The organism is Paenibacillus polymyxa M1 (genome assembly GCF_000237325.1).
GTDB classification, from domain to species: domain Bacteria; phylum Bacillota; class Bacilli; order Paenibacillales; family Paenibacillaceae; genus Paenibacillus; species Paenibacillus polymyxa_C.
The window spans coordinates 1052843-1168185 of record NC_017542.1; the positions used below are offsets into that span (position 1 = coordinate 1052843).

The 115343-nt window shown below is 44.3% G+C and carries 77 protein-coding genes, 1 pseudogene and 1 riboswitch (2 of these 79 running past the window's edge); of the genes and pseudogenes, 62 read left to right on the forward strand and 16 right to left on the reverse strand.

What is annotated here, in order from left to right:
- From PPM_RS04700 to PPM_RS04785, 18 genes are all read left to right on the forward strand, one after another.
- Window positions 1-41, forward strand: partial view of a nucleotidyltransferase domain-containing protein gene (locus PPM_RS04700; RefSeq protein WP_013369576.1) — the 3' portion only. 778 nt of this gene lie to the left of the window's left edge; the window shows 41 of its 819 coding nt (coding positions 779-819); its start codon lies beyond the left edge, outside the window; its stop codon occupies window positions 39-41.
- A gap of 21 nt (window positions 42-62) precedes the next feature.
- On the forward strand, window positions 63-1502 hold the full coding sequence (locus PPM_RS04705) for a 3' terminal RNA ribose 2'-O-methyltransferase Hen1 (RefSeq protein ID WP_014599503.1): 1440 nt from the start codon (window positions 63-65) through the stop codon (window positions 1500-1502).
- Entirely contained in the window at window positions 1499-4108 is a 2610-nt protein-coding gene (locus PPM_RS04710) for a polynucleotide kinase-phosphatase (protein WP_013369578.1), read from the forward strand. The genes PPM_RS04705 and PPM_RS04710 overlap by 4 nt, the downstream gene beginning before the upstream one ends.
- Window positions 4109-4128: 20 nt before the next feature.
- Window positions 4129-4926 (forward strand): TatD family hydrolase, encoded by a 798-nt coding sequence (locus PPM_RS04715; protein ID WP_013369579.1) that lies wholly within the window; start codon window positions 4129-4131, stop codon window positions 4924-4926.
- A 42-nt stretch (window positions 4927-4968) separates the two neighbouring features.
- A riboswitch (TPP riboswitch) is annotated at window positions 4969-5078 on the forward strand.
- A 304-nt stretch (window positions 5079-5382) separates the two neighbouring features.
- Window positions 5383-5979, forward strand: coding sequence for an ECF transporter S component (locus tag PPM_RS04720; protein WP_014599504.1), 597 nt, complete (start codon window positions 5383-5385; stop codon window positions 5977-5979).
- Window positions 5979-7463 carry an ABC transporter ATP-binding protein gene (locus tag PPM_RS04725; RefSeq protein ID WP_013369581.1) on the forward strand — a complete coding sequence of 495 codons (1485 nt, stop codon included), beginning with the start codon at window positions 5979-5981 and terminating at the stop codon, window positions 7461-7463. The genes PPM_RS04720 and PPM_RS04725 overlap by 1 nt, the downstream gene beginning before the upstream one ends.
- A complete protein-coding gene (locus PPM_RS04730) occupies window positions 7438-8229 on the forward strand; it encodes an energy-coupling factor transporter transmembrane component T family protein (protein WP_013369582.1) in 792 nt (263 codons plus the stop codon). The genes PPM_RS04725 and PPM_RS04730 overlap by 26 nt, the downstream gene beginning before the upstream one ends.
- A 138-nt stretch (window positions 8230-8367) precedes the next feature.
- Window positions 8368-9093 carry a methionine ABC transporter ATP-binding protein gene (locus PPM_RS04735; protein ID WP_013369583.1) on the forward strand — a complete coding sequence of 242 codons (726 nt, stop codon included), beginning with the start codon at window positions 8368-8370 and terminating at the stop codon, window positions 9091-9093.
- The gene (locus PPM_RS04740; RefSeq protein WP_013369584.1) at window positions 9086-9757 is read left to right on the forward strand and encodes a methionine ABC transporter permease; all 672 of its coding nucleotides are present in this window, start codon (window positions 9086-9088) and stop codon (window positions 9755-9757) included. Before PPM_RS04735 ends, PPM_RS04740 begins: the two co-directional genes overlap by 8 nt.
- 288 nt (window positions 9758-10045) lie before the next feature.
- Entirely contained in the window at window positions 10046-10903 is an 858-nt protein-coding gene (locus PPM_RS04745) for a MetQ/NlpA family ABC transporter substrate-binding protein (protein ID WP_013369586.1), read from the forward strand.
- A 342-nt stretch (window positions 10904-11245) separates the two neighbouring features.
- On the forward strand, window positions 11246-11665 hold the full coding sequence (locus PPM_RS04750) for a hypothetical protein (RefSeq protein ID WP_013369587.1): 420 nt from the start codon (window positions 11246-11248) through the stop codon (window positions 11663-11665).
- Between the two features lie 15 nt (window positions 11666-11680).
- A complete protein-coding gene (locus tag PPM_RS04755) occupies window positions 11681-16648 on the forward strand; it encodes a DUF4132 domain-containing protein (protein ID WP_013369588.1) in 4968 nt (1655 codons plus the stop codon).
- 235 nt (window positions 16649-16883) lie between these two features.
- Window positions 16884-17378: a GNAT family N-acetyltransferase gene (locus PPM_RS04760; RefSeq protein ID WP_013369589.1), complete on the forward strand. Its 495-nt coding sequence runs from the start codon at window positions 16884-16886 to the stop codon at window positions 17376-17378.
- A 194-nt stretch (window positions 17379-17572) separates the two neighbouring features.
- A complete protein-coding gene (locus PPM_RS04765; protein ID WP_013369590.1) occupies window positions 17573-18556 on the forward strand; it encodes a Gfo/Idh/MocA family protein in 984 nt (327 codons plus the stop codon).
- 495 nt (window positions 18557-19051) lie between these two features.
- Window positions 19052-21781, forward strand: coding sequence for a beta-glucosidase (locus PPM_RS04770; RefSeq protein ID WP_013369591.1), 2730 nt, complete (start codon window positions 19052-19054; stop codon window positions 21779-21781).
- A gap of 177 nt (window positions 21782-21958) precedes the next feature.
- The gene (locus PPM_RS04775) at window positions 21959-23476 is read left to right on the forward strand and encodes a glycoside hydrolase family 30 protein (RefSeq protein WP_013369592.1); all 1518 of its coding nucleotides are present in this window, start codon (window positions 21959-21961) and stop codon (window positions 23474-23476) included.
- A 306-nt stretch (window positions 23477-23782) separates the two neighbouring features.
- Entirely contained in the window at window positions 23783-24289 is a 507-nt protein-coding gene (locus PPM_RS04780; protein WP_043885881.1) for an S-layer homology domain-containing protein, read from the forward strand.
- Window positions 24290-24390: 101 nt separating this feature from the next.
- Window positions 24391-24879: a hypothetical protein gene (locus PPM_RS04785; RefSeq protein WP_013369594.1), complete on the forward strand. Its 489-nt coding sequence runs from the start codon at window positions 24391-24393 to the stop codon at window positions 24877-24879.
- Window positions 24880-25122: 243 nt separating this feature from the next.
- On the opposite strand, the gene PPM_RS04790 is transcribed toward PPM_RS04785, so the two are convergent.
- A complete protein-coding gene (locus tag PPM_RS04790; RefSeq protein ID WP_013369595.1) occupies window positions 25123-25803 on the reverse strand; it encodes a TetR/AcrR family transcriptional regulator C-terminal domain-containing protein in 681 nt (226 codons plus the stop codon).
- A gap of 135 nt (window positions 25804-25938) precedes the next feature.
- On the opposite strand from PPM_RS04790, the gene PPM_RS04795 reads away from it, so the two are divergent.
- The 7 genes from PPM_RS04795 (at window position 25939) to PPM_RS04825 (ending at window position 32357) form a co-directional block, all read left to right on the forward strand.
- Window positions 25939-27291: an MATE family efflux transporter gene (locus tag PPM_RS04795; protein ID WP_013369596.1), complete on the forward strand. Its 1353-nt coding sequence runs from the start codon at window positions 25939-25941 to the stop codon at window positions 27289-27291.
- A gap of 284 nt (window positions 27292-27575) precedes the next feature.
- Window positions 27576-27917 carry an iron-sulfur cluster biosynthesis family protein gene (locus PPM_RS04800; RefSeq protein WP_013369597.1) on the forward strand — a complete coding sequence of 114 codons (342 nt, stop codon included), beginning with the start codon at window positions 27576-27578 and terminating at the stop codon, window positions 27915-27917.
- A 142-nt stretch (window positions 27918-28059) separates the two neighbouring features.
- Window positions 28060-28620 carry an SLOG family protein gene (locus PPM_RS04805; protein WP_013369598.1) on the forward strand — a complete coding sequence of 187 codons (561 nt, stop codon included), beginning with the start codon at window positions 28060-28062 and terminating at the stop codon, window positions 28618-28620.
- 225 nt (window positions 28621-28845) lie between these two features.
- Entirely contained in the window at window positions 28846-30642 is a 1797-nt protein-coding gene (locus tag PPM_RS04810; RefSeq protein WP_013369599.1) for a rhamnogalacturonan lyase, read from the forward strand.
- 175 nt (window positions 30643-30817) lie between these two features.
- A complete protein-coding gene (locus tag PPM_RS04815) occupies window positions 30818-31051 on the forward strand; it encodes a hypothetical protein (RefSeq protein ID WP_013369600.1) in 234 nt (77 codons plus the stop codon).
- Between the two features lie 111 nt (window positions 31052-31162).
- A complete protein-coding gene (locus PPM_RS04820) occupies window positions 31163-32020 on the forward strand; it encodes a DL-endopeptidase inhibitor IseA family protein (protein WP_014599507.1) in 858 nt (285 codons plus the stop codon).
- Window positions 32021-32111: 91 nt separating this feature from the next.
- Window positions 32112-32357 (forward strand): HPr family phosphocarrier protein, encoded by a 246-nt coding sequence (locus tag PPM_RS04825; RefSeq protein ID WP_013369603.1) that lies wholly within the window; start codon window positions 32112-32114, stop codon window positions 32355-32357.
- 90 nt (window positions 32358-32447) lie between these two features.
- On the opposite strand, the gene PPM_RS04830 is transcribed toward PPM_RS04825, so the two are convergent.
- Together PPM_RS04830 and PPM_RS04835 are read right to left on the reverse strand one after the other, a co-directional pair.
- Window positions 32448-33236, reverse strand: coding sequence for a formate/nitrite transporter family protein (locus PPM_RS04830; protein WP_013369604.1), 789 nt, complete (start codon window positions 33234-33236; stop codon window positions 32448-32450).
- Window positions 33237-33324: 88 nt separating this feature from the next.
- The gene (locus tag PPM_RS04835; RefSeq protein WP_013369605.1) at window positions 33325-34107 is read right to left on the reverse strand and encodes a Cof-type HAD-IIB family hydrolase; all 783 of its coding nucleotides are present in this window, start codon (window positions 34105-34107) and stop codon (window positions 33325-33327) included.
- Window positions 34108-34305: 198 nt separating this feature from the next.
- Between PPM_RS04835 and PPM_RS04840 the strand changes: the two genes are divergently transcribed.
- The 6 genes from PPM_RS04840 to PPM_RS04865 all read left to right on the forward strand — a co-directional run bounded on the left by PPM_RS04840 (window position 34306) and on the right by PPM_RS04865 (window position 74856).
- On the forward strand, window positions 34306-35325 hold the full coding sequence (locus PPM_RS04840; protein ID WP_013369606.1) for a WXG100 family type VII secretion target: 1020 nt from the start codon (window positions 34306-34308) through the stop codon (window positions 35323-35325).
- Between the two features lie 801 nt (window positions 35326-36126).
- On the forward strand, window positions 36127-37353 hold the full coding sequence (gene fabD / locus PPM_RS04845) for an ACP S-malonyltransferase (RefSeq protein WP_014599508.1): 1227 nt from the start codon (window positions 36127-36129) through the stop codon (window positions 37351-37353).
- A gap of 80 nt (window positions 37354-37433) precedes the next feature.
- Window positions 37434-53183 (forward strand): non-ribosomal peptide synthetase, encoded by a 15750-nt coding sequence (locus PPM_RS04850; protein WP_014599509.1) that lies wholly within the window; start codon window positions 37434-37436, stop codon window positions 53181-53183.
- Between the two features lie 16 nt (window positions 53184-53199).
- On the forward strand, window positions 53200-60966 hold the full coding sequence (locus PPM_RS04855) for a non-ribosomal peptide synthetase (protein ID WP_014599510.1): 7767 nt from the start codon (window positions 53200-53202) through the stop codon (window positions 60964-60966).
- A gap of 10 nt (window positions 60967-60976) precedes the next feature.
- Window positions 60977-73519, forward strand: a complete 12543-nt coding sequence (locus PPM_RS04860) for a non-ribosomal peptide synthetase (protein WP_013369610.1) — start codon at window positions 60977-60979, stop codon at window positions 73517-73519.
- 29 nt (window positions 73520-73548) lie between these two features.
- Complete coding sequence (locus PPM_RS04865; RefSeq protein ID WP_013369611.1) at window positions 73549-74856, forward strand: MFS transporter; 1308 nt, start codon at window positions 73549-73551, stop codon at window positions 74854-74856.
- Window positions 74857-74937: 81 nt separating this feature from the next.
- Here the strand turns inward: PPM_RS04865 and PPM_RS04870 are convergent, their stop codons facing one another.
- The 3 genes from PPM_RS04870 to PPM_RS04880 are packed head-to-tail and all read right to left on the reverse strand — an operon-like array spanning window position 74938 to window position 77515.
- Window positions 74938-75636, reverse strand: a complete 699-nt coding sequence (locus PPM_RS04870) for a DUF4097 family beta strand repeat-containing protein (protein WP_013369612.1) — start codon at window positions 75634-75636, stop codon at window positions 74938-74940.
- Between the two features lie 35 nt (window positions 75637-75671).
- Window positions 75672-76607, reverse strand: a complete 936-nt coding sequence (locus PPM_RS04875) for an ABC transporter permease (protein WP_013369613.1) — start codon at window positions 76605-76607, stop codon at window positions 75672-75674.
- Complete coding sequence (locus PPM_RS04880; RefSeq protein ID WP_043885883.1) at window positions 76604-77515, reverse strand: ABC transporter ATP-binding protein; 912 nt, start codon at window positions 77513-77515, stop codon at window positions 76604-76606. Before PPM_RS04880 ends, PPM_RS04875 begins: the two co-directional genes overlap by 4 nt.
- 146 nt (window positions 77516-77661) lie before the next feature.
- On the opposite strand from PPM_RS04880, the gene PPM_RS04885 reads away from it, so the two are divergent.
- The 16 genes from PPM_RS04885 (at window position 77662) to PPM_RS04960 (ending at window position 93616) form a co-directional block, all read left to right on the forward strand.
- Complete coding sequence (locus PPM_RS04885) at window positions 77662-79446, forward strand: hybrid sensor histidine kinase/response regulator transcription factor (RefSeq protein WP_014599511.1); 1785 nt, start codon at window positions 77662-77664, stop codon at window positions 79444-79446.
- Between the two features lie 414 nt (window positions 79447-79860).
- Complete coding sequence (locus PPM_RS04890) at window positions 79861-80307, forward strand: tellurite resistance TerB family protein (RefSeq protein WP_013369616.1); 447 nt, start codon at window positions 79861-79863, stop codon at window positions 80305-80307.
- A 28-nt stretch (window positions 80308-80335) separates the two neighbouring features.
- Window positions 80336-80929 (forward strand): TerD family protein, encoded by a 594-nt coding sequence (locus tag PPM_RS04895; RefSeq protein WP_013369617.1) that lies wholly within the window; start codon window positions 80336-80338, stop codon window positions 80927-80929.
- Window positions 80930-80974: 45 nt separating this feature from the next.
- Window positions 80975-81550, forward strand: a complete 576-nt coding sequence (locus PPM_RS04900) for a TerD family protein (protein ID WP_013369618.1) — start codon at window positions 80975-80977, stop codon at window positions 81548-81550.
- A gap of 32 nt (window positions 81551-81582) precedes the next feature.
- Window positions 81583-82164 (forward strand): TerD family protein, encoded by a 582-nt coding sequence (locus tag PPM_RS04905; protein WP_013369619.1) that lies wholly within the window; start codon window positions 81583-81585, stop codon window positions 82162-82164.
- 101 nt (window positions 82165-82265) lie between these two features.
- Window positions 82266-83531: a TerD family protein gene (locus tag PPM_RS04910; protein ID WP_013369620.1), complete on the forward strand. Its 1266-nt coding sequence runs from the start codon at window positions 82266-82268 to the stop codon at window positions 83529-83531.
- A gap of 26 nt (window positions 83532-83557) precedes the next feature.
- Window positions 83558-84292: a TerC family protein gene (locus PPM_RS04915; protein WP_013369621.1), complete on the forward strand. Its 735-nt coding sequence runs from the start codon at window positions 83558-83560 to the stop codon at window positions 84290-84292.
- Window positions 84293-84459: 167 nt separating this feature from the next.
- Window positions 84460-85647 carry an HpcH/HpaI aldolase/citrate lyase family protein gene (locus tag PPM_RS04920; RefSeq protein ID WP_013369622.1) on the forward strand — a complete coding sequence of 396 codons (1188 nt, stop codon included), beginning with the start codon at window positions 84460-84462 and terminating at the stop codon, window positions 85645-85647.
- Window positions 85648-85699: 52 nt separating this feature from the next.
- A complete protein-coding gene (locus tag PPM_RS04925) occupies window positions 85700-87046 on the forward strand; it encodes a phosphoribosyltransferase family protein (protein ID WP_043886090.1) in 1347 nt (448 codons plus the stop codon).
- Window positions 87043-88194, forward strand: coding sequence for a cysteine protease StiP family protein (locus tag PPM_RS04930; RefSeq protein WP_013369624.1), 1152 nt, complete (start codon window positions 87043-87045; stop codon window positions 88192-88194). Before PPM_RS04925 ends, PPM_RS04930 begins: the two co-directional genes overlap by 4 nt.
- The gene (locus PPM_RS04935; RefSeq protein WP_013369625.1) at window positions 88191-89018 is read left to right on the forward strand and encodes an HAD family hydrolase; all 828 of its coding nucleotides are present in this window, start codon (window positions 88191-88193) and stop codon (window positions 89016-89018) included. The genes PPM_RS04930 and PPM_RS04935 overlap by 4 nt, the downstream gene beginning before the upstream one ends.
- A 25-nt stretch (window positions 89019-89043) precedes the next feature.
- Window positions 89044-90075, forward strand: coding sequence for an ATP-grasp domain-containing protein (locus tag PPM_RS04940; protein ID WP_013369626.1), 1032 nt, complete (start codon window positions 89044-89046; stop codon window positions 90073-90075).
- 58 nt (window positions 90076-90133) lie between these two features.
- Entirely contained in the window at window positions 90134-90814 is a 681-nt protein-coding gene (locus tag PPM_RS04945; protein WP_013369627.1) for a hypothetical protein, read from the forward strand.
- Window positions 90815-90909: 95 nt separating this feature from the next.
- On the forward strand, window positions 90910-92010 hold the full coding sequence (locus PPM_RS04950) for a toxic anion resistance protein (protein WP_043885884.1): 1101 nt from the start codon (window positions 90910-90912) through the stop codon (window positions 92008-92010).
- A 336-nt stretch (window positions 92011-92346) separates the two neighbouring features.
- Window positions 92347-92895 (forward strand): hypothetical protein, encoded by a 549-nt coding sequence (locus PPM_RS04955; protein ID WP_013369629.1) that lies wholly within the window; start codon window positions 92347-92349, stop codon window positions 92893-92895.
- A 43-nt stretch (window positions 92896-92938) separates the two neighbouring features.
- Window positions 92939-93616: a vWA domain-containing protein gene (locus PPM_RS04960; protein WP_013369630.1), complete on the forward strand. Its 678-nt coding sequence runs from the start codon at window positions 92939-92941 to the stop codon at window positions 93614-93616.
- A 244-nt stretch (window positions 93617-93860) separates the two neighbouring features.
- Here the strand turns inward: PPM_RS04960 and PPM_RS04965 are convergent, their stop codons facing one another.
- The 4 genes from PPM_RS04965 to PPM_RS04980 form a co-directional block, all read right to left on the reverse strand.
- Window positions 93861-94241, reverse strand: coding sequence for a DUF3899 domain-containing protein (locus PPM_RS04965; RefSeq protein ID WP_013369631.1), 381 nt, complete (start codon window positions 94239-94241; stop codon window positions 93861-93863).
- Entirely contained in the window at window positions 94241-95884 is a 1644-nt protein-coding gene (locus tag PPM_RS04970; protein WP_013369632.1) for a peptide ABC transporter substrate-binding protein, read from the reverse strand. The genes PPM_RS04965 and PPM_RS04970 overlap by 1 nt, the downstream gene beginning before the upstream one ends.
- 182 nt (window positions 95885-96066) lie before the next feature.
- Complete coding sequence (locus PPM_RS04975) at window positions 96067-97017, reverse strand: ABC transporter permease (protein ID WP_013369633.1); 951 nt, start codon at window positions 97015-97017, stop codon at window positions 96067-96069.
- Window position 97018: 1 nt separating this feature from the next.
- Window positions 97019-97945: an ABC transporter permease gene (locus PPM_RS04980; RefSeq protein ID WP_013369634.1), complete on the reverse strand. Its 927-nt coding sequence runs from the start codon at window positions 97943-97945 to the stop codon at window positions 97019-97021.
- 319 nt (window positions 97946-98264) lie between these two features.
- On the opposite strand from PPM_RS04980, the gene PPM_RS04985 reads away from it, so the two are divergent.
- Genes PPM_RS04985 through PPM_RS04995 form a run of 3 tightly spaced genes read left to right on the forward strand, consistent with a single transcriptional unit; the run spans window position 98265 to window position 100500 of the window.
- Window positions 98265-99032 carry an amino acid ABC transporter substrate-binding protein gene (locus PPM_RS04985; RefSeq protein WP_013369635.1) on the forward strand — a complete coding sequence of 256 codons (768 nt, stop codon included), beginning with the start codon at window positions 98265-98267 and terminating at the stop codon, window positions 99030-99032.
- Window positions 99033-99072: 40 nt separating this feature from the next.
- Window positions 99073-99732: an amino acid ABC transporter permease gene (locus PPM_RS04990; protein WP_013369636.1), complete on the forward strand. Its 660-nt coding sequence runs from the start codon at window positions 99073-99075 to the stop codon at window positions 99730-99732.
- A 15-nt stretch (window positions 99733-99747) separates the two neighbouring features.
- Complete coding sequence (locus tag PPM_RS04995; RefSeq protein ID WP_013369637.1) at window positions 99748-100500, forward strand: amino acid ABC transporter ATP-binding protein; 753 nt, start codon at window positions 99748-99750, stop codon at window positions 100498-100500.
- Window positions 100501-100780: 280 nt separating this feature from the next.
- Here the strand turns inward: PPM_RS04995 and PPM_RS05000 are convergent, their stop codons facing one another.
- Entirely contained in the window at window positions 100781-101680 is a 900-nt protein-coding gene (locus tag PPM_RS05000) for an AraC family transcriptional regulator (RefSeq protein WP_013369638.1), read from the reverse strand.
- Between the two features lie 158 nt (window positions 101681-101838).
- Here PPM_RS05000 and PPM_RS05005 point away from each other — a divergent pair, with 158 nt between their 5' ends.
- Together PPM_RS05005 and csaA are read left to right on the forward strand one after the other, a co-directional pair.
- The gene (locus tag PPM_RS05005) at window positions 101839-102741 is read left to right on the forward strand and encodes a DMT family transporter (RefSeq protein WP_014599513.1); all 903 of its coding nucleotides are present in this window, start codon (window positions 101839-101841) and stop codon (window positions 102739-102741) included.
- Between the two features lie 59 nt (window positions 102742-102800).
- Window positions 102801-103133, forward strand: coding sequence for a chaperone CsaA (gene csaA, locus PPM_RS05010; RefSeq protein WP_013369641.1), 333 nt, complete (start codon window positions 102801-102803; stop codon window positions 103131-103133).
- Window positions 103134-103245: 112 nt separating this feature from the next.
- Here the strand turns inward: csaA and PPM_RS05015 are convergent, their stop codons facing one another.
- Window positions 103246-103794: a TetR/AcrR family transcriptional regulator gene (locus PPM_RS05015; RefSeq protein WP_013369642.1), complete on the reverse strand. Its 549-nt coding sequence runs from the start codon at window positions 103792-103794 to the stop codon at window positions 103246-103248.
- A gap of 179 nt (window positions 103795-103973) precedes the next feature.
- On the opposite strand from PPM_RS05015, the gene PPM_RS05020 reads away from it, so the two are divergent.
- Both PPM_RS05020 and PPM_RS05025 read left to right on the forward strand, forming a co-directional pair.
- Window positions 103974-105164: an MFS transporter gene (locus PPM_RS05020; RefSeq protein ID WP_014599515.1), complete on the forward strand. Its 1191-nt coding sequence runs from the start codon at window positions 103974-103976 to the stop codon at window positions 105162-105164.
- An 82-nt stretch (window positions 105165-105246) separates the two neighbouring features.
- On the forward strand, window positions 105247-106296 hold the full coding sequence (locus PPM_RS05025) for an NAD(P)-dependent alcohol dehydrogenase (RefSeq protein WP_013369644.1): 1050 nt from the start codon (window positions 105247-105249) through the stop codon (window positions 106294-106296).
- Between the two features lie 145 nt (window positions 106297-106441).
- Here PPM_RS05025 and PPM_RS05030 read toward each other — a convergent pair whose 3' ends face one another.
- The gene (locus tag PPM_RS05030; protein WP_013369645.1) at window positions 106442-107344 is read right to left on the reverse strand and encodes a DMT family transporter; all 903 of its coding nucleotides are present in this window, start codon (window positions 107342-107344) and stop codon (window positions 106442-106444) included.
- Between the two features lie 109 nt (window positions 107345-107453).
- Between PPM_RS05030 and PPM_RS05035 the strand changes: the two genes are divergently transcribed.
- The 4 genes from PPM_RS05035 to PPM_RS29405 all read left to right on the forward strand — a co-directional run bounded on the left by PPM_RS05035 (window position 107454) and on the right by PPM_RS29405 (window position 110296).
- Window positions 107454-108341 carry an AraC family transcriptional regulator gene (locus PPM_RS05035; protein ID WP_013369646.1) on the forward strand — a complete coding sequence of 296 codons (888 nt, stop codon included), beginning with the start codon at window positions 107454-107456 and terminating at the stop codon, window positions 108339-108341.
- Window positions 108342-108643: 302 nt separating this feature from the next.
- Complete coding sequence (locus PPM_RS05040; protein ID WP_013369647.1) at window positions 108644-109069, forward strand: DinB family protein; 426 nt, start codon at window positions 108644-108646, stop codon at window positions 109067-109069.
- Between the two features lie 175 nt (window positions 109070-109244).
- Window positions 109245-109865: a hypothetical protein gene (locus tag PPM_RS05045; protein ID WP_013369648.1), complete on the forward strand. Its 621-nt coding sequence runs from the start codon at window positions 109245-109247 to the stop codon at window positions 109863-109865.
- Window positions 109866-110146: 281 nt separating this feature from the next.
- Window positions 110147-110296: a hypothetical protein gene (locus PPM_RS29405; protein ID WP_158309127.1), complete on the forward strand. Its 150-nt coding sequence runs from the start codon at window positions 110147-110149 to the stop codon at window positions 110294-110296.
- A gap of 400 nt (window positions 110297-110696) precedes the next feature.
- Here PPM_RS29405 and PPM_RS05050 read toward each other — a convergent pair whose 3' ends face one another.
- Window positions 110697-111425: an SDR family oxidoreductase gene (locus PPM_RS05050; RefSeq protein ID WP_013369649.1), complete on the reverse strand. Its 729-nt coding sequence runs from the start codon at window positions 111423-111425 to the stop codon at window positions 110697-110699.
- 198 nt (window positions 111426-111623) lie between these two features.
- Between PPM_RS05050 and PPM_RS05055 the strand changes: the two genes are divergently transcribed.
- Together PPM_RS05055 and PPM_RS29410 are read left to right on the forward strand one after the other, a co-directional pair.
- The gene (locus PPM_RS05055; protein ID WP_013369650.1) at window positions 111624-111968 is read left to right on the forward strand and encodes a winged helix-turn-helix transcriptional regulator; all 345 of its coding nucleotides are present in this window, start codon (window positions 111624-111626) and stop codon (window positions 111966-111968) included.
- A 118-nt stretch (window positions 111969-112086) separates the two neighbouring features.
- A pseudogene (locus PPM_RS29410) lies at window positions 112087-112200 on the forward strand (export-like chaperone csaa); the annotation flags it as partial.
- 395 nt (window positions 112201-112595) lie between these two features.
- Here the strand turns inward: PPM_RS29410 and PPM_RS05060 are convergent.
- On the reverse strand, window positions 112596-113423 hold the full coding sequence (locus PPM_RS05060) for an HAD-IIB family hydrolase (protein ID WP_013369652.1): 828 nt from the start codon (window positions 113421-113423) through the stop codon (window positions 112596-112598).
- A 76-nt stretch (window positions 113424-113499) separates the two neighbouring features.
- On the opposite strand from PPM_RS05060, the gene PPM_RS05065 reads away from it, so the two are divergent.
- On the forward strand, window positions 113500-114492 hold the full coding sequence (locus PPM_RS05065) for a LacI family DNA-binding transcriptional regulator (protein ID WP_228392886.1): 993 nt from the start codon (window positions 113500-113502) through the stop codon (window positions 114490-114492).
- A 67-nt stretch (window positions 114493-114559) separates the two neighbouring features.
- On the forward strand, window positions 114560-114961 hold the full coding sequence (locus tag PPM_RS05070; RefSeq protein ID WP_043885885.1) for a hypothetical protein: 402 nt from the start codon (window positions 114560-114562) through the stop codon (window positions 114959-114961).
- 170 nt (window positions 114962-115131) lie between these two features.
- Here the strand turns inward: PPM_RS05070 and PPM_RS05075 are convergent, their stop codons facing one another.
- On the reverse strand, window positions 115132-115343 hold the 3' end of the coding sequence (locus tag PPM_RS05075; RefSeq protein ID WP_013369655.1) for an erythromycin esterase family protein. The gene runs 1105 nt beyond the window's last position; 212 of the gene's 1317 nt are visible here — the last part of the coding sequence; its start codon lies off the right edge, out of view — the gene reads right to left on this strand; it ends in the stop codon at window positions 115132-115134.

Sequence of the window (115343 nt, forward strand, 5' to 3'; positions counted from 1 at the left end):
ATATGTTCCGCGCTGCGGTGAATGAAGTATGGAAAACATAAGTTGGGAGGGAGAAGTAGAGTATGCATATCACGCTAAAAGCAACCGGAAATAATGCCGGGATGATTTCGCATTTGCTTGCCAAAAATCCCTATAATACGTATGATCGCACGGAAAAGGGTGCGCGTGTACGCATGGTGTACACCGTGTTTACCGAGGAAGAGGCAGAAATCGTCATTCAGGCTTCGCCAGATTCGATAGATTTGGTCAAAAACAGTCCAGATAGCTATGATATTACACAGTATATTAATGACCGGGAGTTTGTAACCAGTAGCTTGTTCTGTACCTATATTCGCGGCGCGCTTGGCACGGCCCTGAACGACAAACCCAAGGAAGACTATGCAGCATGGGTGAAGCATCCTTTTGCACTGGAGTTATCGTTTGGGCCTGTTGCGTCGGATTTGCCAGATGCTGTGGTGGAGGGACTATTTGCGCCGCTGGGCTATCAAGTGACCATAGAACGAGGGGAAGCGGATTATTCTTTTCAGCTGAAAAATCGAAGCACCGTCAGATATGTCACGCTAAGTGGTCATCAGACGGTGCAATATGCGCTGCGTCAGTTATTGCTGTTGATTCCAGTGTTGGATAATTATAAGCACTACTATATTAGCGAAGAAGAGTTTGACAAGCTGAGACGTTACGGTGAAGGCTGGTTGTCAGCGCATCCGCTACGCGAGCTCATCATTCGACGCACACTTCATTTTACCAACCTGATTGAGCAATTTGAGCAATCTGATTCTGCTGCTACACGGACTGAAAAACATGCGATCCAAGAACAAAAGCATAATCACGAACAGGATCAGCAGCAAGAACAGTCACTGGAGGAAGGGACGCAACAGCCTACTGTACGGCTCAATGAGCTGCGGTATCAAGCCATTATGGATGTGATTCGCAAGCTGCCCCGAAGACAGAAAATCGTAGATTTTGGTTCAGGGGAAGGGAAGCTTTCGGCTCGGATGGCTCGAATGAAGGGCATTGAAGAGATTTGGGCGGTGGAGCCGTCTGCATATGCACAGGTGAGGGCGGTGGAGCGTTTTGCCAAGCTGGAAAGGCATGCTGATGCAATTCGCCCTACACCTATGATGGGCTCTCTCTTTTATTATGATGAGCAATTGCGGGGAAAAGATGTGATGATCCTGTGTGAGGTCATTGAGCATGTGGATGAGCATCGTCTGAACCGGGTGATGGATACGATTGTGACAGAATATCAGCCGGGTGTGCTGATCGTGACGACTCCCAATCGAGAATATAATGAGGTGTATCGTATGGATCAGCAAGAGCTGCGGCATGGCGATCACCGTTTTGAATGGAGCAGAAGCGAGTTTCGTGAACGATGCGAGCAATGGATTGAGGAAGCTCCCTATTCATTAGCGCTGGAAGGGATCGGAGAAGAGGTCGAAGGCTTTGGACAACCGACCCAAATGGCTGTATTTACGCGCAGAAAGGAGCCGAAGAATTCATGAGCATTTCATCCGAACGAACGATTAATCTACCGCATGCTGGACTGGTTGTGTTGGTAGGGGCCTCGAATAGTGGTAAAACCACTTTACTGGATAGGCTGGTGAGCGAAGGGATTCTATTGAAAACGGAAGTGGTATCCTCAGATCATTTTCGCCAGCTGGTCGGAGATACGGAATTTATAGACTGGAGCGGACTTCCAAGGCTGGAATCGGACGTGCTGTTTTATGAGTACCAGCAGATGTCAGCCAAGGCGTTTGAAGCGATGGATACCATTCTGGCTATGCGCTGTCGTCTGAATAAGCTGACGGTTGTGGATGCCACCCATCTGTATGCTGAGGATCGCCAGAAATATGTACAGCTGGCAGCCAAGGCACATGTACCTGTGATGGCTTTGGTGCTGGATGTACCCGAATCTGTGCTACTGGAACGTGATTCAGGCCGGGCGCATCCGCGTGGCCGCCAACGGGTCAAGCAGCAGACGCAGCTGTTAAAGCGGAACCTGCGCGGTATCCGGGAAGAAGGCTTTGATGCTTGCTATGTCCTCAAGGATGTAGAAAAGGTTAACTTTGCCCGTTGTGCTCAGCCGCTGTTTCATGATATGGGTGCAGGCATTGATATCATTGGTGACATTCACGGGTGCTACCGTGAGATGCTGGAAGTGATAGAGCGGCTCGGATATATGGAAGATACGGAAGGACTATACCATCATCCAGAAGGCAGAAGACTGGTGTCTGTCGGAGATGTGATGAGCCGTGGCCCAGAATCGTTATTAGCAGTGCAGTTCTGGAAAAAGCACGTGGACGCTGGACTCGCCTACATGATTGACAGCAATCATGGCTGGAAAATCGGTCGTTACCTTGATGGAAGAAAGGTAACTCTCAATCATGGAGATGAACGATTCGCAGAGGAAATGGTTCAATATGAACAAAAAGCGGGCAAGGTAGCAGCGGAACAGCTTAGAGGCGAGCTGAGGGATTTTCTACTACATGCACCCTCTCATCTTATTTTCGGCAGAAACGGGTTGCGGCACGTAGTTGTGACTCATGCGGGGATCAAGGATCATTTTATTGGCAAACAGTCGGCGCGTATTTCTGATTACTGTCGTTATGGAGATACGGAAGGTCAGGATGCAGACGGAAAACCAATCCGCAAAGATTGGTTCGTAGACCATGAATCGGGAGAAATAGTAGTATGGGGACATGATCCGAGACCGCAGCCTACCCTTGTCAATCAGACGGTGAATATTGATCAAGGTGTGGTATTTGGTGGTATGCTGACCGCTTATCGTTATCCGGAAAAGGAATTTGTCAGCGTTCCGGCTCATGAGAATTATGCGAATGATCCCGATAGCCCACTTGTCCGGTGGCAGAGAAAACGGTTTTCCCCGCCGAATTTACGTAAGCTCATCGCTGGTTACAGTGTGCTGACGGAATCGTATGGCGAAGTGCGCGTACAAGGAGAATCGGTCAAAACCGCTATAGATACCGTGTCACATGTGACGGTACCGATGGAGGAACTGGTGTACATTCCGCCCACGATGAGTCCTGCCCCCAAGGTTTCCGGAGAGGAAGGTTATCTGGAGCATCCGCGTGAAGCGCTAGCTTATTATCGCAGTCAAGGCGTACAAACGATGGTAGCGGAGAAAAAGCATATGGGTAGTCGGGCGATTTTGCTATTATTCAAAAACGAACTGGCTGCTGTTGAATATGTAGGCTACCCGACATTGGGCACGATCTACACCCGAAGCGGACGACCCTTCTTTGAGTCAGGCTTTGGGAAGCAGGTGTTGGAGAAGCTGAATGCGGATCTAGTGGATGCCGGATATTTTGAACAGAACCAGACGGATTTTGTGTTGCTGGATGCGGAAATTGTACCGTGGAATCTCAAGGCTCGGGAACTGATTGCTGCACAGTATGCGCATGTGGGTGAAGCAGCTCTGCTGGATCGCAGTAAGCTGGTAGACAAGCTGAAGCAGGCGAAGGTTGCAGGCCGAGAGGTTGGAGACTGGCTGGAGGAAATGGAACAGAAATATGGCAATGCCGTAACGTTCCAAGAGGCTTTTCAAAAATATTGCTGGGATGTGGACGGTCTGGATGAAATTCGTATTGCACCGTTTCATACACTGGCCCACAGCGGACAGACGTTTTTTGACCAATCTCATATTTGGCATATGGAGCACAACCGGGAGCTGGCAGGACTGTCCTCTATATTTATGGAGACAGAGTATCGTGTCATCACGGATGAAACAAGCGAGGAAGAGGTCATTCGCTGGTGGAATGAGATGACAGAGGATGGTCATGAGGGCATTGTGATCAAGCCGGAACGCTTTTTGATGAAAAATCGGGACAAGATGATTCAGCCTGCAATCAAGGTGAGAGGCCGGAAGTACTTGCACATCATTTACGGTATGGATTATCTTGTCCCTGAGAATTTAAAACGTCTGAAGCAGCGTCGAACGAACAAAAAGGAGCGTCATGCCTTGATGGAAGGAGCGCTTGGCATGGAGGGCGTGGAACGTTTTGTCCGCAAGGATACGGTGGAGCGTATACATGAATGCGTCCTGGCCGCGCTATCTCTGGAATCGGAGCCGATTGATCCGAGATTGTAGTTTGCGAAGGAGGGATTGAGATGGATAGGAGTACACCGTTGATTGATATTGGTGTGAACTTGATGCACCGTTCGTTTCATGCAGATCGGGAACAGGTGGTCGAGAGAGCAGCGGCTGTAGGGATTACACCGTTGATTATTACTGGAACCAGTGTTCGCAGTAGTCGAGAGGCCGCTCAGTATGCAGCGCGTTATCCTGGTCAGCTGTATGCTACAGCTGGCGTGCATCCCCATGATGCCAAAAATTGCAGCACAGATACGATTCAACAGCTCCGCCAACTCGCGGTTCAGCCGCAGGTCGTATCCATAGGAGAATGCGGGTTGGACTATAACCGTGATTTTTCTCCGCGTGATGTACAGCGCCGATGGTTTGGAGAGCAGATTCAACTGGCGGGTGAGCTACATATGCCGTTATTTCTGCATGAACGAGATGCGCATGAGGATTTTGTCGCTATGTTACGAGAGCATCAAGAGCTTGTCGATAAAGCGGTGGTGCATTGTTTTACTGGTACTGCTCAGGAATTGCATACGTATGTGGAAATGGGACTGTATATCGGTATCACAGGCTGGATCTGTGATGAACGGCGCGGCAAGCATCTGCGGGAGCTGGTCAGGGATATTCCATTGGACCGGTTGATGATTGAAACGGACGCTCCATTTTTGACCCCGCGTAATTTGCCCGTGAAGCCCAAAGAAGGGCGTAATGAGCCGGTGTATCTCGCTCACATCGCCGCTACGATTGCCGAGTGCACAGGCCGCAGCATGATGGAGATCGAAATTGCGACGACGGAAACGGCCAAACGTTTCTTCGGATTATAGGATTGTCAAAGCCATAGATGTGGTATATATTATAGTGAATTAAAAAGCATTGTCGGGAGCTTGAGATAGTCAGGCTGAGAGGGTGGCCCTTGCCGCCGACCGTGAAATCTGATCTGGGTAATGCCAGCGTAGAGAAACCTAGAACACCTTACAAGAAACAGGAATACCGCCGATTAGCGGCGGCTAGTCGATGGATACGTTTCATATCCTATATCAAGTTAATGAGCTACAGTCTGTAAAAAGTTGCAGACGGACAAGCGTGTCTTGTTCTGTACCTGACTTTGGCTTGGTTTTAGTGCAGTAGACTGCTGTGCTATATGAGATATGTCGACAACTGATAATGTATGGTGATCATTTTATGACTGCGCATAAAGCTTGCCTGGAGATTCAGCTCCGGACAGGCTTTTTTTTATGGCCAAATGGCCTATTTTAAAGAAAAAGGGGAGCGTATCAACAATGAATACGAATGTAAGAGCGTCCAAAGGACTGAAGCTGACTGATATTTTGGTCACGATTGTAATCTCCGTGGTGTTTGGGCTGGTCTACAAAATATGGGGACCTGCCTATGATTTGATGAAACCATTCGGTATGCACGCCGAACAACTAATGTATGGCATGTGGTTTATGGCTGGCACGTTCGCTTATCTCATCATTCGCAAACCGGGTGTTGCGATTTTGGCAGAGGTGGCCGCGGCAACCGTCAGTGCTTTTTTGGGAAGTGAATGGGGCATGTCCACCTTGTACTATGGTCTGCTGCAAGGCTTGGGAGCGGAGCTGTTCTTTGCGATTTTTCTGTATCGGAACGCCAACCTGTGGATTGCTTCACTAGCTGCGGCAGGAGCTGCTGTCACTTCTCTGATTTTAGACTTCAGCTATGGGTATATTGATCAGCTATCGACCTGGAACTATGTTTTGTATATTGGATTTCGGATGATTGGCAGTATTGTGATTGCTGGAATATTCGCTTTCTATCTGGCTAAGGCATTGGAAGTAACCGGCGTTACGCGAAGTTTGAGACCGGCAACGGAACAAGATTATAAGGGGCTGGATTGATGAGCCCGGCCAACGAAGATGTGGTGGCTTCGATCACCCGTCTTCGGTTGAAATTCCCCGGTGAGCAAGAGCTGCTTTTTCACAATATGTCCTTATCTGTTCGCAAAGGGGAAAAGCTGCTGCTACTGGGGCCGAGCGGATGCGGCAAATCAACGCTGCTTCAGGTGCTGAGCGGTCTGATTCCACGCACGATAGAAGTGCCTATGAAATACGATGCTGCCGTGATCCCGAGTCTCTCTGGTATTGTATTTCAAGATCCCGACACACAATTTTGTATGTCATATGCAGACGAGGAACTGGCTTTTGTATTGGAAAATAAGCAGGTTCCAAGGGAGCAGATGCCATCCCGCATTCGCGAGCTGCTAATGCAGGTTGGTCTTCCAACGGATGATATACATCTGCCCATTGCCAGCATGTCACAAGGAATGAAACAGCGGCTGGCGATTGCATCGGTGCTGGCTATGGAGCCGGAAGTGCTTTTTCTGGATGAGCCGACAGCCTTGTTGGACGAGGAGGGCACGACACAGGTGTGGGATACCATTCGCAACATTTCGGCAGACCAGACGCTGGTGATTGTAGAGCATAAAATCAATAAAATTGTCCAGGATGTGGATCGGATTGTGGTGCTTTCTGATCAAGGAGAAATGATTGCGGACGGAAGGGCGGAAGACGTATTTCATGTGCATCGGCAGGCATTATCCGAGTATGGCGTGTGGTATCCGGGGATATGGGATGAATCGTCTTCGCCGCGTTGGAGAGAGTCTGTGACGCAGCAGAAAGATGGAGGGCATACGGATAGTCCGTCCACCTCAGCACCTACAACGGATTTGCTGGAGCTAGAACATTTTAGCGGACTCCGGGGTTTGAGCACAGTCATTTATGTGGAGCAAGCGCAGGTGAAGCCTGGCGACTGGATTGGCGTGGTCGGTGAAAACGGGGCTGGCAAAAGCTCGCTTCTGCTCTCTATGATGCGTTTACTTCACACGCAGGGTCGTTATTGCGTGTGCGGAGCTGAGGCAGGCAATACGGAGCAACTGGCTGAGCGTATTGGGTTTGCATTTCAAAATCCAGAGCTGCAATTTGTAGCGAACACCGTACGAAGGGAACTGGAATATTCGTTACCCAAGAGCCTGTTTACAGCTGAACAGTGTAGGGAACGAGTGGATCGAATGCTTATACAGTTCGGACTGGAGCGGCTGGATGAACGCCATCCGTATCAGCTTTCGTTGGGTCAAAAAAGGCGGTTGAGTATTGCTACGGCTATGATCCGGGAGCCGGAAGTGCTGCTGCTGGACGAACCGACTTTTGGGCAGGATGCGCGTAATACCTTTGTCATGCTGGATATGTTGGAGCAGCTGAGAGCGGCAGGCACGGCCATTGTGATGGTTACGCATGACCCGGAAATTGTCCGTCGATATTGTACCGATGTATGGCGGATTCAGAAAGGGGAACTACAGTATGAGCCTGTCCTTTCCTCATCATGAAACATGGCTGCATCGCGTAAACCCGGGCCTAAAGCTCGTGATGTTTTCCCTGCTGTTTGTGATTGTTATAGTCATCCATGATCCGAACGTTATGTTTAATGTTGCATGTGCTATGCTGCTGTTGCTTGTCTGGTCAGGCCATCCATGGAAGCGGCTGCTCCTGTACGGATCCCCCTTTATATTGGTGTTTATTTCAACCTCAACAGGCATGATGATGTTTGGCAAGGGAGTGACGACCTGGTGGACATGGGGCCTGATCCATATTACGCAGGAAAGTTTTTTCCGAGGCATGCATCTGGGCTTTCGTGCACTGAGTATGGCCGCGGCAGGGTTGCTGTTTGGTTTAACGACTCGTCCGGTGAGCCTTTTTTATTCACTGATGCAGCAATGGAAGCTCCCTCCCAAGTATGCATACAGCTTTTTGGCAGCTATGCGGTTGATGCCGATGATGCTGGAGGAATTTCAGGCTTTGAGACATGCCCACCGTATTCGAGGTTTACACCAGCATGTGTCCAAATGGAATATGTACGCCACGCTCCGCAGGTACGCCATTCCGCTACTCGCTCAAAGTATCCGGCGTGCACAGCGCATTGCTATTGCCATGGAAGCGAAGGGTTTTGCTAATGAAACCAAGCGCACGTATTATTATGCGATCGGCTATTCGGCTGTAGATATTATATTTATTTTTTATTTTGTGGTGCTGCTGATGTTGGCTTGGGGACTTGGTACCTGCTTTCCTTATGTAGGGGTATGGGATGTACGTTAATTGTTGCAAAAGGCTTTGCCCGATTTCTGCTCTGTGGTATATTAATGCAATGGGAATTGACGGCTCGTACAGACCCGCCTGGGCTGGCGGGCTTATTACATTTTCCCGCAGTAATGGATCATCAGGAGGCCAAGTTACATGATTACGCTGCATCAGGTAAACAAGCATTATACCACCTCAAGCGGCCTATTTCATGCGGTTCAATCCGTGTCCCTTCAAGTGGAGGAGGGGGAAATTCACGGTATCATAGGTGCCAGCGGTGCCGGCAAATCTACGTTGCTACGGTTGATGAATGTATTGGAAAGACCGGATGAGGGAAACGTGGTTGTGAACGGGGAAGATCTGACTCGCATGCCGGAAAAACGTCTCCGTGAAGCTCGGCGATCCATAGGGATGATTTTTCAGCATTATCATCTTGTTCACAATCGGACGGTAAGTGGAAATGTAGCAATGCCGTTGGAACTGGCAGGTGTCGCGAAAAAAGAGAGAGCAGAACGCGTGCGCGAATGCCTGCAATTCGTCGGTTTAGCGGATAAGGCAGAACAGTATCCGGCACAACTGAGCGGAGGCCAAAAGCAACGTGTGGCGATTGCCAGAGCACTGGCGAATCGACCTGCGGTGCTGCTTTGTGATGAGCCGACCTCAGCCCTTGATCCGCAGACGACTGCGGATATTCTAGGCGTGTTACGGGAGATCAACCGTGAACTGGGAGTTACCATTGTAATCGTCACGCATGATATGGACGTGGTACGCAACATTTGTACCCATGTATCAGAAATGCGGGATGGACAGCTGCTTTCAACGCAACGTGTAGCTGACGCTGCGGTAGGTTCAACAGCGAAAGCAGGTGAAGCTGATGAATGAAATGCTAAGCATCATTGCGCAATATCAGTCTGAGATATGGAAAGCCATCGGAGAGACGTTTATCATGGTGGGGATTTCCATCGCAGCAGCTGTACTGTTAGGGCTTCCGGCAGGAACGATTTTGTATTTGTGCGGCAAAGGGCAAAAATATGAAAACCGACTGCTCTTCACCATTCTGAACAGTGTGGTCAATGTCATCCGCTCGTTCCCGTTTTTGCTGCTCGTCGTGTTTATGATTCCATTTACACGTCTGGTCGTAGGGACGGCGCTGGGCACGATGGCTGCTACGGTTCCCTTGTCAGTGGTGGCCATCGCCTATTATTCGAGGCTGGTGGAGCAGTCATTGCTTGAGGTGCCCAAGGGTGTGATTGAAGCCGCTACTTCTATGGGAGCATCCACCCTCCAGCTTATTTTTAAATTTCTATACGTGGAAGCCCGTTCCGGGCTAGTACTGGGTTTGACCACGTCCACCATAAGCTTCATCTCCTACTCCACGGTGATGGGCATTGTGGGCGGCGGCGGGGTAGGCGATTTTGCCATTCGCTATGGTTACCAGCGGTTCGAAACAGGCTTGATGGCGTTCACCATCGTCGTTATGATTATTTTCGTACAAACGATCCAGTTCACCGGAAGCACCATATCCCGCCGGATCGACAAGCGGTAAATGGTAGAGAATTAATTTGATGCTACGAATCAATCATTTCACTACACTTGCACCACTCACTATGGGAAAGAGAAATGACTTTACAGTGCCTCAAAAGCGGAGCGGGCAGAATTGCTCTGGAGAAGCGTCAGCGTTCGCCTTTGAAATGGGATTCTAACCTATCATCACTTTTAAATGAGAGAATCCCATTTCAACAGCGATCGGAAGAGCAATCTGCACGCGAAGCGGCTATACTGTAACTCATTTTTCACCTTCCCAATCACAACTAATTTGGAGGTTCAACATCGAATGAGTCGGAAAAACAACATGAAAACGAACTTGAAATTACTTACACTATTTGCAGTCGTTATGCTGCTGGTTGCCGGATGCGGTGGTCAAAAGCAGGCTACACAAGAAACAACAACTAAAGAAGCAGCTTCCCAAAAAGAAGTAACCTTGAAAGTAGCCACGCTAATCCCACCGATGACAGATGTGCTGGATATCGTGAAGCCACTGCTTAAACAGGACGGAGTCAATCTGGAAATCGTCGTGCTGTCAGACAATATCCAACCGAACAACGCATTGGCAAGCCACGAAGTGGATGCTAACTTCTTTCAGCATGCACCGTTTATGCAACAATATAATGAAAGCAACAAGTCTGATTTGGTAGCAGTAAAACCAATTTATAACGCCATTTATGGCGCGTACTCCAAAAAATACAAGAACGTTAAAGACCTGCCCGAAGGTGCGACGATTGCCATTGCCAATGATCCGGCCAATACGGGACGTTCTTTGGTAATGATGGAGCAAAACGGTTTGATCAAGCTTAAAGAAGGTGTAGGCTATAATGCTACACAGGCTGATATTATTGAGAATAAGAAAAAGTTTGTGTTTAGAGAAGTGGATTTGTTGATGCTGGCGCGGTCGCTGGATGATGTGGACATGGCTGCCATGTATCCCGCATATGCCAAGCCGCTCGGTCTGACACCGAAGAAGGACGCACTGATTACCGAAAAAGATGATACGCACTTTGCCATTAATTTGGTAGCGCGTAAGGATAATGCAGATTCTGATGCCATTCAAAAGCTGGCAAAACGAATGACCGGACCGGAAGTACGTAAATTTTTTGAGGACAATTACAAGGATAGCGTTGTTCCAGCATTTTAAATAAATATTGAAACATTATTTTTGATGATATTTGACCTGTATAATGGAGTGAAGTCTGTGAAAAGCAGATGGTCTCCCTTGTGCAGGTCTTTTTCTTTTCTATCCTTAATATGGATAAATTTCATCGAAAACAGGGTACAAAGTCTTATTTTTTAAGATTTGGGGTGTTACAACGCTGAGAATTTTGGTCATAAAGGGCGATAGAGTAATGATAAGGAACATATTAAAATAATTATACGAACAAACATTCGTCTTTCATTTTATTAATGATGTTTGTATGAAGGTCGAGAAATTCAGCTGACAACGGGTAAAAAGTGTGAATAAACAAGGAAGGGAAACGATATGGAGCTGTTTGTAACTGTAAAAAGTTTGGGAAAGCGCAAGCCCGCACTCGCACGACAGGAAATAGAGCTGAACCCTACTCCAGAAACATTGCGGGATTTGATTACTGCAACCGTTGCCCTGAATGTTCAGAAACTACGGGAAAAGCAGGAGAGTGTCGCGCTGATTCCGTTCCTCACGGGAGAGGAAATTCAGGCACAAGGCGAGATAGGCAAAGTAGGATTTGGTTCCATATATAATGACGGTGTTCCTGATATTGAGGAAGCCGTGAACACGGCGATGCAGGCCTTTGAAGATGGATTATACAGAGTTTTTGTATGTGATGAGGAAGCGACTGAACTGGATGCTCCTTTGTCACTTCATGCAGGGGATGAGATTGTATTTATACGCTTCACAATGTTGGCTGGAGGCCTATGGTAGAGGAGGAGACGAAATATGCATCAGGAGAAAAATGAGCAGGAATATTTCGCCACACTGAAAGAGCGCGCGGCGCAACTGGGTGGACAGCAACAGGAGTTGGCTCAGTATGTTGTGGAACTGGGTAAGCTTCATTACATACAAGAGGTCGAGGAGCCATTTATCGAATGTCAGCGAATATTGAAAGAACGGGCAGCAGAAAGCGGGGAACGGCTGTTCAAGCCACTGGCAGAGGTACTGCGTGCTCTAATTGGACAAACAGCTGGCAATGTGTTCGCACATCTAACAGAACATGTGACTGAATATCCATACAGCACCGGATATGAGCGCAGACCGTTTCGCACTTCGGATATTACCGCTCATACTTCCCGGGTTTATAAAAAAATGGTGCAGTTGATCCGAATGGACTGTATCGGATTCTCTATAATGGATTATTTAACGAAAAAAGACTATGAACCAGGCAGGGATTACCGAATTCAGGAGACGATTGGTGATTGGATTGCTTACGAGCTAGACAATGGCAATTCACAGGTGTCTGAGGCGCTAAAAGCTATTATTTATGGGGATAATCAGGCGGCGCTACTTACTCGCAATATGATTAAAGGCATGCTGCTGAGCCATCAAGAAGAGAATTATCACATGATTGGCGAGCTGCTGGCAGCGGCCAAGCTTCAGGAGGGATTGCGCCAAAGCATTGTGGAGCAAATGGATGAAGGAACTCCAGAGGCTCTCATTTATCTGTTAAAGGTGATCATCGACCAAGGCTTCATTCGTTACAGTTCGGTGGTGCGGGCGCTTGCAGTCTGGACGGGCATGGGCTTGGAATCCGCGAATCAGCGGGTCGTTCGCCAACTGATCGAGCAGGCATATGATGCATTGACTCGCAGTGAATTGCGCCAGGAATGGCTGACCAGCTCAAATGCTAATGAACTGTATATGAGTTTGTGGGCTACAGCAGTACATGAGGAACGTGACTTGTATGGACAGGTTCGCCAACTTATGGAGCAGGGAGCAGCTTACCAGAAGATCGTAGCACAGTATGTACTGTCTAATACTAAAAACAAGGATCTGCGCCTCGGAATTGCTAGAGAATATCTGGATGAGACGGATCCGGAGCTTCGCTATTGGATACTCACGAACTATACAACTGATTATTTTTATGAATGGGTAGAAGGCGGGACGGTCGCGGATCGAATCGTTAAAGTGGCGCGCACTCCTTTGTTGGAGAGCAAAGAGGAGCGTCGTAAGGATTTTGAACGACTTTATAACCTGTTTGTACATATGAAAAAGGGAGAGTCTACCGAACCCTCCAAGGTACTGGATTATGTGAATTTGTATCACCGCTCGGATGCAGCTATTCAAAAAATGCTGTATCTCGCTGGTTATGATATGGACGCTTCCTGGATTGGGGAAATTATAGCCTTAAAGGATCAGATTAGCCCTAATCTGCGCGGCGAGATATTGAATCATTTTGTGCAGAATCCTGAGGATGCGGTACAGCGTAATTTTATTTTTTTCAGCTTGTCTGACAAAAGTATGAGTATCCGTGAGTTCGCTGTGGCTAAGGCGCGTAAGCTGACGCTGTCGGAACCAGAAATGCAGCAAATGGAAGCCTTATTAAAGCTCAAGACAGGCTCGTTGCGACAAAGTGTCATCGGTGTGTTGCTTTCACAATCGGAAGAGCCGCTAGCTGGCTCTTTGGAACGCTTGCTTCGTGCTAAGGCGGAACTGCAACGATTGGGTGGCCTGGAAATTTTGACGAAGATATATGCAGATCCTGATCGTGCCGAGCAGTATGAAAGCCTGCGGTCTTTGGCGGATATCATTCAGCAACCCACCGCCAAAGAGGAGCAACTGCTGTCCAAGTTGGGACAGGAGGATGCTTATACAGGGACAAACGGCTTTGGCCTGTACGATCCGAATGTCAAGGAAGCTTGGTTGGAAGAGAAAGTTGATCTGGGTGATTTCCGAATGGCCGATGTTTTTGTTAGCCCATTGGAAAAGCTCAAGCAGTTCTTGAATGGACTGGATGAACTGGTTCATCATCATCGTGATGTGGAATATACTGCGAAGTATTATTCAGGCTACCAAGATACATTGCTTATTGGGATGAACCTTCGCCCTCTACGGATGATTCAGGTCGATGAAGAAGTAGATTCCAGGCTGTCTTTATATCCTCTTTACGAGGAATGGGACCGTTATTTGCAGGAAAGCGGCATAGAAGCGCGTGAATTGCTGGAGCTTGTTTTTTATGATCGATTGGAGCCTATGGACCGAACGTTGGATCGTTACTATCGATATTTCTCATTTAACTTTGGCTATTCAGAACAAAGCAAGCACAAGCTGCTGGAAGGATGGCGTAAAGACTTCGCCGAGCAAATGTATCCTTTAGAGCGGATTAACGAGGTTCAAAAGTGGATGGCAGAGCTGACCTATACCGATCAGGTAAGCACATTAATTAATGCCTATTTTATGGACACAGCCGGAGCCGAGACATTTGACGTAATCGACCTTGCCTTAAATTCACTGATGCAGAGTATGCCTAAGGATAGACCTGCAGAGGATATGGGAATGTTTCATCTATTGTCCAGTCCGTGGGTGGCATTGGAGAAGGGACGAATTCATGATAGTGAGTCCTTTAAGCGCTTTTTCCATACCTTTGTGAACTACGCAGAATGGCCAGGAATGGGAAATCGTTTTTATTCTCCGCTGGATCTGGAGGATTACTTCAAAGCCTATGAAAAAGGGCTGATCGGTGTAGGTGAAGTGTATCGGGAGCTGTTGGCCAGTAGTGATAGCAGAAGCCATATGAGCACCTTAACCAATGCCCGTAATACATGGATTTCCAGCAAACCAGAATTTTTGGAGATACGTCGTACGGTTATTGATCGACTGCTGGAGGTTGAATTGGTTCGAGGCGACTTGCCTACCGAGGCCACACCAAAGGTGATGGGTCTGAGCCGGATTGAAGGCATGGATTATTTTATCCGTATTCTGGAGGGTCTCGACAAGGAAACGTTCGTGCGTGGTTATGTGTACGGCTACGGTGATCGTATCACCAAAAAGGAATCGTTCAGCCACTTGCTCAAGGCATGTTATCCAAGTGATGGCGAGGATGCTGCATTGCTCAAGGAAAAGCTGAAACACACTAAAATTACAGATAAACGTCTGCTGGAGGCTGCAATGTATGCCCCGCAGTGGATTGAGATTGTAGCAGGTTATCTCGGATGGGAAGGACTTCGCAGTGCGGCATGGTACTTCCATGCGCATATCAATGAAGGCTTTTCGGCTGAGAAAGAAACGATTGTAGCTCATTATTCACCGATAGCTCCGCAGGATTTTAATGACGGTGCCTTCGATATTCACTGGTTTCATGAGGCCTATGAGACGCTGGGCGAGGAACGATTTGATCTGCTGTACGATTGTGCCAAGTATATTTCGGCTGGAGCCAATCATCGTCGCTCCCAGTTGTTTGCGGATGCAACGCTGGGTAAGCTGAAACGGAGTGAAATGGAAAAATCAGTGGAAGACAAGCGAAACAAAGACCATTTGTTGACCTATAGTCTGATTCCACTTGCCGAGCCGCCTGAATCAGATGTCCGCGAACGTTATGATTTTATCCAGAAGTTTCTGGAACAAAGCAAAAAATTCGGGGCACAGCGTAAGGCTAGTGAGGCACTGGTTTCACGGATTGCGCTCGGGAATTTGGCACGTAACGCAGGTTATGATGACGTAACCCGTCTCGTCTGGGACATGGAAGCTCGCAAGCTGGATGATCTCCGCTCTTATTTTGAGCCCCAGGCCTTGGATGAGGCTACAACGATACAACTCGTTATTGATGATGAAGGAGCAGCAGATATTGAAATTGTCAGCAAAGGGAAGACGCTGAAATCCATTCCGGCTCGTTTCAAGAAGGATGAGTATGTTACGTCGTTGAAAGAGCTTAAAGGAGATCTGGTAGACCAATATCGCAGAGCTCGCAAAGAATTGGAGCGCTCTATGGAGTCTGGTACGACCTTTATGGTAAAGGAATTGAGAGGACTGCTAGGCAATCCTGTGCTTGCTCCGCTGGTGGGGACACTGGTTTTCAAGGCTGGCGATCACCTTGGATATTTTAACGGGGATACGTTAGCGTTGACTGCTCCTTCTGCTGAACAGCATACTATTGGAGAAGAAGATAAGCTGATTATCGCACATCCACTTCATTTGTACGAAAGTGGTCGTTGGAGTGAATTCCAGAAGGACCTATTCGACCGTCAGATACGCCAGCCATTTAAACAGGTGTTCCGTGAGTTGTATCTGCTAAATGCTGATGAACGTGCTAACGCGACAGTTTCCCATCGGTATGCGGGACATCAGGTACAGCCGAATAAAACGGTATCTCTACTAAAAGGTCGCCACTGGACGGTCAGCTATGAGGACGGACTCCAAAAGGTGTTCTATGCCGAGAATCTGATTGCGAACCTGTATGCCATGGCCGATTGGTTCTCACCAGCGGATACTGAAGCTCCTACACTGGAGACCGTGCAGTTCTTTGATCGGACAACCTATAAGAGCGTGCCTTTGGAGGAGGTTCCACCTGTTCTTTTCTCTGAAGTTATGCGGGACGTGGATCTGGTTGTCAGTGTTGCTCATGTAGGCGGCGTTGATCCAGAGGCTAGTCTGACGACCGTTGAAATGCGTAAGGTCATTGTACAGGAATCTCTTCGTCTGCTGAAAATTAGCAATGTACGCTTAGATGGGAATTATGCGCGTATAGATGGGAATCTTGGCGAGTATGCGGTCCACCTCGGAAGCGGTGGGGTCTACAAGCAAGCGAAGGGAGCACTGCACATTATTCCGGTGCATTCGCAGCATCGTGGGCGCATCTTCCTACCGTTTCTGGATGAGGATCCAAGAACAGCCGAGATTCTATCCAAAATAGCATTGCTGGCTGAGGATCAGAAGATCAAGGATCCGCAAATTCTTGCACAGCTTCAAGCGTAGGATAGATATTGTAATATAGAGAAAATAGAGAAAATCATAATTAACTCAACGTTCGCACTTAGACATGGGTTTCAATCGACTATACAGGTGGAAGCTCAGTTTAGCTGCGGAGGTTGAGTTATTTAATACAAGGTACGAATCGAGCACGAATAAGGAGATATACATAAAAGGTTGTCTCTGTGTTTTGGCGGGAAGCTTACGACATCACAATTGACGATAATAGGAGAATACAGCGATGGTAAATAGCATCCTTTTAAAAGAGTACGCAACTGAGTATCAATCGCAAGTTGTCGATTTAATTTTACATATTCAACAAAAAGAATATAATATCGCCATCACTAAAGCAGATCAGCCTGATCTGCTTGACATTGAAAACTTCTATCAACATGGCAACGGTAACTTCTGGGTGGCTCTTCGCGGAGGAAGCGTAGTAGGAACGGTTGCCTTGCTGGATATCGGAAGCCATAAGACAGCACTCAGAAAGATGTTTGTCAAACGAAATTATAGAGGCAAAACCTTTAATGTTTCGAATCAATTACTTCAGCATGCCATAGAATGGGCCAAGGACCGGTCAGTCGAAGGAATCTATCTTGGAACAACACCGCAATTCGTAGCAGCTCATCGATTTTATGAGAAGAATGGATTTGTTAGTATAGCTCTGGACGAATTGCCAATGGGCTTTCCAGTTATGAAAGTGGATAAAAAGTTTTACAAATACACCATTCAATAAATGGCCTGAACCAAGACGATCCTGAAGGAAATTCCTGCTCAAAACTGACTTCGTGCTCGCCTTGCTGCCTTTCAGCGAAGCCGCAACACAAACTGTTGCCGAACAGGAATTTCTTTTGTTTAGGGCAGGTGTTTGCTAGAATGAAGAAGATCGTGTAAGTCTACGTTAACTATACAACTGGGAGGGATACAAGTATGAGCAAAAAGATAAAATGGGGAATTGTCGGTACGGGATGGATCTCAGATCAGTTTGTTGCTGATTTGCAGCATGTTACGAATGGAGAAGGATACGCCGTTGGATCACGCAATATTGAAAGCGCTACCGAATTTGCAACCAAACATCACATAGCACAGGCATACGGTAGCTATGAGGAATTAGTGCAAGATTCCGAAGTCGATGCGATTTACATTGGAACCCCTCATCCTTTTCATAAAGAGAATGTTCTAGCGGCTCTTCGAGCGGGCAAAGCCGTCTTGTGTGAGAAGCCCTTCACCGTCAATAGCAAAGAGCTGGAGGAACTAATCAGCTATGCGCGTGATCATAAACTATTTTTGATGGAAGCAATGTGGACGCGTTTTTTGCCCCCGATTCGCCAAGTGCGGAAGTGGATACATGAGGGACGTATTGGTGAAGTGAAGTTGGTGAAGGCGGAATTCGGTTTTCGTGTAGACTGGAACCCAGAGGGAAGATTATTGAATCCCGAGCTGGGCGGAGGCGCATTATTAGATGCAGGAATTTACCCCGTTTCTTTTGCTTCGATGGTGTTTGGCCCTGAGCCAGAGCATGTATGGAGTACTGCTCATATCGGGGAAACGGGCGTTGATGAAACATTTTCGATCATGCTGGATTATGGAAAAGGACGCACGGCTATGCTTAACGGGGCGGTTCGTCTCGGGCTGACGAATGAGGCTTATATCCATGGAACCAAGGGCTATATCCATATTCCGTCATTCCTAAATAGTACATCGGCTACATTAGTTGTGGACGGTGAAGAGGCACAGAACTTTCAAGATGACCGCTCCTCTACAGGCTATGCCTTTGAAGCAGAAGAAGTCGGGCGCTGTTTGAACGAAGGTTTGCTCGAAAGTTCTACTATTTCTTTGGATGAATCATTAGGAATTATGAAATTGATGGATCAAATTCGTTCACAGTGGGGGCTCCGTTATCCATTTGAATAATCACATTGAATCCACATTGCCTCCAGGGACCTTTCAGGTCTCTGTTTTTTTATTATCCTTTCTTTTTTATACATAAGTATTTCCAATTCCCTAAAATAGAGGCTTTGGTCGCACGCTAAAAAAGATCATAGATGCATGTCAAAGCGTGGGACATATGAATCATTTTTTAGGATTATAAATAGTTAAAAAACAGTCATTAAAAAGTTACAAAAGTGTAATCTTATAATCAGTTAACTGAATTATTAGCGCTCTCTTTATATGAGAAAGAGTGAAGGTCCTAGTATTCTTCTTCCAAAAACTTTCAATGAAATTTCCGAAAATGTGCGGTAGGGTGGTAAACGTGTCACTTGAGCCATTGCGGCTTTTGCTGACTTGCTTGCTTACCCCGTGGCTCTGGATTCTTGTTGGAGCTCGCAGGGTCGAGAGCCTTTGCAAGCCTGTGAGCGTTGAATAGGCATTCACCTCATGACCAAACATCAAGGAGGAATTACAAACGTGAAAGTAAAATCAACATGGTTGTTCCGTATGGTGATGATGACAGTCATTGCGGCTGTTGTGATCGGACCTATGCATATTGCAGGAGCGGCAGGAAGCCGGACAGATCGACCTTGGATGAACACATCCCTGTCGGCTGAGAAACGGACAGCATTGCTGTTACAAGAAATGACGCTGGAAGAAAAAATAGATCTGGTGACTGGTAAGGTCAACAATTATTATGGATTTTATAATAATTCGATGGAACGGTTGGGTATTCCGGCGTTAAAGATGGCAGATGGACCTGCGGGTGTTCGGATCGCCAATCCGGATGTGCAGGACAAGCAATCAACTGCGTTGCCGGCCCCTATTGCATTGGCTGCAACGTGGGATACCCAGGCTGCCAAACAGTATGGAGATTTGATTGGAGACGAGGCTTTTAATACGACTCATAATGTGGTGCTTGGACCGGGGATGGATATTGCCCGTATTCCATGGGGATCAAGGAACTTTGAATCTATGGGCGAGGACCCGCTACTGCAATCGCAAATGGCGACCGCTTATGTCAAAGGTGTGCAAAGCCACCCTGTCTTGGCGACTGCGAAACATTACCTTATGAATAATCAGGAGACGGAGCGTTTCACGACAAATGTCAAAGTCAGTGACCGTGCGCTACATGAAATTTACATACGCCCGTTTCAGGAGGCTATTGCCAAGGCAGACTTGGGCGGAGCTATGTGCTCCTTTAACAAGGTCAACGGCGAATCGGCATGTGAGAACAAGACCATCCTGACAGACCTTTTGAAAAAGGAAATGCAATTCAAAGGCTTCGTGATGAGTGATTATGGCGCAAATCTGAGTACAGTCGAATCGGCAAATAGCGGTTTGGACCTGGAAACACCCGGAACACCTTATGATAAATGGGGAGACCAGCTGCTGGATGCTGTCAAGAATGGCAAGGTAAGTGAACAAACGATTGATGATAAGGCTAAGCGCATTCTGGTGCAAATGTTCAGTAAAGGTTTGTTTGATCACCCGGCTCAAAATAATCAAATTGATGCCCGTGACCATGGTAAAACAGCCCGTCAATTGGCTGAGGAAAGTATGGTACTGCTTCAGAATAAAAACAACGTATTACCGTTATCTCAAGATAAACTCAAATCCATTGCTGTGATTGGTCCAGATGCAGATAGCGGCACCGTGGCAGGCGGAGGCAGTTCGTTGGTAAACCCGACGTACACGGTGAGTCCGCTGGAAGGCATCCGTAATCGTGTAGGCAAAGGGGTTACCGTCAAGTATGCACCGGGCACGGACCCTATTTCTGCGGGAGACATTATGCCAGGTCCATCAGCTGTTCCGTCTTCGTTGCTGACCACATCCGATCAGAAAGAGAATGTCAGTGTTGGATATGCGACTTATGGCGATGCTGAGCAGGGACTGCGAGGCGAATACTGGACGAATAACAAGATGGAAGGCAATCCGATTCTTGTGCGCAATGATGATCAAGTCAATATGAATCTTGGCTTTTATAATTATCAGGGCTTCAATGCGAAGTCCCCTAAAGTTCCTAATACCCCAACAACACTAAATGGTTTGATATCTGCACGCTGGACAGGGGCCATTGCAGCTCCCAAGGATGGTGACTATGCATTGTCATTAACCAGTTTGGGATCAAGCAAGCTGTATCTTGATGACAAGCTATTTGTAGATAATCAAGGTACGAAGCTGGGAACAACGAAGAAAAACATCTCGCTCAAAGCGGGGGAAAAGCATAAGATACGAATTGAATATCGTGCCGATTATCCAACGAATGGTCGCGATTCTGGTGGTATGGTTCGTCTGGGCTGGGAGCCTCCGGCAGATATGACAGACAAGCTGATTGACAATGCTGTAAAGCTGGCTAAAAAATCGGATGTTGCGATTGTGGTCACACGTACTTATGAGAGTGAAGGCTATGTGGAGCGTTCCGATATGGAGCTGCCGAATAATCAGGATCGGCTGATCCGTGCGGTTGCCGCTGCCAACCCGAAAACCATTGTGGTACAAATGAGCGGCAGAGCTGTGCAAATGGACACCTGGCAGGACAAAGTTCCAGCGATCGTACAGGCATGGTTTGCTGGACAAGAGCAAGGGAATGCCATAGCGCGCGTCTTGTTTGGGGATGTGAATCCTTCTGGCAAGCTGCCAGTAACCTTCCCGGTTAACGAGCAGTCTACACCTGTATCCTCACCGGAGAAATTTCCGGGTGTCAATGGAGTCGGTGACTATTCAGACGGTATTTTTGTAGGCTACCGTGGATATGAGAAATCGGGTATTCAACCTGCATTTTCCTTTGGACACGGTTTATCCTATACAACTTTCGGGTACAGTGATTTGAAGGTAAAACAGCATGCGAGTGGAAAGAAATCCGATCGTACAAGTTCTGTCGAGATTTCGCTTAAATTAAAAAACACTGGCAAAACAGCCGGAGCTGAGGTTGTGCAGGTATACAGCGGTAAGCTTCCGACCAATGTAGAGACCCCATCACGTCAATTGGCAGGTTGGGCCAAGGTAGAGTTAAAGCCGGGCCAAGAGAAGAAGGTTCGCATTGAGCTCGACCCGAAAGCTCTCTCTTATTGGGATGAAAAATCCAAAGCATGGGTTATGCCATCTGGTGAAGTTCCGATTTATGTAGGCAGCTCCTCTCAGGATACAAGACTGACAGGAAGTGTTACGATTCCGGCAACCTCTACAGAAAAGGCAAAAAAGTAATCCCGTTATATTCCTTTTAAAGTGGTTAAATTTCAAGAGAGCACGGGCACTAGCACCGGCTCTCTTTTTGCTATAGATATGTAACATTCAGTAGGTATGCAAAGGGAGACCCAAGTGAAAGCTGAAATAGAAGGAAATATAGGGGACAGTCTGATTATGGAGAGAGGAGGACCTTAGATGAAGAAACTCCCAAAACAACGACGTTCTGACTTCTTCCTGCTTATAGTTGCAGCTATCATCTTGATTGGTGCTATTCTGATCAGTCTAGCTATGCAGAATGGTGTGAACACGGCAGGCGAAAGGAATGTCAGTATGTGGCTAACCACACCAGACCCGGCGAATCGTCTGACACAGCAAGCCCCAATCCCATGGAGAAAAGACAACAGTAACGAAGTTGCAGCGAATGCGGATACACTGACGGTTGAGATTAGACCAGATATTCGTTACCAGACGATGGAAGGGTTTGGCGCAGCAGTTTCCGGTTCGTCCGCATATCTGATGAATCATGGCATGTCTGCCAATCAGCGTGATCAGTTGCTCAATGACTTGTTTACAGCCGGCGGTATTCAATTAAGCTATATTCGCCATACCATTGGAGCATCAGATTATTCAGTGGACGAACAGGGACAGCCTAGCAACTATACCTACGATGATGTGGCAACAGGCAAGGACTATGAGCTAAATCATTTTTCCATTGCCAAGGATCGGGATGTGATCGATGTGCTGAAGCAAATTCTGAGAAGAAACCAGGATTTATGGATTATGGGGACTCCATGGACGGCCCCGCCCTGGATGAAATATGGTGAGCAGATATATAACGGTTGGTATTTGGACTATACCGATCCGCGTGTCTATCAGGCGTATGCTGACTATTTTGTTCGTTATATACAGGCCTATGCGAATGAGGGGATTCCCATTCAGGCGATTTCCATTCAAAATGAGCCGGAATTCACCACGTCCAAGTATCCCAGCATGAGTATGGGAGCAGTAGAGCAGGCGAAATTTATTAAGCAATATTTAGGCCCTGCTTTAAGTCGAAACGATTTGTCTACCCATATTATTGCCTTTGACCATAACTGGGATACTGGGAGTGAATATGCCAAGACCGTACTGGGAGACGAACAGGCTCGAAGCTATACGCACGGAACGGCCTTTCATTGCTACAAAGGAGAGCCGACAGCGATGTCAGACGTGCACAATGCTTTTCCGGATAAGCCTGTTTATATGACAGAATGCAGCGGAGGAGCATGGAGTCCGGGCTTTGGAGATGATTTAAGCTGGGATATGTCCAAGCTGATTATTGGCGCACCCCGAAACTGGTCGCAAAATGTCCTCTTTTGGAATATTGCACTTGACCCGTCCGGCGGTCCGACCAATGGTGGATGTACCAACTGTAGAGGTGTAGTGACCATCGACCCGTTAAGCGGTGCCGTTACGAAAAATGTAGAATATTATGCGATTGGACATGCCAGCAAATTTGTCCGTCCTGGTGCGGTACGTATTAATTCTTCTCATTATAGTGGAAGTATTGAAACGGTCGCTTATCGTAACCCCGATGGTACGCTGATCCTGATTGCCGCCAATACGGGAGAGAACACAAAGACATTTAAGGTTCGGCAGGGGAATCAAGTTTTCAAATCAACCCTTCCATCTAAGTCAGCAGCTACCTTTCAATGGAAGCCTACAACTTCCTGAGAGGGTCTGTACATCCATGTTTATAAAAATTTTAGAGTGCTTAGCCCTATCTGGTTAAGTGCTCTTTTTTTCTCTACCAAGTTCCAACTACGAATAAATAAAATTTTAAGATTGTTCAGAATCGGTTCAGAAGTGGATGATAAAATCTTTTCACTAACAAAAGAATGAACCATGTACGGGGAGAAACTGGTGAATTAAGAACAAATAAAGAATGGTAGAAAGCGCTAATCGAGACCTTGCTGGCAGGTATAGCATGGGGACCACAGCTTTGTTCATGTGGAAAAGAAAGGGGACACATCAGCAATTGTGACTAAAGCGAATACAGTATCTTTTACCGATCAATCCAACAATATGTCATCTGAGGCGTTACAGGCAGTACAGGAGGTTGTGAAGCAAGGGGGGATCACTGATTATCCGGATGGCTCATTTCGCCCAGATGAACCACTGACGCATTGCGGCGGTGGCAGTTCTACAATGAATCCAACACCAACGTCCACACCCACACCTAACCATGTACCTGTCACAGCCACAGTTCCTCCCGATCAATATGGCATTGTAGGTTCTGGAGATACACTAGTGGATTTAAAAAATGTATTTTTTAGTGCTGATCAGGATGAGCTATCGTATCATGTGATCACTTCAGATGTATACGTAGTAGAAGCAGAAGTAGCAAGTCAACAGCTTACGTTAAAGCCCAAATCAGCAGGAAGCACACAGGTGTTTGTGACAGCAGAGGATGGAAAAGGTGGTAGAGCGAGCGTGTTTTTCACCTATACAGTCACTGGCTCTACTTATAGCTCAACTTTGACGTAATTAAGATGTTAAAAAGTTGGACATTCACGTTGTATTTAGTGGTACCGCCTGGCAGAGCGACTATATTCCAGGTTTATCAGGAACCACAGGAGGCATTTCTTTTGTTCTTTTCACAATATGTCGATGGTGGAGACGGTCGCATCGTGCTGCAATTGTTTTACAACCGAGAATGTGACCTCTCTCATAAAATAGAAGGATATGAGCTGGAGGTTCACCAATTCATGAAAAATACGAACCGCATGAACGTGTCCAGCATAGCGCTATATCCGGTTAATCCATTAATACCGTATCTGATCATAAACAGCATCTTTTACGATTTTATGGATGTTACAAATGTTTCCTATTTTAATCAAGAGGGTCATTTCTATAACCCAAGTGAATTTAATACGGTCGCATATGTACTAAAATATCATGGAACTGTGGTAGATGTGCTTGGAGAGCCTCATTCGCAGGATCAATTGTTTCCTCAAGGCGGGACATTTGTTCGTAAACAAGGTATAACATGCGGCTCGCCCGTTTTTAATCAGCAGAATGAGTGGATTGCTTACCCGAAAGGTACTTATCAATATGTTGGCAGGCATACACCTTAGTTGTGTATATTGGTCTGAGACCTCTCACTCTTAAAGACAGGTCATGAATTCTTATAAAGGTGTAACCCATCAACAGCGGAGGGTTACACCTTTTTGTGTATCAATCAAAAGGTAATGATACTGGAGAGCACTCTCCTATAATGATTTCTTGCCCCCTGGGAGCAAGCTATGTCTAGGAGTGATTGCTATAAGCCGAATCAGTGCCGGGAGAATGCGATAACCGAATGAACATTTTTTTACACTCTACTTCTGCTGCTCCTTAATCACCTGTTCAATTCCCAACAGAATTACCTTCAAGCCGAACTCAAACGCCCTGTCGGTCCCCATCAGTTTGAACATCCCATTCGTGAACGTCCTCCGGAACAGTCCCACATCCGTATCGCTCATGGAGTCCAGAAGGCGAATCAACTCCTCACCCGGAGGCGTTTCCTGGTCCTTAAGGATAGCAGAGACATTGCGCTGATGCTGATAGTCGTCCATAACAAAGTAGAAGACATAGTTCACAAGCGTGGTAACCACTTGCATTTTCTGCTCTTCCTCAAGCGGCGTTGATTCCACGCAAAGTAGCATACGGTTGGTGAACCGTATGATGTCCGGTTCGTGGGGGAGCGTCAACATCATGAGCTGAGTGGAGCAGGGATACCGGATGAGCACACTCCGTACCGTTATCGCTAGCTCCTTCAGCTGCTCCTTCCAATCTCCTTCGGAGTGGAATTCCTCTAGAATCAATCTCGATACCTGGTTGGCTAGACGCTGGTAGAGATTCTGCTTGCTTTTGAAGTACCAATACAGAGAAGGAGCCTGAATCCCCAGCCGATCGGCCAATCGTCTCAAACTGAATTTCTCGATACCATCCTCCCCTAAAAGCTCCCACGACGCTTCTAAAATCTTATCTTCTGAAATCTGAGGTTGCTGCTTTTTCATTAATATCCGCCCTTTAATCTAACAGTGTAAGTTTGTTCTTTACAGATTTATAAATTCATGATAGCATCTAACACTGTAAGGTTCAATCTAACGGTGTTAGATTAGATCAAATAAATGAAGAAAGCAGTGATCCGCATGGATGCAGAAAACCTCCATTATTTTGAAAAAGCACCGATCGCTAAAGCCGTAGCTCACTTCGCTGTACCGATGATGCTAGGTACGTCAATGAGTGTCATCTATTCCATCTTGAATGCCTATTTCTTAGGCACTCTCCACAATACCGCTATGTTAACCGCACTCGCACTAACCTTACCGTTATTCGCGGCCATTATGGCGATAGGAAACTTGATTGGCATCGGCAGCGGTGCATTTATCTCTCGTTTGCTGGGAGAGAAAAAGTATGATGATGTAAAGAATGTGTCTTCATTCGCCTTTTACAGCAGTTTAGCACTAGGTCTTATCTTGATGGCCTTTGGCCTTCCGTTGATCGATTCAGTCGTTCATGGCCTGGGGGCAACACCTGACTCCTTCGGCTTCACGAAGGACTATGTGACGATTATGCTTATAGGTTCGCCATTCGTCGTATTATTCTTCACGCTGGAGAATATCGTGCGCTCAGAGGGTGCAGCAATTACGTCGATGGTCGGCATGATTCTCAGTGTTGTCGTGAATATTATGCTCGATGCGCTGGTCATCTTCGTTTTCCATTGGGGTGTGATCGGCGTTGCGTCAGCTACGGTTATTTCTAATTTGGTTGCGAGTGTATTCTACGCCTTCCATATGGGATATAAGAGTCAATTCTTAACCATCTCTATAAAATGGTTCAAGGCTACCAAGGATATTCTGAGTAATGTATTCAAAATCGGAGTCCCCGTATTTATTATGAGTCTCTTCATGGGTGCGATGTCACTCGTCTTTAACCATTTTCTTGTCGAATATGGGGATCAGGCCATAGCGGCTTACGGAATTTCCTCGCGTTTATTACAATTTCCTGAGTTTATTCTGATGGGCTTATGCGAGGGTGTTGTACCGTTGGTTGCCTTCACTTTTACAGCGAATAAATTACGAATGAAACAAACCATTGGATTTACAATCAAAGCGATTTTGGCCTTAGCAGTCGTGTTCGGCATCATCGTCTATCTGATTTCCGATCACTTAATTGGTTTATTTACGAATGACCCGCAATTAATTGTAATGGGCAGCTACATTCTGCATGTGACGTTCTTATCTTTGTTCATTACGGGAATGACCACGTTGTTTACGGGGATATTCCAAGCTACAGCGCAGGGAACCGCTGCGTTTATTATGTCCGTCATCCAGGGAATTACTCTGATTCCTGTGCTATATATCGCCAATCGTATAAGCGGCTTCCACGGAGTGGTCTGGTCACTCGTCATTGCGGATGCCGTCGCGTTCCTTGTTGGAGCTATCATGCTGTATGTTCTGCGGAACAGATTGCAGCCGGAGTTGGATAATTTAGTACAGTAGAAGTGCTTACATTTCAAATTACTATGGACATGGAACAAGTTTGAGAATAGTAGAAAAATCAGCCAGAGTGAATTGCAGCAATGGTTCAAACTTGATAAATACAGGCTATGACTGCTGCCAAACTAAGGCAGTGTATCCTTTTATAAATGCCATCATTAATGATCTCCTTGTACTTAAAGTTTTGAGATGATTATAATGAAAATATAGTTTATATTTAGACTTTTTGAAGTTGTTGAGTCCAAATATGTCCAAACATCTCAATTACAAAGGAGAGAGTTCATTTCATGAGTATACATTTAGAGTTGGATTCCTTGTCGGTTGAAAGGCTAGCAATGGTCCTTTCAGGACGGCCAGGCATGTTCAAGTTGTTTTATGATACAGAGGATTGTGGATGCAACGGTGTACTTACCATTTTGGTGATCGATGCACCGAATGCAACCGACACAGCAATTCAGTCCGATTCGTATTCTTTTTGGGTAGATCGGCAGCAGGAGCAGCAGTTCGATAGCCAAATGCGGCTTGAGGCAGATCCAAGTTACCCATCGTTCAAAGTAAGTAGCGATGCTGGTATATTGAGCAGCAATGTTAGAATTCAAGATCGGCGTGTAAACTCGTCCAAGGCGTGATATGCGGAGGTAATAAAAATATTAAGCACCAAAAAGCAATGCTAAATTAACACCAGCTTCCCAAAAACGAACCTTGTTAAGCCCATAGGGCAGAGGTTCGTTTTTACAATAATCTTTATGATAATTTCAGAAGGACGATGAGATGATGAAAAACTTGCTCGTTTCTGGCTATCGTGCCCATGAGCTGAATATTTTCAGTCAAAAGCACGAAGGCATTCCATACATTAAAAAGGCGATTACAAGCAGGCTGATTCCCCTGATCGAAGATGGGCTGGAATGGGTGATTACCCTCGGCCAATACGGGGTGGACTTGTGGGCTTGCGAGGTCGTCATTGCATTAAAACAGCAATACCCCGACCTAAAATGCTCTATTATGATGGCTTATCAAAATATGGAGGAAAAATGGAAGGAGGATAAAAAGGAATACTTTCAGCAGATTTGTGCCGAAGTTGACTATGTGGGAGTAGTTAGCCGCCAGCCGTATCAGGGAATATGGCAACTCAAGGCACGGGATGAACTCCTTTTCCGCAAAACAGACGGTTTATTGCTTGTGTATGACGAGGATGCCGGAGAGGGTAGCCCACGTTTTATGAAGGAACTGGCATTGAAAAAACAGCAGGCAGAAGGCTATCAATATATCAGTATTAGCTCAGAGGATATCCAAAGCATAGCTGACGAAGAACGATTATTCATGGACCTCTGATTTTTAAAGTATTAGCCCGGATTTTTGAACAAAAAGGACGAATTCGTCCCTTTACATTTATGTAAGCGCTATCATAAGATTTAAACAACAATAACTTATCAGTCAGATAAAATAAATTTATTGAAAATACAAACCATGAAAGGAGCTAATGATCAGATGGACAAAAGGTTTCGGCATGCTGTATTGCTCTGTCTCGGTGTCATGTTGTGTGGAGTGGTCACTCCGATGGATAGCCCAATCTCAGCTGCCTCTACAAGGCAAATGGAGAAGCTGAACAGGGGAACTGTCGCAGTGAAGGTACCAGAGGGTGTACTGGTGAGCTGGCGCTTATTGGGTACGGAAGCGGATTCGGTTGGTTTCAATCTGTACAGAGGGGCAAGCAAGGTGAATGATGCGCCGATTACATCGAGAACCAACTTCCTGGACAAGGCAGGTACGACCTCATCTTCGTATACCGTTCGTGCCGTGGTTAACGGAGCAGAGCAGGCCGCTTCTCCAGCGGTAAAGGCATGGAACAGCAACTATCTGGACGTTCCCATACAGCAGCCTGCGGGAGGTACAACCCCGGATCATGTGAACTACACGTATAATGCCAATGATGCCAGTGTGGGGGATCTTGATGGGGATGGCGAGTATGAGATTGTGCTGAAATGGGACCCTTCCAATTCTAAGGATAATTCGCAATCCGGGTATACGGGAAATGTATTTTTGGACGGATATGAGCTCGATGGAACACGCAAATGGCGAATCGATCTGGGACGGAACATTCGGGCTGGTGCACACTATACGCAATTTCTCGTCTATGATTTTGATGGAGATGGTAAAGCAGAGGTTGTATGCAAGACAGCAGACGGCACGGTAGATGGTATAGGTGTAAAGATTGGCGACGCTTCGGCTGATCATCGCAACACGAGTGGATATATTTTGAAAGGCCCCGAGTTTCTAACTGTGTTCTCAGGTGATACAGGCAAGGCTCTTAGTACGATTGACTATGTGCCACCGCGCGGAACGGTGTCCAGCTGGGGAGATAACTATGGTAACCGTGTGGATCGTTTTCTCGCCGGGGTTGCTTATCTGGATGGCGTGAGACCCAGCATAGTGATGGCACGTGGTTACTACACGCGTACTGTTCTAGTCGCATATGATTGGCGGAACGGCAATCTAAGCCGCCGCTGGACCTTTGACAGCAACAGCTCCACCAATGCCGGGACGGCTGGACAGGGGAATCACAGTTTGAGTGTGGCAGATGTGGATGGAGATGATAAGGATGAGATCGTGTATGGCTCACTGGTTGTAGACGATAACGGAGCGAAGCTGGCTAACACGGGAATGGGACATGGAGATGCGCTTCATGTCGGGGATTTGGACCCGGACCGTTCAGGATATGAAGTATTTAAGGTGAACGAGGATAAAAATGCCACCTACGGAGCAGCCATGTACGATCCGCGCAATGGCAACATTTTATGGGGCGTAAAAACAGGCAAGGATACCGGACGAGGCATGTCGGCAGACATTGATCCGCGTACGAAGGGGAATGAGCAATGGGCACCAGGCGTCGGATTACGTTCAGCCCAGGGGCAGCTCATTACCAACACGACGCCGTCTTCTATTAATTTTGGTATCTGGTGGGATGGGGATCTGCTGCGTGAACTGCTGGATCATACCTCCTCAAGCGCTGGTAAAATTGACAAGTGGAACTATACGAACTCGACGACTTCCAACTTGCTTACGGCCACAGGGACGAGTTCCAATAACGGAACCAAAGGAACACCGTCGTTGCAGGCTGATCTGTTCGGTGACTGGCGGGAGGAAGTCATTTGGCGCAAAAGTGATAATTCGGCGCTGCGTATCTACACAACACCTTACGAGTCAGAACACCGATTCTACACGCTTATGCATGATCCGGTGTATCGCCTGAGTGTGGCCTGGCAAAACGTAGCCTATAATCAGCCCCCGCACACCGGATTTTATCTGGGAGAAGGGATGTCCAAGCCCCAGCAGCCGAACATATACACTCCTTGATATGCAGCTCGGTAGTGGGTTGAATACTAGTTAAATGAATATAATCAGAAAGGGCTCCATGCTAATCGGGGCTCTTTTTGTTATGGGTGCAGAGGGGAACGTATGTTTTCCGTATAAATGGGAACGCTAGTTCTTACAAAGGTAATACATGTGTATGATAAAGGAGGCGGAATCTGTGAGTTCTTTAACGACTGAAAGCATGATCGAGCTCGTAACTAATGTCGGATTCCCTGCAGCATTAAGCCTGATTCTGTTAAAATACATTCTCGTCACCCTTAACCGTAGATTGGAGCAGCTGGACCGTTCTGTGAAGCAAATGTCACGATCCTTGGAAGAGATCGAGGCAAAGCAGAAGAAACGGTCAGAACCTACGCTCCCGGCAAATACGGACAAACTTCGTGCAGAATGAACAAAAAAAGGCAAATAGAAACAATTTAGCAACCTAATCGAGCACCGAAATTCTTATAATAGAAACGTGTGCAGTTTATGCAGACATATGATTATGGAGGTGTATTTGAGTATGAAAATAAATACGAAACTATCCGCACTATGTGTTGCGGCCACACTTTTGAGCGCGGCACAGGTCGCCGCTGCTGCACCCGCTGTGACCAGTCCCGCGAATGCGGCGCAACCGAGTGTTGCCGTCCCGTCAGCAACTGTACCGACCCAGGTGCCTGCACCAGCAGCATCAGCGTCTGTTGCGACGCCAGCCCCTGCGCAAGCGCCGTCAGTTCCAGCAACAACTGCCCCAGCCGCAGGTTCCGTCCAAGCGGCCACACCAGCAGCTCCGTCTGCACCAGCACCGCGCCCATCCGCGTCGGTAGCACCAGCGGCAGCTCCGTCTGTACCATCGACTGCCAAGCCGCAGCAGCCGTCTACTTCGGCGCCAGCCGCAGCTACAGCTACTAGCGTGAATCCAACCCAGCTGGACAAGCTGAACCATGAGAGTGCGATTCCGCTTGTGCTGGAGGCGCAGTCTCGTTATCAGTATGCCATCAGCGGTGGCAAATCGTTGGGCCAAGCGTTCCAGTTGAACGGTAAAAGCTACCGCTATTTGTCCGAGGACATCGGTACGAAGACCAAATTGATCAACTATCTAACGCAGGCTTATACGAAACAGGCCAGTGAGCAATTTGTCGGTAAATTTTTCGTTGAAGTTAACGGCAGACTAGCTCAGTTGAACGCAGATGGCGGCAATTTGCTAGAGTTCAGCCGGGCTACGGCGAAAATGGTAACCATGACTCCGGTGAAGCGCAGCTACCTGCTGACCGTGCCTTATCCGGCAGAAACCAAGCAGGCGAACGAGAAAATCACCGTGAATTTTGAAAAGGTCGGTAGCTACTGGAAGGTCAGCTCCGCGCCGCATGTCATTTTCTAAATAAGTTTGTGCAACGTTCTTTATAAATAGGGTATAGTGATGTTAAGGCTTGTTTCGTAAGCCCCAATTCAACGCAGGGGAGTGCTGTGCAATGATGACACCCATCAAGGTAAAAAACGTTAAGGATATTGAGAAGATCAATCAAATCGTATCCAACTATACGTATGACATCTGGATTCATGGCAAAAGCGGCATGGCAGATGCCAAATCCATTTTAGGCATGTATGTGCTCAAGCTGGATGAGCCGCTAACTCTGGTTGTACCTGACAACGTCAATCCCAAAAAGCTGTTCAAGGATTTGGAGGAATTTATCCATTTTCCTGCTCAAGCAGAATAAACAGCAAAAAAACACCTGCAGACACTGCATACGCTATTATTAGAATTAATGCAAAGAAGCCATGGAACTTAGGTTCCATGGCTTCTTTTTTTAGTGTTCCTCTTCGTCCAAAAACGGGAGATTGACCGAATAGTACATAACCCCCATAAGCAGCACGCCACCTACCAGATTCCCAAGCGTTACCGGAACGAGATTATGGATGACGCCAGCGACAGAGACCGTACCCGGATGATCCAGCACGAGCGCAATGGCGAAAGTACACATATTAGCTATACTATGCTCATATCCCGAAATGAAAAAGCAGAATACAAACAGCATCATAGCGAACATCTTTGCACCATTTTCCTTCATAAACATAGGCACAAAAAAGGCGAGGCAGACCAGCCAATTACACAAAATTGCGCGGAAGAATAGCTGCATTGCAGGCGCTTCCATTTTATGTTCAACCACGCTCAGCAGAAAGCTGTTCACGCTGGAGGAGTCAAACAGCCCTGTCAGGTATATAAGGAGTGCGAAAACCCCCGCACCTAACAAGTTGCCTCCATAGCTGGCAGTCCATAGCCGCAGCACCTGACCCCAGCGCAGCTTTTTACGGAGTGCAGCATAGGTGTAATAGAAGGTGTTGCCAGTAAACAAATCCCCGCCGCCGTACGCGATCAGAATGATGGCTGCCCCGAACGTGAGCGCCGCCATGGGATAAGTGAATGGAGAATGCTCCATGTAAAAAAAGTTGCCCGTCTTGAAGGCGACAATAACGCCGAATCCGATAAACATACTCGCCAGCATGGAACGCGCCAAATACCGGAGCAGGCTTTGCTTGTAAATTTTGTATTTCTTCAGGGCTAGCTGTTCGACATTGCGTAAGCCTTCCGTTTCCATACCAACGACAACCTCCTATTTTCTCATATCTAAGTCATTAAACCGACTTAATTTTTCCTGAAACATGCCCAGTCCGTCAGCAATCCAGTTAGCTTAACAAACCAAGCTTTTGCAGTCCGTATAAAATTCCGTCTTCATCTGCGCGTTTTGTGACCATTTTAGCAGCGGCTTTGGCTTCATCACAACCGTTCCCCATCGCGACACTGTTATGTATAGTTGTTAGCATCTCCACATCATTTAATCCATCGCCAAAAGCGTATTGATTCTCATCGGCAATGCCCAGTCTGGACGTAATTTCGCGGATTCCCTTTGCTTTAGAGCCAGCGTGAGGGACAACGTCCACTGAACTTGGATGCCAGCGTACAAAGTCAAATGCTTTGAACACCGCTTCATAGTAAGGCTCTTCTTCTGCCGTACACATCAACAGCGTCTGATAAATATCTCTCCCATGGAAATAGAGCGGATCGTACCCAACCGAAATCTTGGCCTTAAGCGTTTGGACCGATTTCTCCACAAGTTCATCGTTAGGAATATTGGCTTTCATGTCCAGATGATCCATATATACGAGAGCGTGATTATGAGTGAGTGCCAGATCGGTCATTGCTTGCAAGGCTTCACGATTCAGCGGATTGGTAGCGACGACTTCCCCGCGAAGCACGACATATTGTCCGTTAAAGCTAACGTAGGAATCAATTTCTAGCTGCTCACGGATATCCTTGAACATAAAAGGTGCACGTCCTGTTGCGATGGCTACCTCATGTCCTTGCTCTTTCAAAGCAAAGACAGCTTTTTCGGCGGTTAACGGCATTTTCTTGTCATCGTCCAGTAATGTACCGTCGATATCGAAAAAAATAATTTTTTTGTCTGACATGTCCTTACACCTGACTTTCAATAATATATTGTCGAAATAAACTCATATGGATTCATTATATCAAAGGAACTGCTTCTGAATACACAAATACGTATAAATCCTCATGAATGTCCGACTTCTATAGCTTACAATATGAAATAGGGATTACTGTAAACTATAATGTCTATCTCCTATTTTCGAAGATGGGATGTGATCACCATGACAAAAATCCAAGTCACACCGGAGCAGCTGGATAACGTGGCCTCCCAATTTGCCAATGCCCACGGCATACTGTATAACCAGCTAAACGGTCTGGATAGCACAATGAACCACCTTCACAGCCAGTGGGATGGTATGGAGAGAAATCGTTTTTATAATGACTATCGTACAGCTAAATATACGCTTTCTTCTATATTAAATAAGGTTCAATCCATTGAAATTGAGCTAAAAAGTATTGCTTTGAAGTTTAGAAATGCGGATGGTGGGAGCACACGTGGCTTCTGGTCAGCCTTGGCAGCAGCGATGAACGCCAGTGCAGCGCTGGCGGGCAGCGGAGAGGGTGGAAATCATACTGGAGATATCGTGGATTCACCCCAAAATATAGACGAGTGGGAGCAGGCAGACGCGGATAAATATCATCAATATGAGGAACTATTGAAAAACGCAGAGACCATCGGCGACAAGCAGGTCATGCAGAAGATCCACGACCAGATGAATGTCCTGCGGCTGCAATACGAGGACTCGGTTATCCGTACAGATTATAATACAGGAGCGACCTCCAAGATCACATCCGATTCTCTTGTTGCCGTCACTGAACTGACAGGTAAAGATGGAAGCAAAACGGATATATCTATAGATAAAAAAGGAAATATTATAAGTTATGAGCAAAATACGGATAAATACGATTACTGGGTCCAAAAGCATACTCAATCAGCTGGAGAGCACGCTCTAGGTAAAACGGCCCAGACCGTTACCGGTTATGGAATGGGTCTTATTTTGTCGCGCGGGACTGGCGTCAGTGGAGCAGGTTCGGGCGCAGCCTCCGGCTGGGGAGAACACGTTGTCGGCATTGGTGGCGGCATGATCAGTGACAAGGTGCTGTTCTCTGTCCCCGATGAGGGAGAAACCCGTACCATGATCTACCGAACAAATAAAGAAACTGGGCATGTGGAGAACATGATCATCGTCACCAAAGGTGAAAATGAAATGAAGTATCGCTATTGGGAGGATTATAACTAGAACTTGAGTGGGAAATGATTTTAGTAAAGCGAATAGCAATATCTATCACATCTACAGACTTTTTCAAGACTAAGCGAGCGGCAGTAGAAGACTGCAAAACTCATCAGTTGGTAAAATCTGTAGATTTTTTTCGTGCGCATATTTCTAAAATTATATTCGAGTTATTTAATTGTTACATCGTATTTATGATTTAAGCAGCAACTTTATGGAATAAAGGACATCTGATTCATGTCGTGTCTTTAATTTATTTTTTCAAATGTAGAGTAATCTGAGCTTAAGAGCAAGGTTCAAAAAAAGATTGTATTATCATAATTTGGATAAATGTGAAAATGTAATAAGAATGTATTTATATCAATCTTTTAAAAATATTTAACAATTGCATAAATAATTTTATTTATTTTTATGTAGTGAAAATAATGAAAAAAGCTATTCTTTCAAGAAAACGACTTTATGTAATAACAATCAACAAAATTCTACATTTTACGACCTTTTATTTACAAAAATGTAACATTTGGAGGTTGACTTATTCATTGACTTTGTTGAAATAAATCGTTATTTTAATTCGTAAAAGGAGTAGAACATGGGTTGGAATAACGATTTATAAATTATTAATACAAGCTGATTAAATGCTAGTACACGGTGATTACATATGATTTAATTTATTTTTAAATGATTCCTTTTTTCATTAATTATGTCGGTCATAAATTTCTGCTTTAATACTACAAAGGTTATAACTTGCAACAGAAGTTAAATTTTAAAAGTACACATATTCAGGAAGCTCACTGGAGAAGAGGTTTTCAGATGAATGGTTTTCAGATGAATAAAGTATCTTTTATTTTTCCTGGGCAGGGTTCGCAATATGTAGGAATGAGTAAAGAACTATGGGATAATTTTAATGTGGTAAAGCGTTTATTCGAAGAAGCGGATGATACCTTAGGTGTAAAACTCTCAAAACTTTGTTTTGAGGGAGATCCCCAAGAGCTTCTTCAGACCATGAATGCCCAACCAGCCTTACTTACTGCCAGCCTTGCTGCATATTATGCTAGCAGAGAAATACTGGAACTGGAACCTCAACTGTTAGCCGGGCATAGTTTAGGAGAATACTCAGCATTGGTGTGCAGCGGTTTTTTCTCTTTTCAAGATGGACTTCAAATCGTGAGAAAACGAGGAATGCTCATGCAGCAGGCTACAGCTAACGGGGTAGGGACTATGGCTGCTGTTGCGAATGTTTCTGCTTCTATTCTGGAGAGCTTATGTCAAGAGATATCTACGGATCGTGATGTTATATCTATTGCATGTCACAATTCGGACAATCAGTACGTGCTATCGGGACATACAGAACCTATGGCTCGAATAGTGGAGCAAATCAAGCGTCTAGAACATAGTAAGGTTAACTATTTAACAGTAAGCGGGCCTTTTCACAGTACTCTGATGAAGCCTGCAGCAGATAAACTTGCCGTAGAACTAAAGAAATTCCCACTACGTAAGGGAAGATGGCCGGTTGTTTCCAATGTAACAGCCTTACCACATGATGAATTCTCGATTTATGACTTGCTGTACAAGCAAATGATAAGCCCCGTACGCTGGACAGATACGATGGATTTTTTATATCAGAACGGTATTACCGTTGCGTTAGAATTAGGTCCGAGAAAAGTACTTGGACAGCTGATGAAAGAAAGATATCCGACTATCTCCACTTTTTCTGTTAATACCAGTTCTTCTTTAAAAGAGGTGGACAAATGGCTAAGTAAGCAGCAAACTACACGCAAAGTTACACTTGAGCGTCTGGAGGAAGGTTTTGCAGCAGCGCTTATTGCACAAAATCGAAATGGGGATTACAAACAACATATGGAGGGGGTTGTTTACCCTAGTCAGCAGATTCGAAATCGGATCAATCAACTTCAAAGTCATAAAAATGACACCGTTTATAATGCGGTTAATACAGAGGTGTTAGAGCTCATTCGTACTATTCTCACTACCAAGCAAGTGCCCGATCAAGAACAACAGACGATTCTTAATATGTTCTGAATAAGATCCATCAATGATGTTGGAGATTGTAAATTTATTAACTGGAAGCTAATAAATCTTACGATATACGGGGGAATAGCATGTATACAAATAGGTTCAAAACACTGCTTGATGTTATTACAGAACGGGGAAAGTGTGATCATAAATTTATTACTTTTATTGAATCGGATCAAAATGAAACAACACTTACTTATAAAGATTTATATTGGGAAGCTCTAGCATTTCTGGGGAATCTTCAGGATGCAGGAGTTAAGCAGGGACAAGAAATTGTATTTCAAATAGAAAATAATCGCCATTTTGTAAAAGCGTTTTGGGCTTGCATTCTTGGTGGCATGATTCCGGTACCTGTCAGCATCGGTAACAATGATGAGCATAGAATGAAACTTTTTAAAATTTGGGATGTTCTTAACGATCCTTTTTTAATTATCGAGCCCAAAATATTAAAAGACCTTGAGAAATATACATTGAAAAGCAACCAAGATGACCTATTCGAAAACATTCGCCATCGTCATCAATTACTTCTTCAAGACCATGAACAACCCAAGCAATCCTTTGCAAAGATACACACCCCTCAATTGGAGGATATAGCATTTATTCAGTTTTCCTCCGGTTCCACAGGTGATCCTAAGGGAGTCATCCTTACACATCATAATCTCATTCATAACACAAGTGGAATTATAAATAGGACAGTCGTCACAGAGCAAGATTCGTTCTTGCAGTGGATGCCTCTAACCCATGATATGGGTTTAATTTACAATCATATTACCCCATTAGTTGCTGGAGTGAATCAGTATATTATGCCAACTTCGCTGTTCATTCGTCAGCCAGTACTTTGGATAAAAAAAGCTAGTGAACATCAAGTAAGCATTATTTCATCGCCAAACTTCGGATATAAGTATTTCATGCAATTTTTCAAACCTGAAAAAGTGAAGAACTGGAACCTGTCCAAGATCCGTGCCATCATCAATGGTGCTGAACCTATCTCTCCTGAATTGTGTGACACCTTTCTTGACAAATTAGCTCCTTTTGGATTAAAAAGAACGACTATGCGAACATCATATGGTTTAGCAGAAGCATCGGTTGCAGTTGCTATCCCGCCAATCGATACTGAATATATAACCGTTTATGTTGATCGTAAGCACTTAAACATTGGAGAGTCCGTCTTGGAGGTAGACAAGACTTTTCATAATGCTCTGCCATTTGTTGTGGTCGGTCAGTCGTTAGATTATTGTGAAATCAGAATATGCGATGACGAGGATGCAGAAGTCGCGGATCGCGTTATTGGGCACATACAAATCAAAGGTGAAAATGTTACAAAAGGATACTATAACAACGAAGATTCGACATCCAAACTTTTGACGTTAGATGGATGGGTGAGAACTGGCGATCTGGGGTTCTTCCGTGAAGGTCAATTAGTCGTCACAGGGAGAGCAAAGGATATCATATTTGTAAATGGACAGAACGTTTACCCTCATGACATCGAGCGTATCGCTGAGGAAGTAGAAGGAGTCGAACTTAATCGTGTGGCGGCGTGTGGAGTTCGTGTAAATGGGATGGAATCAGAGGAAATTGTGGTATTTGTCGTATCCAAAAAGACGATAGAAAAATTTTCTCCAATTGCATCTCAATTAAAAAAACATTTGTATCGTCATGGAGGATGGGCGGTTCACGATATTATACCTATTAAGCAAATGCCCAAAACGACCAGTGGGAAGTTACAGAGGTATAAGCTTGCGGCTCAGTATGAAGCGGGACATTATCAGGAGACTTCGATAGTTTTAAAAGGGATCATGGAGCAAGAAAACAAAAATCAAAAATTGCCTACACATTCGTTTGAGATCGAAAAAGTACTTCACGATATTTGCTGCGAGGTATTACTTAGGGAAGAGGTTGATACGAGAGATAGCTATTTTGATTTAGGAGCCAATTCCCTACAACTGGTTCAGATTACAGACAAAATTGAAAATCAGCTGGGGATTAAGCTTGCAGTTACCGATTTGTTTGATCACCCCTCAATAGCTCACTTGGCAGAATTTTTAGCGAGCCCTGCCGATTCTGAACAACAGCATATTCCTACAGATGATACGGATCACAATCATAGCAAGGACGTGGCTATTATTGGGCTTTCTTTGGACTTACCTGGTTCTTCATCTGTGTCACAGTATTGGGATCATATTGTTCAGGGCGATGACTGTATCGGGAACTTAAGCTCTCAACGTAAGCAAGACGCCATCGATTATTTATCAGTTGTGGATCAAAGGAAGGGAGAAGAAGAGTTTATAGAAGGCGGCTTCCTAGAAGAAATTGATAAATTTGATTATGCGTTCTTCAAGCTGAGTCCTGTGGAAGCAAGCTATATGGACCCAAATCAGAGATTATTCCTTCAGACCGCATGGCATGCACTTGAGGATGGGGGCTATGCAGGGGATCGGATTCATGGACAAAAGGTAGGAGTTTACGTCGGCTTCTCAAAAGTGGGCTACGATTATGAGCGGATGCTCTCTAAAGGAGAACCGGACAAATTTCACCAGTATATTGTTGGAAATTTGCCGTCAGTGCTGGCAAGTCGGATTTCGTACTTTCTTAATTTAAAAGGTCCAGCAGTAACAGTAGATTCGGCGTGCTCCTCTTCACTTGTCGCGATTCATATGGCTTGTAAGGCGTTAGCGACGGGGGATTGCAAGATGGCGATCGCTGGAGGAATCCGAACGATGCTATTGCCAGTGAAGCTGGGACTAGATATGGAATCGCCAAATTACAGAGCTCGTACCTTTGATGCAGAGGCGGATGGAACAGGTGTGGGAGAAGGGGTTGCAGCGGTCCTGTTGAAGCCTCTCGATCAAGCATTGCAAGACGGAGATCGTATTTATGCTGTGATTAAAGGAAGTGCGGTGAATCAGGATGGTACAACGGTAGGTATTACTGCACCTAGTCCTTCCGCACAGGCAGAAGTGGTAGAGGCCGCTTGGAATGATGCGGCTATTCACCCGGAAACTCTATCATTTATCGAAGCTCATGGAACGGGAACTAAACTGGGGGATCCTATTGAGATCGCGGGATTGACACAAGCCTTTGAAAAATATACGGATAAAAAACAATTTTGTGCAATCGGTTCTGTCAAACCCAATATTGGTCACTTATTTGAAGCAGCAGGAATATCCAGTCTTATTAAAGCAGTTCTGATGCTGCAAACGAGGAAGAATCCTCCGTTGGTTCATTTTAAGAGGCCTAGTTCCCGTATTAATTTTGAATTGTCGCCGTTTTATTTAACGACAGAAGTAGCGGATTTAAGTTCAAATGATGCCCCACTTCGCTGCGGAGTAAGTTCTTTTGGTTTCAGTGGAACAAATGCTCATGTTGTTATGGAAGAGTTTATAGAAACGCGGACAGATGATGATTCTGTAAACACGCCGGATGGCATTCATCTTTTTACGGTTTCTGCAAAAAATGAGCGAAGTCTGCATCATTTGGTTGAGGGATATGTGGACTATTTACGCCAAAATCCAGCGGTTTCCTTGGAGCAGATGTGCTATACCACACATATCGGCAGAGCTCATATGGAACATAAATTAGCAGTTATTACTTCCAGTCCAGAGGATTTATTACACAAGTTGAAGCGATGGACTTCCGGGAACAAACAAGAGAATGCACCTGATATGTATATAGGTTCTCATAAACAGAGCGTTGATCATAAACGGAAAAAAGATGATACGGTAGGTCGATTGATTACAGCCATTAGAGCAAGTGCACATACAGATATTCACGCTCTACGCCAATTGGGTGAACTGTACGTCAAAGGTATGGCTATTCCGTGGCAAGCGCTTTATGCGGATGATATCAAAATAATCCAGTCGCTGCCTTTGTACCCTTTTGAACGAAATCGTTGCTGGTTTACTCCAAAAGTAGTGCAGATAAGTAACGTAGGCAGGGAGGAGAAAAGTATGGAGTCCGCGTATCCAAAAGAACTGCAAGCTACAGATCAGCTAGACTACACAGCGAAGATTTCCAAAGTATTAAAAGATGTAATCAGTAAAGTTTCCGGTTTTACGGTGGAACAACTGGATGAACAGATGCATTTTCTCGAAATGGGCTTGGATTCAATTATGCTAGTTCAAGTTCAAAAAGAAATTAGAGAACAATTTAATGTGGATGTTCCCATGAACCACTTCTTTGAAAGTGTTACAAACCTGGATCGTCTAACAACGTTTATTTCAGATTTGACATATACCACCCAATCGGTAGCGGCTGCTGATGCTCTAAGTACGGTCGCTGATCGGACAGAAGTCAATCCAGAAAATACGGTTGCTACAAAGTCTTCGTCCGAGTTTGGTGGCCTGGAAAAGTTACTCTCTCAACAAATTGAATTACTGAACAACCAACAGCTTGGGCTTACTCAAGTGTTGACCAAACAACTAGAGATGCTTGGTGGTGGTCAAGGAGGAACTATTCAGGCAGCACCGTTAACAACAAACAAAGACACAGTCAGTGTTCAGCCTACAACTCTGCATGCTGTGGCAACTGACGTGCCTATCACTTCTACAATTAAAGTGAATACAACTACTGAATCCAAACCCTTTGTACCCTATCAACCTCTACTGATCGGTGAGGAAAGTGGATACAGTGGGCGGCAAAATGATTTCTTACAGCGTTTTATTAAACGATATACTCAACGAACCCGCGGGTCCAAGAAATACACACAGGATAGTCGATTGGTTCATGCTAATAATCGTCATGTGTCTGGGTTCCGGTCCTATTGGAAAGAAATCGTATATCCTATCATTTCAGAGAGCGCTTCGGGTTCAAGGATATGGGATGTAGATGGGAATGAGTACATTGATCTAACTATGGGCTTCGGGGTTCATTTACTGGGTCATAACCCAGCTTGGCTAACCGATACTTTGCGGAGCAATGTGCACGACCGTACGCCTTCGATCGGCCCTATGTCAAATACAGCAGGTGAAGTTGCTGCCTTGATTAGCGAGCTGACAGGTGTGGAGCGGGTTGCCTTTTATAATTCGGGGTCAGAAGCTGTTATGGTCGCTTTACGTTTGGCTAGAGCGGCTACAGGACGCTCCAAAATAGTGCTGTTTGCTGGTTCTTACCATGGAACGTTCGATGGTGTACTGGCTGTGTCCGATCCGAACTCAAGCGGGGGAGAGGCTTTGCCCATGGCACCGGGAATTCCTTCGAGCATGATGGAGGATGTTATTGTACTCCCTTATAATCACCCGGATTCTATAAAAGCTATCAAACATTATGCACATGAACTTGCTGCCGTATTGGTTGAGCCTGTACAGAGTCGCAGACCGGATTTGCAACCAAAGGAGTTCTTGAAGCAAATTCGCGAGATCACAGCAAATTCGGGAACGGCACTTATTTTTGATGAAGTAATTACAGGATTTAGAATTCATCCAGGAGGTGCTCAGGCCTGGTTTGGAATTAAAGCTGATCTAGTTACTTACGGAAAAGTGGCGGGTGGAGGTATGCCTGTTGGCATTGTCGCCGGAAGCCCAGAGTTTATGGACACTGTAGATGGAGGTGTGTGGTCGTTCGGAGACGACTCCTATCCGGAAAATACGAATATTAAAACATTTGTAGGCGGTACTTTCTGCACACATCCGCTGACCATGCACACGGCTCTAGCGACTTTGAAATATTTGAAGTCTGAAGGGCCGAATCTTCAGGAACAACTGAACCGAAGAACCAACGAATGGGTAGCAGAGCTGAATACTTATTTTAAACAAAATAGTGTACCTATCCACATGGTGAACTATGGCTCACTATTCCGGTTTGTTTCGTTTGGCGACATTGAGCTCTTTTTCCATCTGCTGATTGACAAGGGAATTTACATTTGGGAAGGTCGCAATTGCTTTTTATCGACTGCTCATACAGATGGGGACCTTCAACTAATTACACAGGCTGTAAAGGAAAGCGTGGAGGAATTGAGAAAAGGGGGATTCTTACCTGACAATACGCCATCACCGGATGGAAATGGAAACCGAAAAAATAATGTGGTTCCCATCGAATCCTCATCGTTCCCTTTAACAAAGGAGCAGCAGCAAATTTGGTTTGCTACGCAATCCAGAAGTGATTCATCCACTGCATTCAATGAAATAGCAGCCTTACGGATGCAGGGGCAACTGCAGCTTGATACTGTAAAACGTTCAGTTCAAGCAATTGTGAACCGGCATGATTCGCTACGGACGGTTATTGACCTCGATGGCGAAGAACAGCATGTTCTTGACAACGTGAATGTGGTCATCTCACTGAGTGATTTCTCAGGATCTCCTCCATCAGAGCACGAAGAAAAGGTCAAGCAATGGTTTGAGGAAGAGGGAAAAAGGGCGTTTGATTTGACGTCCAAAGATCCGCTGTTCCGAACTCACATTTTACGTTTACAACCGGAAGAACATATTGTGGTGTTCACATTTCATCACATTGTTGCTGATGGTTGGTCGATGGCAGTATTTATCCGTGAATGGGAGCAAGCCTACACTTCTTTCTGCAAAGGTGAAAATATAGTCACGTTGCCTGTACCGCCAAAATTCAGAGAATTTCAGGCTTGGCAACAGTTGGAGCTAGAACATGCAGGAGTGAGTAAGGCAGTTTCTTACTGGGCACGGACATTGGATTCCGTCCCTGTCGCCATGGACATTCCGTCTGAGGACGGTGGCATGAAGAAACCATCGTATAGAGGAAGAAGAATAAATATTCGGGCAGACAGTACGCTGGCGAGAAAGTTGAAAAAGCTTAGCATTAAAGCGGGTAACAGCCTGTTTGTTACACTGCTGAGTGCATATAAGGTGTTTCTGCACCGCTTAACTGGAAACACAACGATAGTAGTAGGTATTCCTACCTCTGGACAGTCTAGAATGGAACAAATTAATTTGATCGGTAACTGTGTTAACATGCTGCCGATTGTGAGCCATATTACCAGTAAAGATTCTTTATTTAAGTATATGGCACAAGTTAAGCAAGTCATGCAGGAGGTCGAACCGCTTCAAAGCTACTCTTTTGCTGATCTGATTGAGCGTATTGAGAACATACGGATACCTGAGATGAATGTCATCTTCAATATGGATCGACCAATGCAGAAATTCCATTTTCATGGACTGGACGTCGAATTGATACCGACGCCGATCCTGTACTCCAAATATGACATGTTTCTCAATGTGATAGAGGTCGAGGGAGAGCTTTGGTTTGATTTTGATATTAAAGCCAGCTTGGCCGCACCGGAAACAATGCAGATTTGGGCAGAGTATTTTTTACACATCCTGAATACGATTGCTGATGGGCAGGAACGGGATTTTGTAGATATCTCCCTCTTAAATCAGGATGAACTGAAATATGGGGTTAAAAACTACAGGGACTATGTGGAACTCGAATCCAGCGGCATCACGGACAACGATTCACCAAGAGCCATCTATTTACTGGATCATTATCTGCAACCTGCACCTGTGGGGACGATCGGGGAATTGCATGTAGTACAGGAAAACGAATCTCGTTCCGAAAATTCAGTATATTTACCGACAGGAATCCTGGCTTTGCGAACAGCCAACGGTGAATTGCGACTGTTAGGACCTGTTCAGAAGCGAGCCTATATAAAAGGACATGCCATATATACTGAACAGCTTGAACGATTTATTACCGCTATTCCACAAATTAGCGAGTGCCAAGTGATAGTTCAGAGTACAGAGGACAGAGCAGACACCCATTTGGTTGCATATGTTACGAGTCTTAATGATGGAATAGAGGAAATCCTACGCAAGCAATTGCGAAATCATTTGCAAGACCAATGGGTACCTCAACAGATCATTCAGCTTGAAAACATGCCCTTAAATTCGCAGGGATATGTAGATTTGTCGCAACTTTCTACTATGAAACAAGCTGTTAGCAAAGAACCTGTTGAGGCAGTTAGTAGCACGGAGAGAAAAGTAGGGGAAATTTGGGGAACGGTGCTGGGATTGAATCGTGTTAGATCTGATGACAATTTCTTTGATCTAGGAGGAGATTCGTTGAAGGCGACTCTCTTGCTTGCCCGAGTTCATCAAGAGTTTGGCAAACGAATCCCCTTGAATGTACTTTTTCATTCACCGACAGTTTCGGCCTTGACCAAGGTGATCGAAGGAGCCAAACAAGGTACAGCCGTTTCTATTAAAAAGCTCGAAGAATGTACGCATTATGCAGTATCCGATGCCCAAAGACGTATGTTTGTCTTGCAGGATATGGGGATAGGTACAGCTTACAATATTACGGGCCAGGTGCGTATTGATGGGGATCTAGACATCCCCCGTCTTCAGAAGGCTTGCCTGGATTTGATTCGGCGTCATGAATCATTTCGTACTTCTTTTAATATCGTGGATGGCGAAATTGTACAAGTCATTCATGATGAGCCGGCTTTTGAAATCAAAGTCACAGAAATATTGGAGAAAGATGCAGACGAGATGAGTCGATTGTTTGTCCGTCCGTTTGATCTGCGCCAATGGCCACTTTTCAGAGCAGAATTGTTCCGCTTTGAAGCTAATAAACATATGTTGGTCATGGATATGCATCACAGTATTGCAGATGGGCTTTCGTTATCCATTTTCCTTAATGAACTCGTACAGCTGTATCGGAGTGAAATGTTAGCTCCGATCCAAATTCAATATAAAGATTTTGTTGCATGGCAAAAGGAACAATATACCAGCAACCGTTTGTTTGAACAGGAACATTATTGGAAAAATGTTTTGAACGGAGAATTACCTGTACTGGCAATGCCTACGGACTTCCCTAGACCATTACATCAAAGCTACGAAGGGGCTGTATTGTCGTATAACATCACTTCAGCAATGACAGAGGAATTAAAGAAACTTGCCAAAAATACGGGGACTACGGCCTTTATGATCCTGCTTGCGGCTTACAATATACTGCTCGCAAAGTATACGGGTCAGGAAGATATTATTGTAGGAACAGCGGTGGCAGGACGCCAGCATCCGGACACGGAAACGATGATAGGAATGTTTGTTAACACGTTAGCTTTGCGGAACCGCCCGTCTCCTCAGCGGAGTTTTCATTCGTTTTTGCAAGAGGTCAAGGAAACGACTCTGCGAGCTATGGATTATCAAGACTATCCTTTTGAAGCATTGATTGAGAGACTGGATATCCGCCGTGACCAAGGACGCAATCCTTTGTTTGATACGATGTTTGTCATGCAGAATTTTGAAATGAGTTCTCTTGAAGCCAATGGAGTAAAATTTCATCCAAGTGAATTCAATCCAGGGATTTCCCAGTTCGATTTGGTACTAAGTGCTGACGAATGGCAGGAGGGTCTAGCCTTACGCTTCAATTATTGTACCCAATTGTTCCGATCAGAAACGATTGATCGCCTTGCTAGCCTCTATATACAAATATTACGCTCCATTTTAGAACAACCTTGGAGCGAGATTGGGAAGTTGGAATGGTTACCTGAGGAAGAGAAGTTGCAGCTAATACACGGCTTTAACACTTTTGATCTGTCCTCTTCATCTATAGTGGAGAAACAAGAAACGTTGCACTTGCAATTCGAAGAGCAAGCTCTCAAAAGTCCGGATCATGTAGCTGTAGTTCATCAGGGACATGTGATTACTTATAAAGAGCTGAACGAGAAATCAAATCAGCTGGCGAGGGCATTAATGAAGCGGGGAGTAGGGGCAGAAACTGTAGTCGGCTTAATGGCGGGCCGTTCATTAGATTTGGCCGTTGGTATGTTGGCTATTTTAAAAGCCGGTGGCGCCTATCTTCCAATCGACAGTTCTTATCCAGAAGAACGAATTCACTTTATGCTTGAGGATAGCGGGGCTGCTCTCCTGTTGTTGAATGACTCATCTAATTACAATGCTACTACTTATGAAGGTTTAGTCCTAAATATGGACGATGATGAGTGGTATAAAACAGAAAGCAAGTTGTCTTCAAAGTGGGAATCGGATTCAAGTCATTTGGCATATGTGATCTATACATCGGGCTCAACGGGTACTCCTAAAGGAGTTTGTATTGAGCATCGAGCGATATTAAATACGTTATCTTGGAGAATAAATGAATATGCACTAGAAGCAGCAGACCGTATCCTGCCAATGCTGTCTAGCTCATTTGATGCTTTTGTGGGTGCCTTTTTTACTCCGCTGCTGTCTGGAAGTACGGTAGTGCTGCCTACGAATGAGGAACTGAGTGAATTATCGGCTCTGAAGACCTTAATTTTATCAAATCATATTACACATCTCGTGTGCACTCCTTCTATGTACATGTCTATTATAGAGGGTCTGACTCCAGATGAAGCCAAGTCTCTCAAGGTTGTAACGTTAGGCGGTGAGAAAGCAACGAAACGGTTGATAGAAGCCAGCCAAGCCAAACATCCTGGCATTCAATTGTTCAATGAGTATGGTCCAACAGAAAATAGTGTAGTTACAACGATGTTACGAGATATGGGGCCTGAAGAAGTGGGGTGTATTGGAAAGCCGATTCCTAATACGGGCGTTCTCATTCTGGATCAATACTTGCAGTTGCGGCCAATAGGGCTTTCAGGAGAATTATGCGTTTGGGGTAAAGGAATTGCGCGAGAATATCGTAATCGTCCTGAGCTTACGGCGCAGAAATTTATCCCACACCCTTATTTGGACAATATGAAGCTCTACAGAACAGGAGATTTAGCGAGATGGTTACCTGACGGAACGCTAGAGTATCTTGGCCGCGCAGATCAACAAGTTAAAATCAGGGGCTACCGGATTGAGCCAGGTGAAATTGAAAGCACATTGTTGGCTCATAGAGCGGTAAAAGAGGCAGCAGTAGTGATTAAAGGAACAGATGACAATCCGTATTTATGCGCTTATGCCGTTTTGCGGGAATCGGTTACAGTAGATGTTTTGAAAGACTATCTGTCGTCAAGCCTGCCTCATTATATGGTACCAGCCCATGTATTCTTGTTGGATGCGATGCCGCTGACAGCAAACGGCAAAGTTAGTAAAAGTGCATTACCTGAACCAGGGGAGCATTCTAGCAAAGAATTACAGCACGTTGGGCCCAATAATGAAACGGAGCAGCTATTGATCGAAATGTGGCAGGATCTGCTGGAGATTTCTCCGATTGGTATACACGATCATTTTTTTGAAATAGGTGGGCACTCGATGAAAGCGACCCTGTTGACTGCGAAAATCAACGAGGTCTTTCATATCGAAATTTCAACTCAAGATATATTTGGGGCACCAACAATCGAAGCGCTCTCCAAGAAGATTCTTGCTGCCAAACCCACAGATTACCAACGAATTGAGGCAGTGACTGAGGGAGCTTATTATGAGGTTTCTCCAGCACAATCCAGATTGTTGGCCGTGCTACCGCTAGATGAGACGGGTGTGGCTTACAACATGTCGGCAGCATTGATGATCGAAGGTCATGTAGATCGAAGAAGAGTGGAGCGTACCTTTGAACAATTATTAGCCCGGCATGAAGCATTTCGGACCTCGTTCGGATACGTGGATGATAGAGCGGTGCAATTTGTACAACCAGAGGTAAGCTTTGAACTTGGCTTTGCCCGGGCTGCTGGTGATATTACGCCAAAGGGCATAGATACATTGATCCATAATTTCATCCGTCCTTTTGATGTTGGTAAAGCCCCACTATTTCGGGCAGAGCTTCTTCAAATGGATCGTGATAAATTTATGCTTCTTATTGATATGCACCATTTGATAGCTGACGGTACTTCTATCGACACTATTATTAACGAATGGAACAAGCTGTACAAGGGAGAAGAACTTCCCGCTTTACCGCTTCAATACAAAGATTACTCTGCTTGGCTCAGATCGAATACAGAAATTCATGCAAAGCAAGAACAGTATTGGCTTGATCAATATAAAGGAGAACTTCCCGTACTAGATCTTCCTACAGACTATCAGCGGCCACAATTGCAGAGTTTTGTTGGAGATATGGTGAAAGTCGAACTGTCCGAAAAGCTTATAGAACAGTTGAATCTCACGTGTATTCAAACAGATAGCACACTCTTTATGCTTCTATTTGCTGCCTATAATGTGCTGCTGGGGAAATATGCGGGACAGGAAGATATCGTAATCGGCATTCCAACATCTGGACGAACGCATGCAGATACCAATGGGATCGTAGGGTTATTCGTAAATACCCTGGCTATTCGAAACCATCCGGCTAGTCATAAGAGCTTCAAAACCTTTTTGAACGAAGTAAAAGAAAACACGCTGCAAGCTCTGCAAAATCAATCGTATTCATTTGCCGAACTGGTTGATAAGCTGTCCATCAAGAGAGACCTGAGTCGAAATCCGTTGTTTGACACGATGTTCTCCTTTATGAATACGGATGCACAGCAGTGGCAAGCCGATAACCTTAATTTTGAGCTATATCCGTTCAAAACGGGTATTTCCAAATTCGATCTTGTACTGAATGCCGAACAAAAGGCTGGGAGAGTTCATCTGGAATTTGAGTACAGTACAAAACTGTATAAAAAAGAAACAATTGAGCTTCTCGTCGAGCATTACCTGAATGTATTGGAGGAAGTAGTCCAAAACGCTGATATGGCATTGACTGATATTAATCTTCTAAGCGCAACAGAAGCGGCTGCTATGGAGGAACGGTATAACAGCACTCATACAGCTTATCCACAGCCAAGACCCATACATCATTATATTGAGGAGCAGGCTGATAGAAGACCGGATGCTAAAGCTGTTATCTATCAAGATCAGGTGCTGACCTACAAGGAGTTAAATGATCAGGCGAACGCGATAGCAAGCAATTTGTTGGCTAGAGGAATTGGACTTGGAAGTTATGTGCCTATACTCATGGAACGGAGCTTGGAACTGGTAGTATCCATACTGGCTGTTATGAAAACAGGTGCTGCTTTTTCGCCTCTTGATACAGAGTGGCCTATTGACCGCTTACAGAGCGCCCTGCAGGATTTGGGAAGTTCTACCCTATTGGTCAATCCAAGTACACCTATCAGTTCAGAAATAAATGCTGAAGAGTATCTAGTTATAGACTGCTCTGTAGTCGAAAAGAGGAGTAACGCTATCAGTAACCCGGCAGTAGATGTAGATATGGAATCACCAATCTATGTAATCTTTACTTCGGGTTCAACTGGCAAACCAAAAGGGGTTATTGCTGCCCATAAAGGAATCACCAATCGTTTTCTATGGATGAACGACTATTTTGGAACATCGGCTGCACAAAGTGTTCTCCAGACGACTCATCATGTATACGACAGCGCGGTATGGCAATTGTTTTGGCCATTAATGAACGGTGGAACGACCGTGTTGCCGGAAACAGGCATGACCGTGGATGCTACGTACATGACGAATATCATTGAACAGGAGCGTATTTCTTTTACAGACTTCGTTCCATCCGTATTTAATGCTATTGTCAACCAGTTGGACCAAAATTCAAATCGAACCAAGCAATTGGATTCTCTTCAACAAGTTATTCTTGGTGGTGAAGAAATTACGCCATCGACGGTTCATACGTTTTTAACCATTTTTCCTCATGTTCAAATCACGAACCTGTATGGTCCAACGGAGGCAAGTATAGGCTGTGTTGCTTATCGAGTGACAGGAGATGAAGACAGAATTCCTATCGGAAAGCCAATTGCCAATACCAAGATTTATATATTGGACCCTGGACTAAAAAGGGTTCCCGTAGGAATCGCAGGAGAAATGCATATTGCAGGTACACCACTTGGGATTGGATATTTGAATGATCCGACTAAAACGAAGGCTAGCTTTATAGATAATCCTTATTCAATGCCTGGCTATGAAAAGCTCTATAAAACAGGAGATTTAGCTAAATACTTGCCTGACGGTAACATTGCTTTCCTGGGTAGATCCGATTTTCAGGTCAAAATTCGCGGCTATAGGATTGAGCTTAGTGAAATTGAATATCATCTTTTAGGCATAGCTGATATTCAGGAAACTGTCGTAATGGTCAAAGAGAATAAGGGAAGTTCTTATTTATGCGCGTATGTGGTTTCAGCTAATCGATTAGATACGGATCATATCAAAATGCAGTTGGCTAAGGAGCTTCCTGATTACATGATACCTTCGGTGTATGTTCCGCTTGACGTGATCCCCATTACACCTGGCGGAAAGATTAACCGTAAAGCATTACCTGAACCTGACTGGAGCGGTGCCTTAGAAGTGGAGTATGTGGAACCAACAGGTGAGACTGAAGTATTGCTGGCCCAAATATGGGAGGAAGTGCTTGCCGTAACAGGCGTGAGTGCAACTCACAACTTCTTTGATTTGGGCGGAGACTCTATTAAGGGTCTGCAAATCGTCTCGCGTTTGAACACACATGGCTACAAGCTAAGCATTAAAGAATTATTTTTGTACCCTCAGATTAGACAATTGAGCCCATTCGTTAAGGTAATCCGTCGGAAGATTAGTCAGGAAGCTATTGAGGGAGAGCTGCCTTTAACGCCAATACAGCAGCGATTCTTCCATCTACAGAAGATAAGTCCTCAGCATTTTAATCAGTCCGTCATGCTATTTTCTGAAGACGGTTTTGATGAGCAAGGGATTGTGGCTGCATTTGACTGCATCATTAAACAGCATGATGCCTTAAGAATGACATTCTGTCAGAGAGAAGATCGCATCGTTCAATACAATGAAGGGCTAAACAATCAACCACTATCCTTGGCGATAAAATCACTGCCTGAAGGTCTACCAGCAGAAGCATGGATTGAGCAAGAAGCAACGGCTATTCAAAGTAGCTTCGATCTCACAACCGGCCCTTTAATGAAGCTGGGATTATTCCGGACTGTTGAGGGAGATCACCTGCTCATTGCGGTTCATCACCTGGTAGTTGATGGGGTTTCGTGGAGAATTATTTTACAAGATTTTACGTCCCTTTATCAGCAATATCAGCAGGGGGCAGCACTACTCTTGCCAGACAAAACAGATTCGTACCGCTCTTGGGCACAAGAAATAAGCCAATATGCAACAAGCGAGGAGCTGGCACAAGAACTGGAATACTGGACACAGCTGGAGCAAACCGAGTCTGGAACGTTACCTAAAGATAACTCCTATGAAACCAATATGTTGCGTGATAGCGAAAATGTAAGTGTCTCACTTGATAATGAGAACACTAGTAAATTATTAAAACAGGTGCACCAGGCCTACAATACTGAAATTAATGACATTTTGCTCACTGCTCTTGGATTAAGTATCAAAGAATGGACTCAGCAGTCTCGTGTGTTGATCTATCTTGAAGGGCATGGGCGAGAAGAAGTGTTTCAGGAAATGAACATTTCCAGAACCGTTGGTTGGTTCACAACAATGTATCCATTTTTACTGGAAGTGGACAATGCGCATGATCTTTCATATCAGATTAAGAACATCAAAGATAGCCTTAGAAGGATACCGAACAAGGGCTTTGGGTATGGGGTATTAAACTATGCTCAAGTGAATGAGTCTGGTGTGACTGCCTTTCAAGTCGCTCCTGAAATTGCCTTTAATTATATGGGGCGTTTTGATACGGAACTAGATACAGATGTATTTACACTTTCTAAATTTTCCTCAGGAGAAGAGGCTAGTCCCTTTACGGAAAGATCCGTAGCGTTAGATATCAACTGCATTATTAATGAGAATGAACAGTTAATTATTACATGCAACTATAACAAGCAAGAATACCAGCAACAAACCATTGAACGAATATTGTTTTTATTCCAAAAACATTTGACGAATCTAATTGACCATTGCTGCAGCAAACAAGTAACGGAACAAAGTCCAACTGATTTTCTCTATGACAAATTGTCAATCGATGAGTTTCAGAACCTGTCCCAACTTTTAAGTAACAAACTAAACTTGTAGCAAAGTGGTGAGCCGTATGAGAAACGCACTCATTCAAAACATTTATCCATTGACACCCATGCAGGAGGGGCTTCTATATCACTCCATTTTAGACGAGCACTCAGAAGCATATTTTGATCAAACGGTCATTACCTTAAATGAACGGTTGAATGCAGAGACGCTGAATGAAAGCTTCCAAACCCTAATTGACCGTTATGATGTGTTACGGACTGTGTTTGTTTATAAAGAAACAGACCAACCGTTACAAGTCGTGCTGGCTAATAAAGAGGCAACGATTGATTATAGAGACATTACGGAATTAAATGAAGCAGAACAACGTTTATATGTTGATAATTTTACGATTAATGATCGGAAAATGCGTTTTGATCTGGAAAAGGATCTCCTTATTCGGATAAGTGTTCTTGCATTAAGTGATACAAGCTGCAAAATGGTTCTAAGCTTTCATCACATCATTATGGATGGCTGGTGTATTGGTACAATTGCGAAGGATCTGTTCCAAATTTACAGAGCTTATTCCCTCGGGAAGAAGCCAGAATTGGACGCAGTATTTCCATATAGCCGGTATATCAGTTGGTTAGGGCAGCAAAATAAGAAGACAGCTCTTGCTTATTGGGAACAACAATTATCAGGTGTGGAAGAGCAAAGTGGCTTACCTCTTAGCAGTAAGTCAACTGAGGATGGAAGCTACAAGCTGAACAACCATATTTTTACCTTGGACGAGCAGTTAACCCGTGGTTTGGAAATGATAGCACAACAAAATCAGGTAACCTTAAGTTCTGTATTTCATGGGATATGGGGTCTGTTGCTGCAAAGATACAATAACACCAAAGATGTGGTATTTGGTTCCGTTGTTTCCGGCCGTCCAGCTGAGCTGGAAGGCTCGGAGAAAATGGTTGGATTATTTATTAATACGATTCCTGTACGTATTTGTCATAAAGAAGCACAAACATTTTCCCAGATAATCAAGCAATTTCAGCAGAATATGATGGAATCGGGGAAGTACCATTTTCTATCCTTGGCTGATATTCAGATGCTAACCCCACTGGGTAAAAGCTTGATCCACCATATCATAGCGTTCGAGAACTATCCAATTACTGAAGAGCTTGCTGGTGGTGAAGGAGAACAGCTTGTTTCAATTGTGGAAACCGAGGGCTTTGAGCAAACGAATTATGATTTTAATATTGGAGTCATTCCTGGTAAAGAATTGAAAGTTAAGTTTGGCTATAACAGTATTGCTTATCAAGCTTCAGATATTGAAAGAATTGAACTGCACCTAAAACAAATAGCTGAACAGGTAGTTTCTAATCCGCATATGAATGTGGATGATATTGATTTGCTTTCTGGCGAGGAAAAACACAGAATCCTGCGAGATTTTAATGATACAGATGCCTTATATCCTCAAAGTCAAACGATTCAACAGCTATTCGAAGAGCAGGTGGCACTGACGCCGAATCGTTTGGCAGCAGCATTCGCTGATGAGCGGCTAACTTATCTGGAATTGAACGAACGGGCTAACCGTTTGGCTCGCGTCTTGAGGATGAAAGGGATGCAAACCGGCCAGATTGTTGGGATTGCAGCCTATCGCTCACCGGAGATGTTAGTCGGGATCATGGCTATTCTTAAGGCAGGGGGAGCTTACTTGCCAATCAATCCAGAGGATCCTCTGGAGCGAATTCAATATATAGCGGGTAACAGCGGCGCTTCCATCTTGCTGGTGCAACAGGAAATCCAATCTACATTAAAGGATATTTCACCGAATATCAGCGTGCTTGCGATCGGAGCAGACTGGCCAACTGAAAAAACTAATCTTGAACCTTACAGTGGGCCGGAAGATTTAGCTTACGTAATTTATACATCCGGTTCTACAGGTAAGCCTAAAGGAGTTATGATTCGTCACACCTCTATAGTGAATCGGCTTCATTGGATGCAAAAAAAGTATCCGATTGGTGTGGACGATATCATTTTACAGAAAACGCCTTACACCTTTGATGTTTCTGTATGGGAACTATTTTGGTGGGCTATAGCCGGAGCTTCAGTCTACTTTCTTCCGCCTGATGGGGAGAAGGATCCCAAGCTACTGGTGGACACGGTGGCAGAACAGAAAATTACAACCCTTCATTTTGTGCCTTCCATGTTGTCTGTTTTTTTGGAGTATGTTGAGCAGCACCAAGCAGAGGGGAAACTCAGCAGTATTAAACGAGTTTTCGCTAGCGGGGAGGCACTAACAGTAAAGCAAGCCAGACGGTTTAATACTCTGCTTCGAAAGCCGAATGGCACAACTCTGCATAATTTATACGGACCAACGGAGGCAACAGTGGATGCAACATGGTTTGATTGCCCGGACGGAGATGATTTGCAGAGTATTCCAATTGGTAAGCCTATTGACAATACCCGGTTGTACATTTTGGATCAGGAGAGGAGACTGCTTCCTGTTGGTATTCCGGGGGAACTTCATATTGCTGGCACAGGAGTAGCCCTAGGCTACATTAATCAACCCGATCTAACGGACGAAAGATTCACGGATAGTCCCTTCGTTTTCGGAGAGCGCATGTATAAGACAGGGGACTTGGCAAAGTGGCTCCCCGACGGCAATGTGGAGTATCTCGGAAGAACAGACCACCAGGTGAAAATCCGTGGATATCGTATTGAGACTGGAGAAATTGAAAAGGTCCTGCTCTCTCATCATGACATCAGAGAAGCCGTTGTTCTATCTAGAAAAGACCAAGAGGACGAAACGTATTTATGCGCTTATATTGTTTCGGACCATGAACTCTTAACACAGGAAATACGATCTTTTTTGAAAGCGTCTCTGCCCTTGTATATGGTACCTGCTCATCTGATACAGATGGCTACGATACCTCTTACGCCTAATGGAAAGGTGAACCGAGGAGCGCTTCCTGAGCCCCATCATGTGATTCGGGAGCAGGGGGTTGTAGCTCCTCGTACAGATACAGAAACTCGTCTAGTACGTTTGTGGGAGGATATTCTGCATGTGAGCCCCATAGGTATACACAGCCATTTTTTTGAACTGGGTGGACATTCGCTGAAGGCTACAATACTGATCGGAAAAATTATTCGAGAATTCCAGGTCGAGTTGCCTATGCGTGAAATATTTGAGTACCCAACTGTGGAAAGCATGAGCAAACTCATTGAACGTACAATCGGGAGAGGGGCAGGTACATTTACTGAAATTGCTCTACTTTCTGATCAAACCTATTATCCAGTTTCCTCCTCGCAAAGACGTCAGATGATATTGCATCAACTTGAAGGAGCGGAACTGGTTTACAATATGCCTTCTGTCATGCTCGTTCAAGGCCATCTGGATCAGGAACGGTTGAAAATGGCTTTCAACACTCTGATTCACAGGCATGAAGCATTGCGCACTTCTTTCTCATGGATCAACGGAGAGCCGGTTCAAAGCGTACATGACGAAGTAGAATTTGAGTTGAAAATTCATAGTCTGACCAGCAAAGAGGATTCAGAGGAACAGCATATAGAAACGGTGCTAAGTGAATTCGTCCAACCGTTTGACCTGAGTCGTGCCCCTTTATTAAGAGGCGAGCTGATCCCGTTGGCAGAGAACAAAAATATGCTGCTGGTTGATTTACACCATATTATTTCGGACGGCGTTTCTATGTCTATTATTATGGATGAATTTGTAAAAGCATATGATGGACAGGCGCTTCCGCCTCTATCCGTTCAGTACAAAGATTATGCTAACTGGCATAATGAGCAAATAAATTATGGATTTATTAAAGAGCAGGAATCCTACTGGCTGGATCTCTTTAAACATGAGCCGCCTGTACTGGAGCTACCAACGGATTTCCCAAGACCGTCTATTCAAAGCTATGAAGGTAACACAGTATCCCGAATCCTGGGCGATGATATAACAGAGCCACTTCACAAACTTGCAGCTGAAACTCAAAGTACATTGTTCATGATTTTACTGGCTGTATATAACGTTGTTTTGTCCAAGCATGCACGACAAGACGACATTGTCATCGGTACACCGGTTGCTGGGAGAAGACATCCAGATACGGAAAAGATCGTCGGCATGTTTGTCAATACGTTGGCACTGCGTACTAGCCCTTCAGCGGAGAAGAGTCTTTCAGCTTTTCTGGACGAAGTTAAGGAAACGGTTTTATCTGCTTTTGAGCATCAGGAATATCCCTTTGAGCAATTGGTCGAAAAGCTTGCGCTGCGGAGAGATGTGAGCCGAAGCCCGATCTTCGACACCATGTTTGTCATGCAAAATACAAAAGGACAGCCGCTACAATCTAGTGGGTTGGAATTCAAACCGTTTCCGTTCAATCCAGGTGTATCCCGATTTGATTTAACCTTGAGTGCGGAAGAAACAGGCAGCTACCTTCATTTGAATTTGGAGTATAACAGTGCTTTGTTCCAAAAGGACACTGTCGAACGCTTCTTGGATCATATGGTGGTGGTGCTAAGGTCGTTTGTAGCTAATAGCACACAAACCATAGGTGATACCGATTTGTTAACAGCGGTAGAAAAAGAATTAATTTTGAAGAAATTCAACGGGACGGCTGCGCCTTATCCAAGGGAGAAGACGATTCATCAATTGTTTGAGGAGCAGGTGGAGCGAACACCGGAACATCCGGCAGCCCTATACAAAGATCGGCAATTGACGTACCGGGAGCTGAATGCCCAAGCGAATCGGGTGGCTCACGTCCTGCGGAAGAAAGGGATCGGGCCCGACCAGATGGTGGGCATCGCAGTTCATCGATCGCTGGAGATGATCGTCGGCCTGCTGGGGATTTTGAAGGCAGGCGGGGCGTATCTGCCGCTACATCCAGAGGACCCGGAAGAACGGCTGGGATTCATGCTGGAGGATAGCGGGGCATCTATCCTGCTGACCCAGCGGGATCAGTTGGACCGCCTTCGTCCGCACGGAGCCAATCGCGAGCTGATCGCTATCGAAGATCTGCTGATGGAGGGGATGGAGCTTACAGGAGAAGAATGCGAGAAGAACCCGGAATCTGTTAACCGCTCAACCGATTTGGTGTACGTGATCTATACGTCAGGCTCCACCGGCAAGCCGAAGGGTGTCATGATTGAGCACGCTTCACTGATCAACCGTCTGCACTGGATGGAAAAACGAATTCCGTTTGGAGCAGAGGATGTGATCCTGCAAAAAACGCCATACACCTTTGACGTATCGTTGTGGGAGCTGTTCTCATGGGCGATTCAGGGATCGACAGTATGCTTTTTGGAGCCGGGAGGCGAGAAAGACCCGGCAACGATAGCTGAAACGGTGGAAGCCAACGGGGTAACAGCGATCCATTTTGTGCCATCCATGCTGGGAGCATTCCTGGAGTATATCGAGCATAGCGGAGCCGCCGGAAAAATGCGTAGTGTCCGGCGAGTATTTGCCAGCGGGGAAGCGCTGATGACAGAACATGTCCGCCGGTTTACCCGTTTGCTGGGAGCCGAAGGAGCTACGCTGCACAACCTGTATGGACCGACAGAGGCAACGGTAGAGGTGGCGTATTACGACTGTCCTGCCGAGCAGGAACCAGAGAGCATTCCGATTGGGAAGCCGATTGATAACGTAAAATTGTATATTTTGGACCATAAAGACCGATTGCAGCCGATAGGTGTACCGGGCGAGCTGCACATTGGAGGGGACTGCGTAGCCCGAGGATATGTGAATCGGAAAGAACTGACGGAGGAGAAGTTCGTAGCGGACCCCTATGCGGCAGGGGGACGGATGTACCGGACGGGAGACTTGGCGAGGTGGCTACCGGATGGAAACATTGAATATATGGGTCGGATCGACCATCAGGTGAAAATTCGGGGCTACCGGATCGAACTGGGTGAGATTGAAGCGGCAATACTGGCCTACGAAGGGGTACAGACGGCAGTAGTGCTTGCTCGTGATGACCGTTCTGGGGGAAGTTATTTATGCGCCTATGTTGAACATGCCCAGGAATTCAATGTACAAGCATTAAAGGCTCGTATTAAAGAAGTCCTTCCCGAGTATATGGTGCCTGCTTATATCGTATCTATGGAAGCTATGCCTTATCTATCGAGCGGTAAGATCGACAGAAAAGCATTGCCTGAGCCTGATCACAGTCTGTCGATTGAGGTAGATTATATTCCTCCATCCAATAAGGTTGAAACGTTGGTGGCGGAAATCTGGCAAGAGGTTCTTGGCTATGCTCCTATCGGAACGAATCATAACTTTTTTGAATTGGGCGGGGATTCGATTAAAGCTATTCAAATTTCCACACGTCTAAGCAAGCACGGATATCGCATGGAAATTAAGGACCTTTTCCGTCACCAAACGATAGGTAGCCTGACTGCAGATCTAAGAGCAGTCAGTGTTCAAGCCGAGCAAGGGATTATTGAAGGAGAGGCTGAGCTATCCCCTATCCAACGATGGTTTTTTGAGCAAAAGTTCACGGAATCCAACTATTGGAACCAGGCTGTTATGTTGTATAGCCAAAATGGGTGGAAGGAAGAACTGGTCGATCAGGTGTTGTGTAAGCTGACTGAGCATCATGATGCCTTACGAATGACATATACAGCGAATCAGGACAAAATTATTCCCATCATTCATGGTACGAATCGAAAGGCATATGCTCTTACTGCTCTGGATGTAAGCCATGAGTCATCCATTGAAGAAGCAATCCAGACCCTCAGCGAAGCGATTCAGCGGCGCATGAATTTAGAAAACGGTCCGCTTGTGCAAGCGGGGTTGTTTCACACCGCTCAAGGTGATCACTTACTACTCGCGATTCATCATTTGGTGGTAGATGGAGTTTCTTGGAGAATTCTATTGGAAGATTTGGAGCAGGGGTATATGCAGGCACTTAATAATGAAGAAATCCTCTTTCAGGCGAAGACCCATTCATGGAAGGATTGGACCCATCGCCTTGGTGATGATGCAAAGGGTGGGCGTCCAGCTCGTTACAAACGTTATTGGGAGAATGTAATCCGTCATGCCAGTAAACCGCTTCATAAAGACTATCCGGCCGCTGACAGAAGAGGGAAAGACCTGGAAATCTGCAACGTAAGGCTTTCCAAGCAACAAACAGATCGTCTACAGAAGGATGTACACAAGGCTTATAGTACGAATGTAAACGATCTACTGTTGACAGCCTTTGGGCTGGCATTGAGAGACTGGACTGATGATGACGAATTTACCATTTTGTTGGAAGGGCACGGACGGGAACAGATTTTTGATGATATAGATATAACCAGAACGGTCGGCTGGTTTACTACGATGTATCCTATTCATCTGGATATGAAGCATAATACCGATTTAGCTTACCAAATTAAGCTGACCAAGGAAGCGTTGCGACGTGTTCCTAATAAGGGCATTGACTTCGGAATTCTGGAATATATGACCCTACACGATTTGAAAAGTACTAGCCAGGGACATTTTGCACCTGAAATTCGCTTTAATTATCACGGCCAGATTGATTCAGGCTCCGTTGCGCCTTTATTTGTCGAATCAAAGTATTCTGCGGGTCGAACAGTAAGTGAGGAGACCGAGACACCATTTGTGCTTGATATTAATGGCAGTATCGAACAGGGGATATTAACCCTCGGGATTGAGTACAGCAGTCGTGAATATGCTGAATCGAGTATTCAAAAATTGGGAAATTTCTTGCAAAGTCGTTTGCTAGAAATTATCGAGCATTGCTCTGAAAAGAAGGAGAAGGAATGGACTCCCGCAGATGTGAGCGATGAGAATCTTTCAATTAACGATTTGGATGAGATTATGGCCTACTATAAAAATAATACATCTTCCTAGGCGGTGGATTATGAGTAAAGATCTGCAAATTCAAAGTATATTCCGATTAACTCCGATGCAACAAGGAATCTTGTTCCATAGCCTGCTAGATCAAACTTCGTACGCCTATTTTGAACAAGTGAGTCTTACCCTGAACGGCTTACTCAAGGTAGAGCTTCTGGACCGAAGTCTTTCTGTTCTATTTGAGCGCCATGAGATATTGCGCAGCAATGTTTTTCACGTCAATATTGAAGAGCCTAAATTGATCGTATTCCGGCAGAAGCATCCATCCATTCACTTTGAAGACATTTCTTCACTAACGCAATCTGACCAGGTGGCCTATATAGAACAGTTTGTTCAACGTGATAAGGCCAACGGATTTGATATCACCCGGGATGAGTTATTCCGGGTCTCCATATTGCAGTGTGCGTCTGATGTATACAAGCTGATCGTTAGCTTCCATCACATCATTATGGATGGATGGTGCTTAGAAATCGTTCTGAAAGAATGGTTCCAGATCTACACATCATTGAAAAAAAATGAGCCAGTTCAGCTAGGTGAAGCTCCTTCTTATGAAAAATACCTCAAATGGCTGGACAAGCAGGATACAGATACAGCGCTTATGTTTTGGGAGCGATATTTGGATGGTTTTGAACAGCAAAGCATCTTGCCTACGAGTGGTAAAGGGAGCCACGTTGATTACGATCCACAGCAGCAAATCTTTAGCTTTGATTCGCAATTAACAGGTCAGTTGGAATCACTGGCCAAAGAACTCAAGGTTACTTTGAGTACAATGTTTCACTCCATCTGGGGTCTGCTATTGATGAAATACAACAACACCCGCGACGTGGTATTTGGCTCTGTCGTTTCCGGTCGTCCGTCAGATATTCCGGGAGCAGAAAATATGGTGGGCCTATTTATCAATACTATTCCAGTGCGTATATCAAGTGAAGAGGATCATCTTGCTTTTTCGGAATTCGTCCAGCATGTACAACATTCGGTTATGGAGGCGGGAGAGCACCATTATGTGCCTCTTGCTGATATTCAGGTGGGGAGTTTGTTGAAGAGTAATCTGATACACCATATTTTGGCCTTTGAAAACTTCCCGGGTATGGAGGAAGCCTCCGATCACGCGGACGAAAACAGTTTAGCGGTTTTGGAGATGGCTGGCTTTGAACAAACTAATTATTCCTTCAATCTTAACGTTGTTCCCGGTGAGAAACTGCGGATGAAATTCAGCTATAACGGTCTATTATACGAACCAGCATATATAGATCGATTAGGTCGACACGTTGAAGAAATCGCCCGCACTGTGGTTTCATCTGCTGATGTTGTTTTGAACGAAATAGATATTATTCTGCCAGAAGAAAAAGAATTGATTTTGAAGAAATTCAACGGGACGGCTGCGCCTTATCCAAGGGAGAAGACGATTCATCAATTGTTTGAGGAGCAGGTAGAGCGAACACCGGAACATCCGGCAGCCCGTTACAAAGAGCGGCAATTGACGTACCGGGAGCTGAATGCCCAAGCGAATCGGGTGGCTCACGTCCTGCGGACGAAAGGGATCGGGCCCGACCAGATGGTGGGCATCGCAGTACATCGATCGCTGGAGATGATTGTCGGCCTGCTGGGGATTTTGAAGGCAGGCGGGGCGTATCTGCCGCTACATCCAGAGGACCCGGAAGAACGGCTCGGATTCATGCTGGAGGATAGCGGGGCATCTATCCTGCTGACCCAGCGGGATCAGTTGGACCGCCTTCATCCGCATGGAGCCAATCGCGAGCTGATCGCTATCGAAGATCTGCTGATGGAGGGGATGGAGCTTACAGGAGAAGAGTGCGAGAAGAACCCGGAACCCGTTAACTGCTCAACCGATTTGGTGTACGTGATTTATACGTCAGGCTCCACCGGCAAGCCGAAGGGGGTCATGATTGAGCACGCATCGCTGATCAACCGTCTGCACTGGATGGAAAAACGAATTCCGTTTGGAGCGGAGGATGTGATCCTGCAAAAAACGCCTTACACCTTTGACGTATCGTTGTGGGAGCTGTTTTCGTGGGCGATTCAGGGAGCGACGGTATGCTTTCTGGAGCCGGGAGGCGAGAAAGACCCGGCAACGATAGCCGAAACGGTGAAGGCCAACGGGGTAACAGCGATCCATTTTGTACCATCCATGCTGGGAGCATTCCTGGAGTACATCGAGCACAGCGGAGCCGCTAGGAAAATGCGCAGTGTCCGGCGAGTATTTGCCAGCGGGGAAGCGCTGATGACAGAACATGTCCGCCGGTTTAACCGTTTGCTGGGAGCCGAAGGAGCCACGCTACACAACCTGTATGGACCGACAGAGGCAACGGTAGAGGTGGCGTATTACGACTGTCCTGCCGAGCAGGAACCAGAGAGCATTCCGATCGGGAAGCCGATTGATAATGTGAAATTGTATATTTTGGACCGTAAAGACCGATTGCAGCCGATAGGTGTACCGGGCGAGCTGCACATTGGAGGGGACTGCGTAGCCCGGGGATATGTGAATCGGAAAGAACTGACGGAGGAGAAATTCGTAGCGGACCCTTATGCAGCAGGGGGACGGATGTACCGAACGGGAGACTTGGCGAGATGGCTGCCGGATGGAAACATTGAATATATGGGTCGGATCGACCATCAGGTGAAAATTCGGGGCTACCGGATCGAACTGGGTGAGATTGAAGCGGTCTTACTCGCGTACGAAGGTGTCAAGGCGGCTACAGTACTTGCCCTTGATGATCGAGATGGTGGTAAATATTTATGCGCATATTTCGAAAGCGGAGAAGGTTTGAACACATCTATTTTAAGGGCGCACTTGAAGGCACTCATACCGGATTACATGGTGCCAAGTCATTTCGTTCGGCTAGATGTTATGCCGCACCTGTCCAGTGGCAAGGTTAACCGTAAAGCGCTACCCGAACCAGATCATGGGATGCGAGCCACCAGCTATGTTGCACCAAGAAACGAAACGGAAAGAAAACTAGCCGAGATTTGGGAGAAGTTGCTGGACATATCCTCCATCGGTATACATGACAACTTTTTTGAACTGGGTGGACATTCACTAACGGCGACTCGACTTATGTCTCGAATCAATAAGTTGCTGCAAGTTGAAATTCCACTCCGTGATATTTTTGCACATCCGACCATCGAAGAAATGAGTGTTTTGATCTGCGGACCAGAGGTTGCAGCTGGGACGATGATGGATATTGCTCCTGCCGAGCTACGCGATTCTTATCCAGTGACATCCGTTCAAAAGAGACAAATGATTTTACATCAGTTTGAAGGAGCAGAAACAGCATACAATATGCCCTTTGCCTTACTGATGGAGGGAGAACTGGACATCCAGCGGCTGGAGCGAGTGTTCAGGGATCTAATAGATAGGCATGAGGCATTGCGGACATCATTTGAGTGGGGCACAGAGGAGCCAGTACAAAAAATTCATAGTGAGGTTCCATTTCAACTAAGTTTCCAACAGGCTGATGATATCGAAATAGAAGCACAGGACAAACAGATTCAAGCGATATTCAAATCGTTCGTAAGACCGTTTAACTTAGGTCAGGCTCCATTATTGCGGGCGAAGCTGGTGCGTATTTCGGACAATAGGCATATTTTGATGGTAGATATGCACCATATTGTTGCAGATGGCGTTTCCATGAGCGTTTTGGCTAATGATTTCACGACATTGTATCACGGGAACTCGCTGCCACCATTGCGTATTCAATATAAAGACTACGCCGTTTGGAACAGTGAGTGGATCAAAGAAGGACACTTGATGAAGCAGGAACAGTACTGGTTAGACTTGTTTTCGGATGAGCTTCCTGTCCTTAATCTACCAACTGATTTCACGAGGCCTCAAGTACAAAGCTTTGAAGGTGACCGGTATTCTTTTCAAGCTGACAAGACACTTCGTGAAAGTCTACAGCAATTTGTTGCAGCAAATCGGACCACTTTATTTATGGTACTGCTATCGGCTTACAACGTGTTGCTGCATAAGTATTCAGGCCAGGAAGATATCGTGGTAGGGTCTCCAATAGCAGGTCGTAATCATACAGATTTAGAAAATATTATGGGGATGTTCGTTAACACACTAGTGCTGCGCAACCGTCCAGCTGCTGACAAAACGCTCAAGCAATTTTTACTGGAGGTGCAAAGAAGCAGCCTGGAAGCTTTCGAACATCAGGATTATCCAATAGAAGATCTTGTAGATAAGCTCGAACTTCACAGGGATTTAAGCCGAAATCCTCTGTTTGATACGATGTTCTCTCTAGAAAATACCGATTCGGTAAGCCTGCAAGCTGACGGGATATCCATATCACCGTATTCTGTTGAAGCTGGCATAGCCAAAGTTGATTTAACGTTAACAGCAGAAGCGGATCAAGAGGGACTCTTTTTTCGAATTGATTATTGTAACAAGCTGTTTCACAAAGAAAGTATTGAGAGAATGTCGAAGCATTATTTGCAGATTTTGCAGACTATTGTGGACTCTGCGGATCTCCGGATTAGCGACGTAAACATGGTAACTGCATCCGAAGAAGAGATCCTGTTAACGAAATTTAATACGGTACCCGCTTCTAACGAGAAAGAGAACCGAAAATTGCTGCATCAGCTCTTTGAAGAGCAGGTAGCGAAGACGCCGGAGCGTGTCGCAGTATCGTTCGAGGAACAACAATGGACTTACAGCGAGTTAAACGATAAAGCGAATCAGCTTGCCAGAGTGCTTAGAGAAAAAGGAGTACAGGCCAATACGCTTGTTGGCATTATGGTAGAGCGATCTTTTGAAATGATAGTCGGAATCCTAGGGATTTTAAAGGCTGGGGGTGCATATGTTCCTCTGGCACCAGATTATCCTGCGGAGCGAATTAGTCTGATGCTATACGATTGCAAGATAACACTATTATTGGCTTCCCATCATGTTCTGACTGAATCAACTTTCATAAAAGAGGCAGGAGCAGATGGATTTGCAGGGGAAATCCTTGATTTGGATCAGCTCGATATGATCGTTAAGGATTCAGATTCTAGTAACTTACCTTATGTGAATGAACCGGATGATTTGGCATATGTGCTATATACCTCTGGCTCAACAGGTAAACCAAAAGGGAATCTGACCATGCATTATAACGTGGGAAGATTGATTAAAAACTCCAATTATATCGATCTTACAGAACAGGATATTCTCTTGCAGTTATCTAACTATGCCTTTGATGGGTCAGTCTTCGATATATTCGGCGCTCTGGTCAATGGTTCTAAGCTGGTTCTCTTACGTAAAGAGAATATGCTGAATCCAGAAAAACTGTCTTTCTTAATTCGAAATGAAAATGTCTCGGTATTTTTTATTACTACCGCCTTGTTTAACACGTTGATAGAAACCAATATTGAATGTTTTACTACAATTCGCAAAGTACTTTTTGGTGGAGAGCGGGTTTCACTTCCGCATGTGAGTAAGTTGTTTGAACATATCGGACCCCATAAAATGCTGCATATGTACGGTCCTACCGAAAGCACGGTCTTTGCTACCTGTTATGGTGTAGATCAGATTCATGAACGGAAAGGTACAATTCCGATTGGAGCCCCGATTACAGGTACTACTGTGTATATTCTGGATAAAAATCTTAAATTGCAGCCTATTGGTATTCCGGGAGAGCTTTGTATAGCAGGCGATGCACTTTCCCGGGGCTATTTGAACCTACCTGATTTTACAAAAGAAAAGTTTATAGACAATCCATTTAATCCAGGCGAGAAAATGTACAAAACAGGTGACATTGCAAAATGGCTTCCCAATGGAAATATTGAATTTGTAGGCCGCCAAGATCATCTGGTGAAAATTAGGGGGTTCCGTATAGAGCTTGGAGAAATTGAAAATCAACTACTATCCCATGAACGCATTAAAGAGGCAATAGTTGTAGCTAAACCGGATCAATCCGGCCAAAATCGTATTTCTGCATATATGGTGACAGACGGGGAATTAAATACTTCAGCTATTCGCCGTTACTTGGCGAAGTATTTACCAGATTACATGTTGCCATCCAGCTTAATACTGCTAGACAGTTTGCCGCTGAACGCTAATGGCAAGGTGGATCAGAAGAAATTGCCAGAGCCTCATATCAACTTAGACTTAAGCACGCTGTATGAACCACCGACAAGCCCTACGGAAGAGAAGTTGATCAAAATTTGGGAAGGCGTACTGGGACAAGAGGGAATTGGAATTAGTCACAGTTTTTTTGACCTTGGAGGAGACTCTATTAAGGCCATTCAAGTTATCGCAAGGTTGAGTCAAGAGGGATTAAAGCTGGATATGAAGGACATATTTCAGCACCCTACTGTTCAGCAAGTAGCACCATATGTCCAACGTCGTTCCAGAATCATTGACCAGAAGGCGGTAACAGGTGAGGTACAGCTAACTCCAATCCAAAAATGGTTCTTCGAAAATGTACAGGATGATCGGAACCATTTTAATCAAGCGGTTATGTTGTTTACTAGTGGTGTGTTTGATGAAGAAGCCCTAAAAACTGCTTTGGAGAATATTATTATTCACCATGATGCCCTACGAATGGTGTATGAGATCGGTCAGAGTTCTGTTTGCCAATACCATATGGAAACGCAGTTAAAGCCTCTTCATTTAAATATTTATAATCTACAAGGAAATAACGATGCTGAAAGCAAGATTGAGGAAGAGGCTAGTCGGCTACAGGCTACCATGGACTTAAGAGCAGGCGAGATTATCCGGGTTGGCTTGTTCCAAACAGATCAAGGTCAGCATTTGCTGATTGCTATTCACCATTTAGTTATTGATGGAGTCTCCTGGCGAATCTTATTAGAGGATTTGGAGAGCGCATATACCCAGGCATTACAAGGTGAGACTATCACTTTGCCGGATAAAACGGACTCTTTTCAGTATTGGTCTGACCGGCTTGCAGAGTATTCGAATAGTCGGGCTTTACTAAAGGAGAAGGCATATTGGCAGCAAATTGAAGGTGTTCAATGTGAGCCTCCATTTCCTCAGAAGAGAGCAGTTACTGAAGAGGGTGGAGTGAAAAAAGAAAGAACGAGTATAGCTGTCCGGTTGGACAAGCAAGATACACAGCTACTGCTTGGAACTGCTCATCAGGCCTATAATACCGAAATTAATGACTTATTGTTATCAGCACTTGGATTGGCTATTAAGCAATGGGCGGGTAGTAAAATCTTCGCTATTAATCTTGAAGGACATGGCAGGGAAGAGATTATGGAGGAGATTGATGTTACTCGAACCATAGGCTGGTTTACTTCGATGTTTCCTGTTGTGCTGGATATGAGGGATAGTGAAGATATTTCATCTGTTATTCGGCGAACTAAGGAAATGATTCGGCATATCCCTAATCGAGGGATTGGATACGGAGTTCTGAAGTATTTGACCGATGTGGAGCATATTCAAGATTTAGATTTTAACATACAGCCACAAATCAGTTTTAATTATCTGGGACAATTTATGGATGGTACGCAAGAGGGAAGCTTTGAATCGTCACCGTTATCTCCGGGACGTTCTGTTGGTGAAGGGGCAGAAAGCCATTTTACACTGGACATCAACAGTATTGTTTCCCAAGACCAACTGTTACTTGAATTTGGATATATTCGCGGCGAGCATGAAGACAATGCTATTAAACAATTATCCCTTATGTATATAGAGCATTTAAAAATGTTAATTAATCACTGTACAAGCATTTCACAGAAGGTTCTCACACCATCTGATTACCAAGACCATACTCTCTCTATTCCTGAATTAGATCAGATTCTCACACAGTTTGGTGGGACTGAACAGGTAGAGCATATTTACCCGTTAACACCTATGCAGCAGGGAATGCTGTTCCATTACATGATGGAGCCGGAAACTACAGCTTATGTGGAACAAGTCGCGATTGAAATGGAAGGTGAACTACAGCAGGAGCTTCTGGAACAGAGTTTTCAAGAATTGTTGGCAAAATATGAAGTATTGCGTACGAATTTTGTGTTTACCGGTATACATGAACCTCGGCAAATTGTGCGTAAACATCAACATACAGAGTTTCGGTTTTATGACCTTACCGGGATGAATGAGCAAGAAATTAATGCTTATCTAGAGGATTACAAAAAACAAGATCTTCTGCGTGGATTTGATTTATCCAATGAGGCACTAATACGTATAAATGTATTAAAAACAACTCCTGATAAGTTCCTTATGATGTGGACCTTCCATCATATGATTATGGATGGATGGTGCGTAGGAATTGTCTACCACGATTTTATGAGCATGTATCTAGAATTGAAAGATGGTAGACCGCTTAAGTCTGAAACAGCCCCTGCTTATTCAACTTATATTCGTTGGCTGGAAAAGCAGGACAAAGAGGAGTCCATGCAATATTGGAAACAGGCTTTGGATGGATATACGCAATGTGCAGTTATACCAAAGACGTCCAAATTGCAGGCTAAAGAAAGTGGTTACCAGACGAGTCAGCTGGAATTTTCGTTAGACCAAACACTGACACGACGATTAACAGAGATTGCATCTCATAATCGGATTACGGTCAACACATTGTTCCAATCCATATGGGGGGCCTTGCTTCAAAGATATAACAATACCAACGATGTAGTATTTGGAGCAGTCGTTTCAGGGCGACCGCCAGTAATCCCGGACATTGAGAGCATGGTAGGTATTTTCATTAATACGATTCCCGTGCGAATTTATGGCGAGGAGAATGAAAGCTTCATTGAAATGGCCAAGAGAGCTCAACAAAGCTCCATTGAATCGGTTAAGTATGAGTACACATCGTTAGCAGACATTCAATCCATATCTACACTGAAGCAAAGCCTGTTAGATCATATTATTGTGTTTGAAAATTACCCTGAGTATGGCGAAGAAGAGGCGCTGCAGAAGCACAATCTGAAAATTCACGTGCGAGATATGGCCTTTTATGAACAGACAAACTATGACTTTAATCTTATTGTTTCCCTGAAAGAAGAACTGAACATTAAATTTCTGTACAACGCTGATACCTTAAGTAGAGAATTTGTGGAACGTATAAAAAATCATTTAAATGGCGTAGTCCGACAAATCGTGGATAATCCGGAGATGAGTATATCCTCAATTGAAGTAACTTCTTTATCAGAGAAAGAAGTGATTTTGAATGAATTTAACAATACTACGGCGATCTATCCGCGAGAGAAGACAATCCATCAATTGTTTGAGGAGCAGGTGGAGCGAACACCGGAACATCCGGCAGCCCTTTACAAAGGACGGCAGTTAACGTATCGGGAGCTGAATGCCCAAGCGAATCGGTTGGCTCATGTGCTGCGGGAAAAAGGAGTAGGACCTGATCGTGTGGTGGGGATCGCGGTTCACCGATCGTTGGAGATGATTATCGGACTACTAGGAATCTTGAAAGCAGGTGGAGCGTATCTGCCGTTGAATCCAGAGGACCCTGAAGAACGACTGGCGTTCATGCTGGAGGACAGTGGAGCATCCATTTTATTGACCCAGCAAGAGTTAGCGGAGCAGCTTCGCTGTCATGGAAGAACCCGGGAACTGATCGCTATCGAAGATTTGCTGGTACAGGAAAAGGAGCAAACAGGAAGAGAAAAGAATCCGGAATCGATCAATCGCTCGACGGATTTGGTATATGTGATTTACACCTCGGGATCTACGGGTAAGCCCAAAGGAGTCATGATTGAGCACGCCTCGCTGATCAATCGTCTGCACTGGATGCAAAAGCGGATTCCGTTTGGAGCGGAGGATGTGATCCTGCAAAAGACACCGTATACCTTTGATGTATCGTTGTGGGAATTATTCTCGTGGGCCATCCAAGGGGCAACGGTATGCTTTTTGGAGCCAGGAGGAGAGAAGGACCCGGCAACAATAGCTGAAACGGTTGAGGCTAACCGGGTAACGGCATTGCATTTCGTGCCGTCGATGCTGGGAGCGTTTCTGGAATACATGGAACACAGCGGAGCTGCGGGGAAAATGCACAGTGTAAGACGTGTATTTGCCAGCGGAGAAGCGCTGATGACAGAGCATGTTCGTCGGTTTAACCGCCTGATAGGAGGCGGCGGTGCCACGCTGCATAATCTGTATGGCCCAACGGAAGCGACCGTGGAGGTGGCGTATTATGACTGTCCTGCCGAGCATGAACCGGAGAGCATTCCGATCGGGAAGCCGATTGATAACGTAAAATTGTACGTTTTGGACAAGAAGGACCGTTTGCAACCGATAGGGATACCGGGGGAACTGCATATTGGGGGCGACTGTGTAGCGCGAGGATATGTCAACCGGGAGGAATTGACGGAAGAGAAATTCGTAGAAGATCCATACGAGCCGGGAGAACGGATGTACCGAACAGGAGATCTGGCCAGATGGTTGCCGGATGGAAATATCGAATATATGGGCAGAATCGATCATCAGGTGAAAATCCGCGGGTATCGGATCGAACTGGGTGAGATTGAGGCGGCTTTGCTTGCACATGATGGAGTTCGGGCAGCGGCAGTGCTTGCCCGTGCTGATGACCGAACGGGGACGCCTAGTTTGGGTGCGTATCTTGTTGCCGAACCTCATGTGACAACGGCAATGTTGCGACAAAATCTATCTGTCTCAGTTCCAGAGTATATGATTCCAGCTTATTTTGTATTCTTGGATCAGATGCCGCTCACGTCGAGTGGTAAGATTAATCGTCGTATGCTATTAGAAATTGAGCTGGAGTTTGGTACCGAAACGGAATATGTAGAGCCTAGCAGTGAGCTGGAAAAGGAATTAGTTGAGATCTGGATGAGTGTACTCGGTGTTGAACATGTGGGTATCGACGATAACTTCTTTGAGCTGGGAGGACATTCTTTAACGGCTATTCAGCTTGCATCCAGGTTACAAGGGATTTTGAGTAGTGAATTACGGTTGAGCAGTATCTATCAATACCCTACGGTCAGAGAGTTGGCACTACATGTGGAAAGAATGGAAGAGAAACATTCTGCACTTGCCCAACAATTTGATCAGATTATAGCGTTGCTGCATCAAAAGCTGAACGTTAAGGGTTGGATACAACAAGAGCAATTCAATGGAAAATCTTATATTGTTCTGCATTTAGAAGAGGGAGCCATTTCTTTCGAAAAAGAGATTATGGAACTGTTGGACATGAATTGCGATGAATCGATCCAGCCTCATTACATCACTTGGCATGGAGAAGAAACCCTGAGACTAGAAAAGGTCAATCTTGAAGACATTAAGAGCATATGGACAGAAAGAATTGACAATGATTTGGACATTTTCTCCAAAGCTATTCTAAGCCCAGGAGTGATCGAGAGACTGCCAGTTTCTCCAACACAACGCTACCATCTCCAACACAGTGATATTTCTGGCACGATTATTCCGCTAGAAAAACATATGAACATGGAGTATGTGGGAGAAGCGATTCTGCAGATTATTCGAGATCAAGATTTGATGAGAAGTACGCTGTGTGAAGAAAACGGAGAATTGCAATGGCAAGTAAGGAAAGCACCGGATCATCTTCCTGTACCACTGGTGGATATCTCTATGTATGACGAAGATACACAGCAAGTGATTCTGAATAATATCATCTGGCCTTATTTTTACAAAAAGCATGAATTGAGCAATTCACTCTTATATCGGATATTGATTGTGAAAAAGAATCTGAAAGACTACCTGCTTATATTACCTTTTTCGCACTCGATCTTTGACTTTATGAGCAGTGAGATTATTAAGCATCAGTTCAACACTTATTATGAATGTGTTCGAGCTGGAAAGGAAACGCCTGAAGGGAGCAAAAATCGTTACTCTGATTTTACAGCTCATATTATGGAAGGACCTCAGGGTGTTGACGATCTGGAACTAGTAACTGCCTATAGTCTAGATAAGTTTGATCGTGCAATGGGTCGTATAACCAATTTTGTCGATCAAAAAGCAGTACTTGAAGGGCACACAACCGTTATGTGGGATTTAAAATCTTCCGAGAGAGCAGTTCACTTGGACAACACTAGTCATTGGGAGATCGCATTCTTTACGTTTACTGCTTTTTGTAAAATGTATTTCGAGCTTAGTCAGGTACCCATTTGGGTAACGCAGTATGGCCGAAGCTTTGGAGAGAAGCGTTACTATGATGTTATTGGTGAATTTGTGGATCATATTCCGATACTAACAAATTTAGACCAAAACCTGGTATCTCTAGAACAGCAGGTTCGTCAAAGTGTTCAATGGGCAGCTGAACATAATATCAGCTTTGCTAACTTAATGTATAACCCGGATGTACAGAACGATTATCCTTTATCTGGAGGATACTTGCAGCAGGCTTTGGATAGAATGCCAATTGTATTTAATTTCCTTGGTGAGCTGAGAAGTGAGCATCAACTCCTACAAACGGTGGATATGGGTAATGTCAATGTTGAAGGAAGATCACGAATCTTATGCGAAGTTTGGCATGATAGCGAGTCTAATCTGTTTATGGCACTAACTCTACCTTTTTCAGAAGACGAAAGTATAGTACGGAATCATTTACAAAGTGCCTTGGAGCAATTGGAAAGACGCTGGGCAACCGTTCTGTAACTCTTGCCCTAACCGAATAGGGGGATCTCATGAATCAGCCAAAGGAATTCTCGTTTTATGCTCGCCGGAATCTATTTATTTTTTCTGTGACCAGGCTTATATCCGAGCTAGGAAGTTCGATTTTTAAGTTTGCTTTAAGTCTATATATTTTGGACATCACCGGATCAGCCACTGTATTTTCAATGGTGTTAGGCTTGTCCATTCTGCCCGGAGTATTTGTCAATATTTTTGCAGGTGTAGTTATAGACCGGAGTAATAAGAAAAAAGTGCTTGTCATAACCGAAATATTAAGCGGCATAGCGCTACTAATTTTTTTACCCATTTTCTTGTTGGACTCAACCAATGTTATGTTGCTTGCCGTGTTTTCCGTTATATTAAGCTTAATTCAATCATTTACGTTCCTAACGCTGAATGCGTCAATTCCTAACTTAGTGGAAAGAGAAAAAGTTCATAGCGCAAACTCTTCTTATCAAAGCATAGGAGCAATCATAAATGTACTTGGCCCGATCCTGGGTGCAATTACTTATCGAGCTTGGGGCTTGGAAACGATTGTAATGATTAACGGAATAACATTTATTTCGGCTGGATTAATGCAACTATGGTTACAATTCAGGAAATCTGATGAACAAACGGTATCCTCAAGTTATTTAGACAGCGTAAAAGACGTGTTTGCGTATATAAACAAGCAAAAAGCCATCATGTATTTACTTTTCATCTTTGTTGGCATCAATTTTATGCTCGCTCCATTAATTCAGGTTGTACTGCCGTATGTGACTTATCAGGAACTTCAACTTTCAGCTCAGCAACTGTCTGTTATTCAAGGAGCCTGGTTCGTAGGAGTCATTGCAGGAGCCATTGTGGTTTCACGTCGGAAAGTACATCAATTTGTTATTACCAAAATATTTATCCTGTTTCAGCTTCAAGCCATCTTATTCTTAACATGGTGTTTCCCATTATTGTTTCCCTCAACAGCAGGAAGCCTGATACAGATGACGTTCATCTTCATTATGATTTTGGCAGTAACCGGATTTTTTAATTCGATGAGCAATGTCCCCATGATATCTTATGTGCAACTGTATACTCCAGAACATATCAGAGCCGGGGTGTTTGGTGTAATCAGCTCGATCACTATGCTAGCAACTCCGCTCGGAATCGGGTTGTACGGAATACTATTGGATAGAATCCATTGGGTATACCTTCCTCTGGCTTCGGGGATAGTTGCTCTGGTGATGGGTATCATGGCTCATAAGAACAAAGAATTACGTAACTTTTTCAGTCAAAATGCCGAACCAGTCCTTAATAGCGTAGGTGAAAAAGAACGGGTATCAGCATTATAAACTGAATTTCTGCTTATGATGTGATTGAAGGACCTGATGTTAATGGAAAGGCCAACTTAAGTTGGCCTTTTGGTCTTTCAGTTATTTTTTGCTTTGAGTTACTTTCCCCTTCACATCACCGATGCTTACTTTTCCATTGCCGCTCTGAATAATGACAACATCTTTTGCAACTTGATCAATATCCAGAGAGCCGTCACCTAACTCAATATATGCAGTACCCCCTATTTTATCTGCTTGAATATGTCCGTTTACATTCTCAATATTGACATCGGATGAGCTATTTTGAATAGTAATTCCCCCATCTCTGTTGGTTAAATCAATGGCTCCACCGATTTCTTTAAGTGTGATATTACCATTCACATTTTCAATGCTTACATCCGAGGCTAAATTCGTTACTTGAATATCTCCATCTCTATGCGGATGTTTAATTTCTAGTTTCAATTGTTCCGGAATGGTGAGCTTGACATCAACCGTTTGGGGACCAGTGGACATGAATTGGCCCTCGAAAAAAGTATTAAGCGTAGCTACACCATCTTTTCCCTCCAGACTTAATTTTAGCTTATCCATGTTGCTGCCATTAGCAACGACACTGGCTTGTATTTTATCTGTATTGTTTTTTCCGACAACTTCAATTTGACCGTTGCTATTATCTAAAACCAAGCTGGAAATACCGGCAGATGATAGTTCAAGTTCCTTGTTTAAAGATGTTGCAGGTTTGGATGAACAGGCCGCAGTTAACAGTAACATTGAGATCATCACTAAAGTAGTGAACCATTTCATTTCAATCACTCCATTTCAGAATAGTTAGTATAGATTTAGATTACATCCCGTTTTGTAAAAATAGGATATGAAACGAGATGCATAGCGACCAGATGAAGTAGAAGGAGGAACAGTGAGAAGCCCAGGGTCATTCCTTCCACTGGCGTCGTTCCAAAAAAATAAGGATTGAGATCTGTGCTGGAAAACACAAAATATTTTGTCCAAGGCCATCCATTCATGGTGATACTCAAGACGAATCCTGCTATAGCTGCCAGCATAGAGAATACAATAGAAAATGTAACACTGCGAAATGCTGCAGAAATCATAAATGCAAATGTCAACACGATAACCATAAAAGGTATATTAAATAAAAACCCACCTAACAAGGCTTGAATCATATCTGCCTGCTGAATGGTTTGATCCTTGACGAATAAGTAGGGATCGCCGATCCCCTTAAAGCCAAACATTAAACCGCCGAAAAATATGGCAGCCAGAAAAGTGAGCAGAACCAAAAATAGCCCAAACAAGAGAGTTGCAATATATTTAGAAAAATAAATTTTCGAGCGTGTAGCTGAACGTGTCAGTAAAAATTTGATTGTACCGGCAGAAAACTCAGAGGCTACAATATCGCCAGCCACGATAAGAGCTAAAAGAGAGATACCTACAATTAAATTTCTGGATTGACTCACTGTAAAACTCCAAGCATTGGATTGAGGAGCGATGTTATGGTCCAAATAATACTGATTCATCAAAATTTTTTCTGCTGCCATTTTTTTCTCAATGGGTAGAGCGTCTGACTTTGCTGCATCTCTCGTTAGCTTCGAATTTTCATGCTGTAAAAGTGTTTTCCAGCCTTCATTGTACTCAGTCATACCAGAACTTTTTAAATTGGCCATCTGGATTAATACATACAAAATAAGCAGTATGATGATAAACCAGGTACGTTTACGCTTATAAATCTTCATGTTTTCATTGCGAATTAACTGAATCACTTTTCAATTCCCCCTGTGATTTCAATAAATTTATCCTCTAGTGTCGGTTTCGTGATCTGAACGCTGTATATGTTCACCCCCGTATCCATAAGTTTTTTTGTAATACCCGGAATTTGATCCTTTGTAATGTCAACTTGTAGAGTTTGTTGATCTGCAATAATTTCTTTCCCCGCCAGCATGGACTGGAATACCGGAAGAGCCAATTCGGGTCTATCTACTTCAAACCGAACAGGAGCAAGCCGATTATCCATCATCTCAGCTACATTATGGATACCAATCAGTTTTCCCTTATTTAAAATCGCTACCTGATCACACATCAGTTCCATTTCAGCCATAAGATGGCTAGAAATAAGAACACCAACGCCTTCTTTTTGAGACAGATTGATTAAATGTTCCCGAAGCTCTCTTATTCCTGCTGGGTCTAAACCATTGGTAGGCTCGTCAAGCACAAGTAAGGAAGGTTTATGGGCCAGTACAACGGCTAATCCCAGTCGCTGCTTCATGCCAAGAGAATAAGTTCCCACTTTCTTATCAATGCTGTCCTCAAGTCCAACGAGCGAGATTACTTCCTGGATACGTTCCGAAGAAACCCCTGGAGACATTCTTGAGAAATGAATCAGATTGTCATAGCCGGATAGATATTTGTACAGATCAGGATTTTCGACGATAACCCCTACATGTCTCATTGCCTTTTCGAAGGAGCGATCGATATCTTGGCCGTGGATAAATACCTGGCCTCCTGATTTTGAACTTAAACCTACGATCATCCGAATAGTGGTCGTCTTGCCCGCTCCATTTGGGCCAACAAGACCCATGATTTCTCCCGCCTTCACATCCAAGGACAATCCTTCAACAATGGTTCTCTTCCCAATCTTTTTACTTAAATTACGAATCTGTAATAGTGACAACAACGATTCCCTCCCCGCCAGCAGTTTGATTGTCTATAAAGTATCAGGAGTGCAGTCATACTCCCTAGTGACAAAATGTCATGACCTTGTTATGATGTGAAAAGATTGAAAAAATTACCTTAATTTAAGAAGAATGGGGTACTTACATGTTTGGATGCAATATGCGCTGGTCTTGGCAGGAATGGATTGTTGCTGTATTCCGAATCTTGTGGTTGATTTGCTTTGTTTTGCTATCGTATCAAGACCGCCCATCTTTCCCTTTCACTGTTGTATTTATCACTGTTCTCGTTTGCTATTCATTACCTTTGTTCATTGATCGAAGCCATTATCTCTGGTATTTGTTGGCTGAAGTATTTCTAGTGGGTGGAATTTCTTTGCTATTTGCTCATCAATATGAGCTTGTCCGGCTATTTTTGCCAGCTGTTTTTACGATTGCGTTTTATAGCCGCGGCCGTTCACATGCGGTAACTTTTCCTCTTGCGTTGATGATGTTTTGTCTGGGAGGAAGAGGGGCGTTTCATTGGACGATAGAGGACGTATTCCAGAACTTAGTGGATGCTTCGTTTGTATACGGTATTGGTTTTGGATTACAAATGGCATTTCGTTCTATAGATCGGATCAAACAAAAACTAGAATTAATAAAAAAGCAGTATCAGACCCTTGAGCAGTATTCAACTCAGGTTGAACAGATGACACTATTGGAAGAAAGATATCGCATGTCACGCGAGCTTCATGACTCGATTGGTCATACATTCACTTCCATTATCTTAAGTATGGAAACATTACGTCCTTATATCTCTTCTGAAGAGGGGATAGAAAGATTGCAATCTGTTCTTCAACTTGGTCGAACAGGGCTCGAAGATATCCGAAAGCAAGTTCATCAGATGGACCCTATGGAGGAAGATCCCTCTTTGGATTTATCCTTGCTTAATATAATTAATGAATTCAAAAAAAATACGGCCATTCGTGTTGTGTTCAGAACGATGGGGGAGCCGCTTCCTGTACTAAAACAGTCAAAACTGACCTTGTACCGCTGTTTACAAGAATTATTGACTAATGCCAGCCGACATGGGCATGCCAATTCTATTCAGGTGCTTCTTCACTACGACCATAACCAGATCATTTTGCAGGTGCAGGACAATGGGAAGGGAAGTGACGAAATTAAGTTCGGGTTTGGTCTTTCAGGAATGAAAGAGCGGCTTTCGTCCCTTCAAGGCAAGCTATACCTTCATTCCAAAGAAGGCGAAGGAACGATTGTGACCTGTTCTATACCATTACTTCAGGATACAGATGTTAGTAATCCAGAGATCAAGGTATTGCTGGTGGATGATCAATTACTCATTCGGGACAGTTTAGGTCTGTTGCTCAAAAACGAACCTGATTTTCGAATTCAAACGGCAGAAGACGGAAACGTTGCTGTAGATCGTTGTGCCAGCGATCCGCCAGACGTTGTATTAATGGATGTACATATGCCCCAGATGGACGGTATTACTGCGACGAAGTTAATTAAAGAAAGCTGGCCTAACATACGTGTAATTATGATCACAACCTTTGATGACATTTCGTATGCTACGAAATCACTTGCTTTGGGTGCTGAAGGTTATGTACTAAAAACAATTGATCCAAGAGAGCTGGCTAATACGATACGGCTAGTGCATCACGGAGGAACGATGATAACCCAAGAAGTAGCAGGTACACTGTTTCAGCAAATGACGGGGACGATGAAGAATCCTTATGGACTGACAGAGCGGGAGTTGGAAATTCTACATTGTTTAACTGAAGGACACCGTTATAAAGCAATTGCAAGCAAGGTTCACTTGTCTGAAGGAACTGTTCGAAACTACATTTCGACCATATACTCAAAAATGCAAGTACAGAGCCGTGACGAAGCAATTGAAAAAGCTAAAACAGAGTTGCTTACAGACTCTTAATAAAAGCAAGGTATGTAGACTGCGTGTGTCATACCACCGAACCTAATAGATTGAAGTGAAAATAGCGTCGTCCTAAATTTGGTCGACGCTATTTTTGTATGCTGTTGATCCGCAAGTATACGCAACGTTTACCTTAGCAAAACCGTATATGTAGAACAGCAATTGTATTTTGTTGCATATCCATAGAAGTCTACCATTCTACAAACTTGCAATTGCACTATCTAATGGGGGATAATGGAAGGGATACTTTCGACAGAAAATAGGGCTAAAGATAGAGAGGATACCTATAAAAGGTAGATCAGATTTACCGCATTTTTGTATATTATTGTAGAATAAGATCGTAATTCAGGTTATAGTAAAGGAAGAAATTAACTAGGATAGATTATACCCAAATACGTAATTGTGGAGGGAAATATGAGTACATTTAAAAATTGGTTGAATACAACTAAAAAAGGACTTGGAGACCAGGTCAAGAAATTTAAGAATAAAGATTTTATGGAAGCTGTTGTTGCAGGTTGTGCATTAGTAGCATTTGCCGACGGTACTATTAGTCCGGAAGAGAAAACAAAAATGGCCGGATACATAAATATTAGTGAAGAATTGAAAGTGTTTGATATGGGTGAGGTCATCAACCGTTTCAATCACTATGTAGCGAACTTTGAATTTTCACCTGAAATCGGCAAACAGGAAGCATTGAAAGCGATTGGTAAATTGAAAGGCAAGCCTGAAGTAGGTCGACTTGTCGTCGGCGTATGCAGTGCGATTGGTGCAGCTGACGGTGACTTTGATGCCAATGAGCAACGGATTGTTGCTGAGATTTGTGGCGCTCTTGGTTTGAATCCGTCTGAATTTAGTCTGTAAATTTTACGGAAGGGAGGTGTGTTAATCAGTGGCTGTAATTAATCTGGTCAAGGGCCAGAAAATTGATTTAACCAAGGGAAACACAGGACTAACCAAGGTTATAGCCGGATTGGGATGGGACCCAGTGCAGTCCAAAGGATTTTTTGGCTTCAAGAAGCAACCCAATATTGATTGTGATGCTTCTGCTATTTTGCTGGATGCTAACGGGAAACTAACTCAGTCTGACAATGTAGTATGCTTCCATAATAAAAAAAGCCCGTGCGGCTCAGTCGTGCATTCCGGTGATAATCTGACCGGACAAGGTGACGGCGATGATGAACAAATTATGATTGACCTGGCACGGATTCCGGCCAATGTCGATAAAGTGCTTGTTGTTGTGAATATATATGATTGCGTAAACCGGAAACAGGATTTCGGCATGATCGAGAAAGCGTATATCCGCATTCTGGACGGTGCCAACTCCAAGGAACTGGTGACGTTTAATTTATCTGATAATTTTGAGGGAATGACTGCGCTGATCTGCGGGGAGCTCTATCGCCACAATGACGAATGGAAGTTTGCTGCAATCGGTGCAGGCACCCATGCCGTACATATTGATGTGCTGGCTGAGCGTTACATGTAATTTAGGTTGCTCATACAAAACTAATGAGAAACGGGGTACTTACTCATGGCAATTAACTTATCTAAAGGTCAAAAAATTGATTTGACGAAAACAAACCCAGGTTTGTCCAAAATTATGGTTGGTCTCGGCTGGGACACCAATAAGTACGATGGTGGTAAGGATTTTGACTTGGACGTATCCGTATTTCTGGCGAATGCGGACGGCAAAGTAGAAACGGAAAAGAACTTCGTTTTCTTTAATAATCCACAAAACGAGAACGGTTCTGTCGTTCATACCGGAGATAACCGCACAGGTGAAGGTGACGGAGATGACGAGCAAATTAAAGTTGATCTGAGCAATGTACCTGCTAACGTAGAAAAGATCGCTTTTACGATTACGATCTATGATGCACAAGAACGCAGCCAAAACTTTGGACAAGTGTCCCGTGCTTATGCGCGTATTGTAAATGAAGCAAACAACGAAGAATTGGTTCGCTTTGATTTGGGAGAAGATTTCTCGATCGAAACAGGCGTTGTGGTAGGCGAGCTGTATCGCCATAGCGGTGAGTGGAAGTTCAATGCCATTGGTAGCGGCTACCAGGATGGTCTTGCAGGGTTGACACGCGATTACGGCTTAGCTTAAAAAAATCTACACGAAGAAGGCAGGTATGCAGTATGACGATTAGTCTTTCGAAAGGACAACGGATTGATCTGACCAAAACAAATCCAGGCTTGACTCGTGTGGTCGTAGGTCTTGGCTGGGATACCAATAAATACAGTGGCGGCGCAGAATTTGACTTGGATGCTTCGGCTTTCCTGCTATATGAGGACGGTAAAGCGAAGGCAGCTGACGATTTTGTATTCTACAATAACCCGACAGGTGGTGCGGGTGCTGTTACTCATACAGGCGATAACCGCACAGGTGAGGGCGACGGGGATGACGAGCAAATTATTATTGATTTTGCAAAGATTCCTGCAAACATCCATCGTATCGGGATTACAGTTACGATTTATGACTATGAGGCCCGTGCGCAAAACTTTGGACAAGTGTCCAATGCTTTTGTACGGGTGGTAGATGCGGCAACGGATCGTGAAGTGTTGCGCTACGATTTGGGAGAAGATTTCTCCACCGAAACAGCTGTGGTATTCTGTGAATTTTACCGTCACAATGCGGACTGGAAATTCCAGGCTATCGGTAGTGGCTTTGCTGGTGGATTGGGTGCGCTTGCTAAAAACTATGGCTTGGACGCTCAATAATATCCACTTGGGGTGGTGTCCAAAGGGCGCTACCCCTTTCTTTTTAAGCCATTGAAGAACGTACGCTGAATACGACAAACGGACAGAAAGGTGACACAATCATGGCTGTTATCGTAGTAAAAGGACAGAAGGTGGATTTGACCAAAACGAATCCGGGCCTGAGCCATGTCAACATAGGGATCGGTTGGGAGTCCTCAGCGGCTCTGGAACTCGATACTTCTGCATTTTTGTTAGGCCCTGGAGGGAAGGTATCGGGCGATGAGGATCTGATCTTCTACAATAATCCGACCACACCCTTTATCACCTATTCAGATGGACAACAGTTTGGTGACAAGAAACAGTTTTCGCTGGACCTAACCAGAATACCTTCCCATATCGAGAAGATTGCGTTTACGCTGACCATTTATGATGCGGATCAGAAACGGCAAAATTTTGGACAGGTTCAAGGCGGATTTATACGTTTTGTTCATCCGGTTAATGGAGAGGTTTTACGATTTAATTTGGATAGTGGCTTTACAGTCGAGACAGCCATTGTGATAGGCGAGCTGTACCGCCATAACGGTGAATGGAAGTTTAACGCGATAGGCGCAGGCTTTGCTGGTGGATTGGATGCGTTGTGTGAAAATTTCGGCATTGAAGTGGAAAATAATCCGGCTCCTCCGGCGCCAGGACCTACACCACCTCCAGTGCCTCGGCCAGCACCAACACCGCCACCTGCACCTCCTGTTCCAAAGCCAGAGCCATCTGCAACTCCGGTGAATCTGAATCTGCGGAAAATTGAGCTGAAGAAAAAGGGCGACACTATTAACCTGAAAAAAGGCTCAGGCGGATTAGGTGAAATCCTAATCAATCTGAACTGGAATCAGGTACAGCAGAGTAAGGGCTTTTTCAGTCGTGGCTCCAAGGGTGTCGATCTGGACCTGGGCTGCTTGTATGAGATGAAGAACGGGGATAAAGGTGTCGTTCAGGCGCTTGGGGAAGTTTTCGGTTCTCTGAATCGCTTCCCGTACATTGCTCTGGATGGTGACGACCGTACAGGCTCTGTGAAAACAGGGGAGAATCTTCGTATTAACGGTGCCAAAATTTCTGAAATTAGGCGAATTTTGGTGTTTACCTTCATTTATGAAGGAGTCACGAACTGGTCACAAGCAGACGGGGTAGTCACGCTGTACCAAAAGGACGGGCCAGACATTATCGTTCATATGAATGAACATGACAATCGCAAAGGGATGTGTGCGATTGCAATGATCCAAAATGTGAACGATGAAACGTTTAGTATTGAGAGACTCGTACAGTTTTATGGCGGTCATCGTGAAATGGATCAGGCATATAACTGGGGCATGCGCTGGACGCAGGGGAGTAAATAAATTGAATTATCGGAGGCACTCTTTTCATGTTGAATGATTTATTTAAAAATATCAGCGAGAACTACGGCCATTTCTTTTCATGGAGTGATGTGGTAGGTACGCTTACTGACCCGGTGAGTTGGGGGATTATTGGAACTCTCATTTTGCTGGAAGGTCTTTTGTCGGCGGATAACGCCTTGGTTCTCGCAGTTATGGTTAAGCATTTACCGAAGGAGCAGCAAAAGAGAGCCTTATTTTACGGGATTTTAGGTGCGTATATATTCAGATTCCTGGCCATCGGCTTGGGTACATTCCTGATTAAGTTCACGCTGATTAAGGTACTGGGTGCGGCTTATCTGCTCTACATCGCTTATAAGGGCTTATTCAAGTCCGAGGGTGATGGAGAAGTGAAGAACAAACCTACTTCTTTCTGGAAAACCGTATTAATGGTCGAACTGATGGATATTGCCTTCAGTATTGACAGTGTCATTGCCGCTTTTGGTGTGAGCGAGAAAGTATGGGTTCTGTTCCTGGGTGGTATACTCGGCGTTCTGATGATGCGTGGTGTTGCACAAGTGTTCCTCAAGCTCATTGATAAATTTCCGGAACTGGAACAGACAGCCTTTATTATGATCGCCATTATCGGGGGTAAAATGCTGGCTGCTGCTTTTGGCTTTCACATGTCGCAAGTATTATTCTTCGGCATTTTGATTGCCGTCTTTGTAGGCACAATGATTCTTAGCTCGGCAAAAAGAAAGAAAAAGGCCGACAAAGAGGCTTAATGTACAAAGTATAGCGAAATCCCTCCTGAAACTAAGGGGGGATTTCTTTTATACCCGAGGCACAGGGCTTCAATCAGGCAAGAAAGAGCAAGAGGAGGGGAAGGGCCCTGAAATATTTTAATGATTTAACCTCTGAGGAAGTAGAAGCGATCTTTTGTACTCCACCGATGGAGTTTCATAACCGTTCACCCAAAAGTATATTGGCTTATGCCATAGGAGCGGCTTTGTACATGCCGGCGACTCGCTTGGAAGTAGCGGAAGAGATCAAGAATGGAAAGCATGAAGGACTAACAACGGTCATTCTGGATTTGGAGGATGCTATAGGGGATCAGCAGGTCGGACAGGCTGAAGAATCGCTGGCACAGCAACTGTTTCAACTATTGTCCTATGTACGGACAGGGATGATGAGTGAACAGCAATTACCTTTGCTGTTTGTACGTGTGCGATCTGTGGAACAGCTGGAACGACTGCTGAACAGTTTGGGAGAAGCCCTGGAGCTGCTTACGGGCTTTGTCCTCCCCAAGTTCTCCTCTGATAATGGACGGGCGTATTTTGCACTCATTGCTGAGTATAACCGGACTATGCATACAGGGGCAGGAGACGCAAGCCGCACGCCTGTGTTGTATGGATTGCCGATTCTTGAAAGCTCTAAAATTATTTATCGGGAAACCCGTTGGAAAGAGCTGCTGGCGATAAAAGAAATTTTGGACGAGGTTCAGGAATATGTGCTGAATGTACGAATTGGGGCTACTGATTTCTCCAGTCTGTATGGGCTGAGACGCAGCCCGGATATTACGATTTATGAGATTGCCGTCATTCGGGACTGCATCGCAGATATTATTAACTTGTTCGGACGCGTGGACTCGGACTATGTCATTTCCGGTCCTGTATGGGAATATTTCTCTCACCGGGAACGTATCTTTAAACCTCAATTAAGAGTGTCGCCTTTTGAAGACGCATTTGGGAAGCCGGGGCGCTACTTGCGAATGGACTTCATCTCAGATGCAGTGGATGGGCTGATTCGCGAAGTTATGATGGATAAAGAGAATGGGATTATTGGCAAAACGATTATTCATCCGTCCCACATTAAGCCGGTACAGGCCATGTATGCGGTGACCCATGAAGAGTATATGGATGCACTTGAGATTGTTGAACGTAACGACGGTAGTCTGGGTGTATTCAAGAGCACCTATGCCAACAAAATGAATGAAATTAAGCCTCATTTGAATTGGGCTTATCGTATTATAAATAGATCTAAAGTATACGGGGTGTTACATGAACAACAACATTTTGTCAGTCTCTTACCCAACCACGAAAACACATCTGCTGCCAATTCTGGAGCAGTTCAGCGTTAAAATTACGGAAACTCATAATCCATTCTGTCTTCCTGTGGACAAGCTGTTTGCGATGGCGGCACGGGTCAACAAAAAGCGTTCGTTTTTGTTTGTCAGCAAGGTGCTGGGCAAGCATATTCCGGTAAATCCATACACCTCTCTGTTAAGTGGGGCAGCACTGGCAATCCTGCTATATAAAGAGCTTGTCCCACAGTCAGGACAACAGATGGATAAACTGATTAGAGAGGCCGTTAGAGGACTTCTTGATTCGAATTATGCGAAAGAGGCCTATGAAAAGCTGATGGATGAACGTTTGTCTTTTGCTTTTCCAGAGCCAATCAAGTTTGTAGGTTTTGCCGAGACGGCTACAGCACTGGGGCACAGCATGTATCGGTTGTTTGATAACGGTGCTACATATATTCATACGACACGCGAGGATATTCCGGGCCTTCGGCCTATTATTCGGTTTGAAGAAGAGCATTCGCACGCTGTTGATCATCGTTGTTATGCACTGAATGAGGATGCTTTTGCTGGAGATGGACCCATTGTGCTGGTAGATGATGAGATTACGACAGGAAAAACAACGCTTAATATTATACGGGATATTCAGGAGCATTTTCCGCGCAAACAATATGTGATAGCTTCGTTATTGGACTGGCGGACAGACAGCGATGAGCAGGCTTTTGCCGATCTGGAAGCAGAGCTAGGTATTAGGATTACGCCTCTAAGTTTACTCAAAGGAAAGATAGAAATACAGGGAGCACCGATACTGGACCACACAGAATATGCCGGACAGACTGGAAACGCTGAGCATGCAGCCACTAGTACTGCGGAGGTTAACAAAGATTTTTCTGGAGTAGTTGACCACTGTCTTGAAAAGGATGCTTCCGCTTTTGAGCGAGTATCACATAGCTCCCTATCAACCGACGGGTACGCCAATACAACTCCTTATCTTAAATATACAGGTCGTTTTGGTCTACAATCCGCTGATAACCCAGCGCTGGATGCAGAAATCACGCGTACAGCTGAACGACTGAACCAACTTCGTTCAGGGCAACGCACACTGGTAATGGGTACGGGTGAATTCATGTACATTCCTATGCGCATTGCTGCGGAGTTAGGCCCGGATGTTTATTACCAATCGACGACACGCAGCCCGGTGTATCCCCACCGGGAAGAAGAGTATGGCGTCGCTTGTGGTGTGACCTATCCCTCGCCTGAGGACAGTACGGTAGGCAATTTTATTTATAATGTAGAGCCCGGTCAGTATGACGAAATATTCGTTTTGCTGGAAAGAGAGTCGGACCCAGAGCGAATGAAGCCCATGCTGGATGCATTGAGCTGTCTGGGCTGTGATAAAGTGCATGTCGTTTATTTTAACAGTTTAACTATGAAGGAGAGTAAAGGAGCGCGGATATGAAGCAAGCACTCATGGAGCAAATACAGCAGAAGAACATTCATCCGCCCGTACCGCTAGGCAGTTATCCTGCCTCGGATGTCACTTTTTTATTGAAGGATTTGAGCCGGGTTGCGTTGGAAAAAGGGACGGAGGATCGGGAAGAGGCGATACAGTCTGGAGTCCATTATTCAGAAATGCTGCCTGTGGAATACCAGCCCACAGCAGAGTATATTGGATTGTTTCACGAAACGCTTGCCCAATCTGCCCAAAAGGTTGCATTAGCGGCAGCTTCTGTGGCTGAGATGATTGTGAGAAAAAGAGGTCTGAACACGGCGATTGTTTCTCTTGCCAGAGCGGGAACGCCCATTGGCATCCTGATCAAGCGTTATATTGACTGGAAGTATGGCGTATCCTTGCCGCATTACAGTATTTCTATTATTCGTGGCAAAGGTATTGACCGGAATGCTATTTTGTACATTTTACAGCAGCATGGACTGGGGATTGAACTTCAGTTTGTCGATGGCTGGACGGGGAAAGGCGCCATTCGTCAGGTGTTGATCGAGGCCTGCCGTGAAATGAATGCAGATTACGGGCTACGCCTAAATGATGATCTGGCAGTGCTAGCCGATCCGGGCAGCTGCTCGGAGACCTTTGGTACACGAGAAGATTATTTGATCCCGAGCGCTTGTCTGAATTCAACCGTATCGGGTCTGATGAGCCGGACGGTACTTCGGGACGATCTGATAGGTGCGGACGATTTTCATGGGGCTAAATTTTATGAATCCTGGCGTTCAGTGGATCAATCCAATACGTTTGTGGATACGGTATCCGGTTACTTTCAATCCGTGGCTGAAACGGCGGCTGCATATGCGGAACAGATGACATTGAATCCGCCTGTCGTGACGTGGCAGGGCTTACGGGATATTGAGGCGATTCAGCAGGCATTTGGTATTCGGGATATCAATCTGGTCAAGCCGGGAGTGGGGGAGACGACTCGCGTATTGCTCCGCAGGGTGCCGTGGAAAATTCTGATTGACCGTGAAGATAATCCGAATCTTCAGCATATTATGCTGCTGGCCAAGGATCGTGGAGTGCCTGTAGAGGTATTTGAAGGATTGACCTATTCCTGTTGCGGGATCATCAAGCCGCTTAAAGGGGGACAAGAATGATCTACGCAAGTGATCTGGATCAGACACTGATTTATTCCAAACGTTCGCTTGGCGTGCCACTGGAGTCCCCTGGTCTGCTGCCTGCGGAACAGATCGACGGGGCGACGTCGGCCTTTATTTCTGCACAAGCTTTACAATGGCTCAAGACATTACCGGCAGATGTCATGTTTATGCCTGTGACGACTCGGACCATGGAACAGTATAGACGAATCACCGTGTTTCAGACGGAGCTGGTTCCCGCATATGCCGTGACGAGTAACGGCGGAAACATCATCGTCGGAGGCGAGGTGGACCGAGAGTGGAATCGGCGTATTCACGAACAAGTACGCCGCGATGGTGCTCATGCGGAAGAAGCACGTCAGGTGTTCGGACAGGTGCTGCATGAGGACTGGGTCGTAAGCGAGCGTTTTTGCGATGAACTATTTTATGCTTTCGTGATTGAACGGGATCGTATGCCGCTGGAACAGGTGCTGGAGAAGGCGCGGATGATGCATGAAATGGGCTGGGAGGTATCCATTCAAGGCCGTAAAGTGTATCTGGTGCCTGCGGCCGTGAATAAACAGGCAGCTGTGGAGCATATCCGCAACCTTACCAATGGGGGAGCTGTGGTTGCATCCGGTGACTCTTTACTGGACCGTTGTCTGCTGGATTATGCCGACTATGCGATTGCCCCGCGTCATGGTGAATTGTATCGGGAACAGCTGCGGGATAAGCTAGAGGTCAACTACCGATTTACGGAAGTGTCGGGGGTTTATGCAGCAGATGAAATTATGGAATATGTCTATGAAGTGCACGGGAGCATATCAGCGGCTCGTACTTCATGATTAAAATAGTAGGGGACGTGGCGCTGTGAAGAAGGTCAAAGTGTATTTTAACCGCTGGTTTTCGGTGGTGTATCATTATATGAACGCTATTCGTAACAATGAGGACGGTATTCCGTTCGAGATCTATGCCACACATTCGGACCCGCAGCACATGGCACTACAGGCCAGTGATGTAGCTGAAGTAGAGCCGCGCACGAGCGGTGTCGAGTATGCACAGTTTTGTGCTGATTTTTGCAGGCGACATGAAATTGATGTCTTTATTCCACGGTGGAATATGCTCGATATTAGCAAGCATCTTTATTTGTTCGACGATATTGGTACAGAAGTAATGGTGTGCCGGGATACCGAACTGCTGGAGCAATTGATGGAGAAGGACCTATTTTATGAATCCATTCGTCAAAAAGATATTGTCACCATTCCCGATTATGCCATTGCCAGTAATGCCGAGCAGTTTAGACAGGCGTATGAGTCATTAATAGCGCTTGGGCACAAGGTATGCTTCAAGCCATGTAATGCAGAAGGCGGAATGGGCTTTCGTATCATCGATAATGAACGCAATCCACTGGAGGAACTGTTCGGTCATGCGCTGAATCATATTTCGTTCGAGGAGGCCTATCGCGTATTGTCTTCCACAGAGACGTTTCCCAATTTGATGGTGATGGAACTGCTGGAGGGATACGAATACAGTATCGACTGCTTGGCTGACCGAAAGGGAAAATTGTTAGCAGCAGTTCCGCGTAGGAAGGCAGGAGGGCGATTACGGCTACTGGAGCAGCATTCTGAACTGTTGAAGGTGGCAGAGAAGGTCGCTGAGGCGTATCACATTCCGTACAATTATAACATTCAAGTGAAATATAACGGCGAGCGGGCTAAGCTATTAGAGATCAATCCACGGATGTCGGGAGGTCTTCATGTATCATGCTTGTCAGGTATCAATTTCCCTTACCTGGCGGTGAAATCGGCTTTGGGTCATGAAATCGGTTCACTACACCCGCAATACGACATTCTAGCTAGTCATATCGAGCAGCCGATCACGATACGCCAATCCTTACATTGACATAGGCAAATATTGTTTTCTACAATATGGTAAGGGTTTACGTCAGGAGGTACAAGCTATGACTTCTAAAATGTGGGGTGCCACGATTGCTGTGGTCAGCTACCTGATTGCGCTTTTACTAAGTTCTTGGTTGCCGTTGTTTGTGTGTTTGGCGATTCCGATCATTGGTCTGGGAGGATATAGCCTTATCATGGCTGTTCGCCATCCTCGACCTAATCTGACTGGTTCCGTGATTCCGGTGGTGCAGGAGCAGGTCGGTGAGACACAGCAGCATGAAAAGGAAGATGCCGTTCGACCGGAGTCTATAACAGGACAAGTACGTCAACCAGGTCAGGTGAGCAGTGAATTTGCTCAGGTGATGGAGTATTTGGAGGTACTGGAGGATATGGTGATCTCCGAGGGACAGAAAGATGCGCTAGATAACGAGATTGTCGAGAAGGCGCTGGCTCTATTTGCACGTTTGCAGCGGGTCATCCCGCTTTTGCATGAATTGAACAACAGTGAAGTGAATCACACGGTTCGGAGATTGATTTTGAAGGACTTGAACGGACTGATTAACCCGTTTCTTCGGCTTAGTGGCGATGCGAAACGGACCAACCGGAGGACGCTACTAAACGGATTGCGAGATGTGGATAGCAAAATATCTGTGATTGTATCCACGGTGGAGCATAAGGATCTGATGGAATTACAGAGCAAAGCAGAGCTTATTCACCAGCGATACAGCAGTTCCGAACTGTAGGTTACTTTAAAGAATAAAAATCAGCAGCATAGCTGCTCTGAACAATAACTATTAGCTCTCAGCAACAGTTATTTTCAGAATAGGAGGTTAGCATGATGGCGACCCCATGGGCTGAATTGAGAAAAGAAGATGAACAAAAGGTGACTGAGGAGGCTTCGCAGCTGATTCAAAAGGTATCGCAAAGCGATGTTATGAGTCTGGATACCTTAATGGATGACATTGGTAAGCTGGGGGTTAAAACGCAGGAACGGGCGGGACAAACCCTTAAAATGTTGGATCGTCCGGTAAACGACCTCATGTCCGGTGATCGGGCTGAGGTCTCGAATATGATCTTAAAACTCCGAGATGAATGCGAAACGCTTCAGCAAAGTAAAGATGTAGGTTTTTTTGGCAAGCTCCTGCGTAAAAGTCCGTTGAAAAACTACATTTATAAGTATCAGTCGGTGAAGACCAACATCGAAAAAATCATTACTGCCTTGAGAAATGGCAAGGATAATTTGGAAGAAAACATCGTCAGCATGAGACAGTTGAAGAAGGCTTCCATTGAAGAAATCTACAATTTGCAGACGAAGATTGCCTTTGGTAATCGCTTGAAAGAGCTGTTCGAAGCCGAGATTGCCAAGCCGGAAAATGAAAATCGCAAGCCTCATCTGGAGCGGGGATTGCGCAAAGTAGTTACTCGTACACAGTCGATGACTGAAATGATCCTGTTATACAATCAGGCCATTGCAGCAACGGATATTATTAATGATAACAATGATAAACTAATTGATTCTGTCAATAATGCGATTGATAAAACATCGAATCTAATCACCGTATCGGCTATGATCGCGATGGCACTGGCCGATCAAGATAAAATTATTTCAGCCGTTGATGCGACTAACCGTACGATTGAGGATCAATTCAAGGAAAATGCAAAGCTTCTCAAAACGACGACCGAAAGAACGACAGATCTGCTTAGCAAGCCATCGATGTCATTGGAAGCTGTGAATCAGGCGATTGGCGATTTGGTATCTGCTTTGGATCTGTCTGAAAAATCAAACCGTCGGATTATTGAAAGCTGCCATGATTATACAAGTAAAATGACAGCAATCAATACCAACCTTAGCCAACGTTTGGGCATCGAAGGGAAAGAACAATCCAAACCACTGAAGGATAACCATTCTTCTGAGGGTCTAAGTTCGTTTTTGAACTAGCTATTATACAATAATATAATAATCTATGAAAAAAGACGCCAGGGTGAGTCCCAAGGGCGTCTTTCTTTGGTTTGGCAGCGGACAATAAAGGACATGATGAACATATATAGCATTCTCGTGCATAAACTCTTAAAAAGTGAACTGACAAAGGAGAGAATGAGCGTATGATGTCCTTTATTTTAGGGTGTGTGATTGTCTTTTTACTCGTGGCTGCCAGTAGCGAAAAAGCAGACTCTATTGTGGAGTTAAATGAAACTGTGAAATAAAATTTTTTATTGAAAATCATGCATTTTCTGATAGGATAGAGTTAAATATTGGAATCCCAAAGGAGAATGCATGCTGGAATTTTCATTTGAAATCATCGATGAATCGAAAATCAACATTGTATATCAGTATGGGAGCAGTAGCTTCAATTTTAATTTATTTTTTAATTACGGTGTGTGGACGCTGCATCCCTTTGATGGGATTCTGTTGCAGAACAAGGAAATGTGCCGTCTGATCGTTACAGATCTGTTTAAGAACAAAGATTTTCATGTCATGCTGGCACGCGAAAATATTTTATTGTCAACCCTGCGTACCTCTATTGACCTCAATCCCGAAACTCGGGGAGAGCGATATCAGGAACAGGAATTTGATGAGCTGTCTGAATTTGCTGAGACACACAGCTTTGAAGATGTGCTGCAAATCGAGCAGGATTCTGTCCGCGAACGTATCGATTTTTTCCAAAACATCATCCAAAGGATGTATATGGAAGGATTCGGACCGGAAGACAATGATTTTAACAAAGTGCAAGCTATCCTCCGCATTTATAAGGCTGCACATGACCAACTCGGAGAATTGAGCGACTTTCCCCTAAGTGGCGACGAGCGACGACGCAGATGGTAGATTAAATGGACTAGTGAAAACATCATAGAGGAGCGTGGGGAACATGAGCGGTATTTCTTTACTTAAAAAGAATGCGCAATTGGTACTGACTAAAAAGAATCTAACGAATGTGACCGCGAGAGTTGGATTAGTGCTCGATATTTCAGGATCTATGAGAAGTTTGTACAAAAATGGTACCGTTCAAAAAGTGTTGGAGCGAATTGTTGCGGTAGCAAGTTCTTTGGATGATGATGGTGTACTGGATGTATGGGTGTATGATCACCGTTTTTCACGGTTGCCATCCGTTACCGAAAATGACGTTGACAACTATGTTGAAAAACATATTTTGTCCAATGATTATTTGCCCAAGTTTGGTCGAAATGATGAGCCTCCAGTGATGCGCGATGTCATCGCCAGGTACACCAAGGAAGAACCCTCTTCAGATCCGGCTTTTGTTATTTTTATTAATGATGGCGGTGTGAAGCGTGGAAAAGGGGACAATATTGACAACGCAGTCATTGATTCATCAGGAGAGCCAATTTTCTGGCAATTTATCGGTGTGGGTGAATCCGATTTTGGCGTATTAAAGAAGCTCGACAACATAGAAGATCGTGTGGTAGATAACGCCAATTTCTTTCAAATACAAGATATCGAATCTATGGAAGACAATCAACTGTACGAACTATTACTTAACGAGTTCCCGTCATGGCTGCAAGAAGCGAAGGAAAAGCATATTTATTAAGGCTAATAAGTCTTGTACTATGAGAAACTTTTCAAAGTTAATATAAAAAATGAAAAAAGAGAGAGCTCTGCTAGCATACGCTTTGCGGAACTCTCTCTTTTCATTTTACCAATCACTAAAACATGTAGAAGCTCTATTGGCGGTTGCTAGCGGAGCGGGCAGAATTGTTCTGGAGAAGCGAAACGTTCGGAAGAACAATCTGCACGCGCAGCGTCCACCAACCGCAAGAAAGCTTCTCATTTCCTTAACTCATCCCCATTAATACTATCGAGCAAAGTAAAAGTCCCGTCCCGCACCCCGAAGTATATACCTTGAGGTGGCGGAACATGGATGTTTTCCAGGCAGACAGAGATTCATCGGAACGCAAACGTTCATTTTCCTCCTGTAATGCCTTGGATTGACGAATGAACAACTGCCCCATGTCGGCAAATCCCCGCAGAAAGAGGGTGAGAAAGCCACTTTGCAGAACATGGAAGATCGCACCAATCACCAAGCCCAGCAATCCTAACAGAAATAGCAGATTTGCGGTAGCCAGGTTTTCACGACCATACATGAGATGGGGTGCGGCGTATAAAAATCCTAAGGTACCGACAATCAGGGCAGTGATCCCGAAACGTAAAATCATTATTTTTCGACCCGTTTTGCAAAACGTAGATCTGGGTTCGAACGAGCATCAAATACGATGCCTTGAATTTTAGGGCTGATTAATGCGGTATCCGCAGAGAACTGGATCGGAATAATCGGCAGATCTTCCATCAATACGTCTTCTGCCTGATGAAGCTGTTCAAAGCGTTTTGCCGGATCAAGCTCAAAGGTTGAAGATTCGATCAGCTTGTCATACTCCGAGTTGCTCCAGTTGGTAAAGTTGTTCGAATTTTTGGAAGTATAGTGTCCCAATACGCCAAGCGGATCAAGGAAGTTTCCTTCCCAGCCCATACGGGCGATCTGGAAGTTCTTTTGTTTAAAGGTATCAATGTATGTTTTCCATTCCTGATTCTCCAGCGTCACTTCAACGCCCAGGTTCGTTTTTAGCATTTCTTGAATGGCTTCAGCTACTTTTTTATGCTTGTCCGACGTGTTGTACTTGAAGGTGATCGGTGGCAGCTTGGTCAAACCTTCTTCTTTCAGTCCTTCAGCCAGCAATTGTTTTGCTTTTGCTGCATCAAACTCATAGTATTTTTTCGGCGCTTCATCACGGAAGTCTTTGCCAGACGGTGTTGTCGTTCCGTATGGAACATAGCCGTATGCAGGAGTTTCGCCACCTTTGGTTACGTTGGTAGCCAGTGCTTCACGGTCAATGGCGTAGGCAATGGCCTGTCTGATTTTTTTATTGTCAAATGGCTTTTGTTTTACGTTGAAAGAATACGTGTACACACTGAAGGATGGGTGCGACAGGAATTCCTTGCTGCTCTTTTCCTGATCCAGTGTATCCACAGGGAGGCTCAAGATCAGATCCAGATCGCCTGTTTTGTACATTTGATAATAGGTTGTGGAGTCTTGAACCATTTTAAAGTTAATCGTTGCCATTGTAATGGCATCTTTGTTCCAGTATTGATCGTTTTTCGTCAGCGTAATTTGCTCGTTATGTTTCCATTCCTTGGCTACATACGCGCCGTTGCCGACAATCGTGTTAGCTTCTGCTGCCCATTTGTCGCTTTTCTCCACAACAGCTTGGTTCACGGGTAAATAGGCGTGACCGACAGCAATCGTTGGGAAGAAGCTCAGCGGTGATTTTAGCTCAACGACAAGCGTTTTATCATCTTTAGCTGTAACACCTACATCTTCAATTTTACCTTTGCCTGTGTTGTACGCTTCGGCACCTTTGATGTAGTAGAGGGCAGAAGGATCGTAGGCAGCCGTTTTCGGATTCAGGACCCGTTTCCAGGAGTATTCAAAATCCTTAGCTGTCAGCGGGTCACCATTCGACCATTTTGCGCCGTCACGAATGGTAAAGGTGTATGTTTTGCCGTCAGGAGACACGTCTACTTTGCTGGCAGCACCTTCTACGATTTTACCGGCTTTGTCGTATGTATACAGCCCTTCATACAGGTTATCAATGACAAAATAGGACGTTGTATCTGATGCGAAGGCAGGGTCCAGCGTATAAGGCTCGCCACCTGCCAGATTGGCTGTAATTTCTTGCGGGACATCTGCTTGAGACGCAGCGGACGAGTCGTTGCTTGCTGTCTTGTCTGCAGTGCTAGAGCATCCTGCCAAAGCCGTTACGGCTAAAAGTAAGATGATCGTCATCCAATGCATTTTTTTCATCGTGGTTTTCCTCCATTATTATGGTTAGTTAAACGATCAGCCGGGATTTATTCAACCTCCTTTCCGGCAGGTATGCCGCGTGTGCACACTTCCATAAAGGAACTGCCGTTTTTTCTGCGGTTAGGCGAGAAGCTGCGGATCATGGTGACACCCCTCCTTGTCCAATTTGGATATCTGTGTTGTTAATGCTGTGAACGCGGGTCAAGTGCATCCTGAAGCCCGTCTCCAAGTGTGTTGAACGCCAGCATGGTGAGCGATATCATCAGACCGGGGAAGAATAAGCGCCACCATTGACCGCTTAAAATAACGCCGAGCGAGTCGTTGGCCATTGTTCCCCAGCTTGCTGAAGGTGACTGAATCCCCAGACCGAGAAAACTCAGGAACGATTCGGCAAAGATAGCCGACGGAATAGTGAATGTCAGGTTCACGATTATGATGGCCGCTGCATTCGGCAGTAGATGCCTGAAAATAATGCGTGAATGAGATGTCCCCAAGCTGCGGGCGGCCAGCACATATTCCTGCTGCTTGAGCTGTAGGATTTGCCCACGTACCACCCGAGCCATGCCGACCCATCCGGTAATAGATAGAGCAATAATCATCGTGAGCAGGCCGGGCTTCATAATGACGAGCAACAGAATGATGACCAGCAGATAAGGAATGCTGTACAAAATTTCAATAATACGCATCAGGACATTGTCGATTCGGTCGCCCGTTTTACCATGTCCCGCACAATAACCAGCTACACAGCCGACGAGAATGCCAAGCAACAAATCAATGGCAGCAGCAGCAAAACCAATCATAAGTGAAATTCTAGCTCCGGCCCATGTCCGTGCCCATACGTCTCTCCCCAGATCATCAGTGCCAAACCAATGCTCTTTCGAAGGAGAGAGATTCGTTTTCAAAAGGGATTGATCACTGGGTGCATAAGGAACCATGGAAGGTCCGACAATCGCCAGCACAATAATAATGATAAGTAGAGAAAGCCCCAACAGAGCAAGCTTGTTGTTAAAAAGTCTGCGAAGCCGATCCCGCCATGGTGACTCTTGGGGTCTGGTCAACGTGGGGGTGGGTATCTGGCTGCGGTCTACAAGACTAAACAGACTGTCCTTTTCGACAGTAGGTGCTGCTTTCATGTTAATCTCCTTTGCTGACTAATTTGATTCGCGGATCGACAAGGCGATAGGATATATCAATTAAAAATAAGGTAACGACCAGAATGGCACTGTAGAAAATGGTCGTACCCATAATGACTGGATAATCCCGGTTAAAGATACTGTCTACGAAATATTTACCGATGCCTGGAATGGCGAATATTTTTTCGACGACAAAGGTACCTGTAATCACAGAAGCGAATAGCGGTCCGATAAAGGACAGCACCGGAATTAATGCATTACGTAGTCCGTGACGAATGACTATTGCCCAAGAGGACAATCCTTTCGCTTTGGCGGTGCGTATGTATTCCTCATGCATGACTTCCAGCATACTTGTCCGCATAAAACGGGCGATAACAGCAAGAGGTGAAACAGCGAGAGCTAGCGATGGAAGCACCGTGTGCTGCCAGGTTCCCCATGAGGCGACCGGAAGCAGATGCCATTTGACGGCAACATACTTGATTAACAATGGCGCTAATATGAAGCTGGGGACGGAAATACCCACAATGGCGATAAACATTGAAATATAATCCAGTGGTCGATTATGGTGTAAAGCAGCCAATGTTCCGAGTGAAATACCGGCTATAATCGCAACCACGATGGATTGAATACCCAGCAGTGCAGAAGGTGGAAAGCCTCTGGCGATAAGCATATTTACGTCGGTTGTTTTCGATTGAATAGACGGTCCCATATCCAGCACAAGCAGATTTTTGAGATACAATACATACTGCACAGCGAGCGGCTTGTCCAGATTGTACCTAGCACGCATGTTTTGCAATACAGCCTCCGGAATAGTCTTGGAATCGTTCGAGAACGGATCACCCGGAATGATGTGCATGATAATAAACGTTAAAGTGACGATAATCCATAACGTAATGAGCATCGTGAAAAGACGTTTTAAAATGTACATGGGACTTTATTTCTCCTGTCTATCAAGCTGATTTACATTCTATTATTGCTGAATCTTTGAAAATAAATAAAAGTATATAAGAATACTAGGAAATGATAAAACGGATAAGGTAACATGTCAAGGTAAGGTTTTACATTATAGAACACAGGTCAAATTTTCGTCACAAGTTTTCCATTTTTATAAGGCTAAGAATCCGCTGATTCCTCTCGACGAGTATCCTGCGGTATGTTATGATGATACTCTGATAACGTGTTAACGAACTAAAGCGTTTGCCACCTGTTCTTGAATATGGGGGTCACCATTGTTGGAGGGGAATAAGATGAGAAAAGCAGCCATGTTTACGATGATGATTGGTTTGATTATGATCGTGTTGGCCGGATGTTCCGGCGGTAAAGATAACAGCAAGTTGATTATTGGAATTGATGATAAATTCGCGCCGATGGGCTTTAGAGATGAAAATAATGAGCTGACCGGTTTTGATATTGATTATGCGAAGGCGGCCGGGGAACAAATGGGCAAGCAAGTGGAATTCCAGCCGATCGACTGGTCTGCCAAAGAATCCGAGCTGAACAGTGGACGTATTGATCTCATTTGGAATGGATACACCATTACAGATGAGCGTAAGGAAAAGGTGCTGTTCACAAAACCATATCTGAAAAATAGTCAGGTCATTGTCGTTCCAGCTACCTCCAGTCTTTCCAAGCTGGCTGATCTGGCGGGCAAAACGGTGGGCCTCCAAACGTTGTCCTCAGCAGCCGACGCACTAGATGCGAATCCGATCAAAAGTAAATTGAAGTCAGTGTCGGAGTACCCGGATAACGTTCTTGCTTTGACAGATCTGAAAACTGGTCGCCTGGATGCAGTTGTCATTGATGAAGTTGTTGCCAAGTATTATATGTCCAAGGAACAAGGGACGTATAAGCTGCTTGATGAATCACTGGCTCCTGAGGAATATGGCATCGGCGTGAAAAAGGGGAATGAAGAGCTGTTGACGCAACTGCAATCTGCTTTGGATGAGCTGCACAAGAACGGAAAAGCGGCTGAGATTTCAAAAAAATGGTTCGGTGAAGATAAAGTATTAAATTAATACGTAATGTAATGAACTAAGGGTTTAGGAGTCGAAGGTTATGAGTATGGAATATATTTTACGAATTATGAAGCCTATGCTTGAAGGGGCACAGATGACGATTATTTTATTTTTCATTACGCTCATCTTGTCTATTCCGCTCGGGTTTATCGTTACGCTGCTGGCCAAAAGTCGGTTTAAGCCTATTGCCTGGCTGATGCACACGTACATTTATGTTATAAGAGGCACGCCGCTTTTGCTGCAATTATTGTTCTTTTGTTTTGGTCTGCCGATGTTGCCTGTCATTGGGGAATATCTGGTACTGGACCGGACAACGGCTGCGGTACTGGCATTTGTACTGAATTATGCGGCTTATTTTGCAGAGATTTTTAGAGGCGGGATGTTGTCGATTGATAAAGGGCAATACGAGGCTTCGCAAGTGCTGGGCTTAAGCAAGTCGCAGACGTTGATTAGAGTCATCGTGCCGCAAATGGTACGGATTGCTTTGCCTGCGGTAACCAATGAGGCGACGACCCTGGTGAAAGATACGGCTTTGCTGTATGCGGTAGCAGTACCGGAACTTTTGCATTTTGCCAATACGGCTGTAAACCGTGATTTCTCGATTGTGCCTTATGTTGTAGCGGCAGTTATTTATTTATTGATGGCTTTGGTGCTTACGATATTCTTCAGAGCGCTGGAAAAACGTTTTAAATTCGAGTAAAAGGAATGTCGGGATATGAACACTAACGCAATAGAAGTAACCGATTTGAAAAAATCATTCGGCCAGCTCGACGTTCTGAAAAGAGTGAGCTTTAACGTGAAGTCGGGCGAGGTTGTAGCTGTCATCGGTCCTTCAGGTTCAGGGAAAAGTACCATGCTTCGCAGCTTGGTGCATCTGGAGGATGTGACGGGCGGGACGATTCGCATCCATGATAAAGCCCTGGTGGAAAACGGTCACTATGCTCCGGCAGGCGACATTAAGAGCATTACTACCGGAATGGGGATGGTGTTTCAACATTTTAATCTCTTCCCTCATTTGACGGTGCAGGATAATCTGGAACTGGCTCCAAAGCTGGTGAAAAAGGTGAGCAAGGCTGAGTTGCGACGCCAGAGCGCCGAGTTGCTGGCTAAAGTCGGCTTGGCGGATAAAGCGGATGCGTATCCGTCCCGATTGTCGGGGGGACAGAAGCAGCGGGTGGCGATTGCCCGGGCAATGATGATGAACCCTGATATTTTACTGTTTGACGAGCCGACCTCGGCGCTTGATCCTGAGCTGACAGGCGAGGTACTGCGAGTGATCAAAAAGCTGGCTGAGGAGCATATGACGATGGTCATCGTGACCCACGAAATGAATTTCGCGAGAGACGTGGCAGATCGCGTCATTTTTATGGACAATGGAGAAATTGCGGAATCCGGTACACCGGAGCAGATTTTTGGCAATCCGCAGTTGGAGCGGACGAAGGTGTTTTTGAATCGGGTGGGGGATTAAAAACATAGTTGTTTGTTTGGGAGTATGTCGGGGAGGCGCTACGCGTGCAGATTATTCTTCCGATCGCTGTTGCAACGGGATTTTTTCATTTATATGACACCTGGTAAGGTTAAAATCCCGTTGCAAAGGCGAACGCTCCGCTTCTTCAGAACAATTCTGCCCGCTCCGCTCACCGACCACCTGTGTAAGTACTATGTTTTTAAGCAGGAAGTGTAAGTAGGAAGAGCAAGGGAGATGGCGAGCGCTATCTCCTTTTTTGCAGTTCAAAATACTGGCTACTTCATTCCTTAATCATAAAATCATTTCTGAATTTCTGGAATTCTTTGGGTGTTTTTTTATAGTGTTTTTTAAAAGACTGAATGAAGTGATTTACATGATTGAAGCCCACTTTGTGGGCTATTTCAGTTATGGTATATTGTGTGGAGGTTAATAACTCGCTGCTTTTCTTGATGCGATATTTGATCAAATAATCATAAGGTGTCATATGAATGGTTCGCTTAAAACTACGAGTGCATTCTGAAACACTTAAATGTGCTATAGCGGCAATTTCTTGTAGTGTTATGTTGTTTGTGTAGTTTTGATGGATAAAGCTAAGCATCAATTGAAGTCTTTCCTGTTGTATTTTCACGTATTTAGGTGCTTCCTCAGAAGAAAGAGAAATATTAGATATTAAGATTAACCATAATTGTGCCGTTTTGATGGATACCTCATATTCCCAACCCCACTTTTTTTTCATATCAAACTTCTGTTTCATTTCCCAAAGCATTTGCAGTATTTGAATTTGCCATTCAACATCTCCCTTAATTACTAGTGACACTAAAGAAGAGTTTGTATAAGGCAGTACATAATTTTTTTCCATCGCGCTATCTGCATAAAAGGCCAGCAGCTTCTCTGGGAAATTAAAGCTGACATATTGACCGTTGTGTGAAAGTTGTGTAGTAACGTGAAGAACACCTTTATTAATTAAAATGGCCTGGCCTGTGTCTAATTCATGATCAATTCCGTTCACTTGTATAACTAGTTTTCCTTTAGTAACCAAAGTGATCTGTAGTTCTTCATGCCAATGTAAATCGTTAAATCCTCTACCTTTAGGAAAACTTTCATGAATTGTATGGGTGTACATGATGTATGGAAATGAAACATCGGGATAGAGAATGGTCTCGTGCAATTGTTTTTCCATTGAAATGAAGGTCCTTTCTTATGACGATATTCCTATATAAATAAAAGATATAATTACACAAAATAAATAAAAGCGGTGATATTATTATACTCAGTTCAGTTTATTATTCAAATTTTCTGTGCACAGAGAATTGCTCAAAAACAACTGAGAGGATCATTATGAAAATAAATAAAACGTCTCTACCCTTGCATCCATACTTTTTGCTGTTCATCAGTATTTTGTCGGTTTCCATCTCTTCCATCATGATAAAATCCTCAGACACTCCAACCTCCGTGGCTGGAATGTATAGATTGTATATGTCAGTCATACTAATGCTTCCTTTTGTACCCTGGAAAATGCTCCGTTCCATAAAAATGACCAAAAAAGATTGGGGTACCGTTTTCATGGCCGGTCTTTTTCTCGGGTTACATTTCTTATTCTGGATGGAATCTTTGGTGTATACCTCAGTTGCGAGCTCCATGGTCATCTTATCCTTACAACCTTTATTTGTAATGATTGGTTCCTACTTTATGTTTAGAGAACGAGTAAGCCTATTCACTATTTTTTGTTTGATCGCTGCTCTTATCGGTTCAATCATTATAGCTTGGGGAGACATTGGGACTTCGAAAGAGGCACTAATCGGAGATGGGTTGTCTTTATTAGGAACAATCTTGATTTCAGCTTATATGCTGGCAGGACAGAAGGTAAGTCACAAAATAAATGCAAATTTTTATAGTGTGATTGTTTTTTTTCTTGGCGGCAGTGTCCTGCTAGTCTACAATTTGGTGAATCATTATTCCTTGACCGAATATGACTCGTCGGATTGGACGTATTTTTTATTACTTGCAGTAATTCCAACTATTTTTGGTCAATATATTTTTAATCTGCTGTTGAAGTCAATGGGGGCAACTACTGTGTCAGTGGGTATTATTGGAGAACCGGTTCTCGCCATACTTCTCGCCTACTTATTTTTAGGAGAAATCATGTCTGCATTTCAATTCATAGGTGGAATCATGACTTTATTCGGTATGGGGATGTATTTTTGGGCAAAATCCTTAAAGTATACAGTTGCAAAATATTAAAATTGTTTACTGATTATCGCGAAATTTTTAAGAATACAATCGATGAGGAGAATGTTTACATGGCAACGATTGATGATTTTTTGAAACTCGATATTCGGGTTGGAACTATAATTAAAGCTGAGTTTTTTGCAGAAGCGAAAGTTCCTGCTATTAAACTTGAAATCGATTTTGGACAAGATATTGGAATAAAAACATCGAGTGCACAAATTACAAAAAGATATGTGGCTGAAGAGATTATAGGGGAACAAATCATAGCTGTAGTCAACTTTCCTCCTCGACGGATAGCAGGCTTTAATTCAGAAGTATTAGTCCTTGGAGGAATCCCCGAGAAGGGGGACGTGGTTCTATTGAAACCAGATATTAAACTGCCTGATGGAACACCTATTGGGTGATAAATCGTTCCTGTTTAATCCATTAAGCTGGGTTGAATTGCAGCCGAATGGAAAAATATGATTAAAGTTCAAGAGCGTACTGGCAAATTATGCAGTACGCTCTTGTTATAAACTATAGACTTCTCTCTAACAAAACCCCGACTTGTTTGGCCATAACTTGCGGCGGATATGGCATCCCATTCCGAATCCACCACTCAATTATTCCTACATAGGCGTTTCCAGCATATTGCAACATAACATCTTCACTTAATTCAGTATTCCTGCTGCTTTCTCTGTCGATCTCACCTTTAAATCCTTCAATAAAAGAGGCAAAAAGCCGAGTTCTAAAAGATGATGGTGTCCCTTTACTTGCTAACATGGTCGAAAAAAATAAATAATTTTCCTTGAAATATTCAAAGTAAGGTACAAGAGCATCGGTCCAATCCAACTCACATGCCCACTTATCCATCTCCCCTAATTCGTTAAGGTGTGTCTCTATGAGTTTATCCAATAAATCATATTTGTCCTGATAATGAAGATAAATGGTTCCGCGGTTTACATTTGCCCGGTCCGCAATATCCTGAATGGTAATCTCATCAAAGTTTTTTTCAGTCATCAGTTCAATAACAGCTTTTTTCAAGGATTCTTGAGTTTTAAGAATTCTCCGATCCACTTTGGTCATCGAAAATGTCACCTAGCCTTCTGCGATAATTAACACTTTTGATTCATGTGTTGATATATCAACACATCGCGGATTTTTAATCATTGTTTTTACGCTTCTTAATCATATAATAATAGACATGAGTTGATTAAACAATGTGCTTTGCTTATCAACTTCGTGTTGTATAGGTAATTTCAAAAGTGAAGAGAGGAACCTTGATTTTGGTTAATCAGAAAAATTTACTTGTATTTATATTAACCATAGGAGTCTTCGGCATTTTAAATACCGAAATGGGGGTGATCGGCTTATTGCCCTCCATTGCCGAACACTATCATGTGAGTGCATCAACAGCAGGATGGTTGGTAAGTTCTTTTGCACTTGCGGTTGCAGTGTCTGGGCCCATCTTACCTTTATTGTTTTCGGGTATAAATCGGAAAAAGGTCATGTTACTTGTGCTTGGTGTTTTCGTTTTAGGGAATGTCGTCTCAATTTTTACGACTAATTTTACGATTGCACTTGTTGCTCGTGTAGTACCTGCACTTTTTCATCCTGTATATTGTTCATTGGCATTTACTGTAGCTGCGGCCTCGGTTAGTCAGGAAGAAGCTCCAAAAGCTGTTTCGAAAGTTTTTATTGGAGTATCTGCCGGTATGGTAATCGGTGTACCAATCGCAAGTTTGATTGCAGGTGCTGTTTCTCTACAGATGTCGATGGTATTCTTTGCTGCCGTAAACATTATGGTATTTATCGCTACATTACTATTTGTACCATCGATGCCTGTTGAGGAAAGACTTTCTTACGGAGCACAATTATCTGTATTAAAAAAACCAGCTACTTGGCTTTCCATTGTGACTGTTATTTTAATGAACTCAGCAATATTCGGTGTTTACAGTTATTTTGCTGAATATTTGAAAACTGTTACGAATATGTTTTCGAATACAATTAGCTTAATGTTGTTTATATACGGTGGAGCCAACGTTATTGGAAATGTAGTCGCAGGAAAGCTACTTATTAATAGTGCGATCAAATCTGTCGTATCTTTCCCTTTTGTACTGGGAGCTGTTTACATCATTATGTTCTTCACAGGACAGCTTAGCGTACCCATGGCGATCATAACTTTAATTTGGGGAATGTTAGCCGGTTTCGGGGGGAATATGAATCAATATTTGATGACGTCTTCAACTCCTGAAGCGCCTGATTTCGCTAATGGATTATTTTTAACATCTGCTAACTTGGGAGTAACATTTGGTGCCACAGTCGGTGGATTCTTTATAGCAGAAATGGGTACACAATACGTCATATTTGTGGGACTACTATCATTGGTTTTAGGTTTTGTAGCCATTTTACTAAGAAACTACATGTTTACTCTCACTCGATCACTTTCAAGATAAGGAATTGTCTCCATGTTTAAATAGGCTAAGTAACACGATTAAAATAACCAATAATTCATGAATTGCAGGAGGTTATACGATAATGATAACTACTAATGCACGCGCTACATTCAGTCCAGAAGGTCCATTCAAACTGACCACGATAGAACGCAGGGATCTCCAACCGCATGATGTTCTCATTGAGATTAAGTACGCTGGTATTTGCCACTCTGATATTCATACAGCTCGCGGCGAGTGGGGACCGGTGAACTATCCGCTCGTTCCAGGGCACGAGATTGCCGGAATTGTCACCCAGGTTGGTTCGGAGGTCAGAAAGTTTGCCATTGGCGACCGAGTGGGGGTAGGCTGTATGGTTGACTCCTGCGGAGAGTGCGTTAACTGTCATCAGGGAGAAGAGCAGTATTGTCTAAATGGTAATACGGGCACCTATGGAGCCTACGACAGATACGGGCAATATACGCAAGGTGGTTACTCCTCTCACATCGTCGTAACTGAAGACTTCGTAGTTAGCATTCCTGATGGTATAGAGCTTGATGTCGCTGCTCCTTTGCTGTGTGCCGGCATCACAACGTATTCGCCGCTGCGCCATTGGGGAGCCGCTCCTGGCAAAAAGATAGCTGTTGTTGGACTTGGCGGGCTTGGACACATGGCTGTAAAGCTTGCTCATGCCATGGGGGCAGAGGTTACGGTTTTATCACAAACATTGAATAAGAAAGAAGACGGTTTGCGGCTTGGTGCGGATCATTATTATGCCACGAACGATCCGGAAACGTTTAAGAAACTGGCCGGTTCGTTCGACCTGATTGTGAATACGGTCAGCGCGAAAATCGACATTAACGCCTACCTTTCATTGCTGGCACTGGACGGTACATTGGTCAATGTTGGTGCGCCAGCGGAGCCATTGCCTGTTCAAGTCTTATCTCTTATCGGTCATCGTCGGTCGTTTGCTGGATCGATGATTGGTGGTATCCGCGGAACGCAGGAAATGCTTAACTTTTGCGCTGAACACTCTATCACTCCAGAGATCGAGGTTATTTCGGCTAACCAGATTGATGAAGCCTGGGAGCGAGTACTAGCTTCAGACATACGGTATCGATTTGTGATCGACATCAGCACGATGGAGAATGAATAACGAATGATTCTAGGCAAAATGAGAGAGGCACATCTACACTGATGTGCCTCTTTTACTTAATGGGAGAAACCATATTCAAGATTGAGGTTAGTAGCTTTGATTCAGCCTGAGGGACCGGTGCATAACGTAGACATGAAGGCAGGGTTTATGAAGAAGACTTTTTATTAAATGCCAATAATAGTATCAGTCCAATGATACATAATACACCAATCCATTGGAAAAAACCAAAGGGCTCTTTTAACCAAAATACAGTTGTTAAAACAGCAGCAAGTGGCTCCAAACTACTTAGAAAGCTTGTTTCTTTTGGTGAAAGGCTTTGTAAACTTTCTATATAGAACCAAAATGCTATCATTGTGCCGAATATAATAACGAATGCTAGATATAAATAGGTTTCTAGGGTCAAGCTTTTAAAATCGATCTGCCAGGGTGGATGGATTAAGCTTAATCCAAAACCGCCAATGACCATCGCCCAACCCACAATAACCAGGGAATCGTATTGCTTCAAAAGAGGAATTGCGTATAAGGTATAAAAAGCCAGGGCAATTGCTGATAAAAGGCCCCACACGATTGCGATCTTCGGAACGGATAGTTGAGAAATAGAGCCGTTTGTTAACAAGAAAAAACAACCCACTAAAGCCAGGAAAATAGCTGACAGATCCTTTCGTGTGAAGACCAGGTGCTTTCGCAGAACTAAATAGATGATAATCATTACAGGTGCTAAATACTGTAATAATGTCGCAACAGCGGCATTACCACTTTGAATGGATGCCATATACGTATATTGAACCGCTAGCATACCAACCAAACCGTAGACAATGAGTTGGAAAGCGGTCTTTCTATTTTTCCATACACCCCATATTTGTGTACGGTCTTTTATTGTAAATTGAAGGGCCAAGAGTAAAACACCAGCTATGAGCAAGCGTGTTGTTACAAGCCAATTTACATCGATTTGTAGAAAAAGTTTTTTTGCAACAGTCCCACTGATCCCCCAGAATATAGCTCCTGTGATAACAAGAAATAATCCTGTTCTTCTAGTTGATTTATCCATGAATATTCTCCACCTTGAAATATAATAATAGTGTTATAATAGGTGAAAAATATTTTAAATTATACTTGAATTTGATGATAAAATATAAATATATTGAGGTTGTGGTGATTTGCAAATAAAAAATTTTATGATTGACCAAAACCTAAAAGAACTAACTGAGCATCGGACGGTCGTACTACCGGTGGCATGTTATGAAACAACAATTAACCAAAATATACATGGATATGTACCCCTTCATTGGCATGATGAAATTCAATTTGTTCTGGTTGAAAAAGGGGAAGCGATCTTTCAAATAAATGAGGATAAACGAATCGTACGACAAGGTGATGGGTTGTTTATAAATAGTGGCTGCCTACACATGGCGGAAGATAAGAATGATTCGGGTTGCGTCTACATCTGTCTAAATGTTTCTCCTCATTTCGTTTTATCACAAGAGCTTTACACACCCTACGTAGCTCCTTATATTCAAGCGACTAATTTACCTTATGTATACATAGATTCTGACGAGCTTTGGGGTAAAAACATTTTAGATGCCATTTTGAAAATGAATCAATATATTCAACAAAAATCACCATACTTTGAGATGGATATTACCATGCATTTAACACTGATTTGGAAAAACTTAGTCATTAATGGCTTTCAATTAGAATACGACCAGATGGAAATGGTAAAGAGTCAACGGATCAAGCAAATGTTAAATTGGATCTATTTGCATTATGCTGAAAAAGTCACATTAGATGATATTGCAAAAGCGGGTCAATTGAGCCGTTCGGAGTGCTGCCGATATTTCAAACGAATTTTAAAGGTAACTCCGTTGAATTATGTCATGGATTATCGGATTCAAAAAAGTTTAGTCTTACTGCAACAAGCAGAATCCAACGTTACAGAAGTTGCCTATAAGGTCGGATTTAATAGTACGAGCTATTTTATAGAAAGATTCAGAAAAGCGATGAATATGACACCACTAGCCTACAAAAGATCAAAAATGGATGATTGATAAGTAGGGCTTAGATACCCATGGATGAACGCTGCTGCGGAGTGTAGGGAAGTTGACTCGCTTATTCTTCAGCACCTCTCATATACTCACTGATTTTTTGATTCACTTTTCGTTCTTGTTCCACTTGGTGCCGACTTTTTATAAATCTCACAAACAACCTTATCCTAAACGTTACAGGTAAGTCTGTAACTTCATTGGCAAATCTGTATGGCGTGTGATAAGTATTTAAAAGTTTGAAGTCGCTAAACTAACGAGATACACTAGGTTCAAGTAATCGATGAAAAGAAGAGGGGGAGACCGAAATGAAGACAATCAAGTGCATGATGGACCACCTATACTGGGCGGACGGACGCATCTTGGACGCGCTCGAGGAGAGTAAGACGAAGAACAAGGACCTTCTGAAGCTGGTTCGGCACGTTGCAGTCGCGGAACGAGTCTGGCTGGACCGATTGCAGGGCAAGGGTAGCGCGCAATATTCGTTGTGGGAGGAAACGGAAGACCTGTTAGCGATTCGGACGATGTTCCAAGAAAACGCTGAGCAATATCGCGTCTATATCGAAGGGCTCAAGGAATTCGAGCTGGATGAGATGATTGACTATGAGAATCAGAGTGGGGTTCCGTTCCGAACGTCCGCCCGGGACATTCTGTCGCAGGTCCTCTTACATGGGCAATATCACCGGGGACAGATCAACCAGGCACTTCGGATCGAATCGGCAGAGCCTGCCTAAGTCGATTACATCACGTTCGCGAGACTCTAACGGGGAACGATAGCTCAACTGGTTTGAGGCTTACTCAGCAGGAAACTACGGGATACCGTGGCTTTTTTGTTGTCACTTTTTCCAGTATCTATGGTTTATAATGGATATGTTATGAAAGGAGACCCGGGTAGAGGAGAGATAGATCATGACAGATTCAAACTTCATTGGCATGCTTCCCGACATCGAGGAGAGCAGACGTATATTTCAAGCTGCAGCCATCCTGGACGCTATCCTTATGCCGGAGTGGGAATACCGATATTATTCGTACAACGCCCATTGGGATGAGAATGAACAGATGGCATCGATGAGGGACGGCGAAGGGGATCACTATTTTGCGCTGTTTCAGCCAAACGGACTGATCATCAAAGGGTTTGACCAGCGGTTCAATCAGGTGCATGGGCCACATGATGTGCTGCAAGGCGTGCCTAACGAATTTGAGGGATTTCTAAGGGAACCAGCGCTTATTATGGATGTGACCACATTTTGCACATGGAAGTTGCAAGGCAGCCAGGCATGGTCCGCAAGTAAGGAACTGGATGCCGAAGCCTACAAACTGTTGCATGTTTTAAACGGCAAAGCGGATTATTACTATGCTTGGGCAACGGAGTATTACGAGATTTCACTGGACCGGTCGCTCGTACAGCGAATATTCGATATAGAGCCTTTGGATGGGAAAATGCTTAAAGGTCTAAATGAAGAATTAGAATTCGCTGATCTTGAAGAGGACATCCAGGAAATAGGCTATCCGGTAAAAAGGGAAGATTGAAAATAGTATGTACATAGACATTTCCTATTGAAAGTCGCTATTTAAGCGGCTTTTTTTATTTTATCGGTGGTCAGAAGAAAAAAAATCTAGACTGAGGACGAATCATTAAGCTAACGGGCAGGTTAGTTTAAATACATATTCAACTTAGCAATCAATATAAAATTACAATACTGGATTGTAGAAGCTGATTGCAAAGTTGTAGAGCTCTATTAATACTTAGCCTTGTCAAATTATGCATTTCTGAATAATTTAACACATACCACAAAAGAGAGGGAAGAAACATGAGTGAAGTTAGATTTGGCAATGTTAATGTTGTTACATGCTTAGAAGATGTGAACAAACTACACGTTCAAGTATTAACTCTTTTGGGAGATTGGATTGGCGTTGCAGGGAAACCAATAACTATTCATGATATGACGGCTTCCGCCTAAGGTATGGCAACTTCGACTGCTCGTCACTCGGGTCAGAGGAGAAAGAACATAGCCCTATAGAAACCCGCGCTAGGCGCGTTTTTTCATTTTAAAGGGTCAAGTTCATGTCCTTGGTCAGGTACAAGAATTTGACCCTATTGCCGATAGTGGACATAAACAAGTCCTTATAGCCGTTGACTACACAGAGAATCTATTCCGCTACTCTGGAGAGTGGGACGGGGTAACAGGTCTTCAGTATATGCGCAACCGCTGGTATGATCAAACAAAAGGATGCCTTTCTCCAAATAGCTTTACGGAATACTCAGAAACTGCCCGGGTAAAATGGTACGGATAAGATGATGTATTAGAAATATTTATATCGGAATTTTTGGATGTTAAAGCTAACTTATTCCCTGTGTTTTTACCAAGGCACAACTCCATTTTCATCAAAAAAGCTACCAGTTGGACCATCATTATTGATTGTGGCAAGCTTAACTACACTGGAAGCTGCTTGTTCGACTGTGCGATAGCCACTATTACCATTTAAATCGGTAGCCGTAAATCCAGGGCAAACCGAGTTGATTTTAATAGGAGTATCTCTTAATTCTTTAGCAAAGAAAACAGTTAAAGCATTTACAGCCGTTTTGGAACTATTGTAGGCGAGCGAATTCACATTATAAAATTCCGACGTTGGGTCTGAATTCAAAGTTAAGGAACCTAATCCGCTGGAAAGATTTACGATTCTTCCGGCAGAAGATTTTTTGAGCAATGGAAGTATTGTTTTAGTGACAGAAAATACGCCGAAAACGTTTGTCTCATAGGTATTCTTGAGAACGGACAGTTCCAGTTCACTTGGAGGTGTGTTGCCTTCAAAAAACACGCCTGCATTATTAATCAAGATATCAAGGTATCCATATTCTTGTTCAATCCATTCTACTGCGGAGAGAACGGAGCTGGGGTTTGTGACATCAAGAACCACCGTTTTAGCTTTAATGTTCTCCGTTTCTAAAAACGTTACGGCCTCATGTCCTTTTTCTTCGCTTCTTGCTCCTATTAAAATCTCATACCCCATGTTTCCTAATTGTCTTGCTGTCTCAAAACCAATACCTTTGTTGCCACCTGTAATTAATACGATCTTGGATTTATTCATAAAATTGCCTCCCTAATCTATTTTCTAAAATCTGTACCTACGAAAATGTATTTAATTCTTATATTTGTGACTGCTATTTAGATTCTCTCATTGTAATCGTGATATATCTCCTTTCATTTCTGATATAGTTAATATAGTGGAAATGATTGATACTTGTAAGTACGCACATTTTTGTAACTTAATGAATGGAGTGGCAATATGGGATATGGATTAAAAAATTATGGCGATTGCAGTGAAGAGGTTATAAAGGGCTGTCCTGTTGAAATGGTTTTACATATGATAGGAGGAAAATGGAAGGGAATCATTATCGACATTTTATCCGAAAAATCGGTCAGATTTAATGAACTTAAACGATTAATACCAGGGATTTCACAACGGATGTTGACTCTACAACTCAGGGAACTCGAGGCGGATGGAATTGTGAAGAGGATAGTAGATGACACTGTGCCACCCAAAGTAGAATACTCCCTCACTGAACAAGGAAATAAATTGTTGAGTATTATCGATTCTATAAGAGTATGGGGAAAAGAGTTTCTATCCTAAGTCTGCGATCGGGAAGTCTTAGTGGATAGCCGTATACTTACTCTCTGCCGATAGATATGACAAACCAAAGAAGAATCTTTTTGAAGCTGGTGCTTTATATTTGTTTCAATGAATGTACCGTATAGTGGGATTCAATTCGGAAGTTTTGGTTCTGGGCGGACTGCCTGAACAGGGAGATGTCGTGCTGTTGAAGCCGGATTTCGATCTACCCAACGGAACGCAAATCAGATAATAAAGGCAAAACCCACTGTGCAAGGCGACAGCCTTACGGTGGGTTTTAATTTCTTAAATAACCCTGTATGATTTGTTATTACCACCCTTTCTTGTTCTCAATTATACAGTAATTGGAATTGTTCGTTCTTATATGGACTCTTTAGAAATTTTCATATTTGAGGTCATTAAGCTAACGGGATACGATAGTTCAATACAAACAAGAAGGCAGCCGATCAAAGTGATTGGCTGCCTTTGTTTAACTAATGGGCAGGATGGAGTGACTTTTGTGTAGAAAATTAAAAACGAACAAATCAAGTTCGTGCGCAAGATCTAGCGATGCGCTTTGAAGTGCCGGTTCGCACGATTTACCGAGACTTAGATCGGCTAAATATAGCTGGGCAAACGCCATATGAATTACTCCCTAAAGAAATTTCTGCATACATGCAAAATTCCCTCGGCGTAAGCATAAGGGGCAACGTTGTTGTGGAATGACTTTGCCTCTGCTGTTGCATTCTGGAGAAGATAGCCATGGGCAACCATTTGAAGCATCTCGATGTCATTTCCACTGTCACCGAAAGCCAATGTTTTGGATAGGGGTACCTGACTATAATCCATCAGGAATTGCACAGCCGCTTTCTTTCCAGTTCCTGCGGGGATAAAATCGACATCATATGCGTGCTCCGGATCACCCGCCTTGGGATTGCAAATATTGATATTAATTCCGATCCCATGATTTGCAGCCAGGTGCCTGATGATACTTATATCATATTGGGTTTTGACTGCTGATACCGGATAATAATAGTAGTTCATTTTGTATCCGGATTGACCTAATTGAGTCTGTTCGTGAAGAACGATGTTGAATGTTGATTTTAATTCGCTAATTAAATCTTCTACATCTCTTCGAGAGAATTCAGAGGCCCTTATGATCTTTGCCCATGAAGGAACAGTGACCAGTTGCCCGTCAGGCTCGACTTCCCACAACTCTGTGCCCAGATTGCTCGCTATAAAATGGGGGAGCTGCGTCATACCGGCTATATTCATTTTTGCTTGTATTTGCTGAACACTACTTCCGGTGACCCAAGCTATCTTTACCTGATGATTTCTGGCAAGCTGCTGGAGGTATTGTTCCAGTTCGTACACCATTTTGAGTTGTTCAGGCAAACATTCATGCGGGTAATACGTTTCGTCAAAATCAAACAATATCAGATATTCGGTTACAGCGGGGGTATATATGACTTTCATGAGTGTAGCTCCTCCTATAGTTTGTTAACGATATCATAGTTGCAGGGAACGTTCCCAGGTCAATACTTTAGATGAGGTGTTAATTTTGCCCACCATAATTGATATTTCACGTGTAAGCGGTCTCTCCAAGTCGACGGTATCACGTGTGTTAAATGACCATCCTCATGTATCTATTGAAAGCAGACAAAAAGTACAGAAAGCCATTACGGAGCTGGGATATGTCCGCAATACGCAGGGGGTTCAGTTGCGTCTACAGGCCAGCAATCATATTGGTGTGCTTGTCCCGGATGTGGAACATCCTTATTTCAGTCAGCTTGTCAGTACATTAAGTCGATCTTTAGGCTCAATGGGGTATCAACTTGTCATCTATCAGACCGAATTATCCCGGGAGTATGAACGTGAAGTGTATGCCCGATTGGCACGTCGAGAAATGGATGCCGTGGTTATTGCTCATTCCCATTTCTCGGAGAGAGAAATTAAAGAATATATAGGTTCTCACATAGGAATCATATGTAACGAAGCGATGGATGGAGAGTTTCTTGATGTCTTTCGATTGGATGAAGAAGATGCGGTCTTTCAAGCGACAGCATATTTGCTGTCCAAGGGGCGCCGTCATCTGTTTTTCTGTATGGATCACCTGACACAATTGCAAGAGAAAAGATGGAATGGGTTTCAAATGGCTCACCGACAATTCGGTCTTGCCTGTACAAAATCACAATGTTATACGGGTCTGATGACTATGGAAGATGGTTATGCCTTGGGAGAACAATTATTTACTTCTGACCAATTGCCGGATGGAATGATAACAGGTAGTGACTTTGTAGCTACTGGTTTATTGAAAGCAGCAAAGCAAAGGGGGATATCCGTGCCTCAAGAAATGTCCGTCATCGGATTTGATAACCATCCTGTAGGATTAATGACTAATCCGGAACTGACCACATTAACCAATTGTATTCCTGATATGGTAAAGGATGTTACGGAATGTCTTACCCGGCGATTGAAGGGGATGCGATCTGCTCCTATAACGAAAATCTACAAGACTTCGTTGATTATACGTAATTCTACTTAAAAAAAGTGAAGTGAAAGACAAAGAAAAAGAAGGATAGTGAAATCCTTCTATCGGTCAGGAAGGATACATGTCTGAAGAGGAATTGAAGCGTTACTGGATCTCTTCGTTGTGGTACTTGAATTTCAGACAAAATGGAAGCATTTCTAAACAAGAAGATATTCAGTGGTTCTTTTACACTGTAGGAGAAAGAATAGAAAGCAGGTTCCAGATGAATTTACCGTCCTTCATGTTCCTAGCCAAATCTATGCGGTATTCGATGCAGATGCCAATATCAATAGAGGCCTACGACATAAATGTATTGCGTTGTAGCGATCACTTCCAAGGCCGACAGGACCGGAAATTGTGGAATGAGCAAGGAATCAGGCACATCCATCCGTCCGCCATATGCACCAGATGGGAAAGACAGGAGATAGGGGGTGTTTCTCCAGATTTCCGTGATGGGGACATCCCTTTTTTGATAGATGCATAAAAACTAACGGACCGTTTAGTTCAATAAAAAAGCAGCAGGCCCAGACTAATAAAAATAAAGTCCGTGCCTGCCACTTTTTGTATTGGAGCCAGTCTCATAGTTATTATCCGAAGCCTGACGGTAAACGTTACCCAGCCATCCAGCATCCCACAGACGTTTCTTGCGAGCTGTTATTCTGAAAATAAAGCATCCGTTGCAACCGGCTGAAGGATAGGCAGTGGCTGAAGGGCGGTGGTCCGATCGAGATGAACAAACGCATTATAACGATCTGCCATGCTGGAAGGCACGTAATTGCCGAACCGCTCATGAGCAGGCTCGTACACCACACCGATGGCACGGTGGCCAATGGTCGTATGCAGCATGGAAGATGCATCGGAGAGCA

Excerpts from the sequence above, each read along its gene's own strand:
- PPM_RS29405 (WP_158309127.1), top strand. The coding sequence starts at position 110,147 with ATGAGTGAAGTTAGATTTGGCAATGTTAATGTTGTTACATGCTTAGAA.
- PPM_RS05015 (WP_013369642.1), bottom strand. The coding sequence starts at position 103,794 with ATGACCAAAGTGGATCGGAGAATTCTTAAAACTCAAGAATCCTTGAAA.
- PPM_RS05005 (WP_014599513.1), top strand. The coding sequence starts at position 101,839 with ATGAAAATAAATAAAACGTCTCTACCCTTGCATCCATACTTTTTGCTG.
- PPM_RS04835 (WP_013369605.1), bottom strand. The coding sequence starts at position 34,107 with ATGTCAGACAAAAAAATTATTTTTTTCGATATCGACGGTACATTACTG.
- PPM_RS04860 (WP_013369610.1), top strand. The coding sequence starts at position 60,977 with ATGAGTAAAGATCTGCAAATTCAAAGTATATTCCGATTAACTCCGATG.
- PPM_RS04930 (WP_013369624.1), top strand. The coding sequence starts at position 87,043 with ATGAAGCAAGCACTCATGGAGCAAATACAGCAGAAGAACATTCATCCG.
- PPM_RS04900 (WP_013369618.1), top strand. The coding sequence starts at position 80,975 with ATGGCAATTAACTTATCTAAAGGTCAAAAAATTGATTTGACGAAAACA.
- PPM_RS04855 (WP_014599510.1), top strand. The coding sequence starts at position 53,200 with ATGAGAAACGCACTCATTCAAAACATTTATCCATTGACACCCATGCAG.
- PPM_RS04805 (WP_013369598.1), top strand. The coding sequence starts at position 28,060 with ATGATGAAAAACTTGCTCGTTTCTGGCTATCGTGCCCATGAGCTGAAT.
- PPM_RS05070 (WP_043885885.1), top strand. The coding sequence starts at position 114,560 with ATGTCTGAAGAGGAATTGAAGCGTTACTGGATCTCTTCGTTGTGGTAC.
- PPM_RS04750 (WP_013369587.1), top strand. The coding sequence starts at position 11,246 with ATGGAGCTGTTTGTAACTGTAAAAAGTTTGGGAAAGCGCAAGCCCGCA.
- PPM_RS05040 (WP_013369647.1), top strand. The coding sequence starts at position 108,644 with ATGAAGACAATCAAGTGCATGATGGACCACCTATACTGGGCGGACGGA.
- PPM_RS04935 (WP_013369625.1), top strand. The coding sequence starts at position 88,191 with ATGATCTACGCAAGTGATCTGGATCAGACACTGATTTATTCCAAACGT.
- PPM_RS04705 (WP_014599503.1), top strand. The coding sequence starts at position 63 with ATGCATATCACGCTAAAAGCAACCGGAAATAATGCCGGGATGATTTCG.
- PPM_RS04925 (WP_043886090.1), top strand. The coding sequence starts at position 85,700 with ATGGCGGCACGGGTCAACAAAAAGCGTTCGTTTTTGTTTGTCAGCAAG.
- PPM_RS04950 (WP_043885884.1), top strand. The coding sequence starts at position 90,910 with ATGGCGACCCCATGGGCTGAATTGAGAAAAGAAGATGAACAAAAGGTG.
- PPM_RS04760 (WP_013369589.1), top strand. The coding sequence starts at position 16,884 with ATGGTAAATAGCATCCTTTTAAAAGAGTACGCAACTGAGTATCAATCG.
- PPM_RS04830 (WP_013369604.1), bottom strand. The coding sequence starts at position 33,236 with ATGGAAACGGAAGGCTTACGCAATGTCGAACAGCTAGCCCTGAAGAAA.
- PPM_RS04725 (WP_013369581.1), top strand. The coding sequence starts at position 5,979 with ATGAGCCCGGCCAACGAAGATGTGGTGGCTTCGATCACCCGTCTTCGG.
- PPM_RS04800 (WP_013369597.1), top strand. The coding sequence starts at position 27,576 with ATGAGTATACATTTAGAGTTGGATTCCTTGTCGGTTGAAAGGCTAGCA.
- PPM_RS05025 (WP_013369644.1), top strand. The coding sequence starts at position 105,247 with ATGATAACTACTAATGCACGCGCTACATTCAGTCCAGAAGGTCCATTC.
- PPM_RS04945 (WP_013369627.1), top strand. The coding sequence starts at position 90,134 with ATGACTTCTAAAATGTGGGGTGCCACGATTGCTGTGGTCAGCTACCTG.
- PPM_RS04840 (WP_013369606.1), top strand. The coding sequence starts at position 34,306 with ATGACAAAAATCCAAGTCACACCGGAGCAGCTGGATAACGTGGCCTCC.
- PPM_RS04715 (WP_013369579.1), top strand. The coding sequence starts at position 4,129 with ATGGATAGGAGTACACCGTTGATTGATATTGGTGTGAACTTGATGCAC.
- PPM_RS04710 (WP_013369578.1), top strand. The coding sequence starts at position 1,499 with ATGAGCATTTCATCCGAACGAACGATTAATCTACCGCATGCTGGACTG.
- PPM_RS04870 (WP_013369612.1), bottom strand. The coding sequence starts at position 75,636 with ATGAAATGGTTCACTACTTTAGTGATGATCTCAATGTTACTGTTAACT.
- PPM_RS04975 (WP_013369633.1), bottom strand. The coding sequence starts at position 97,017 with ATGAAAGCAGCACCTACTGTCGAAAAGGACAGTCTGTTTAGTCTTGTA.
- PPM_RS04980 (WP_013369634.1), bottom strand. The coding sequence starts at position 97,945 with ATGTACATTTTAAAACGTCTTTTCACGATGCTCATTACGTTATGGATT.
- PPM_RS05045 (WP_013369648.1), top strand. The coding sequence starts at position 109,245 with ATGACAGATTCAAACTTCATTGGCATGCTTCCCGACATCGAGGAGAGC.
- PPM_RS04820 (WP_014599507.1), top strand. The coding sequence starts at position 31,163 with ATGAAAATAAATACGAAACTATCCGCACTATGTGTTGCGGCCACACTT.
- PPM_RS04865 (WP_013369611.1), top strand. The coding sequence starts at position 73,549 with ATGAATCAGCCAAAGGAATTCTCGTTTTATGCTCGCCGGAATCTATTT.
- PPM_RS04850 (WP_014599509.1), top strand. The coding sequence starts at position 37,434 with ATGTATACAAATAGGTTCAAAACACTGCTTGATGTTATTACAGAACGG.
- PPM_RS04795 (WP_013369596.1), top strand. The coding sequence starts at position 25,939 with ATGGATGCAGAAAACCTCCATTATTTTGAAAAAGCACCGATCGCTAAA.
- PPM_RS04960 (WP_013369630.1), top strand. The coding sequence starts at position 92,939 with ATGAGCGGTATTTCTTTACTTAAAAAGAATGCGCAATTGGTACTGACT.
- PPM_RS04720 (WP_014599504.1), top strand. The coding sequence starts at position 5,383 with ATGAATACGAATGTAAGAGCGTCCAAAGGACTGAAGCTGACTGATATT.
- PPM_RS04730 (WP_013369582.1), top strand. The coding sequence starts at position 7,438 with ATGAGCCTGTCCTTTCCTCATCATGAAACATGGCTGCATCGCGTAAAC.
- PPM_RS04985 (WP_013369635.1), top strand. The coding sequence starts at position 98,265 with ATGAGAAAAGCAGCCATGTTTACGATGATGATTGGTTTGATTATGATC.
- PPM_RS04995 (WP_013369637.1), top strand. The coding sequence starts at position 99,748 with ATGAACACTAACGCAATAGAAGTAACCGATTTGAAAAAATCATTCGGC.
- PPM_RS04915 (WP_013369621.1), top strand. The coding sequence starts at position 83,558 with ATGTTGAATGATTTATTTAAAAATATCAGCGAGAACTACGGCCATTTC.
- PPM_RS04825 (WP_013369603.1), top strand. The coding sequence starts at position 32,112 with ATGATGACACCCATCAAGGTAAAAAACGTTAAGGATATTGAGAAGATC.
- PPM_RS04735 (WP_013369583.1), top strand. The coding sequence starts at position 8,368 with ATGATTACGCTGCATCAGGTAAACAAGCATTATACCACCTCAAGCGGC.
- PPM_RS05000 (WP_013369638.1), bottom strand. The coding sequence starts at position 101,680 with ATGGAAAAACAATTGCACGAGACCATTCTCTATCCCGATGTTTCATTT.
- PPM_RS04905 (WP_013369619.1), top strand. The coding sequence starts at position 81,583 with ATGACGATTAGTCTTTCGAAAGGACAACGGATTGATCTGACCAAAACA.
- PPM_RS04755 (WP_013369588.1), top strand. The coding sequence starts at position 11,681 with ATGCATCAGGAGAAAAATGAGCAGGAATATTTCGCCACACTGAAAGAG.
- PPM_RS05055 (WP_013369650.1), top strand. The coding sequence starts at position 111,624 with ATGGGATATGGATTAAAAAATTATGGCGATTGCAGTGAAGAGGTTATA.
- PPM_RS04920 (WP_013369622.1), top strand. The coding sequence starts at position 84,460 with ATGGAGTTTCATAACCGTTCACCCAAAAGTATATTGGCTTATGCCATA.
- PPM_RS05050 (WP_013369649.1), bottom strand. The coding sequence starts at position 111,425 with ATGAATAAATCCAAGATCGTATTAATTACAGGTGGCAACAAAGGTATT.
- PPM_RS04810 (WP_013369599.1), top strand. The coding sequence starts at position 28,846 with ATGGATAGCCCAATCTCAGCTGCCTCTACAAGGCAAATGGAGAAGCTG.
- fabD (WP_014599508.1), top strand. The coding sequence starts at position 36,127 with ATGAATGGTTTTCAGATGAATAAAGTATCTTTTATTTTTCCTGGGCAG.
- csaA (WP_013369641.1), top strand. The coding sequence starts at position 102,801 with ATGGCAACGATTGATGATTTTTTGAAACTCGATATTCGGGTTGGAACT.
- PPM_RS04885 (WP_014599511.1), top strand. The coding sequence starts at position 77,662 with ATGTTTGGATGCAATATGCGCTGGTCTTGGCAGGAATGGATTGTTGCT.
- PPM_RS05030 (WP_013369645.1), bottom strand. The coding sequence starts at position 107,344 with ATGGATAAATCAACTAGAAGAACAGGATTATTTCTTGTTATCACAGGA.
- PPM_RS04790 (WP_013369595.1), bottom strand. The coding sequence starts at position 25,803 with ATGAAAAAGCAGCAACCTCAGATTTCAGAAGATAAGATTTTAGAAGCG.
- PPM_RS04910 (WP_013369620.1), top strand. The coding sequence starts at position 82,266 with ATGGCTGTTATCGTAGTAAAAGGACAGAAGGTGGATTTGACCAAAACG.
- PPM_RS05060 (WP_013369652.1), bottom strand. The coding sequence starts at position 113,423 with ATGAAAGTCATATATACCCCCGCTGTAACCGAATATCTGATATTGTTT.
- PPM_RS04740 (WP_013369584.1), top strand. The coding sequence starts at position 9,086 with ATGAATGAAATGCTAAGCATCATTGCGCAATATCAGTCTGAGATATGG.
- PPM_RS04765 (WP_013369590.1), top strand. The coding sequence starts at position 17,573 with ATGAGCAAAAAGATAAAATGGGGAATTGTCGGTACGGGATGGATCTCA.
- PPM_RS04955 (WP_013369629.1), top strand. The coding sequence starts at position 92,347 with ATGCTGGAATTTTCATTTGAAATCATCGATGAATCGAAAATCAACATT.
- PPM_RS04775 (WP_013369592.1), top strand. The coding sequence starts at position 21,959 with ATGAAGAAACTCCCAAAACAACGACGTTCTGACTTCTTCCTGCTTATA.
- PPM_RS04890 (WP_013369616.1), top strand. The coding sequence starts at position 79,861 with ATGAGTACATTTAAAAATTGGTTGAATACAACTAAAAAAGGACTTGGA.
- PPM_RS04965 (WP_013369631.1), bottom strand. The coding sequence starts at position 94,241 with ATGATTTTACGTTTCGGGATCACTGCCCTGATTGTCGGTACCTTAGGA.
- PPM_RS04990 (WP_013369636.1), top strand. The coding sequence starts at position 99,073 with ATGAGTATGGAATATATTTTACGAATTATGAAGCCTATGCTTGAAGGG.
- PPM_RS04970 (WP_013369632.1), bottom strand. The coding sequence starts at position 95,884 with ATGAAAAAAATGCATTGGATGACGATCATCTTACTTTTAGCCGTAACG.
- PPM_RS04745 (WP_013369586.1), top strand. The coding sequence starts at position 10,046 with ATGAGTCGGAAAAACAACATGAAAACGAACTTGAAATTACTTACACTA.